Raw genomic sequence first — 115,343 nt, 5'->3', positions numbered from 1 at the left:
TCGAGTTGATCGAACGCTCTTCGCCACTGAACAAGCGGTCGCCGAGGCGCACTTCCTGGGTCGTGCGTTGCAGGGCGAGGGTGGCGACGTCTCCTTCAGTGGCGACGATTTCGCCGCCGCCGATGTCGTCGGCGTTGATCCCCAGAAACTCCTTGGTCTGCGGATCGGTGTAGACCTTGCCCTGGCGGAAGATGCCGTAGACCGGCTGATTGGGGTCGAAATGGCCACGGGCGAAGATCCGGTCGCCGGTGCCGCTGAGCACCCGCTCGGCATCGCCGGCGACGATGTACGGCGCCTTGTCGAAGTCCTCGACCTTGTCGACGATGCGGTTGCTCAGCAGAAAGCTGTTGATCGATTTGAGCGGAATGCTCGGAATCGCCTCGGCCACCGGGCTGGTACGGATGCGCGGCGACAACTTGATGGTGCCGCGCGACTCACCGCGATTGACGGTCAGGCGCGGCTGACCGTTGACGTAACTGAGCGTCAGTGTGTCGCCGGGGTAGATCAGGTTGGGGTTTTCGATCTGCGGATTGGCCCGCCACAGCTGTGGCCACTGCCAGGGTTCGCGCAAATATTTACCGGAGATGTCCCAGAGCGTATCCCCCGAAACCACCGTGTATTGCTGTGGAAAACCTTCCTTGAGTTGCACTTGCCCGTGCGCGGCGCCGGCCGAGGCCAGAAACAGCAGGGCGAGTAGTGATTTCCTCATGCGGTGAATCCCTTTATTATGTGCGTTCGCGTGAAACGCCAGAGCCCCCGTGGCTCGCTCCCTGCTCTATGCTGAAAATCAAGGAGCTACGTTTCACAACGGTAGCCTGCATCTTCGGACCCGCCAGGCCATCGCCCGACTTTACCTCACACGTGCAGCAATCAAGCTTATGGCCATTTTGAACATCCTCGAATTTCCGGACCCGCGTCTGCGCACTATCGCCAAACCTGTGGCTGTAGTGGACGACGAAGTGCGTCAGCTGGTCGATGACATGTTTGAAACAATGTATGAAGCGCCGGGCATCGGCCTCGCCGCGACCCAGGTCAACGTGCACAAACGTATCGTCGTGATGGACCTTTCCGAAGACCGCACCGAACCCCGGGTGTTCATCAACCCCGAGTTCGAACCGCTGACCGACGAAATGGAGCAATACCAGGAAGGCTGCCTCTCGGTGCCGGGCTTCTACGAAAATGTCGACCGCCCGCAGAAGGTCAAGATCAAGGCTCTGGACCGTGACGGCAAGCCTTACGAACTGATCGCCGAAGGCCTGCTCGCGGTGTGCATCCAGCACGAATGCGACCACCTCAACGGCAAGTTGTTCGTCGATTACCTGTCCACGCTCAAACGCGACCGGATCAAGAAGAAACTGGAAAAGCAGCACCGCCAGAACGCTTGATGCCCCTCTCCAAAGGCTTGCTGCGGCAAGCCTTTTTCTTTTTATGAGACTCCCCCATGACTGAGCCACTGCGCATCGTTTTTGCCGGCACCCCGGAATTCGCCGCCGAACACCTCAAGGCCCTGCTGGACAGCCCTTACGAGATCGTTGCGGTCTACACCCAACCGGATCGCCCGGCCGGGCGTGGGCAAAAACTGATGCCGAGCCCGGTCAAACAGCTCGCCCTGGAAAACAATATCCAGGTGTTGCAGCCGCCGACCCTGCGCAATGCTGACGCTCAGGCCGAGCTCGCTGCGCTGAAGCCTGACTTGATGGTGGTGGTCGCCTACGGCCTGATCCTGCCGCAAGCAGTGCTGGATATTCCGCGCCTGGGTTGCATCAACAGCCACGCCTCGCTGCTGCCACGCTGGCGCGGTGCGGCGCCGATCCAGCGCGCCGTGGAAGCGGGCGACGCCGAGAGCGGCGTGACCGTGATGCGCATGGAAGCCGGCCTCGATACCGGGCCGATGCTGCTTAAAGTCGTGACCCCGATCAGCGCCGAAGACACCGGTGGCAGCCTCCATGACCGTCTCGCCGAAATGGGCCCACCTGCCGTGGTGCAGGCGATTGCCGGTCTGGCCGCTGGCACCCTGGAAGGCGAAGTGCAGAACGACGAACTCGCCACCTACGCGCACAAACTGAACAAGGACGAAGCACGCATCGACTGGAACCGCCCGGCCGTTGAGCTGGAACGTCTGGTCCGCGCCTTCAATCCATGGCCGATCACCCACAGCACGCTCAACGGCGAAGCGCTGAAAGTGTTGGCGGCGACACTGGCCGAAGGCAAAGGCGCACCGGGCACCATCCTCGGCGCCAGCAAGGACGGACTGATCGTCGCCTGTGGCGAACAGGCGCTGTGCCTGACCCGTCTGCAATTGCCCGGCGGCAAGGCGCTGAACTTCAGCGATCTGTTCAACAGCCGTCGTGAGAAATTCGCCACCGGCATCGTGCTGGGTGCAGCGGTGGACGCACAATGAACCCACGTCTGGCCGCCGCCAAGGCACTCGCCGCTGTTCTCAGTGGCAAGGCTTCGCTCAACAGCTCCCTGCCGACGCAACTGGACAAGGTCGAGGATCGCGATCGCGGCTTCACCCAGGATCTGGCGTTCGGCACCGCGCGCTGGCAGCCACGCTTGTCGGCGCTGGCGGAAAAACTGCTGCAGAAACCGTTCAAGGCGGCCGACGCCGATGTCGAGGCGCTGCTGCTGGTCGGTCTCTATCAACTGCTCTACACCCGCGTCCCGCCACACGCCGCCATCGGCGAAACCGTCGGTTGCGCCGACAAGCTGAAAAAGCCATGGGCCAAAGGTCTGCTCAATGCCGTACTGCGCAATGCCCAGCGCGAACATGAGGCGATCTTCGCCGAACTGGAACGCGATCCGGTGGTGCGCACCGCTCACCCGCGCTGGCTGCAAAAATCCCTCAAGGCCTTCTGGCCTGAGCAATGGGAAGCCATCTGCGAAGCCAACAACGCGCATCCGCCGATGATCCTGCGGGTCAACCGTCGTCATCACAGCCGTGACGCGTACCTGAGTCTGCTGACTGAAGCCGGTATCGCCGCACAGCCGTGCACTTTCAGCCGCGACGGCATCGTGCTGGAGGCCGCCGCCGACGTGCGCAGCCTGCCGGGCTTCGCCGAAGGCTGGATCAGCGTGCAAGACGAAGCCGCGCAACTGGCCGCCGACCTGCTCGACCTCGCGCCGGGCCAGCGAGTGCTGGACGCCTGCTGTGCACCGGGCGGCAAGACGTGCCACATCCTCGAAGCCGAACCGGCGCTGGCCGGCGTGGTGGCGGTGGATCTGGAAGCCAAGCGTCTGGTACGAGTGAAGGAAAACCTCGAGCGTCTCGGCCTGAACGCCGAACTGATCGCCGCCGATGGTCGCGACACGGCAGCCTGGTGGGACGGCAAACCGTTCCAGCGCATCCTGCTCGACGCGCCATGCTCGGCCACCGGAGTAATCCGCCGTCACCCAGACATCAAGCTGACCCGTCAGGCCGACGACATCGCCGCCCTCGCGCAACTGCAAGGCGAGTTGCTCGACGCGATGTGGAAAACCCTCGAAGTGGGCGGCATCCTGCTCTACGCCACCTGCTCGACCTTGCCGACCGAAAATACCGAAGTCATCGGCGCGTTTCTTGAGCGCACGCCGGGCGCCCGGGAGCTGGATCTGGCTACCACCGCCGGAATCAAACAGCCTCATGGTCGCCAATTGCTGGCCCAGCAGGGCGGGCATGACGGGTTCTACTACGCCAAGCTGATCAAGATCGCTGCCGCGCGCGGCTAAACGGATTCAACGGAGTGACTGGATGAAAATCATCATCCTCGGTGCGGGACAGGTCGGCGGTTCGCTGGCTGAACATCTGGCCAGCGAGGCCAATGACATCACGGTGGTCGACACTGACGGCGACCGTCTGCGCGATCTTGGCGACCGCCTCGACATCCGCACCGTGCAGGGCCGTGGCTCGCTGCCGACCGTGCTGCGTCAGGCCGGTGCCGACGACGCCGACATGCTGGTGGCGGTGACCAACAGCGACGAAACCAACATGGTTGCCTGCCAGGTTGCTCACACCCTGTTCCACACCCCGACCAAGATTGCCCGGGTGCGCGAAGCGTCGTACCTCACCCGCGAGGAGCAACTGTTCCAGAACGAAGCGATTCCGGTCGACGTGCTGATCAGTCCCGAGCAGGTCGTCACCAACTACATCAAGCGTTTGATCCAGCACCCTGGCGCGTTGCAGGTGATCGATTTCGCCGAAGGCCAGGCGCAACTGGTCGCGGTGCGCGCCTATTACGGCGGGCCGCTGGTAGGCCAGCAACTGCGCCAGTTGCGCGAACACATGCCGAATGTGGAAACCCGAGTGGCCGCGATTTTCCGCCGCGATCGACCGATTCTTCCCCAGGGCGACACAGTGATCGAGGCGGACGACGAGGTCTTCTTCATCGCTGCCCGTGCGAACATTCGCGCGGTGATGAGCGAAATGCGCCGGCTCGACGAAAGCTACAAGCGCATCGTCATCGCCGGCGGTGGCCAGATCGGCGAGCGCCTGGCCGAGGCCATCGAAAGCCGCTATCAGGTGAAGATCATCGAGATGAACCCGGCGCGCTGCCGTTATCTCTCCGATACCCTCGACAGTACCGTGGTGCTGCAGGGCAGCGCGTCGGATCGCGACCTGCTGCTGGAAGAGAACATCGCCGACGCGGACATTTTCCTCGCGCTGACCAACGATGACGAAGCCAACATCATGTCGTCGCTGCTGGCCAAGCGTCTGGGCGCGAAGAAGGTGATGACGATCATCAACAACCCGGCCTACGTCGACCTGATCCAGGGCGGCGACATCGACATTGCCATCAGCCCGCAACTGGCGACTATCGGCACCTTGCTGGCCCACGTGCGGCGCGGCGATATCGTCAGCGTGCACTCGTTGCGCCGGGGCGCGGCGGAAGCCATCGAAGCGGTGGCCCATGGCGATTCGAAGTCGAGCAAGGTGATCGGCAAGGCCATCGAAAACATCGCGCTGCCACCGGGAACCACCATCGGCGCGATCATCCGCGATGAAGAAGTGATCATTGCCCACGACGACACGGTGATCGCCGCCGGCGACCACGTGATCCTGTTTCTTGTGGATAAAAAGCATATTCGCGATGTGGAGAAGCTGTTCCACGTGGGCCTGAGTTTCTTCTGATTTTCGTCATTGACTGCACTGGCCCCATCGCTGGCAAGCCAGCTCCCACATAGTTCTCGGGTGAACATGGCAATTGTGAACAAACGAAGGTTCTGTGAGAGCTGGCTTGCCAGCGATGGCGGTTTCAGCAACACCATGATTCTGCCCTGACACTTCTCATGCAAGGAGTCCACCGATGATCGAATCCTTGGAAAAAATGCTCGCCAAGGGTGTGGATAACTCGCTGCTGCGCTTCGGCCTCGGCAAGGGTTATCTGGATTTGGGGGAAAACGCGAAGGCAGCCGAGCATTTCCAGCGGTGTGTCGGCTTCGATCCGAAGTATTCGGCTGCTTGGAAACTGCTGGGCAAGGCGCAACTGGCGCTGGGTGACCTGACGGCTGCGCGGCAGGCGTGGGAGCAGGGGCTGGAAGCGGCCCGGGCCCATGGCGACAAGCAGGCCGAGAAGGAAATGACGGTGTTTCTGAAGAAGCTCGATCGGCAGAAGCCGTGACGGCTGTGGATAACCCGTGTGATCAGGTTATCCACAATTGCCCAGGTCTGATCAGTACCAGCGCGCCTCACCCGGCGGACGCTTCTTGAAGCGCTTCATGCTCCACATGTACTGGCTCGGATAAGCCGCCACGTAACGCTCGACGACTTTACTCATCGCTGCGCAGGAGGTTTCGGTGTCGGTGCTGTACATGGCTTCCGGCGCCGCTTCGAGGATCACCTTGTAGCCGGAACCGTCCGGCAGACGCAGGGCATGCAGGAACACTCCGACGGCTTTGCCGCCGGCGAGCATGTTCGGCACGAACTTGCTGGTCAGGGCCTGGGTGGCGAAGAACGGCACGAAGATCCCGGCGGATTCGGCCGGTTCCGGGTCTGCGGGGATCCCCACCTGACCACCCTTGCGCACTTCCTTGATGACACTGAGGATGCCTTCCTTGGTTGACGCAGCGACCTTGTTGCCCAGTTGCACGCGTTGTTTGCGCAGCAATTCATCCACAGCCTTGAGCTTCGGCGGCCGGTAGAAAATGATCGGTTTGCACTGGCTGCAATAGAAGTGGTTGAGCACTTCCCAGTTGCCCAGGTGGCTGGTGATGCCGACCACGCCCTTGCCCGAGGCCAGCGCTTCTTTCAGCACCTCGAGGCCTTCGACTTCGCGCACCAGGTCGATGGACCGCTGGGCCGGCCAGATCCAGGCGCAGGCGCTTTCGGTCAGGGACTTGCCGATGTCTTTCAGGGTCTGACCGACCAGACGCTCGCGTTCGGCCGGGGCCATCTGTGGAAAACATTTGGCCAGGTTGATCCGCACCACATCGCGGGAACGGTTGGGGGTTTTCCACATGATCCAGCCGATCGCCGAACCCACGGCCTGCACGGCCCGCCACGGAAGCAGGGCAAACAGCCGCAGAGCGCCAACCAGCATGGCGCCTTTAAACTTTTCCACAGGTCACTCCTGATCTTGTGCTGTGCGCGAGGCGGCCATTCTAACCGCCGTTGGCGAGCTGCGCGTAGCGGTCGCAGTCCTGGGTGTGATCCATGACCATGCCCGAGGCCTGCATCAGCGCATAGCAAATGGTTGGGCCGACGAAGGTGAAGCCGGCCTTTTTCAGGCCTTTGCTCATGGCCACGGCTTGCGGGGTAATGGCCGGGACTTCGCTGCGATCCTTGAAATGATTGATCACCGGCCGGTTATCCACAAACGACCAGAGGAAGGCCACCGGATCTTCCAGCGCCAGCCAGGCCTGGGCGTTGCGCCGGGCGGCGTTGAGCTTGAGGCGGTTGCGGATGATCCCCGGATCGAGCATCAATTGATCGATTTCCGCATCGCTCATCTGCGCCACGCGCTGTACGTCGAAGCCGAACAACACCTCGCGATATCGCTCACGTTTGCGCAGCACGGTGATCCACGAAAGCCCGGCCTGGAACCCTTCGAGCAAAAGCAACTCGAACAAACCCTGCGCATCGCGTAGCGGCGTACCCCACTCCTGATCGTGGTAAGCCATGTACAGCGGATCTTCGTTGCACCAAAAGCAGCGTGGCATAAGGCTCCAGGGGGTGGAGGTGCGACTGAATCGGGTATACTCCCGCTCTTTAAATCGCAGCCCAAGAAACAGGTGAATTTCGTGAGCCAGCCTACGCCAGCCGTGCGTACCTTCCAAGACTTGATCCTCGCGCTCCAGCAATACTGGGCCGAGCAAGGTTGTGTGGTACTTCAGCCCTACGATATGGAAGTAGGCGCCGGCACTTTCCACACCGCGACATTCCTGCGCGCCATCGGCCCGGAAACCTGGAACGCCGCCTACGTGCAGCCAAGCCGCCGTCCGACTGACGGCCGTTACGGCGAAAACCCGAACCGTCTGCAGCACTACTACCAGTTCCAGGTCGTCCTGAAGCCGAACCCGGACAACTTCCAGGAGCTGTACCTGGGCTCCCTCAAGCATGTCGGCCTGGACCCGCTGGTCCACGACATCCGCTTCGTCGAAGACAACTGGGAATCGCCGACCCTCGGCGCCTGGGGTCTGGGCTGGGAAGTCTGGCTGAACGGCATGGAAGTGACCCAGTTCACTTACTTCCAGCAGGCGGGCGGCATCGAGTGCTACCCGGTGACCGGCGAGATCACCTACGGTCTGGAGCGTCTGGCCATGTACCTGCAGGGCGTGGACTCGGTCTACGACCTGGTCTGGGCTGACGGTCCGTTCGGCAAAGTGACCTACGGCGACGTGTTCCACCAGAACGAAGTGGAGCAGTCCACCTACAACTTCGAACACGCCAACGTCGACAAGCTGTTCGAGCTGTTCGACTTCTATGAAAGCGAAGCCAAGCGCCTGATCGAACTCGACCAGCCGCTGCCGTTGCCAAGCTACGAAATGGTCCTGAAGGCCTCGCACACCTTCAACCTGCTGGATGCGCGCCGGGCGATCTCGGTGACCGCGCGTCAGCAATACATTCTGCGCGTACGCACCCTGGCGCGTTCCGTCGCCCAAGCCTACCTGCTGGCCCGCGCCAAGCTGGGCTTCCCGATGGCAACCCCGGACCTGCGTGACGAAGTACTGGCCAAGCTGGAGGCTGCACAATGAGTGCTCAAGATTTTCTGGTTGAACTGGGCACCGAAGAACTGCCACCCAAAGCCCTGAACACCCTGGCCGAAGCGTTCCTGGCCGGTATCGACAAAGGCCTGCAAGCTGCCGGCCTGAATTACGAGAGCAAAACCGTCTACGCCGCGCCGCGTCGTCTGGCTGTGCTGATCACCGCGCTGGCCACCCAGCAGCCGGATCGCAGCATCAACCTCGACGGCCCGCCACGTCAGGCCGCGTTCGATGCCGAAGGCAACCCGACTCAAGCGGCACTGGGCTTCGCCAAGAAGTGCGGCGTCGAGCTGAGCGAAATCGACCAGAGCGGTCCGAAACTGCGCTACAGCCAGAACATCGCCGGCAAGCCGACCGCCAGCCTGCTGCCGACCATCGTCGAAGACTCGCTAAACGACCTGCCGATCCCGAAACGCATGCGTTGGGGTGCGCGCAAGGAAGAGTTCGTGCGTCCGACCCAATGGCTGGTGATGCTGCTCGGCGACCAGGTCATCGACTGCACGATTCTCGCGCAGAAGGCTGGCCGTGAATCCCGTGGCCACCGCTTCCACCACCCGCAAAGCGTGCGCATCGGTTCGCCGTCGAGCTACCTGGCCGACCTGCGTGCCGCCTACGTGCTGGCCGATGCCAACGAGCGTCGCGAAATCATCAGCAAACGCACCGAAGAACTGGCGACCCGTCAGGAAGGCACTGCGATCGTGCCGCCGGCGCTGCTCGACGAAGTGACCGCGCTGGTCGAGTGGCCAGTGCCGCTGGTGTGCTCGTTCGAGGAACGTTTCCTCGACGTGCCGCAGGAAGCACTGATCACCACCATGCAGGACAACCAGAAGTACTTCTGCCTGCTGGATGCCGACGGCAAGTTGCTGCCGCGTTTCATTACTGTGGCCAACATCGAATCCAAAGACCCGCAGCAGATCATCGCCGGTAACGAGAAAGTGGTTCGCCCACGTCTGACCGACGCCGAGTTCTTCTTCAAGCAGGACAAGAAGCAGAAGCTCGAAGCCTTCAACGATCGCCTGCAGAACGTGGTGTTCCAGGAAAAACTCGGCAGCGTCTACGACAAGGCCGAGCGCGTGTCGAAACTGGCGGCGTACATCGCCGCACGCATCGGCGGCAACGCTTCGTGGGCTGCCCGCGCAGGCCTGCTGTCGAAGTGCGACCTGGCCACCGAAATGGTCGGCGAGTTCCCGGAGATGCAAGGTGTCGCCGGCTACTACTACGCCCTCAATGACGGCGAGCCGGAAGACGTCGCCCTGGCGCTGAACGAGCAGTACATGCCACGCGGTGCCGGCGCTGAACTGCCAGCCACCCTGACCGGTGCGGCCGTGGCCATCGCCGACAAGCTCGACACCCTGGTCGGCATCTTCGGCATCGGCATGCTGCCGACCGGTAGCAAAGACCCGTATGCCCTGCGCCGTGCAGCACTGGGCGTACTGCGGATCCTGATCGAGAAACAACTGGATCTGGACCTGAACGACGCCGTGGCGTTCGCCGTGAATGCGTTCGGTGCCAAGGTCAAGGCTGCCGGCCTGAACGACGCGGTGCTGGAGTTCATCTTCGACCGTCTGCGTGCCCGTTACGAAGACGAAGGCGTGGATGTCGCCACCTACCTGTCGGTACGTGCCCTGAAGCCGGGTTCGGCGCTGGACTTCGACCAGCGTGTACAAGCGGTTCAGGCCTTCCGCAAACTGCCGGAAGCGGCAGCGCTGGCGGCGGTGAACAAGCGTGTGTCGAACCTGCTGAGCAAGGTGGAAGGCTCGGTGCCGACCGAAGTCCAGGCCAAGTACTTCGACAACGCCAACGAGTTCTCGCTGTATTCGGCGATCCAGCAAGCGGACCAGGCTGTACAGCCAATGGCCGCAGCACGTCAGTACAACGAATCGCTGGCACGCCTGGCCGCCCTGCGCGAGCCGGTGGACGCGTTCTTCGACGCGGTGATGGTCAATGCCGAAGACGCCAATGTGCGGGCCAACCGCTACGCGCTGCTGGCGCGTCTGCGTGGTCTGTTCCTGGGCGTTGCCGACATTTCGCTGCTGGGTTGAGGGATTGCTGTTGAAACTGCTGATTCTCGATCGGGACGGAGTGATCAATTACGACTCCGACGCTTACATCAAGTCGGTAGAGGAGTGGATTCCGCTGCCCGGCTCGATCGAGGCGATTGCGCAGTTGAGCAAGGCCGGCTGGACGGTGGCGGTCGCCACCAACCAGTCGGGCATTGCTCGCGGCTACTACGACCTCGCCACCCTCGATGCCATGCACGCGCGCCTGCGCGAACTGGTGGCGGAGCAGGGCGGTGAAGTCGGGCTGATCGTGTATTGCCCGCATGGGCCGGATGAGGGTTGCGACTGCCGCAAGCCGAAACCGGGGATGTTGAAAACCATCGCGCAGCATTACAACGTCGCGCTGACGAATGTCTGGTTCGTCGGCGACAGCCTTGGTGACCTGGAGGCCGCCAAAGCCGTCGATTCACAGCCCGTTTTGGTAAAGACCGGGAAAGGCGAAAAGACTCAGGCCAAGACCTTGCCGGTGGGCACCCTGATTTTTGACGATCTCGCGGCGATTGCCGCAGAACTTATCCACAACTAGAGTGCTTCTGAAGTTCCTGACCAGGGATTGATCGGGAGTGCGCTTGAACAGTCGGGCATTGCCCGTAACGGTAAACGTCGCCATGTCGATACTGCAGGCCATCAGAATCTTCCTCTTTTACCTGCTGCTGGGCACCACCGCCCTGCTGTGGTGCAGCCTGAGCTTTTTTATCGCGCCCTTTCTGTCGTTCAAGGCGCGCTATCGTTTCATCAACGTGTATTGGTGCCGTTGTGCCTTGTGGTTGACCAAGGTGTTCCTCGGTATCCGTTACGAAGTCAAAGGCGCGGAAAACGTGCCTGACCGTCCCTGTGTGATTCAATCGAACCACCAGAGCACCTGGGAGACGTTCTTTCTTTCGGCCTATTTCTCGCCCTTGAGCCAGGTGCTCAAGCGCGAATTGCTCTACGTGCCGTTCTTCGGCTGGGCGATGGCCATGCTGCGGCCGATCGCGATTGACCGCGACAACCCGAAAGCCGCCCTCAAGCAGGTCGCGGCGAAAGGTGATGAGTTGCTCAAGGACAATGTCTGGGTGCTGATCTTCCCGGAAGGCACTCGCGTTCCTCATGGCACTATCGGCAAGTTTTCCCGCAGTGGCAGCGCCTTGGCGGTGAATGCGGCGCTTCCGGTGCTGCCAATCGCACACAATGCCGGCAAGTTCTGGCCGAAAATCGGTTGGGGTAAAAAGCAGGGTGTGATTACCGTGGTCATCGGTGAGCCGATGTACGCCGAGGGCAGTGGCCCGCGCGCCATCGCCGATCTGAATGACCGGGTGCAGGCGTGGAACGAGAAAACGCAACGAGAAATGGGCTCGCTGCCTCCGGCCCCCCAGGCACCGGCTGCGAACGATCAGATCGCTGTCTGAGATTTGTGGATAACCTGTGTACGGTTTGTTCGCAAAATCCCGAATTATCGAATTAACTTACTGATTTACTTATATATTTCCGAAGCTGATAAATCACCGTAAAAGGTGCATAAGTTTTTTTCGGAAGTAAGGAAACCGGCTGATATAGCCGGTTTTTTTATGCCTGCTCTTCAGCGATCAGTGGCAGTTCCAGACGGAACGTCGTGCCTTGATCGACCACGCTGAGGCATTCGATTCGGCCGCCATGGTGATCCACAACGGCTTTGACCATCGACAACCCCAGGCCCACGCCATCGATACCCTGCGCAGAGGAAAACCGCCGGTACTGGCTGAACAGGTCAGGCAGTTCTTCTGCAGCGATTCCTTTGCCTTGATCGGACAGTTCACACCGCAGCCAGTCGTTGTCGCAACTGACATGCAGATTCACTGTGGATCCAGCCGGGCTGTACTTGATCGCATTTTCCAGCAGGTTGAACAGGGCGCGGGTCAACAAACCCTGATCGGCCATAATCAGACGCTCCTGTGATTGTTCGTCCATGTCGCTCAATAGCTCGATGCGTTTTTGCTGAGCGATGGGCAACGCCTGATCCAGAACGTCCATGACCAGCATCCCGAACAGACTCGGTTGGAACTGATACGCCTCGGACTCGGCCCGGGCCAACAGAACGAAGCCATCGGTCAGTTCCAGCGCCCGACGGACCTGTCGTTCAATCTGTTCGAACAGCGGCGAATCCGTCCCCGTCTGATGCCGGTGTACCTCAAGCAGGGCAAGAATCGCCGAGTGGGGAGCGCGCAGGTCATGGGACAGGAAGCGCAGCAACACACCGCGCTGTTCCTCGGCGGCGCGTTCGGCGCTCAGGTCAGTGAGACTTAGCAGCCAGCCAATCGGTATGTCGCCATCCACTGGCAACAACGCGGCGCGTTCCAGGCGCAGGCTACGTTCCTTGTGATCGCGGAACTCCAGCAGAGGCAGCTCGGATAGTGGCGGGCGCGGCTCTGTGGACAACTCTGGATAGCCCAGGCGCGCCAGTTGATCGAGGACATCCTCGCCCACCAGATTGTGATCGAACAGGCTCCGTGCCTTGCGATTGCCCAACAAGACCTGTCCTCGAGGATCGCTGATCAGGGTTGCAACCGGCAGATACTCCAGCCCGTCGGCAATGAAGCGGCGGGTATCGCGGGTGCGGCTCATGGCTTGCTCAAGCGCCATGATCTGCCCCTGCAAGCGGTCGGCGCTGGGAAACTGCGCCCGACGTCGTTCGGGAAGGACTTTCGGTTCACTGTCCAGCCGCGCCAACTCCCAGCCGAAGTAGGTGAGCACCACACTCAAGCGACGCCAGTTCCAGATCAGATAGCCGAACAACATGCCCAGCGCCGCAGGCGTCGGCGACCACCAACGCCGCATTTCAGCCAGGCCTGCACTGGTCAGCAGCACGCAGGCAATCCCGCCCAATGTCAGCCATAACGCCAGTCGCGGGCGCCACAGCAGCAACCCAAGTACACACGCGACCATGGCTACCGAAAGTCCTGCGCCCATCAACGGCGCCGGGTCATGCAAATTGATCTGCGCCCGCCAGGAAAGCAGTGCAGTCAGCGGCAACAGCACTAGACTTATCCACACCCACTCGCGCACCAGTTGCCGGAACAAACGCTGAACCTGGCTGGGTACGCGGCTTTCATGTCGGCGCTGGTTATTCATGGGAAACAGGGCAGGGCGGGTTGAATGGTTTCATAGGCGGCCGGTCTGAGGACGTAGACCCGAAGAATCATAGCGGCTCACCCCAAGGCGTGCCGCTTACTTTCACTGCATGGAGTGAGCCGATCCGGTCGGCACCCATTGCCCGAGCGACAAGGAACTACCGCGTATGCGCGTTGCGATACTGGACGATGAACCCGCCGAACTGCGTCGGGTCGAGCAGACCCTGCAGCAAATGGCCGAGACCGGAGGACAGCCCTGGTCACTGCACAGCTTCGAAAGCGGTGAAGACCTGCTGCGACAGTTGCGCCGGGAAACCTTCGACCTGCTGATCCTCGACTGGCAATTGCCCGACCTCACTGGCCTGGCGCTGCTGCGCTGGACCCGCGAACACATGGAAGCGCCGCCAGCGGCCATCATGCTGACCAGCCGCGATGGTGAGAGCGATATCGTCCAGGCCCTGAATGCCGGGGCCGACGATTACGTCAGCAAGCCGTTTCGGCCCAATGAACTGAAGGCCCGCGTGGCGGCGGTACTGCGTCGACACAGCCTGCAACGTAACGCCCCGGCCGACGTCCTGCGTTTCAACGACCTGGTGTTCGACGACGCCGAACTGACCGTCACCCGCGACGGGAAACCGATCGCCATGACCGAGCGCGAGTATCGCCTCGCCCATTGCCTGTTCAGCAACCTCGGCCGACCGCTGTCACGGGATTACCTTTACGAACGATTCTGGCCCCACGAAGAAATGTCCACGTCGCGACCGCTGGACACTCATATCTATCGCCTGCGCAACAAGCTCGGGCTGACGGCGGATCGGGGTTGGCAGTTGCTGACGATTTACGGGTATGGGTATCGGTTGGAGAGTGTGGCAGCGGGGGAGTGAATTGCAGGCAATAAAAAAGGCCAACGCTGGTGCGTTGGCCTTTTCGTTGGTGCCGACCGGGATCAAAAATCCAGGTTGGACACCGCCAGAGCGTTGCTCTCGATGAAGTCACGGCGAGGTTCGACCGCATCACCCATCAGGGTGTTGAAGATCTGGTCTGCGCCAATGGCGTCTTCGATGGTGACTTTCAGCATGCGGCGCACGCTTGGGTCCATGGTGGTTTCCCACAGCTGATCCGGGTTCATTTCGCCCAGACCTTTGTATCGTTGAATGGTGTGGCGCTTGGTGCTTTCAGCCATCAACCAGTCCAGGGCTTCCTTGAACTCGGTGACCGCTTTCTTGCGCTCGCCGCGCTGGATGTACGCGCCTTCGTCGAGCAGGGTGCTCAGTTGAGCGCCGAGGGTGACGACGGTCTTGTAGTCGTTGCTGCCGAAGAAGTCGCGGTTGAAGGTGACGTAGTTCGACAAGCCGTGGGAGATCAGTTCGACCTCTGGCAGCCACACGCCACGCTCGCGGTCTTCACGCAGGCTGGCCTTGTAGACCAGGCCCGACTTCTCGACGGTGCGCAGACGAACTTCGTACTGGGCCAGCCAATCTTGCATCTTGGCGTGGTCGCCGAGCATTTCCAGGCTGACGGCCGGCAGGTAGATGAAGTGCTCGGTCAGCTCCTGCGGGTACAGGCGCGACAGACGCTTGAGGGTCTTCATCACCATCCGGAAGTCGTTCACCAGACGTTCCAGCGCTTCACCGGAAATACCCGGGGCGTCTTCGTTCAGGTGCAGGCTCGCATCTTCCAGGGCCGACTGCGTCATGTACTCTTCCATGGCGTCGTCGTCTTTGATGTATTGCTCTTGCTTGCCTTTCTTGACCTTGTACAGCGGCGGCTGGGCGATGTAGATGTAGCCGCGCTCGATCAGCTCAGGCAACTGACGGAAGAAGAAGGTCAGCAGCAGGGTACGGATGTGCGAACCGTCGACGTCAGCATCGGTCATGATGATGATGTTGTGATAGCGCAGCTTGTCGATGTTGTACTCTTCGCGACCAATACCGCAGCCCAGTGCGGTGATCAGGGTGCCCACTTCCTGGGACGAAATCATCTTGTCGAAACGGGCTTTCTCGACGTTGAGGATCTTGCCCTTCAGCGGCAGGATGGCCTGGGTCTTGCGGTTACGTCCCTGCTTGGCAGAGCCGCCCGCGGAGTCACCTTCCACGAGGTACAGTTCGGACAGCGCCGGGTCTTTTTCCTGGCAGTCAGCGAGCTTGCCCGGCAGGCCGGCGATGTCCAGCGCGCCTTTGCGGCGGGTCATCTCACGGGCCTTGCGCGCCGCTTCACGGGCACGGGCAGCGTCGATCATCTTGCCGACGACCAGTTTGGCTTCGTTCGGGTTTTCCAGCAGGAAGTCGGAGAAGTACTTGCCCATTTCCTGTTCGACCGCGGTCTTCACTTCAGAAGACACCAGCTTGTCTTTGGTCTGGGAGCTGAACTTCGGATCAGGCACCTTCACCGAGATGATCGCGGTCAGGCCTTCACGGGCATCGTCACCGGTGGTGGCGACTTTGTGCTTCTTCGCCAGGCCTTCCTGCTCGATGTAGTTGTTCAGGTTACGCGTCAGTGCGGAACGGAAGCCCACCAGATGGGTGCCGCCGTCGCGCTGCGGAATGTTGTTGGTGAAGCACAACAGGTTCTCGTTGAAGCTGTCGTTCCACTGCAGGGCGATTTCCACGCCGATGCCGTCTTCACGCTGGATGTTGAAGTGGAACACCTGGTTGACCGCAGTCTTGTTGGTGTTCAGGTATTCAACGAACGCACGCAGGCCGCCTTCGTATTTGAACAGCTCTTCCTTGCCGCTGCGTTCGTCCTTGAGGACGATGCCGACACCGGAGTTGAGGAAAGACAGTTCACGAATGCGCTTGGCCAGGATGTCCCAGCTGAAGTGAATGTTCTTGAAGGTTTCGCTGGAAGCCTTGAAGTGAATCTGAGTACCGGTCGTTTCGCTGTCGCCGACGATCGCCATCGGTGCCTGAGGCACGCCGTGGACGTAGGTCTGTTCCCAGATTTTGCCGCTGCGGCGAACGGTCAGGACCAGTTCTTCGGACAGCGCGTTCACGACCGAAACACCTACACCGTGCAGACCGCCGGATACCTTGTAGGAGTTGTCATCGAACTTACCGCCGGCGTGGAGGACGGTCATGATGACCTCGGCGGCGGAAACGCCTTCCTCTTTGTGCACGTCTACCGGGATGCCACGGCCGTTGTCTTTAACGGTGATGGACTCATCCGGGTGGATGATGATGCTGATGTCGTCGCAGTGGCCGGCGAGGGCTTCGTCGATCGAGTTGTCGACCACCTCGAACACCATGTGGTGCAGACCGCTGCCATCGTCGGTGTCACCAATGTACATACCGGGACGTTTGCGCACGGCATCCAGGCCTTTCAGCACTTTAATGCTCGATGAGTCGTACGTATTTTCTTCGCTCAATGCCTTCACTCCCGATGGTCGTGGGTCTGGGTGATACGGCCCTGTTCCACGTGGAACAGAGCGACTGGCGTTTCCGTCTGCCAGCCTTCCCTCAATAATTCGTGATCTACACAGGTGATAAAAACCTGGCAGCGTAAGTCTTCCAGCAAACGGCACAGCGCGCGACGGTGGCTCTCGTCCAGTTCGGACGGCAAATCATCCACCAGATAAATACACTGGCCGCGTCGGGCCTGACTCACCAGATGCCCCTGGGCAATCCGCAATGCACAGACCACCAACTTCTGCTGGCCCCGGGACAAGATGTCCGCGGCGTTGTGTGCGCCCAATCTAAGACGCAAGTCAGCCCGTTGTGGCCCGGCCTGGGTATGACCCATCTGCTGGTCCCGTTGCACGGATCCGGCAAGTACGGCGCTCAATTCCCGGTCTTTGTCCCAGCCTCGGTAATAGCTGAGCGTCAAACCTTCGAGCTCAACCAGTTCGCTCAAGGTTTGTTCAAAGACCGGTTTCAAGGCTTTGATATAAGCGCGGCGGTATTCATCGATTTCAGCGCTGGCCTGGCACAGTTCCCTGTCCCAAACCGCTTGCGAAACGGCGTCAAGTGTACCATGCCGCAGCCAGGAGTTTCTCTGGCGCAAGGCCTTCTGCAAACGCTGCCAGGTGGCCATGAACCGCGGCTCGACATGGAACACGCCCCAGTCGAGAAACTGCCGGCGAATCTTCGGCGCGCCTTCCAGCAGGCGAAAGCTGTCGGGGTTGATCAACTGCAGCGGCAGGATCTCCGCCAGTTGCGCAGCGCTGCGAGCGTTCTGACCGTCGATGCGGATCTGGAACTCGCCCTGACGGTCACGAGATATCCCCAATGCGCTGTGGCCACCCTCGGCGAGCTCGACCTGGCCGAATACGGTGCAGGCCAGCTGCTCGTACTGGATGACCGGCAACAGCCGTGTGCTACGAAACGAACGCGCAAGCCCCAGCAGGTGAATGGCTTCCAGAACACTGGTTTTGCCGCTGCCGTTGGCGCCGTAAAGAATGTTGATTCGGGGGGAGGGGGAGAAGGTCACCGGGTGCAGATTGCGCACCGCGGTGACCGAGACGCGACTTAAAGACATCCAGAGTCAGCTGATTACAGACGCATCGGCATAACAACGTAAGCCGAATCGTCGTTGTCGGACTCTTGCATCAGCGCACTGCTGTTGGAGTCGGACAGGATCAGGCGAACCTGCTCGGTAGTCATCACGCCCAGCACGTCGAGCAGATAGCTGACGTTGAAGCCGATTTCCAGGGAGCCGCCGTTGTATTCCACGCCTACTTCTTCTTCCGCTTCTTCCTGCTCCGGGTTGTTGGCCTGGATCTTCAACTGACCGCTGGCCAGTTGCAGACGGATACCGCGGTATTTTTCGTTGGACAGAATAGCGGTACGGCTGAACGCTTCACGCAGCGCCTGACGATCACCCAGTACCAGCTTGTCGCCGCCCTTCGGCAGAACGCGCTCGTAGTCCGGGAACTTGCCGTCGACCAGTTTCGAGGTGAAGGTGAATTCGCCGGTGGTCGCGCGGATATGGTGCTGACCCAGGACGATGCTGACGTTGCCGTCCGGCTCGGTGAGCAGACGTGCCAGTTCAAGAATACCTTTGCGCGGCACGATCACCTGGTGGCGATCCTGCTGACCGATGTCGGCCTGCATCGAGCACATGGCCAGACGGTGACCGTCAGTGGCCACGGCGCGGATCACACCAGTCGAGACTTCCAGCAACATGCCGTTGAGGTAATAACGCACGTCCTGCTGGGCCATGGCGAAACTGGTGCGTTCGATCAGGCGACGCAGCTTGCTCTGTTCCAGGCTGGTGGTCAGCGAACCCGGGCCTTCTTCCACAGTCGGGAAGTCGTTGGCCGGCAGGGTCGACAGGGTGAAACGGCTACGGCCGGCTTTCACCACCAGCTTCTGCTCGTCGACCTTGATGTCGATCAGCGCATCGTTCGGCAGGCTCTTGCAGATGTCCATCAGCTTGCGCGCAGGCACAGTGATGGAACCTGTCTCAGCCGGCTCCTCGAGTTGCACGCGACCGACCAGCTCGACTTCCAGGTCGGTACCGGTCAGCGACAGTTGCTGGCCATCGACAACCAGCAGCACGTTGGACAGTACCGGCAAGGTCTGTCGGCGCTCGACGACGCCTGCGACCAGTTGCAGGGGTTTCAACAGGGCTTCGCGTTGAATGGTGAAATGCATGGTCTAGTCCCTTGCCTTAATAAGCTGCGCTGGTGTTCATCAAGTGGTCAGTGTACGCAGCAGGTTCTTGTAGTCCTCGCGGATGTCCGCGTCGGATTCCTTAAGTTCGTTGATCTTGCGGCAGGCGTGCAACACGGTCGTGTGGTCGCGGCCGCCAAACACATCGCCGATTTCCGGCAGGCTGTGGTTGGTCAGTTCCTTGGACAGTGCCATGGCCACCTGACGCGGACGAGCGACCGAACGCGAACGGCGCTTGGACAGCAAGTCGGAAATCTTGATCTTGTAGTACTCGGCGACGGTGCGCTGAATGTTATCCACAGAGACCAGTTTGTCCTGCAGCGCCAAGAGGTCTTTCAGGGATTCGCGGATCAACTCAATGGTGATGTCGCGGCCCATGAAGTGCGAGTGGGCGATCACGCGTTTCAGCGCGCCTTCCAGCTCACGGACGTTGGAGCGAATACGTTGGGCAATGAAGAATGCTGCATCGTGTGGCAACTCGACTTTGGCCTGGTCGGCCTTCTTCATCAAGATCGCTACGCGGGTTTCCAGCTCAGGCGGCTCGACGGCCACTGTCAGGCCCCAGCCGAAGCGGGATTTGAGGCGCTCTTCTAGGCCTTCGATTTCTTTCGGGTAGCGGTCACTGGTGAGAATGACCTGCTGGCCACCTTCAAGCAGGGCGTTGAAGGTGTGGAAAAACTCTTCCTGGGAACGTTCCTTGCGGGCGAAGAACTGAATGTCGTCGATCAGCAGGGCGTCCACCGAACGGTAGAAACGCTTGAACTCGTTGATCGCGTTCAGCTGCAGCGCCTTGACCATGTCAGCCACGAAACGCTCGGAATGCAGGTACACGACCTTGGCATTCGGGTTCTTCTTTAATAGGTGGTTACCCACCGCGTGCATCAAGTGAGTCTTACCAAGACCTACGCCCCCATAGAGAAAGAGCGGGTTGTAGCCGTGCTTCGGGTTGTCCGCCACCTGCCAGGCCGCCGCACGGGCGAGCTGGTTGGATTTACCTTCGACGAAGTTTTCAAAGGTGAAGGTGCGATTCAGGTAACTGGTGTGCTTGAGCGCGCCTTCGACCTGCACGGTGCGCTGTTCGGCACGAACCGGCGCCTGTTGCGAAGCGGCACCAGCCATCGGATCGAAGCTGTCACGGGACGGCTCTTCACTGATTTCTTCGGTTTTCTGCGTTGAACGCTTGGTCGGTGCAGGCGTATGGGCTGGCGCTGGCGCACTGGCCGGCACTGCGTTGGCCTGAGCCTGGGACACTTGCGCCGCGGCCAAGGGCGCATTCGGCGCGGCACGCGGGGCCGAACTGCGTTTGCTGCCTATTAACAAGGAAAGCGACGGTGCCAGACCGTTGCCATGCTCATCCAGCAGTTCAAGGACGCGCCCCAGGTACTTTTCGTTGACCCAGTCCAGAACAAAACGGTTCGGTGCGTAGACGCGCAACTCGTCGCCTTCGGCTTCGACCTGTAGTGGACGGATCCAGGTGTTGAATTGTTGGGCAGGCAGCTCTTCGCGCAAAAGCTCCACGCACTGCTGCCAAAGTTCCACTGACACGGATATCCCCTAAGTTGAAAGCCGGTGAGGCAAAAACAAGCGGCCATTGTAGCGGCCAGTCGTCCACTTATCCACATGCAGGTTGCCCGGTCGACATGATTTATCAATGCGTTAAACGAGAAAAAGGCGACCGACGGTGTGTGCATAAGCTCTGTGGATAACCCTATCTGAGCACACTGGACAACCGGGGGCGAAAGTCGGTGGATAACCAGCCTGTGGATAACCGTCCATTCCACGCACAGGTTATCCGACAGTGCGGCACAGGCTGAACACGGTTTTCCACTGTAGTTGTCATTCTCTGTACATCGCTTGATACAAGGCGTTGAGCCAGTTATCCACAGAGAAGGGCCTGCCTAGCTTTTACAAGCTTTACAGAAAAGCTTTAAATAATTCCCTTCTTTATTTTTATCTTTGGCAAACGGGTAATCCGTTCCGGACGCTCCGAAGATCTATTTATAAGGAAACGTTGGTTGGAAATTGACCTATGGACTTGCTTTCTCTAGAATCCCCGGTCTCTTAAAACGGGGGCCATTCCGGCCCGTTGTGGACGAACCAGGTAACACGACATGAAACGTACTTTCCAACCAAGCACTATCAAACGCGCTCGTACCCACGGTTTCCGTGCTCGCATGGCTACCAAGAACGGTCGTGCCGTACTGTCGCGTCGTCGCGCCAAAGGCCGCGCACGTCTGGCAGTTTGATAATCCGGCACTGGAGGTGAGTCAGGACTTCAGTCGGGAAAAGCGTCTGCTTACTCCCCGGCATTTCAAGGCAGTCTTTGACTCCCCTACCGGCAAGGTTCCGGGGAAAAATCTCCTGCTCCTTGCGCGCAACAACGATCTCGATCACCCCCGTCTCGGGCTGGTTATCGGGAAAAAGAGCGTCAAGCTCTCCGTCGAGCGCAATCGCCTCAAACGTCTGATGCGCGAATCGTTTCGCCTGCACCAGGATTCACTGGTCGGCTGGGACATTGTTATCGTCGCGCGCAAAGGTTTGGGTGACGTAGAAAACCCCGAATTGATTCAGCATTTCGGCAAACTCTGGAAGCGTCTGGCACGCAACAAGCCGGTACCAGCAGTCAAAACCGAAACTGTAGGGGTAGACAGTCCAGATGCGTAAACTGGCACTCGTTCCGATCCAGTTTTATCGCTATGCCATTAGTCCCCTGATGGCCAGTCACTGTCGTTTCTACCCCAGTTGTTCTTGCTACGCGTATGAAGCCATCGAAAATCATGGCCTTCTGCGCGGTGGCTGGCTGACCTTTCGTCGTTTAGGTCGCTGTCATCCGTGGAATCCCGGTGGTTATGACCCGGTTCCACCTATCCCTACCTCCCGTTCTTCTTCGATGGCCGAGTAATCATGGATATCAAACGCACGATCCTGATCGTCGCCCTGGCAATCGTGTCCTACGTCATGGTCCTTAAATGGAACCAGGACTACGGCCAGGCTGCCCTGCCGACTCAGAATGTTGCTTCCAGTACGACTACATCCGGTTTGCCGGACACCGCCACTGGCAATAATGCTGCTGCCAGTGACGATATTCCGCGCGCCGCAAGCGATACCAGCGCACCTGCCGAAACGCCGGTCGCCGCCAGCAAGGATCTGATCCAGGTCAAAACCGACGTGCTCGATCTGTCGATCGATCCACAAGGTGGTGATGTTGCTCAGTTGACCTTGCCGCTGTATCCACGTCGTCAGGATCGTCCGGACGTTCCGTTCCAGCTGTTCGACAACGGTGGCGAACGTACCTATCTGGCACAGAGCGGTCTGATTGGCACCAACGGTCCGGATGCAAACCCGGCCGGTCGCCCGATCTACTCTTCGGAGAAGAAGACTTATAAACTGGCTGACGGTCAGGACCAACTGGTCGTCGACCTGAAATTCAGCAAGGACGGCGTCAATTACATCAAGCGTTTCACTCTGAAACGTGGCCTGTATGACGTGACCGTGACCTATCTGATCGACAACCAGAGCGCTCAGCCTTGGTCCGGTTCGATGTTCGCCCAGCTGAAACGCGACGCCAGCGCCGATCCTTCTTCCACGACTGCTACCGGTACCGCGACCTACCTGGGCGCCGCCCTGTGGACAAGTTCCGAGCCGTACAAGAAAGTGTCCATGAAGGACATGGACAAGGCTCAGCTCAAGGAAACCGTCACCGGTGGCTGGGTAGCCTGGCTGCAACACTACTTCGTGACTGCATGGGTTGCTCCGAAGGGCGAAAACAACATCGTCCAGACCCGTAAGGACAGCAAAGGCAACTACATCATCGGTTACACCGGTCCTTCACTGACCGCTGCACCGGGTGCGAAAGTTGAAACCAGCGCTGTTCTGTACGCCGGTCCGAAAAGCCAGGCGGTGCTGAAAGAGTTGTCCCCTGGTCTGGAATTGACCGTCGACTACGGCATTCTGTGGTTCATTGCCCAGCCAATCTTCTGGCTGCTGCAACATATCCACAGCATCGTCGGCAACTGGGGCTGGTCGATCATCTTCCTGACCATGCTGATCAAAGGGATCTTCTTCCCTCTCTCGGCCGCCAGCTACAAGTCGATGGCCCGCATGCGCGCCGTGGCTCCGAAACTGGCTGCACTGAAAGAGCAACATGGCGATGACCGGCAGAAAATGTCGCAAGCCATGATGGAGCTGTACAAGAAAGAGAAGATCAATCCGCTGGGCGGCTGCTTGCCGATCCTTGTGCAGATGCCGGTTTTCCTTTCCCTGTACTGGGTTCTGCTGGAAAGCGTGGAGATGCGCCAGGCGCCGTTCATGCTGTGGATTACCGACCTGTCGATCAAGGATCCGTTCTTCATCCTGCCGATCATCATGGGCGCGACCATGTTCATCCAGCAGCGTCTGAACCCGACTCCTCCGGATCCGATGCAGGCCAAGGTGATGAAAATGATGCCAATCATCTTCACCTTCTTCTTCCTGTGGTTCCCGGCGGGTCTGGTGCTGTACTGGGTTGTGAACAACTGCCTGTCGATTGCCCAACAGTGGTACATCACGCGTAAGATCGAAGCGGCGACGAAAAAAGCCGAGGCGTAACTTACTCTGTGGATAACACCACTCAAAACGCCCCCTAGTGGGGCGTTTTGCTATCTGCCATTTTTGTCTGGATACCGGTTTATGAGCGCACCTCGTGAAACCATCGCAGCCGTCGCCACCGCCCAGGGTCGTGGCGGCGTGGGCATCGTTCGAATTTCCGGGCCGCTGGCCAGCGTCGCGGCCAGAGCCATCAGCGGCCGCGAACTGAAACCACGGTTTGCCCACTACGGCCCGTTCTTCAGTGACGATCAACAGGTGCTGGATGAAGGTCTGGCGCTGTATTTCCCGGGGCCGAACTCGTTCACCGGTGAAGATGTGCTGGAACTGCAGGGCCACGGCGGCCCGATCGTTCTCGACATGTTGCTCAAGCGTTGCCTGGAACTGGGCTGCCGTCTGGCCCGTCCCGGTGAGTTCAGCGAAAGAGCATTCCTCAATGACAAACTCGACCTGGCTCAGGCCGAGGCCATCGCCGACCTGATCGAAGCCAGTTCTGCACAGGCTGCACGCAACGCATTGCGTTCCTTACAGGGAGCGTTTTCCCAGCGTGTGCATCACCTCACCGAACAACTGATCGGCTTGAGGATTTATGTCGAGGCAGCCATCGACTTCCCTGAAGAGGAAATCGACTTCCTCGCCGATGGCAACGTGCTGAGCATGCTCGACAAGGTTCGCGACGAGTTATCCACTGTATTGCGCGAAGCCGGACAGGGTGCATTGCTGCGTGACGGCATGACCGTGGTGATTGCCGGTCGTCCGAATGCCGGCAAATCCAGCCTGCTCAACGCGCTGGCCGGTCGCGAAGCCGCGATCGTCACCGAAATCGCCGGCACCACCCGGGATATCCTGCGCGAACATATCCACATCGACGGCATGCCGCTGCACGTTGTGGACACCGCCGGTCTGCGTGATACCGATGACCATGTGGAAAAAATCGGCGTTGAACGAGCATTGAAAGCCATTGGCGAGGCTGATCGAGTGCTGCTGGTCGTCGATGCCACAGCACCTGAAGCTGCCGACCCGTTCGCCCTGTGGCCTGAATTCCTCGAAACCCGACCGGATCCGGCGAAGGTCACGTTGATCCGTAACAAAGCTGATCTCACCGGCGAACCCATTGCCCTGGAAGTCAGTGACGATGGCCATGTGACGATCAGCCTGAGCGCCAAATCCGCCGGTGAGGGGCTGGACTTGCTGCGCGATCACCTCAAGGCCTGCATGGGCTACGAACAAACGTCGGAAAGCAGTTTCAGCGCACGCCGCCGGCACCTGGAAGCCCTGCGTCATGCCAGTGATGCCCTGGAACATGGGCGTGCCCAGCTGACGTTGGCGGGTGCTGGGGAACTGCTGGCTGAAGACTTGCGTCAGGCCCAGCAGTCCCTTGGGGAAATCACCGGAGCGTTCAGCTCGGATGATCTGCTGGGACGGATCTTTTCCAGCTTCTGCATCGGTAAATAAGCCTTCCGTTTTCCACAGACAGGTCCGTTCGCGACCTGTCTGTTCTCCCTCCCTCGTATTTCCTTCCTCCAGTGCCGGACAGATATCTATTCCTGAGCGGATTTTCCGTGTCCGCGATTCCTTCATTCATCCGATTTCTGTGGATTAAGCCCTGTGAATAACTGCCGCTAAGGGCAGTTGATAACAGGGCCTGAAAACTGAACATAACTGCCGCTGTGGATAACCACCTCATTCATCCACAGGCTTACACCGGTTATCCAAGGGCCTCATGGCGACATGGTCACAGGGTTTTAAATCTCTGTACACATTGAAAATAGAGGCCTGTAGAAATCTATCCACAGAAACGAAGGGCAGTAAGAATAAGCTTTAAAACAAAGGTTTTATAAATTTCTCTCTTTTTTATTCTTTTAACCGCGAGTTCTCCACAGCTGGTTAAATTTTGTGCAAAGGGTTCTTTAGGAAGGGCGAAGTCCCTATACTTGCCGACCAGGTCCAGAAACCTGATCTCAAACTATTCCTGAATGACCTACTTAAGCAGGCACGAGGTGCGTGGTGGATTTCCCTTCCCGTTTTGAAGTGATCGTCATCGGCGGCGGTCATGCCGGTACCGAGGCAGCACTGGCCTCAGCACGCATGGGTGCAAAAACCCTTCTGCTGACGCATAACGTGGAGACCCTCGGTGCCATGAGTTGCAACCCGGCAATCGGTGGCATTGGCAAAAGCCATCTGGTCAAGGAAATCGACGCCCTCGGCGGCGCGATGGCCATGGCCACCGATTTGGGGGGTATCCAGTTTCGCGTACTGAACAGCCGCAAAGGCCCGGCCGTACGGGCGACCCGTGCGCAAGCCGACCGTATTCTTTACAAGGCCGCTGTCCGCGAAATTCTGGAAAACCAGCCGAACCTGTGGATATTTCAACAAGCCGCTGACGACCTGATCGTCGAGCAGGAACAAGTACGCGGTGTCGTCACGCAAATGGGTCTGCGCTTCTTCGCCGATTCTGTGGTGTTGACCACCGGTACGTTCCTGGGCGGACTTATCCACATCGGTTTGCAGAATTTTTCCGGTGGTCGCGCCGGTGATCCACCGTCGATCGCCCTCGCGCATCGTCTGCGTGAACTGCCGCTACGTGTCGGTCGCCTGAAAACCGGTACGCCACCGCGTATCGACGGCAAGTCTGTGGATTTCTCGGTGATGACCGAGCAGCCAGGCGATACGCCGATCCCGGTGATGTCGTTCATGGGCAACAAGGAACAGCATCCACGGCAAGTCAGTTGCTGGATCACCCACACCAACGCGCGCACCCACGAAATCATTGCCGCGAACCTCGACCGTTCGCCGATGTATTCCGCTGCAGGTGAAATCGAAGGCATTGGTCCGCGTTATTGCCCGTCGATCGAAGACAAGATCCACCGCTTTGCCGACAAGGAAAGCCATCAGGTGTTCATCGAGCCGGAAGGCCTGACCACCCATGAGTTGTATCCGAACGGAATATCCACAAGCCTGCCGTTCGACGTGCAGTTGCAGATCGTGCAATCGATCCGCGGCATGGAAAACGCGCACATCGTGCGTCCGGGGTATGCGATCGAGTACGACTATTTCGATCCGCGTGATCTGAAGTACAGCCTGGAAACCAAAGTCATCGGCGGTCTGTTCTTCGCTGGCCAGATCAACGGCACTACCGGTTACGAAGAAGCCGGTGCGCAAGGTTTGCTGGCCGGTGCCAATGCCGCATTGCGTGCGAAGGGCAAAGAAGCCTGGTGCCCGCGTCGCGATGAAGCGTACATCGGGGTATTGGTTGACGACCTGATTACCCTCGGTACCCAAGAGCCGTACCGCATGTTCACTTCCCGTGCCGAGTACCGCCTGATCCTGCGTGAGGACAACGCGGACCTGCGTCTGACCGAAAAAGGTCGCGAACTGGGTCTGGTCGATGACGCGCGTTGGGCAGCGTTCTGCAAGAAACGCGAAAGTATCGAGCTCGAAGAGCAGCGCCTGAAAAGCACCTGGGTTCGCCCGGGCACTCCGCAGGGCGATGCGATTGCCGAGAAATTCGGTACGCCGCTGACTCACGAATACAACTTGCTCAATCTCTTGAGCCGTCCGGAAATCGACTACGCTGGTCTGGTCGAAGTGACCGGGCAGGGCGCCGAAGATCCACAGGTCGCCGAGCAGGTCGAGATCAAGACCAAATACGCCGGTTACATCGATCGCCAACAGGACGAAATCGCCCGCCTGCGTGCAAGCGAAGACACAAAACTGCCTGTGGATATCGATTACACCAAAATTTCCGGTCTCTCCAAGGAGATCCAGAGCAAGCTGGGTGCCACGCGTCCCGAGACGCTTGGCCAGGCTTCGCGGATCCCGGGCGTGACTCCGGCAGCGATTTCGCTGTTGATGATTCACTTGAAAAAACGCGGCGCGGGCCGTCAGTTGGAGCAAAGCGCTTGAGTTCTAAGGTCACTTCGCAACACGCCGAAGAGTTATCCACAGGAGCCCGCGCGCTCGGTGTCAATCTCACTGAAGCCCAGCACGAATTGCTGCTGGGTTATCTGGCCCTGTTGATCAAATGGAACCAGGCCTACAACCTGACTGCCGTTCGCGATCCGGACGAAATGGTGTCCCGTCACTTGCTCGATAGCCTCAGCGTGATGTCGTTCATCGAAAACGGCCGCTGGCTGGATGTCGGCAGCGGCGGCGGCATGCCGGGGATCCCTCTGGCGATCCTGTATCCGGACTCGCAAGTGACCTGCCTGGACAGCAACGGCAAGAAAACCCGCTTCCTGACCCAGGTCAAACTCGAACTCAAACTGGATAACCTGCAAGTTATCCACAGCCGCGTCGAAGCCTTCCATCCTGCACAGCCGTTCAACGGGATCATTTCCCGGGCATTCAGCAGCATGGAGAACTTCACCAACTGGACTCGCCACCTCGGCGACGCCGATACGCGCTGGCTGGCAATGAAGGGCGTTCATCCGGCCGATGAGCTGGTAGCATTGCCGGCAGACTTCAAACTCGATAGCGAACACGCCCTGGCCGTACCCGGTTGCCAAGGCCAACGCCATCTGCTGATACTGCGCCGCACGGCATGATTGGGAACACAAGCAAGAATGGCTAAGGTATTCGCGATAGCGAACCAGAAGGGTGGTGTGGGCAAGACCACCACCTGCATCAACCTCGCAGCATCCCTGGTCGCGACCAAGCGCCGGGTGCTGTTGATCGATCTCGATCCACAGGGCAACGCCACCATGGGTAGCGGTGTGGATAAACATGGCCTGGAAAACTCGGTCTACGACCTGCTGATCGGCGAATGCGATCTGGCCCAGGCCATGCACTATTCGGAACATGGCGGTTATCAGCTGCTGCCGGCCAACCGTGACCTGACGGCGGCTGAAGTGGTTCTGCTGGAAATGCAGATGAAAGAAAGCCGTCTGCGCAGCGCGCTGGCGCCGGTCCGTGAAAACTACGATTACATCCTGATCGACTGCCCGCCGTCGCTGTCGATGCTTACGCTGAACGCACTGGTCGCCGCTGACGGGGTGATTATCCCCATGCAGTGCGAGTACTTTGCGCTCGAAGGTCTGAGCGACCTTGTGGATAACATCAAACGCATCGCCGAACTGCTGAACCCGAACCTGAAAGTCGAAGGACTGCTGCGGACCATGTACGACCCGCGCCTGAGCCTGATGAACGACGTTTCGGCACAGCTCAAGGAACACTTTGGCGATCAGCTGTACGACACGGTGATCCCGCGCAACATCCGCCTCGCTGAAGCCCCGAGCTATGGCATGCCGGCGCTGGCTTACGACAAGCAATCGCGTGGTGCGCTGGCCTACCTGGCCCTGGCGGGCGAGATGGTTCGCCGTCAGCGCAAAAATTCACGCATCGCCGCTGCCCAGCCAACTTAAGGAATCCCCATGGCCGTCAAGAAACGAGGTCTCGGACGAGGACTGGACGCGCTGCTGAGCGGTCCGACTGTCAGCTCGCTGGAAGAACAAGCGGCGCAGGCTGACAGCCGTGAGTTGCAGCACCTGCCACTGGACCTGCTGCAGCGCGGCAAGTATCAGCCACGCCGGGACATGGATCCTCAGGCGCTGGAAGAGCTTGCGCAGTCGATCAAGGCCCAGGGCGTGATGCAGCCGATCGTGGTTCGTCCGATTGGTGGTGGCCGCTTCGAGATCATCGCCGGCGAACGTCGCTGGCGCGCAAGTCAGCAGGCCGGCCAGGAAACCATCCCGGCGATGGTCCGCGACGTGCCGGATGAAACCGCGATCGCCATTGCGCTGATCGAGAACATCCAGCGCGAGGACCTGAACCCGATCGAAGAAGCGGTGGCCCTGCAGCGCTTGCAGCAGGAATTCCAGCTCACTCAGCAACAGGTTGCCGACGCTGTGGGTAAGTCCCGCGTCACCGTGGCCAACCTGTTGCGCCTGATTGCGCTGCCGGAAGTCATCAAGACCATGTTGTCCCACGGCGACCTGGAGATGGGTCATGCTCGTGCATTGCTCGGTCTGCCGGACAATCAGCAGGTGGAAGGGGCGCGACATGTTGTCGCACGCGGTCTCACTGTGCGCCAAACTGAGGCACTGGTTCGCCAATGGTTGAGTGGCAAACCGGAGCCGGTAGAGCCTGCGAAACCTGATCCGGATATCGCCCGCCTCGAACAGCGTCTGGCCGAGCGCCTAGGCTCTGCGGTGCAGATCCGCCACGGCAAGAAGGGCAGGGGTCAGCTGGTGATTGGTTACAACTCCCTCGATGAGCTTCAAGGTGTGCTCGCACACATCCGCTGAAACAATTCCTCTTGTAGCGCGCAGTCGGAAATCACTACCTGACAGTTGAATAGGGGCAGAACCGCCCCTATACTCTGCGCGCATTTTGTCGGCACAAATTATGCCAAGTTATTGAATTTCGGCAGCCGACCATTGGAGAGCAATAGTGATGGAAACCCGCAAGCCAAACCGCCTGCCGTTCCATCGCCTGGCGGTTTTTCCGGTGTTGATGGCTCAATTTGTCATTTTGCTCATTGCCGCTTTGGCGCTCTGGCAATGGCACGGAGTCGTTGCCGGATACTCGGGACTTTGCGGAGGCCTGATAGCCTTGCTGCCCAATGTTTATTTCGCTCACAAGGCATTTCGGTTTTCCGGCGCCCGAGCAGCCCAGTCCATCGTCCGGTCTTTCTATGCCGGCGAGGCAGGCAAACTGATTTTGACGGCAGTGCTGTTTGCACTGGTGTTTGCAGGTGTGAAGCCACTGGCGCCGATCGCTGTATTCGGCGCCTTCGTGCTGACTCAGTCGGTCAGCTGGTTCGCTCCCCTGCTGATGAGAACAAGACTTTCGAGACCTTAGGGCGTTTGAGGCAACCATGGCAGAAACAACCGCTTCGGGCTATATCCAGCACCACTTGCAGAACCTGACCTTCGGTCAGCTACCCAACGGCGGCTGGGGCTTTGCCCACACCGCAGCAGAAGCCAAGGAAATGGGCTTCTGGGCTTTCCACGTCGATACTCTCGGCTGGTCGGTCGCACTGGGTCTGATCTTCGTCATTCTTTTCCGCATGGCGGCCAAGAAGGCGACTTCCGGTCAGCCGGGTGCACTGCAGAACTTCGTTGAAGTCCTGGTCGAATTCGTCGATGGCAGCGTGAAAGACAGCTTCCATGGCCGTAGCCCGGTGATCGCACCGCTGGCACTGACCATCTTCGTCTGGGTGTTCCTGATGAACGCCGTCGACCTGGTACCGGTCGACTGGATTCCTCAGTTGGCCATCCTGATCTCCGGCGACCACCACATCCCGTTCCGCGCCGTGTCGACTACCGACCCGAACGCGACGCTGGGCATGGCGTTCTCGGTTTTCGCACTGATCATTTTCTATAGCATCAAGGTCAAGGGCATCGGCGGTTTCATCGGCGAACTGACCCTGCACCCGTTCGGCAGCAAGAACATCTTCGTTCAGGCCCTGCTGATCCCGGTGAACTTCCTGCTGGAATTCGTGACCCTGATCGCCAAACCGATCTCTCTGGCTCTGCGTCTGTTCGGCAACATGTATGCCGGCGAGCTGGTGTTCATCCTGATCGCTGTGATGTTCGGCAGCGGCCTGCTCTGGCTCAGCGGCCTGGGCGTTGTCCTGCAGTGGGCGTGGGCTGTGTTCCACATCCTGATCATCACCCTGCAGGCGTTCATCTTCATGATGCTGACCATCGTCTACCTGTCGATGGCGCACGAAGAAAACCATTAAGACCAGTCTCGACTAGTCTGATGTCCTTCCCGGTCAAACGGGAAGGGGCTCCTCACGGGGCACCATGAAACGATTTGTTTTACCGCTTTAATCTAAAAAACCTAAACCATACGACGTAAAAGTCGGGAGGAAAGATGGAAACTGTAGTTGGTCTAACCGCTATCGCTGTTGCACTGTTGATCGGCCTGGGCGCACTGGGTACCGCAATTGGTTTCGGCCTGCTGGGCGGCAAGTTCCTGGAAGGCGCAGCGCGTCAGCCAGAAATGGTTCCAATGCTGCAAGTTAAAATGTTCATCGTTGCCGGTCTGCTCGACGCCGTAACCATGATCGGTGTTGGTATCGCTCTGTTCTTCACCTTTGCGAACCCGTTCGTTGGTCAGATCGCTGGCTAATCATTCGGATCTCCGAGTGATTTGGTGTGATGGACAACGTAACTGCGAGGTGTTGGCGTGAACATTAATGCGACCCTGATTGGCCAGTCCGTTGCGTTCCTGATTTTTGTACTGTTCTGCATGAAGTTCGTATGGCCTCCGGTCATCGCAGCTCTGCACGAACGTCAAAAGAAGATCGCTGATGGTCTGGACGCTGCCAGCCGTGCAGCTCGCGACCTGGAGTTGGCCCAAGAGAAAGCGGGTCAGCAACTGCGCGAAGCGAAAGCTCAGGCAGCTGAAATCATCGAGCAAGCCAAGAAACGCGGTAACCAGATTGTCGAAGAGGCCGTTGAAAAGGCCCGCATCGACGCTGACCGTGTGAAGGTTCAGGCTCAAGCCGAGATCGAACAGGAACTGAACAGTGTCAAAGACAAGCTGCGCGCCCAAGTGGGCTTGCTGGCTGTCGGCGGCGCCGAGAAGATCCTGGGTGCCACAATCGATCAAAACGCGCACGCAGAGCTGGTTAACCAACTGGCTGCTGAAATCTAAGCGAGGGCGATCATGGCAGAACTGACCACGTTGGCCCGACCTTACGCTAAGGCGGCCTTCGAGCACGCTCAGGCCCACCAGCAACTGGCCAATTGGTCAGCCATGCTCGGCCTGGCAGCAGCGGTGTCGCAAGACGACACCATGCAGCGCGTGCTCAAGGCCCCGCGACTGACGAGCGCAGAAAAGGCCGCCACGTTCATTGACGTGTGCGGCGACAAGTTTGATGCCAAGGCACAGAACTTCATCAATGTCGTTGCCGAAAACGACCGTCTCCCGCTTCTGCCGGAGATCGCCGCTCTGTTCGACCTGTACAAGGCCGAGCAAGAGAAATCGGTAGACGTTGAAGTGACCAGTGCTTTTGCATTGAACCAAGAACAGCAAGACAAACTCGCCAAGGTTCTCAGTGCACGACTCAACCGGGAAGTGCGCCTGCAAGTCGAGGAAGACAGCTCCCTTATCGGGGGGGTGGTCATCCGCGCCGGCGACCTGGTTATCGATGGCTCGATTCGCGGCAAAATCGCGAAACTTGCCGAAGCATTGAAATCTTGAGTTTGAAGGGGCAGCAGAGCAATGCAGCAACTCAATCCTTCCGAAATAAGTGAAATTATCAAGGGCCGCATCGAAAAGCTCGATGTGACCTCCCAAGCCCGTAACGAAGGCACTGTCGTCAGCGTATCTGACGGTATCGTGCGGATTCACGGTCTGGCCGACGTCATGTACGGCGAGATGATCGAGTTTCCGGGCGGCGTCTACGGTATGGCCCTCAACCTGGAGCAAGACTCCGTAGGTGCCGTTGTACTGGGCGCGTACACCAGTCTGGCTGAAGGCATGAGCGCCAAGTGCACCGGCCGCATCCTCGAAGTTCCGGTTGGCAAGGAACTGCTGGGTCGCGTTGTCGACGCACTGGGTAACCCTGTTGACGGCAAAGGTCCACTGGGCAACACCGAGACCGACGCGGTCGAGAAAGTTGCTCCGGGCGTGATCTGGCGTAAGTCGGTAGACCAGCCTGTACAGACTGGCTACAAGGCTGTCGATGCCATGATCCCTGTCGGCCGTGGCCAGCGTGAGCTGATCATCGGTGACCGTCAGATCGGTAAAACCGCTCTGGCGATCGACGCGATCATCAACCAGAAAGACAGCGGCATTTTCTGCGTCTACGTGGCAATCGGTCAGAAACAATCGACCATCGCCAACGTGGTTCGCAAGCTGGAAGAAAACGGTGCACTGGCTAACACCATCATCGTTGCTGCGAGCGCCTCGGAATCTGCAGCACTGCAATTCCTGGCACCGTACTCCGGTTGCACCATGGGTGAATTCTTCCGCGACCGCGGTGAAGACGCGCTGATCGTTTATGACGATCTGTCCAAGCAAGCAGTGGCTTACCGCCAGATTTCCCTGCTGCTGCGCCGTCCACCAGGCCGTGAAGCTTACCCAGGCGACGTGTTCTATCTCCACTCCCGTCTGCTGGAGCGTGCATCCCGCGTTTCGGAAGAGTACGTAGAGAAGTTCACCAACGGCGCAGTGACCGGCAAAACCGGTTCCCTGACTGCACTGCCGATCATCGAAACCCAGGCTGGCGACGTTTCCGCGTTCGTTCCGACCAACGTGATTTCCATCACCGACGGTCAGATCTTCCTGGAATCGGCCATGTTCAACTCGGGCATCCGCCCTGCAGTGAACGCCGGTGTTTCGGTATCCCGTGTGGGTGGTGCCGCTCAGACCAAGATCATCAAGAAGCTGTCCGGTGGTATCCGTACCGCTCTGGCTCAGTACCGTGAACTGGCGGCATTCGCCCAGTTCGCTTCTGACCTGGACGAAGCGACCCGCAAGCAACTTGAGCATGGTCAGCGCGTTACCGAGCTGATGAAGCAGAAGCAATACGCGCCAATGTCGATCGCCGACATGTCGCTGTCGCTGTATGCCGCTGAGCGTGGGTTCCTGACTGACATTGAAATCGCCAAGATCGGCAGCTTCGAACAAGCGCTGATCGCTTTCTTCAACCGCGATCACGCCGATTTGATGGCCAAGATCAACGTTAAAGGTGACTTCAATGACGAAATCGACGCTGGCCTGAAGGCTGGTATCGAGAAGTTCAAGGCCACCCAAACCTGGTAAGCCGCAGCGGGAGCCGCAAGGCTCCCGCTTGCTAACCTGATAGGTGTTACATGGCAGGCGCAAAAGAGATTCGCAGTAAGATTGCGAGCATCAAAAGCACGCAAAAAATTACCAGCGCCATGGAAAAAGTGGCGGTCAGCAAAATGCGCAAGGCACAAATGCGCATGGCTGCTAGCCGTCCTTATGCGGAGCGTATCCGCCAGGTAATTGGGCATCTGGCCAACGCCAACCCGGAATACCGCCACCCGTTCATGATCGATCGCGAAGTAAAGCGCGTCGGTTATGTCGTCGTGAGCAGTGACCGTGGTCTGTGCGGCGGCTTGAACACCAACCTGTTCAAGGCCCTGGTCAAGGACATGGCGGTAAACCGCGAAAACGGCGTCGAGATCGATCTGTGTGTCGTTGGTAGCAAGGGTGCGGCCTTTTTCCGCAACTTCGGCGGTAACGTCGTTGCAGCTATCAGCCACCTGGGTGAAGAGCCGTCGATCAATGATCTGATCGGCAGCGTCAAGGTGATGCTGGATGCCTACCTGGACGGCCGTATCGACCGCCTGTCCGTGGTATCCAACAAGTTCATCAACACCATGACACAACAGCCTACCGTGGAGCAGTTGATTCCACTGGTGGCAACCCCGGATCAGGATCTCAAGCACCACTGGGACTATCTCTACGAACCGGACGCCAAAGAGCTGCTTGACGGCTTGATGGTGCGTTACGTGGAGTCGCAGGTGTACCAGGCGGTGGTCGAGAACAACGCGGCTGAACAGGCTGCGCGGATGATCGCGATGAAGAACGCTACCGACAACGCCGGTGATTTGATCAGCGATTTGCAGCTGATCTACAACAAGGCGCGTCAGGCTGCGATCACCCAAGAGATCTCGGAAATCGTCGGCGGCGCTGCCGCGGTTTAACGGTTCAAATATTCAGAGGATCCAGCTATGAGTAGCGGACGTATCGTTCAAATCATCGGCGCCGTTATCGACGTGGAATTTCCACGCGACAGCGTACCGAGCATCTACGACGCCTTGAAGGTTCAAGGCGCCGAAACCACTCTGGAAGTTCAGCAGCAGCTGGGCGACGGCGTGGTTCGTACCATTGCGATGGGCTCCACCGAAGGCTTGAAGCGCGGTCTGGACGTCAACAACACTGGCGCAGCCATCTCCGTACCGGTCGGTAAAGCGACCTTGGGCCGGATCATGGACGTACTGGGCAACCCGATCGACGAAGCTGGCCCGATCGGCGAAGAAGAGCGTTGGGGTATCCACCGCGCCGCTCCTTCCTTCGCTGAACAGGCCGGTGGCAACGAGCTGCTGGAAACAGGCATCAAGGTTATCGACCTGGTTTGCCCGTTCGCCAAGGGCGGTAAAGTCGGTCTGTTCGGTGGTGCCGGTGTAGGCAAGACCGTAAACATGATGGAACTGATCCGTAACATCGCCATCGAGCACAGCGGTTATTCCGTGTTCGCCGGTGTGGGTGAGCGTACTCGTGAGGGTAACGACTTCTACCACGAGATGAAGGACTCCAACGTTCTCGACAAGGTAGCCCTGGTCTACGGTCAGATGAACGAGCCACCGGGAAACCGTCTGCGCGTAGCGCTGACCGGTCTGACCATGGCCGAGAAGTTCCGTGACGAAGGTAACGACGTTCTGCTGTTCGTCGACAACATCTATCGTTACACCCTGGCCGGTACCGAAGTATCCGCACTGCTGGGCCGTATGCCTTCGGCAGTAGGTTACCAGCCGACCCTGGCTGAAGAGATGGGCGTGCTGCAAGAGCGCATCACTTCGACCAAGCAAGGTTCGATTACTTCGATCCAGGCCGTATACGTACCAGCGGACGACTTGACTGACCCGTCGCCAGCGACCACGTTTGCTCACCTGGACGCCACCGTCGTTCTGTCCCGTGACATCGCTTCCCTGGGTATCTACCCTGCGGTTGACCCACTGGACTCGACTTCGCGTCAGCTGGACCCGAACGTGATCGGCAACGATCACTACGAGACCGCTCGTGGTGTTCAGTACGTGCTGCAGCGTTACAAAGAGCTGAAGGACATCATCGCGATCCTGGGTATGGACGAGCTGTCGGAAGCCGACAAGCAGTTGGTAAACCGTGCTCGTAAGATCCAGCGCTTCTTGTCGCAGCCGTTCTTCGTGGCTGAAGTCTTCACCGGTGCTTCGGGTAAATACGTTTCCCTGAAAGACACCATTGCTGGCTTCAAAGGCATCCTCAACGGTGACTACGACCACCTGCCAGAACAAGCGTTCTACATGGTCGGCGGCATCGAAGAAGCGATCGAGAAAGCCAAGAAACTGTAATCCAGGCGCCCGGCAACGGGCGCTAATTTAGGTTGAGGCAATCAGATGGCTATGACAGTCCATTGCGACATCGTCAGCGCGGAAGGAGAAATCTTTTCCGGCCTGGTCGAGATGGTGATTGCGCACGGTGCTCTGGGTGATCTTGGTATCGCTCTGGGCCACGCGCCGCTGATCACTAATCTGAAGCCAGGTCCGATCCGCCTGATCAAGCAAGGCGGGGAAGCCGAGGTGTTCTACATCTCCGGTGGTTTCCTCGAGGTTCAGCCGAACATGGTCAAGGTGCTTGCCGATACCGTGCAACGTGCCGCCGACCTGGATGAAGCTCAGGCTCAAGCAGCTCTCAAGGCTGCCGAAGCTGCTCTGCACGAGAAGAGCGCAGATTTCGACTACGGAGCTGCGTCCGCACGTCTGGCCGAGGCTGCAGCTCAGCTGCGCACCGTCCAGCAGATCCGCAAGAAGTTTGGCGGTTAATCCGTCAGCCACTTGTTGTGCGATTGATAAAAAAGGGTAGCCTCGGCTACCCTTTTTTTCTTTCCAGAATTCTACAAACCCGGTCGCAGTTGCTGACCACCCAGGATTGGTAGCCAGTCATGTCTCTTGAAATCGTAATCCTCGCGGCCGGCCAAGGCACCCGCATGCGCTCCGCGCTGCCAAAAGTGCTGCACCCGATTGCCGGCAATTCCATGCTCGGTCATGTTATCCACAGCGCCCGTCAACTTGATCCACAGCGCATTCATGTGGTCATCGGCCACGGCGCTGATGTGGTGCGTGAACGTCTGGCCGCGGACGATCTGAATTTCGTGTTGCAGGACAAGCAACTGGGCACCGGCCACGCCACGGCCCAGGCTGTTCCGTTCATCACCGCCGATACCGTACTGATTCTCTACGGCGATGTGCCGCTGATCGAAGTCGAGACCCTGCAGCGTCTGCTCAAGCACGTTGTACCCGGGCAGATGGGTTTGCTCACCGTGGAGCTGGACGACCCGACCGGTTATGGCCGCATCGTGCGCGATGCCGATGGCAAGGTCGCCGCGATCATCGAACACAAGGACGCCACCGAAGCGCAGCGGGCGATCACTGAAGGCAACACCGGCATCCTGGCGGTGCCGGCCAATCGCCTGGCGGACTGGATGAGTCGCCTGTCGAACAACAACGCGCAGGGCGAGTATTACCTGACCGACGTGATCGAGATGGCAGTCAGCGACGGCCTGACGGTCGCCACCGAACAACCTCACGACCCGATGGAAGTGCAGGGCGCCAACGATCGCAAACAACTGTCCGAGCTGGAGCGTCATTACCAGTTGCGCGCCGGTCGTCGACTGATGGCTCAGGGTGTCACCCTGCGCGACCCGGCCCGTTTCGATGTACGTGGCGAAGTGACCGTGGGTCGCGATGTCCTGATCGACATCAACGTGATTCTCGAAGGCAAGGTCGTCATTGAGGACGACGTAGTCATCGGCCCCAACTGCGTGATCAAGGACAGCACCCTGCGCAAAGGAGTGGTGGTCAAGGCCAACAGTCACATCGAAGGCGCGGTGTTGGGCGAAGGCAGCGATGCTGGCCCGTTTGCCCGTCTGCGTCCGGGTACCGTGCTGGAGGCCCGCGCCCATGTGGGTAACTTCGTCGAACTGAAAAACGCCCGGATGGGGGAGGGCGCCAAGGCCGGCCACCTGACTTATCTGGGCGATGCCGAGATCGGTGCCCGCACCAATATCGGCGCCGGCACCATCACCTGCAACTACGATGGCGCCAACAAGTGGAAAACCGTGCTGGGTGAGGATGTGTTCATCGGTTCCAACAACTCGCTGGTGGCGCCTGTGGATATCTCCGCCGGTGCAACCACCGCTGCCGGTTCGACCATCACCCAGAATGTGGACAACGCGCAATTGGCCGTAGGTCGTGCGCGGCAGAGGAACATCGATGGCTGGAAGCGGCCGGAGAAGATCAAGAAGAGCTGAGTTATCCACAATGCTCGAATTAAAAAAGACCGCCGCCAGCGGTCTTTTTTTATGGGCGTAGGCTTGACGATTTGCAGCTGATAGGTTTTGATTGCTTCCGTTATCTTTCGAATCGAAACTTAATCAGCCATGTCGAAACGCAACACACCGCAGCGCCGTCACAGCATTCTGGCTTTGCTCAATGAGCAGGGCGAAGTGAGTGTGGATGAACTGGCCAAGCGCTTCGAAACTTCGGAAGTTACGATTCGCAAGGATCTCGCTGCCTTGGAAAGTCATGGTTTATTGCTGCGTCGCTACGGCGGAGCCATCACCATGCCGCAGGAACTGGTGGCGGACACCAGCCTCAACGTTTCCAAATACAAGCAGGCGATTGCCCGGGCTGCGGTCAAACGCATCCGTGAACATGCCCGCATCATCATCGACAGCGGCAGCACCACTGCCGCCATGATTCCCGAGCTCGGTCAGCAGCCTGGTCTGGTGGTGATGACCAACTCCCTGCACGTGGCCAACGCCCTGAGCGAACTCGAGCACGAGCCAGTGCTGCTGATGACCGGCGGCACCTGGGATCCGCACTCGGAATCCTTCCAGGGCCAGGTCGCCGAGCAGGTACTACGCTCTTACGACTTCGACCAGTTGTTTATCGGTGCCGATGGCATCGACCTGGTGCGTGGTACCACCACCTTCAATGAATTGCTCGGACTGAGCCGGGTGATGGCGGAAGTGGCGCGGGAAGTGATCGTGATGGTCGAGGCCGACAAGATTGGTCGCAAGATTCCCAACCTGGAGCTGCCATGGAGCAGCGTCCATACCCTAATTACCGATGATCGCCTGCCCCTTGATGCGCGCGATCAGATTCAGGCTCGCGGTATCAACTTGATTTGCGCGACTGTCAGTCAGGAGAAATAAGCATGTGTGGAATTGTCGGCGCGGTAGCTGAACGTAACATCACCGCCATTCTGGTCGAAGGCCTCAAACGCCTCGAATACCGGGGCTATGACAGTGCCGGTGTTGCGGTGTACACCAAAGACGGCGCTCTGGAACGCACCCGGCGTGTCGGCAAGGTCAGCGAACTCGACGCGGCGCTGGCAGAACATCCGCTGGTTGGCCGTCTCGGTATTGCCCATACCCGCTGGGCCACCCACGGTGCGCCGAGCGAGCGCAATGCGCACCCGCATTTCTCCGGCGACGTCGCTGTCGTGCACAACGGCATCATCGAAAACCATGAGGCGCTGCGTGAACAACTGAAGGCATTGGGCTACGTGTTCACCTCGGACACTGACACCGAAGTCATCGCCCACCTGCTGACCGAAAAACTCAAGTCGTCGCCAGACCTCTCCGACGCTCTGAAGGCTGCGGTCAAGGAGCTGCATGGCGCTTACGGTCTGGCGGTTATTCACGCTCAGCAGCCGGATCGACTGGTTGCTGCTCGCAGTGGCAGCCCGCTGGTGATCGGTCTGGGCCTGGGCGAAAACTTCCTCGCTTCCGACCAACTGGCCCTGCGTCAGGTCACCGACCGTTTCATGTATCTGGAAGAGGGCGATATCGCCGAAATCCAGCGTGAAAAGGTGCAGATCTGGGACGTGACCGGCAAAGCCGTCGAGCGCCAGACCGTGCAGTACACGGATGGTGCGGAAGCCGCCGACAAAGGCGAGTTCCGTCATTACATGCTCAAGGAAATCCACGAGCAGCCGTCCGTGGTGCAGCGCACTCTGGAAGGTCGTTTGAGTGCGGATCAGGTGCTGGTGCAGGCGTTCGGCCCCCAGGCCGCCGAGCTGTTCGCCAAGGTGCGCAACGTACAGATCGTGGCGTGTGGCACCAGCTATCACGCCGGCATGGTTGCCCGTTACTGGCTCGAAGAGCTGGCCGGGATCCCGTGCCAGGTCGAGGTTGCCAGTGAGTTCCGCTACCGTAAAGTCGTGGTGCAGCCGGACACCCTGTTCGTCACTATCTCCCAGTCCGGCGAAACCGCCGATACCCTGGCCGCTCTGCGCAATGCCAAGGAACTGGGTTTTCTGGGCAGCCTGGCGATCTGCAACGTCGGCATCAGCTCGCTGGTACGCGAATCCGACCTGACCCTGCTGACCCAAGCTGGTCGTGAAATCGGCGTGGCCTCGACCAAGGCGTTCACCACACAATTGGTTGGTCTGCTGCTGCTGACCCTGTCTCTCGGTCAGGTGCGCGGTACTTTGGGTGAAGGCGTAGAAGCTACGCTGGTGGAAGAACTGCGCCGTCTGCCAACCCGTCTGGGCGAAGCGCTGGCGATGGACAGCACTGTGGAAAAAATCGCAGAGCTGTTCGCCGAGAAGAACCACACACTGTTCCTCGGCCGTGGTGCGCAATTCCCGGTGGCGATGGAAGGGGCCTTGAAGCTCAAGGAAATTTCATACATCCACGCCGAAGCCTACCCGGCCGGCGAACTGAAACATGGCCCGCTGGCGCTTGTGGATAACGACATGCCGGTGGTCACCGTCGCACCGAACAACGAACTGCTGGAGAAGCTCAAGTCCAACCTGCAGGAAGTCCGCGCCCGCGGCGGCGAACTGATCGTGTTCGCCGACGAAAAGGCCGGGATGACCAACGGCGAAGGGACCCACGTGGTGCAGATGCCGCACATCCACGACATCCTGTCGCCGATTCTCTACACCATTCCGCTGCAGCTGCTGTCGTACTACGTTGCTGTGCTCAAGGGCACCGACGTGGATCAGCCGCGTAATCTGGCGAAGTCGGTGACGGTGGAATAAGTTATCCACAGTTAATCACCTCCAATGAAATCGCAGCTTCGGCTGCGATTTTTTTATTCGGATCGAGGGCACCATGGATCGCTTCCAGGAAATGCAGGTTTTCGCCATCGTCGCCCAGGAACAGGGCTTTTCCGCCGCTGCGCGGCGTTTGGGTCTGTCGGCGGCGAGCGTGACCCGGGCGGTGGCGGCGCTGGAGCAACGGATCGGTACGCAGTTGTTGATCCGGACCACCCGCAGCGTGCATTTGAGCGAAGCCGGTCTGCGTTATCTGGAAGACTGTCGGAGAATTCTCGCCGAGGTGCAGGAAGCGGAGGATTCCGCTGCCGGCAGTCATGCCCAGCCCCGCGGGCAGTTGACGGTGACGGCGCCTGTTTTATTCGGTGAACTGTTTGTCACGCCGGTGATGGCGCGTTATCTGACGCAATACCCGGACGTTTCCATCAACGCCCTGTTGCTCGACCGGGTGGTGAGCATGGTCGAGGAGGGCGTCGACGTCGCGGTGCGAATCGGCGAGTTGCCGGACAGCAATCAGCATGCAATCCGGGTCGGTGAGGTACGGCGGGTGATTTGCGGCTCGCCGGAATACTTCGCGGTCCATGGTCGGCCTGCCCATCCGCAGGCCTTGGCCGGGGCGCCAGTGGTGGCGACATCGGCCATCGGTCAACAGCGCAGTTGGCCATTCATGGAACACGGTGAACTCATCGGCGTAAAACCGGAACCGCGTCTGGTGGTCACTGCCAATCAGGCCGCGATCACAGCGGCGTCGCTGGGCCTGGGGCTGACCCGGGTGCTGTCTTACCAGGTGGCCAGCAAGGTCGCCTCCGGCGAGCTGGAAATCGTCCTTGCCGAGTTCGAATTGCCTGCTCTGCCGATCCATGTGGTGTATCAGGGCGGGCGCAAGGCGCCGGCGCGGATACGCAGTTTTGTCGACTTCATCGTGCAGGCGCTGCGCGAGCATCCGGCGCTGAAAAACGCTGCGTTATTTCATCCAGAGAAATAATGGATTGCATTTGCTGGTGATTCTGTTGTTTTCGCGATCAGGGGAAGATGGTTCCCACGGCCGCCGTTCATCCTGAACGGCGCCATCATCCAGCGGAGTCGACCATGCAAGCGATCAAACTCTACAACTTCCCGCGTTCCGGCCACGCCCATCGTGTCGAACTGATGTTGTCCCTGCTGCAATTGCCGACCGAGCTGATCTTCGTCGATCTGGCCAAGGGCGAACATAAACAGGCGGCATATCTGGCCATCAACAGCTTCGGCCAAGTTCCGGCCATTGATGACAATGGTGTGGTGCTCGCGGACTCCAACGCGATTCTTGTCTACCTGGCACAGAAATACGGCAATGGCCGCTGGCTGCCAAGTGATCCGGTCGGCGCCGCGCACGTGCAGCGCTGGTTGTCGGCAGCCGCCGGGCCGATTGCTTTCGGGCCCGCTGCCGCACGCTTGATCACGGTGTTCGGGGCGAAGTTCAACGCCGAGGAAGTCATCACCCGTGCACACAATTTTCTCAAGGTGATGGATGCGGAACTGGGCAAAACCCCGTACCTGACCGGCACTGAGCCGACCATTGCCGATGTCTCGGCCTACAGCTACATCGCCCACGCGCCGGAAGGCAATGTATCGCTGGACGACTACGCTAACGTTCGCGCCTGGCTCTCGCGCATCGAAGCGCTGCCCGGTTTTGTCGGCATGCCGCGCACCGTTGCCGGCCTGCAAACCACCGTCTGACATTCAATCTGCGCCAACGGCGCAGGGGAGAGACCGTGATGGAACGTTCACCGTGGCACGCTGGCGAGCAACAGTTGCAGGCCCATGTCGGCGTTGCCGAGCGCATGGAGGAATTCGGTCGTAAGGTGATTCGCACCTGGATGCCGGATCAACACCGCCAGTTCTATCAGCAATTGCCATTCATGCTGTACGGCGCGGTGGATGCCGAAGGTCGCCCCTGGGCCAGCGTGCTGGAGGGGGAGCCGGGCTTTGCGCACTCTCCCGAGCCGACGCAACTGCAGTTCGCCAGTCTGCCGGCTGCTGATGATCCTGCACAGTTACAGGCTGGCGCCGCGATCGGTCTGCTTGGGATCGAACTGCACACCCGCCGGCGCAATCGGCTCAATGGCCACATCGATCATCTCGACGCGAACGGCTTCGGGCTGACGGTCGATCAGTCGTTCGGCAACTGCCCGCAGTACATTCAGTTGCGCCAGTTTCAGCGAGTGCCGCTGACGGATCCGCAGACCCGCAAAGCCGAACACCGTGACAGCCTCGATGACGCCGCCGTTGCGCTGATTGGAAGTGCCGACACCTTCTTCGTCGCCAGTTACGTTGATGTCGACGGTGAGCGTTCAGTGGATGTTTCCCACCGCGGTGGTCAGCCCGGTTTTGTGCGGATCGAAGGCAATCGCCTGACGATTCCGGATTTTGCCGGCAACCTGCACTTCAATACCCTCGGCAATCTGTTGCTCAATCCCTTGGCGGGTTTGTTGTTCATCGACTTTTCCACAGGCGACGTGTTGCAGCTCAGCGGTCGCACCGAGGTCATTCTTGAAGCGCCGCAAATCGAGGCGTTTCAGGGCGCCGAGCGGCTGTGGACATTCGAGGTGGAAAAACTGGTCCGGCGTCCTGCGGCACTGGCACTGCGCTGGCGCTTCGACGGGATGTCGCCCACCAGTCTGCTGACCGGCAACTGGGCCCAGGCCGATGCACGGTTGCAGGCCAAGGCATTAGGTGACAGCTGGCGCCCATTGCGCGTGGCAAGAGTCGAAATGGAAAGCCGTCACATCCGCTCGATCTACCTGGAGCCGGACGATGGTGCGGGGCTGCCGGTGTTTCTCGCCGGGCAGCATCTGCCGCTGCGGTTCAACCTCGATGGTGAGATGCACATCCGCACCTACAGCCTGTCGGGTGCGCCGTCGGACGATTTCTTCCGGATCAGCGTCAAACGTGAAGGTCGGGTGTCGACGCATCTGCATGAGCAGATTCGTGTGGGCGATGTGCTGGAGGCGCGCTTGCCCCAGGGGCATTTCACGGTCGCGGCGCTGGAGCGTCGTCCACTGGTGCTGTTGGCGGCCGGGGTCGGCATCACGCCGTTGCTGTCGATGTTGCGTGAGGTGGTCTATCAGGGCCTGCGGACGCGGCGGATTCGTCCGACCCTGTTTGTTCAGAGTTCCCGCAGCCTCGCCGACCAGCCGTTCCGCGCAGAGGTGGATCGTTTGCTGGAGGATGCCGGTGACGCCGTGAAGGTGTTGCGAGTGCTCAGCCAGCCGGAAGACGATCTGGTCGAAGGAAAAGACTTTGACCTGCGTGGCCGTATCGATGGCGATCTGTTGCGCAATCTGCTCACCGATGAGGACTTCGATCAGGTCGACTTCGTGCTCTGCGGTCCCGGCGGTTTTACCCAAGGTATTTACGACATCTTGCGCGAACTGGATGTGCGGGACGGGCAGATCCACGCAGAAACCTTTGGTCCTTCGACCCTAAAGCGTCAACCCGATCCGGATGCGATCGTGATGGAACAACCGCCGGCCGCGACCACGTCAGTACCTGTGGTGTTCGACCGTTCGGCCAAGGAGGCGCGCTGGCAGCCCGACGGCGGCAGTCTGCTGGAGCTGGCGGAAAGCCGCGGCCTGCGGCCGGAATTCAGTTGCCGCGGTGGTTCGTGCGGCACCTGCAAGACCCGGCTGATCAGCGGCGCGGTGAATTATCCACAGCCTCCGGCTGAAGTACCGGAGGAAGGGCAGGTGCTGATCTGCTGCGCGGTGCCGGCCCAGAGTGCCCAGCCGCTGGTGCTGGATCTGTAACGGATCAGGCGTAGGACAACGCCTTTTCCTCCAGCAGCTCCTGATACAGCTCGGTCCATTTGCGGCCCATTTCATCGGCTGTGAATAACTGCCGATAGCGGGCCTCGGCCTTGAGGCCCATTTCGGCAGCGAGAGCCGGATTTTCCCACAGGGTGCGCATCGCTTCGCGAAACGCCTGTGGATGACTCGGTGGCACCACCAGTCCCGTCTCGTTGTGGATATTGATGTAGCTGGTGCCGGTGCCGATCTCGCTGGAGATCATCGGTTTGCCATACATCGCGCCTTCGAGCAGCGAAATGCCGAACGCTTCCGAGCGCAGGTGCGACGGGAAGACGATGGCGTAGCTCAGTTGCAGCAGGGCGACCTTGTCTTCGTCGCTCAAACGACCGAGGAAATGAATGTTACGCAGACCCAGCGCGGCGGCCTGGGCGTGCAGTGCCTGCTCCAGCGGGCCGGCGCCGACGATCACCACCGGGTAATCCACGTCTTTCAAGGCGTCGAGCAGGATGTGCAGGCCTTTGTAATAACGCATCACCCCGACGAACAGGAAAAACTTATCCTCAAGCTGCTGCCGCCAGCGGTTCATGCGCTCGATATCGGGCGGTGGATAACCGGCCTTGTTCAAGCCATACGGGATGACCCGGGTCTTGGCCTGAAATTGCTGCAACACATCGCTGGTGTGCAGATAGTTCGGCGAAGCCGCGACGATCCGGTCGGCGCTGGCGAGGAAACGGTTCATCAGCGGGCGATACAGTTTGAGCAGGTGCTTCTGGCGAATGATGTCCGAGTGGTACGTCACCACCGTCGGTTTGTTCACGCCGCTGGCGAAATGCACCAAGTCCATGAACGGCCACGGAAAGTGGTAGTTGATCACGTCCGCTTCGGCGGCCAGTTCGCGAAACTGTTTGAACACGCTCCAGGAAAAACCGGTGGAGGCGAACTGGATATCCAGTTTTGCCCGATGCACCTCGTGCTGGCCCAGGCGCACCATCGCTGGTTCTGGATGGGCGCTGAGGGTCAGCACCTGGCCTTCGATACCGTGTTGGGCGCCACTCTCGCAGAGTTGAAAGATGACTTGTTCGATACCGCCGACCGAGTCAGGCAGGTACGTCTTGAAGAAATGAAGAACTCGCATTCAACCTCCCATGGCCTGGTGGTAGGCGCCGGCCGTGGCCTGCGCGCAACGCTTCCAGGAAAAAAGCCGTGCCTGCTGCAATCCGGCTTCCCGGCATGCCTGCCAGTGCGCTTGATCATCGATCAGTCGGCTCATCGCATTACGCAAGCCGTCTGCATCGTCAGCTTCAATATAGTTGCCGGCGTCTCCCGCCACTTCCGGCATGGCCGAAGAGCGGGTGAGCACCACCGGCGTGCCGCTGGCCATCGCTTCCAGCACCGGCAGGCCGAAACCTTCATACAGCGACGGAAAAATCAGTGCCCGGGCACCGGCCAGCAATTGCGCGACTTGCTCATCGGGCAAATAGCCGAGCAGGCACACGTGCCCGCAAGCCAGGGCCTGATTCAATTCTTCACTGAACTGGTCGCGCTGCCAGCCTGCCATGCCGACGATCAACAGCGGGAAACGCTGGCGCACGGGGTCCGGTAACAGCGCGTGGGCGCGCAGGGCCAGGTTGAGGTTCTTGCGTGGCTCCAGAGTGCCGACGCAGAGGAAATACTCCCGATACTCGACCGCATGGGCCTTGAGCACCGCATCGATGTCTTGCGGATCGCGCGGATGGAAACGCTCGGCGACACCCAGCGGCGCGACCACGAAGCGCTCGGCAGGCAGTCCGAAATAGTCCCGGGCCTCATCAGCGATGGCTTGCGAGTCGGTCAGAATGATCCGCGCCTGGCGTACGCCATCGGCGAGCCGCCGTTCGATTTCCCGCAGCCGGGCCGGCGGCTGGGTTTCGGGGAAATGCAGGTGCGTAAGATCGTGCAGGGTGATCACGGTCGGGCCATCGAAGGCCAGCGGCCACAGGCTCGGTTCGTGATACAGATCGACCGGTTGCGCCGGGCCCTGATCGAAGCGTTTCTGCTCCAGCCAGCGGCGGGCCTGATAGGCCCCGGGGATCTGCCGCAGCAGCGGCGTCAGACGCGAATAACCGGGCATCGCCGCTTGCGGCAGTTGCGAGCTCCAGCCCCAGCCATGGAACAGCGCCAGCTCGATATCGGTTTCAGCGTGCAAGGCATTCACCAGTTCGGCCACGTAATGGCCGATGCCGGTGCGCGGCGCCTGGAGAATGCGGGCGTTAAGGGCTATGCGCATGTTGCCTCGCTGGCACCTGAGGTGCCTCCAGCACATGGCGCGCGGTACGCTCGGCCAGTTGCGCGGCGGCTTCACGCCAGCCGATCCATTGCCAGTCGCTGACATCACGGGCGGCGGGGAATCGACCGCTGCGCTCAAAGCTCTGCAGCAGATCGGCGAGGCTTTGCGGCGACTGCAGATCGAAATACGCCATGAATTCACCGCCGATCTCGCGAAATACCGGGATATCGCTGCCCATCGCCGGCAGCCCGCGCTGCATGGCTTCCACCAGCGGCAGACCAAAGCCTTCGACGAACGACGGAAACACCAGCGCGCTGGCATGGGCGTAGGCGTGTTCGAGGCTGGTGTCGCTCAAGTCGTTGAACATGAACAGGCGTCGGTTCAGTTCGGGATGATGATGGATCCGGGCCAGCAGTGCGTCGCACTTCCAGCCAATGCGCCCGACAATGCACAACCGGACGTTCGAGCCGTTCGCCCAGGCATGGTCGAAGGCATCCAGCAGATAGTCGTGGTTCTTGCGCGGTTCGATGGTGCTGACCATCAGGAACACCGGCTCCGGTGTTGCGAACAGCTTTTGTAGACGCGGTTCGACGGCGGCTTCGACGCTCTGCAGATCCAGCTCCGACCCGAGGTGAAAGTAGTCGAACCAGCGTTTGCCGACTTGTGCCGAATCCAGGCGACGTTGCAGTTCTGCACGCAGCTGATCGCGCACGGTGGCGGAAATCGCCATGAAGCCGTCGGCATTGCGGGCGATCCAGTCGAACCACTCGCTGTACACCTCGACCAGCCGCGTGTCGTAGAACTGCGGGTGGGACAGGGGAATCAGGTCGTAGATCACCGCAACGATGCCCAGACCTTCCTGTTTGAGGCGCTCGGCATGCAGGAAAAAGTCGGAATGCCAGGACGAATCCAGCAGCACCAGTTGATCGCCCGGCTGGTGTTGCAGCGGCTCGCAGCGTTGGGGCATTTGATAGCGATTGACTAGCCCGACCAGCCGCAGCGGTAGCCCGAATGCACCGAACGAGGTCAGGCGATAGCCGACGTACAACACGCGTCGTGCCAGTTTTGTGCGGCAACGGGTGTCCAGCCGTTGATGCAGCTGCCAGAAACGATGAGCCAACCGTTCCAGACGTTCGCCAAACGTGACGATGGCATTGAACAGCGGCGAATCCAGCGGCGCCAGACGCTTCACTCGGTATAACTGGCCCTTGAGCAGAACCACCGGCACGCATTCGACCCCTTCGGCGCTCGGCGGCAGCTGTTTGATGACGTTGCGCACCACCCGCTGAATCCCCGAATTGACCTTCGGGTGTTTAAACACGTGGGTGCATTCGACCAGCAGGCGGGTCATGGCGCACGCTCCGCGAGGTTGTCCGCGTGGCGGGTGATCGAGGTGCTGGCGCCCAGCCATGAACAGCCGACAAAATTTTCCTGACGGTTGTTGATCACGTGGAACACCAGGCCGTAGTCACGCCATTCGAAGTTGCGATCCAAATGCGAGTCCAGTCGCGACAGGCTCAGGGCCACGGAGTAATTGCCCTTGCCCAGCCCCATGACGAAAGAGAAGCGATAGGTGATGCGTTCACCCGCACGCAAGTCTTCCAGTGCCTGGTTCTGGCGGTGGGTATTGATGCCGTACATGGCCTGACCCAGGCGATCCTTGATCATGAAGCCGAGCACCAGCCGCTCGATGTCCTGGCGAATCTCTACCTCGACTTCCAGGGTCACCGGCTGACCGACTTCGGCAGCGTCGATGGAACGTTCGCGTTCATCGAGCAGGCGCACGCTGAGGATCCCGGCCTCGCCGGTGCCGGACACGGTACGCACCTGGCCGCCGTCGAGCAGTTCCTGGCGCACGGTCTGGCCTTCGCGTTCGGCGAGCAGGGCGTTGTAGTAATCCATGACCGCTTCGGGCTTGTCGTGCATCACCATGTGGCCGCCTTCGAGCAGGATCGCCGAGTCGCAGATCGACTGGATCGCCGAGCGGTCGTGGGACACGATCAACAGCGTGGTGCCGGCCTTGCGGAAGCTGCGGATGCGGTCGAAGCTCTTGTGCTGGAAGTAGGCGTCGCCCACCGACAGCGCTTCGTCGACGATCAGAATGTCCGGGCGGCGCGCGGTGGCGACGCTGAAGGCCAGGCGCATCTGCATGCCGCTGGAGTAGGTGCGCACCGGGTGATCGATGGCTTCGCCTATTTCCGCGAAGCGTTCGATGTCCGGCATCAGTGCTTCGATGTCTTCGACCTGCATGCCCAGCAGTTGCCCGGCCATCACTGCATTCTGCCGACCGGTGAAGTCCGGGTGAAAACCCATGCCCAGCTCCAGCAGCGCCGCGACCCGGCCCTCGAGCTGAATCTGGCCGCAGGTCGGTTGAGTGGTGCCGGTGATCATTTTCAGCAGGGTGCTTTTGCCGGCGCCATTAACCCCGACAATGCCCACCGCTTCACCGGGGGCGATCTCGAAATTCACGTCCTGCAGCACCCAGTGCTGGCGATGGCGCATCGGCGAAAAAGGAATCAGCCATTCGGCCAGGCGACTCCAGCGGGTGGGGTACTGCTTGTAGGCCTTGCCCAGGCCCGTAACGCGTATGTGCCCCATCAGAGTTCATCCACCATTTCGCCGACCCGCCGACGAAACAGGCGCAGGCCGATCGCGCACAGCAGCAGGCCGATCACGAAGATCGGCAGCAGCGAACTCCACACCGGCCACTGACCGTAGAGAAACAGGTTCTGGTAACTGCCGATCAGGTTGGTCAGCGGATTGAGCTGCAACAGGCGCTGCACCCACTCGGGCAGGATGCTCAGTGGATACACGATCGGCGTCAGCCAGAACCAGAATTGCAGGCAGATGGCGAACAATTGCCCGACATCGCGAAAGAACACGTTGAGCACGCCGAGGATCATCCCCAGTCCGGCGCAGAACAGCACTTGCAGCGCCAGCAGCGGCACCAGTGCCAGCAGGGCCGTGCCCGGCCAGCGCCCGCTGATCAATAGAAACCCGAGGAACAGGCCGATGATGATCGCGAAGTTGATGCCGGCATTGAGCAGCACGATCACCGGCAGGCACAGGCGCGGGAAGCTGATTTTTTTCAGCAGGTTGGCGTTTTCCAGAAACATGTTCTGGCTGCGCAGGGTGATTTCCGAGAACAGGCCCCAGGTCAGCAGCCCGGCGCACAGGTAGACGCTGTAGGCCATGCCGTCGTCCACGCCGGGCAGGCGGGCGCGCATGATGTGGGAAAAGATCACCGTGTACACAACGATCATCGACAGCGGGTTGAGTACCGTCCACAGCGCGCCGAACAGCGAATTGCGATACCGCGCTTGAAACTCCCGCTTGACGCTACCGAGGATGAAACCTCGATAGTCGTGCAGCGAGCGGTACAGGGAAAGCAGCATTCACACCGTCCTGCCGTATTGGTCTTCGAAGCGGACGATGTCGTCCTCTCCAAGGTATTCGCCACTTTGCACTTCGATGATCACCAGGTCGATCACGCCGGGGTTTTCCAGACGGTGCTTGTGACCGGCGGCGATGAACGTCGATTCATTCTTCGCCACCAGGGTCGTGCCGCTGCCGTTGTTGGTGACTTTGGCCATGCCTTCGACCACCACCCAGTGTTCATTGCGGTGATGGTGCATCTGCAACGACAGCTTGCCGCCGGGTTTGACCACGATGCGTTTGATCTTGAAGCGCGGGCCTTCCTCGAGCACCGTGTAGGTGCCCCACGGACGGCTGACCGTCCGATGCAGGCGATAGGCTTCGTGGGATTTGTCCTTGAGCTGCTTGGCCACCCGCCGCACATCCTGCGCACGGTCGGCATGGGCTACCAGCACGGCGTCGGCGGTGTCGATGACGATCAGGTCTTCCACACCGACGGCGGCCACCAGCCGGCCATCGCTTTGAACGAAGTTGTTGCGGCTGTCGATGAAGATCGCCTCGCCGCTGGCGCGGTTGTTATCGGCGTCGGCCGGCACCAGCGCGGCGACCGCGCCCCACGATCCGATGTCGCTCCAGTCGAAACCGGCGGGTACCACCACGACTTTTTCCGAACGCTCCATCAAGGCGTAGTCGATGGAGATGTCGGTGATTTCGGCGAACAGCTGCGCGGACAATTCCTGTTGCAGGCAACCGGCGGTTTCCACCGGTTCGCTGGCGGCCATGCAGGCGCGCGTCTGTTCCAGCAACTCCGGGGCGTGCAGCGCCAGTTCGGCAATCACCGTTGCGGTGGAGAAGCAGAACATCCCCGAATTCCACAGGAAGTTGCCGCTTTCCAGGTAATGGGTGGCGGTTTGCAGGTCGGGTTTTTCCACGAAACGCTGCACCTTGGCCGCGCCGCGGTCGTTGAGCGGGGCGCCGGTCTCGATGTAGCCGAAGCCGGTTTCCGGGGCGGTCGGCACCACGCCGAAGGTCACCAGATAGCCGTCCTTCGCCAGATTGACCGCGTGTTCGACCGCGCTTTTGAGCGCCTCTTCATTGACGATCAAATGGTCGGCGGGCATCACCACCATGATCGCGGCATCACCGTGCAGCGCTTGCAGCGACAGTGCCGCCGCCGCAATGGCCGGCGCGGTGTTGCGCCCGGTGGGCTCAAGCAGGAAGTGCCCGCGATGGCGGGACAGGTGCGCGGCCTGATAGTGATCCTTGCTCTGGAAGTAATACTCGCGGTTGGTCACCGTGACAATGTCGCCCCAGCCGTCCAGCAGCGCGGCGGCGCGGCGGTAGGTCTTGCCCAGCAGCGACTGGCCGTCGGGCAGGGTCATGAACGGCTTGGGATGGCCCTCCCGGGACACCGGCCACAAACGGGTGCCGGCACCGCCGGACAGAATCACGGGGATCAGCATGGCCTACTCCTTGGCGACGCGTTTCATGTCCGCATCCATCATCATGCGGATCAGGGTGTCGAGGTCGGTTTTCGGTTTCCAGCCCAGCACGCGCTGGGCCTTGGCCGGATTGCCGAGCAGCACTTCGACTTCCGCAGGGCGGAAAAACGCCGGGTCGATCCTCACGTAATCCCGATAGTTGAGGCCGACGTGATCGAAGGCGATGCGGCACATCTCGCGCACGGTGGTAGTGACGCCGGTGGCGACCACGAAATCGTCGGGCTTGTCCTGTTGCAGCATCAGCCACATGGCCTCGACGTAGTCACCGGCAAAGCCCCAGTCGCGCTTGGCATCGATGTTGCCCAGGGCCAGCTCCTGCTGTTTGCCGTGTTTGATCCGGGCGGCGGCATCGGTGACCTTGCGGGTCACGAATTCGATGCCGCGCAGGGGCGATTCATGATTGAACAAAATGCCGCTGCTGGCGTGCAGGTTGAAGCTTTCGCGGTAGTTGACGGTGATCCAGTGGCCATAGAGTTTGGCCACGCCGTACGGGCTGCGCGGGTAGAACGGGGTGTTCTCGTCCTGTTGCTCGGCCTGGATCAGACCGAACATTTCGCTGGTGGACGCCTGATAGAAACGCGTGTGCGGGCTGAACTGACGGATCGCTTCGAGCAGGTGAGTCACGCCCAGGCCATCGACGATGCCGGTGGTTACCGGTTGGTCCCAGGAGGCGGCAACGAAGCTCTGGGCCGCCAGGTTATACACCTCGTCAGGCGCCGACTTGATCACCGCGCGCTGCACCGAGCAGGCATCGGCCATGTCGCCATCCAGGTAGACGATGTCCGCTTCGACGCCCATCTCCCGCAGGCGCCAGCGTGAATCGCTGCTGCGCCGTGCGACAAGGCCGTGAACCTTGTAACCCTTGTCGAGCAGCAGCTTGGCCAGATACGCCCCGTCCTGGCCGGTGATCCCGGTGATCAATGCACTTTTTGTCATTCTTGTCGTACTCGCGTCTCCCAGTCGGACAGGATCGCCCGCAGGGATTGTTGTGTAGTGATTTGCGGCGTCCATCCTGTGGTCCGGGCCAGCCGTTGGTGGCTGCCGCAGACGCGACGCTGATCCGCGCGGCGCATGCGTGCCGGATCCTGAACCAGTTGCAGCTTGACCTGGGCCAGGTCGGCCATCTGTTCGATGAGGCTGCGGATGCTTTGCTCATGGCCCGAGCAAATGTTGTAGATCTGTCCCGGCGTGCCTTTTTCCAGCAGCGCGAAATAGGCCGAGACCACATCGCCGACGTCGAGGAAATCGCGGGTGACATCAATGTCACCGACTTCCAGTTGCGGCGCTTGCAGCCCTTGCCTGATGCGGTTGATCTGCCGTGCGGCGCTGGCGATGACGAAGCTTTCTTTCTGCCCGGTGCCGATGTGATTGAACGGGCGCGCCACCAGCACCGGCCAGCCTTCGCTCAACCCCCATTGCAGACTGAGAAACTCGGCCGACAGCTTGCTGACTGCATAAGGATTGCGCGGGCAGGGTGGTTGTTGCTCGGTGATCGGCAGTGCGGTTTCTTCGACCTGGCCGTAGACATCGCCCGAGCTGACATACACAAACGTGCCCTTGAAGCCGCGGGCCTTGAGGGCCTGCAACAGGTTCAGGGTGCCGAGCAGGTTGATGTCGAAGGTACGTGCCGGATCGCGGAACGCTTCAGGGACAAAAGTCTGGCCGGCCAGATGAATCACCGCATCGGGCAGTTGCGGCCACAGGTCAATGAGGCTGTCCGGGTTTGTCAGGTCATAGGCAGAGGCGACAGGCAGCAGTTGCCACGACGCGTCTTCCCCTTCCAGACGTGACTGGATGTGTTGTCCTACGAACCCACTCAGGCCCGTGATGAACAGACTTTTTTTCAAACAGCGACCCCTTGGTCTTTAACTTTCACCACTTCCCACAGGCTTTAAGGGAATGTCCGTCAGACTGAGAGAAAATCCGGCCGAGACAAAGGGTGAAGTCATTGTTGTAGTTGTTTGGCTGCCAATCTGTGCCAATTGCGCAGCAATTTCAACCGGCCAAACCGTGACCGGTCAGTTCTCGTCAGAGTAGTCGGGTTTTTCTCGCCGGGCGGTTCCCGAAGGCGCGACGGATGTGTTTAGAATGCCCCTCGTCGCGATCCCCGGCGGCTTTTCGCAAGGATCGTGCGACAGGGTAAAACCGACCATTAAAACAAGAACAGAGACGTGCCCGATGACGCAGGACGAACAGCGCTGATGCCGGTTCGATCCGACGCTCGGCCGTCATAGCGTGAAGCTGCCGGGATGGCGGTTGCACCGTGGGATGCCATGAATTTCATTCTCTACTCGGACGTCAACGACCGCTCCATCAGCCAGAGTCTGGGGCGTCCCGAATACAGCTACTACTTCGTGCTCAAGGCCTATCGCCCGGTGCTGGAAAGCCTGGGGCGGGTGCATGTGGTGTCTACCAGCGCCGAGGTTGATCCACTCTATCGGCAACTGCTCGCCGCCGGTGAAAGCAGCGTTTTCCTGTCCTTCACGCCGCCACAAAATACCCCGACCGACCTTGAATGCCCGACGATCTGCGTGATTGCCTGGGAATTCGATTCGATCCCCGATGAGTCATGGGAAGATGATCCGCGCCATGACTGGACGCAAATGCTCGCCCGACAGGGACGGGTCATTACGCTGTCGAGCCACACCGCCCGCGCGATTCGCCGCGCCATGGGCGAGGACTTTCCGGTACTCGTGCTGCCGACGCCCTTGTGGGAAAACTTCTCCGCCATTCGTGAGCAACATGTCAGTGCGCCGATCAATCCCGGCGCGACCCTGGCCATCAAGGGCTGCATTTTCGACAGTCGCACGCTGGCGTTATCTGCCGACGATCTGTTGCCCAAGCCCCTGACTGCCGAGCAACTGGCCGAAATCGAGGCGCTACGCCCACCACCGCTGACGTTCAAACGCCGCCTGGTGATTGCCCGCCATTATCTGCGTCTGTGGTGGCTGGGGGCGGGTGAAGACCGGGTGAAGTTCCTGCATCACTGGTATTGGGAAGGTGTGCAGGATCTGCTCTCGGATCGCATACACGCCTGGCTCGAGAAACGCCTGCCGGCCATTGCCGCAGCGCATGCGGTGGCCGTAGCCGAGCCACCGCCGCTGGATCTGCCGGACACGTCCTCGGTGGTCGAGGTCACGGTGGAAGGCGTGATCTACGTGACCGTGTTCAACCCCAGGGACGGCCGCAAGAACTGGCATCATCTGGTTACCGCTTTCTGCTGGGCCTTTCGCGAAACGCCTGACGCGACGCTGGTGCTGAAAATCACCCAGAACGATCTGGCGTCCTACTACAGCGAACTGATGACCCTGCTCGCACAACTGACACCGTTCGCCTGCCGGGTGCTGGTGATGCACGGTTATCTGGACGATGCGCAATACGCGCGGCTTTACCAGGCCGCCAGTTTTTACGTCAACGCTTCACGCTGCGAAGGCCTGTGCCTGCCGTTGATGGAATTCATGTCCAGCGGCAAACCGGTGATCGCCCCGGATCACACGGCCATGGAAGACTACATCGACGACACCGTGGCCTTCGTCGTCCGATCCAGCGAAGAGCTGACGATCTGGCCCCAGGACACCCGCATCATCTACCGCACTTTGCGCTATCGGCCGGACTGGTCTTCGCTCATAAGCGCCTATGAGAACAGCTACCGGATGGCCAAGGCGCAGCCGCAGGAGTACGCGCGGATGTCTGCCGCTGCTGTCGAGCGCATGCACGACTACTGCGCGTTTGCCCCAGTGCAGCAGCGCATGGCGGACTTTTTCGGCCTCGCGCCACTGACCGTCGATGCCGCCCCCGTGACGGACAACGCCTCATGCTGATCATCATTCATTCGGAAACCAACCAGCACACCATTGCGCAGAACCTCGGTCGTTCGGAGTACAGCTATTACTTCGTGCTCAAGGAATACCGGCCGGTGCTCGAACGCCTTGGGCGTGTGGTGGAAGTCGTCGATCCGGCGCGCGAAGTCGATGCGCTGTACCTGGAGTGCCTGTCCCGTGGCGAGCCCTGCGTGTTCCTGTCGTTCTCGCCGCCGCACCGCACGCCGATCCACCTGGCGTGCCCGACGCTGCCGGTGTTCGCCTGGGAGTTCAGCACCATCCCCAATGAACCCTTCGACAACGAGCCGCGCAATGACTGGCGCACGGTGCTCCGGGCCTGCGGCGCGGCGATCACCCATTCCAGCTACACGGTCAACGCCGTGCGCGAGGCCATGGGCGCCGATTACCCGATTGTCGCGGTGCCGGCGCCGGTGTGGGATCGCTTTGCAGCCCGGGGCGCGCAGCTTCAGGGGCAGCCCTCGACAGGGCCGGTGCGCCTGACGATCAAAGGGCTGGTCGCCGACAGTCGTCAGCTCGATCTCAATGCGTTCGGCCCGAAACACCTGCGCCGTGGCAAGGGCATCGATTTCCAGGCACCGGTGCGCGAGCAGGAGTTGCTGCTGGACGGTGTCGTCTACACGTCGGTGTTCAATCCCGGTGACGGACGCAAGAACTGGGAAGACATGCTCAGCGCCTTCTGCGTGACGTTCCGCGACGTCGAAGACGCGACGCTGGTACTCAAGCTCACGCATCACGATGCCGAAGAAGCGCTCAGCGACATTCTTCATCACCTGTATAAAAACCAGACCTACCGCTGCCGCATCGTGCTGATTTACGGCTACCTCGCGGACGCCGACTACGAGCGTCTGGTGCAGGCCACCCGTTACGTGGTCAACACTTCCTACGGCGAGGGCCAGTGCCTGCCGCTGATGGAATTCATGTCCTGCGGCAAACCGGCCGTGGCGCCGCGTACCACGGCGATGATCGATTACCTGAGCACCGACAACGCCTTTTTGGTCGAGTCCACCGATGAACTCACGGCCTGGCCTCACGACCCGCGCAGGGCATTCCGCACGTTGCGTTACATGACCAACTGGGCATCGGTCTGCGTGGCTTATCGCGACAGCTATGAGGTGGCGAAGAACGATCCCGGGCGTTATGCGCAAATGTCGGCGCAAGCCGTTGCCAGTCTCCAGGCGTTCTGCAGTCAGGCGGTGGCCGAGCAGCGTTTGCGCGATTTTCTCGCTCAAGTGCACGAGCTCCGCGCTATCGCTGCAACGGAAGCCACGGGCGCATGATCCGCGCATGGCTGAGGCGTTTGCGTCGGGTTGCGCCATCGGTGCCGGACTCTCTGCCGGATCCTGTGTCCGTCAGCGTGTCGCCGCGGGACGTCGGCCTGCACGATGCCATGCTCGACGGCTGGTTTCACGGCGACAGTGGCGAGTTGCTCAAGGGCTTTGCCATTGACGCGGACGACACCCTGCTCGACGTGGGGTGCGGTGAGGGCGTGGCGACATTGTTCGCCGTGCGCCAGGGGGCCTCGGTGATCTTCACCGACAGCGAACACGACAAGGTGCGCGACCTCGCCCGACAAGTCGAGGCGCAGAGCCGCAAGGCCAGTCTCGGCCTGGTCAGCAACAGCCTGCCACTGCCACTGAGCGATGGCTGTGCGAGCAAGGTTGTGTGCATGGAAGTGCTGGAGCACATCGATCAGCCCGAGCCGTTCATGGCCGAGCTGGTACGCATGGGTCGTCCCGGTGCGCTGTACCTGCTCAGTGTCCCGGCGCCGGTGGGTGAGCATTTGCAGCAGGGCATTGCCCCGGCGGGTTATTACCAGTCACCCAATCATGTGCAGATCTTTACCCCGGAGCGCTTCGCGGCACTGGTGGAGGATGCCGGTCTGGTGATCGAGCATCGTCAGGCCACGGGGTTTTTCTGGGTGATGGGCATGATTTTTTTCTGGGCCAGCGAACGGGCTGCCGGGCGTGACCTCGGGGGGGCCGTGCGCGACCGGATCCAGGCGCCGTATCCACCGTTGATGGAGAGTTGGGCCAGAACCTGGCAGGACTTGCTGGCGCAGCCAGACGGATTGGCGATCAAGCAGATACTCGACCGATTCATGCCCAAGAGTCAGGTAATCATCGCCCGCAAACCGCTCGATGCAGGACGAGTGTCATGAGCGGCAAGCGGATCATGGACATCGAAGTGCTGCGTGCTATTGCGGTACTCGGCGTGCTGTTTCATCACTTGCAGGGCAGCCTGTTCACCGACCCGGTGCCGCTGCTTGAAAGGATCCATGCCTGGGCGCAGCCATGGTGGGGCGTTGACCTGTTTTTTGCGATCTCGGGGTTTGTCATCGCCCGCAGCCTGATTCCGGCGCTGCGCGGTTGCAGCAACCGCCGGGAATACTGGGAGCAGACGCGCAATTTCTGGCTGCGTCGGGCGTTTCGTCTGTTGCCCTCGGCCTGGCTATGGCTGGCGCTGATGCTGCTGGCGTGCGTGTTTCTCAATCGATCAGGGGCGTTCGGCACGTGGTCCGCCAACGTCCAGGCCACGTTGGCCGGGGTGCTGCAGTACGCCAACTTCCGCTTTGCCGATGCGTTCTTTCATTACGAATACGGCAGCAGTTTCGTCTACTGGAGTCTGGCGCTGGAAGAGCAGTTCTACCTGCTGTTCCCGCTAGTGATCCTGCTGTGCCGCAAGCACCTGGTGTGGGCATTGCTGGCACTGGTGGCGGTGCAGTTGTTCACGGTGCGTACGCCGCTGCTGATGGTGATTCGCACGGATGCGCTGGCGTTGGGCGTGCTGTTGGCGATGTGGAGCGTGCAGCCGGGTTACTGCCGTTGGCAGCCGGTATTCCTGCGTCGGCCATGGGCCGGAGTGTTGGCGCTGATCGGCCTCGCAGCGCTGCTGAGCTTCATGGCCACCGACCGTTTCACTTTTGCCGGTTACCGCATCGGGTCTATCGCCGTGCTCAGCGCCGTTCTGGTGTGGATTGCTTCGTACGACCGCAATTACCTGCTGCCGGCCGGCAGGCTGCAACGACTGATGGCCTGGATCGGCAGCCGCTCCTACGGCATTTACCTGATCCACATCCCGGCCTATCAACTGGTGCGGGAACTGACCTTTCGTTTGCAGAGCGCCGATCTTCCGAGCCCGGCGGGGCATCCGATCGTGACGCTGCTGATTGCCGGTGGCCTGATCGTGCTGCTCAGCGAACTCAATTACCGCTTGATCGAAATGCCCATGCGCAATCGAGGCGCCACGCTGGTGAAACGCCTCGGCACCTCGCGAACCGTCGTCTCGTCCCCTGGAGCCACCTCATGCTGAGCCTTTTGAAAAAACTCACGGCGGCTCCGGCCCCCGCACACGCTGTCGCACCGGTCGCCGACAAGGTCGACCCTTACATGCTCGGCCTGCACGACGCGATGCTCAGCGGCTGGTTCAACCAGCAAACCGGTGAGCTGTTCAAAGGCTTCCCGGTGACCGCCGATGACACCTTGCTCGACGTTGGCTGCGGCGACGGTGGCAACGTGCATTTCTGCGGCATGCGCGGGGCGAAGATCATCATTGCCGACATCGACGGCGCCAAGGTCGAGGCGACCCGCCAGCGCCTGAGCGATACGCCGGCGCGCAGCGTCGAATGCCATGTGACCGACTGTAATCCGCTGCCGATCGCCGATGGCACGGCCACTCGCGTGGTGTCCACGGAAGTCATCGAGCACGTCGACGACCCGGCGCAGTTCCTTGCCGAGCTGGTACGTGTCGGCCAGTCGGGCGCGCTGTATTTGCTGAGCGTGCCGCACCCCAGCTCCGAAGACCTGCAAAAGGACATTGCCGCGCCGGAGTATTTCCAGAAGCCCAACCACATTCGCATCATCAGCGAAGAGCAGTTCAAGGCGATGGTCAGCGAGGCGGGACTCGAGATCATCAGCCATAGCCAGTACGGCTTTTACTGGTCAATGTGGATGATGCTGTTCTGGGAAGCCAAGGTCGAATTCAGCAACCCGGATCATCCGCTGCTCAACCATTGGGCCGATACCTGGCAAGCGGTGCTCGACTCGCCGCGCGGCGCGCAGATCAAGCAGGCGCTGGATGCGGTGGTGGCGAAAAGTCAGGTCATCATTGCCCGCAAGCCCTGAGCGCTTTTGTGTAACCTTGCAGCCTGATGTCTCAGGGATCTGCAAGGTATGCGCTTTATCATCGGGTGGTCAGCCCTGGTGGCTGTGTTGTTGCTGTGTGCTTGTGAACGACAGGACGCAGTGCCGCTCGACCAGCAGCTTTACGTCTGGCAACGGCAATGGACGCCGGCCCATGAACCTGCGCTGAACGACAGTCGCAGCGACTTTTCGACGTTGCGGGTCTTGGCGTTGCAGGCTTTCCCGAATGCCGGATGGAGCCGGGCACGCATCGATACCGAGTTGCTGAAACGCGATGCCCGGCCGTTGATCGCGGTGATTCGCCTCGACGGCCAGCTCAAGGCGCTCGACCCGCAAGCGGTTACGGCGCAAATCCTTCAAGTACTAGCCGACTGGCAAGGGCAGGGACTGACCCTGAGTGGCGTCGAGATCGACCATGACGCCGGCAGTGCCCGACTGTCCGCTTACACCGAATTCCTCACCCACTTGCGCGACGCATTGCCGGCCAATCTGCGCCTGAGCATCACTGCGTTACCTGCCTGGCTCGACAGCCCGCAGTTGCCGGCGCTGCTGGCGACCGTCGACAGCAGTGTGTTGCAGGTGCATGCCGTCAGCGATCCGCGTCGCGGTCTGTTCGATCCCGAGCAGGCGCGGCGCTGGGCCAAGGCCTGGGGGCGGGTGACCGACAAACCGTTTTATCTGGCGCTGCCGGCTTATGGCGTGGCGCTATTGCCGGATGTCGATGGCGCCCCGGTGGTGGAAAGCGAAGTGCCGCTCGAGCGCGGTGGCCAGCGGCGCGAATTGCTCGCCGATCCGCAACAACTGGGCCGGCTGGCCATTGAACTTCGCGAGGATCGCCCGGCGCACCTGGCCGGTCTGATCTGGTTTCGCCTGCCGTTGGCCAACGACCGCAGAGCCTGGAGCCTGAGCACGCTGCGTGCGGTCGCCCGAGGCGATGCATTGAGCAGCCAGCTCGGCCTCACGTTCACCAATCAGAATGGCCTGCAAGACATCGCCCTGCGTAATGTCGGTAACCTCGACAGCGCCTGGCCCGCCCGCATCACCCTCAAGGCCCGGGGCTGCGAAGGGGCTGACGCGCTCGCCGGTTATGCGTTGCAACAGACGGCGGATCTGCTTACCTTCACCCGCCTGCGCGACGGCCGCCTGCCGGCGGGCGGGCAGCGGGCGATCGGTTGGGCACGCTGCGCAAATATTGATCAAGGAGGTTCGCATGTTGACCCGTAACTGGCCCCGCCATCTGCTTTACCTGAGCCTCAGCCTGCCGCTGGGCTCGGCGCTGGCCTGCGGCCCGGATTTTCCGATGCGTCTGCTCGATGATCGTGGGCAATCACTGGCGGAACTGCCGGAGGGCAACTTCAGATTCGAGATCAGTCGCCTCGGCAAAACCATTGCCGGGCTGAAGAACGTTACCGCCACCACCCACAATCCGGATGACATCTACGCCGAGGCGCCAGATCCCGCCGAGGTGCGCGACAAGGCCGAGCAGATCGGCCTGACCCCTGAACAGCAAGCGCTGGTCAAACAACTGCGCGGCCTGACCGATGCGCATCAGGTTGACGTGCAGGGCGCGAGCCTGCCGGCGGAACTGCGTCTGTATGTGGCGGGCGCGGTGGCGTTCGGCGCCGGTGACCATCAACTGGCGGTCGAGTATTTCCGTCAGTTGCTGGCGCTGCCGGCCGATCAGCGGGCGTTACGCAGCACCTGGGCTGCCTATTCTCTGGGCCGGGCGTTCTTTGCCATGAGCAGCGAAGCGGGCGATGCGCTTGAAGCCTGGGAAAACGCTATCGACGCGTTCCGCCAGACGCGGCAACTGAGCATCGACGGTTTCAGCGATCCGCTGGAACTGGGTGTGGCCAGCCTTGGCGAAGAGGCGCGGGCGCTGCGCATGGCGGGTGACTGGAACAACGCCATCAAGCTGTATGCCGCGCAGAACCTGCATGGCTCGAACGTCGGTTACACCTCGCTGAAGCAGTTGATGAACGAACTGGCCGAGGAGCCCGAAGATCGGCTGGCGAAATTGCTGCGCCGCGAAGCCGTGCAGCAACTGGTGACCGCCTCGCTGATTAGCCGCATTGGCTGGTCGTTCGGCGATGAACCGCCGAACGAGAAGAAGCTGGTCAAGGCGCTGCAAGCGAGTACCCGAGGCAGCCTCGACAACGCTGATCGCCTGGCGGCGATGAATTATCAGCAAGGCGATTACGCCAGCGCCAAGGCGTTCCTCGAACACGCGGGCGACAGCGGTCTGGCGTGGTGGCTGCGGGCAAAACTGGCGGTGCGCGATGGCGACAGGAACGCGGCAGCTGCGGCCTATGCGAAAGCTGCGCAAGCGTTCCCGCAGGACGAATCCTGGGGCGAGCGGCGCACCGCCGACTGGAATCTCGAAACCGTGCAGCCCAAATGCCGGGTCGAAGGTGAAAGCGCAATTCTTGCGCTGCAACGTGGCGAGTACCTGCAGGCCTTCGACCAGTTGTATCGCAGCCAGCATATTTACTGGTTCGACGCCGCGACCGTGGCCGAGCGAGTGCTGACGGTCGATGAGCTGAAAAACTATGTCGATACCAACGTCCCGGCACCGCCCGCGCTGAGCCAGCAGGATCGCGACAATTACGTGCCGCTGCCAGTGGCCGCCAGCCTGCGCAATCTGCTGGGTCGGCGCCTGTTGCGTGAGGGGCATTACGAAGAAGCGGTCGGTTATTTCGACAATGCTGATCTGCAGAACAAGGCCCGGCTCTATGGCCAGCAACGCCTCAAGGCCGACTCGGCTTGGTGGCCGACCAAGCGTGCCAGCGCGCTGTTCAATGCCGCGTGGACGGCCCGTGAGTGGGGCATGGACATCCTGGGCTATGAAATGGCTCCGGATTACGCGACCTTCGGCGGCAACTACAGCCTGGAAAATACCGAGCTGAAAGTCGGCCCGCTGGTCAGCGAAGCCGAAGTGCAGCGTCAGAAGACCAGTGAAGCGCAGCCGGATGAGCGTTTTCACTATCGGTTTGTCGCCACGGCGCTGGCCAGCCGGGCGGCGGATAATCTGCCGCACACCAGTCAGGCGTTCGCCGCCGTGTTGTGCTCGGCGGCGGGCTGGAACAGCAGCCTGGAAGAGCAGAGCGCCTTGTACAAACGCTATGTCGACGAAGGGCCGTACGTGCCGTGGGCCGTAGATTTCGGCCATCAGTGTCCTTATCCGGACTTCGAAAGTGCCGACAAGCGCTACGTCACTCAGGTGACCGACTCGGTGCGTTCGACACTGCGGCCGTACAAGTGGCCGGTTCAGATCGGAGCGATCGTGGCCCTCACCGCTGTGGCGTTCTTGCTGATCACCCGCCGCCAGCGCAAGGCTCGCAAAACCTAAGCCTGCTGGACAAACGTCAGGCGCACGGCGAAGCCGATCAACAGGCTGCCGAACAGCCACTGTTGCACCCGTTGGGCCGTCGGGTTGTGCTTCAGCCAGCGGCCCAGCGCGGCGCCGGTCAGGGCGTAGGCGCTGTCGAACAACAGACCGGCGCCCACCAGCATCGCGCCAAGCGCGGCGAATTGCGTCAGCACCGGTGCGCCATTTGCCACGATGAACTGCGGCAGCAACACCGAGCAGAACAGCAACGCTTTCGGGTTGAGCAGGTTGGTCAACAGGCCGCGACGGATGGCGGCGTACCACTGCGCATGACTGTCCGTGAGGGTGCCGGCGTTCAGATCCGGCAGCAACGTAGTGCGCAGGCATTGAATACCAATCCACAGCAAATACGCCGCCCCGGCGATTCGCACGGCATCGAACGTCCACGGCGCCGCCTTGAACAGCGCCGCCAGCCCCAATGCCGCGAGCGCTACATGACAGCCTCGGGCAACGGCCAGGCCCACCGCCGTGGCCAGCGCTACGCCGCGACCCTGGCGGGCGCCGGTCTGCAACAGCAGGATCATGTCCGGGCCGGGCAACAGAAAGACCACTGCCAGCGCCAGGAAAAACAGCCAGAGACTAGCCATGTCGCACCCCTTCGTCGTCGATTCGGTCGCCTCAGTTTAGAGCCGAAGGGCAGGGCAGGTGGTTGCGTAGTCAGCTTCTAAAGGCCTCTGAATTGGCATAATCTGCGCTCCTTCACCGCCTAAGCCATCAGGATCTGCCAGCCATGAAACTGGATGCCTTTGATCGCAAGATTCTCGCCGCGCTGCAACGGGACGGGCGCCTGAGCAATGTGCAGCTGGCTGACGAAATCGGTCTGTCGGCATCGCCGTGCCTGCGCCGGGTGCGGATGCTGGAGGAGGCCGGGGTGATTCGCGGTTATCAGGCCAATCTGGATCGTGATGAAGTGGGGTTGGGGCTGACGGTGTTTGTCGGGGTCAAGGTCGAGCGGCACAACGACGAACAGGCCGAGGCATTCCACCGGGCGGTGACGGCATTGCCGGAGGTTATTTCCGCGTTTCTGGTGTCCGGGGAATCGGACTTTCTGCTGCAAGTGGTGGTGCCGGATCTGCGCGCCTATGACCGCTTTCTCACCGGGTGCCTGTTGAAGCTGCCGGGGGTGAGCGATATCCGCAGCAATTTTGCGATCCACACGGTGAAGACGCCCGGCGCGTTGCCGCTGGGGCATCTGCCGTCCTGATACTTCCCGCATTGCGCGGGAAGTATTCGCACAGTGCTTACATCTGCGTCGCCATCCCCTCGACATTCATTGCCGCCTGACGCAACGCTTCGGAGCGGGTTGGATGCGGGTGGCAGGTCAGCGCGATGTCCTCGGCCGAGGCGCTGAACTCCATGGCCACGCAGAACTCGCCGATCATTTCGCTGACGCTCGGGCCGACCAGGTGCACGCCGAGGACTTCGTCGGTGCGCTCATCGGCGATGACTTTGGCGAAGCCTTCGGTCTCGTGATTGATCTTCGCCCGGCTGTTGGCGGTGAACGGGAATTTGCCGACCTTGTACGCCCGGCCTTCGGCCTTCAGCTGCTCTTCGGTCTTGCCGACGCTGGCCAGCTCGGGGCGGGTGTAGATCACGTTGGGAATCAGGTCGTAATTGACCTCGCCGGCCTTGCCGACGATCTGTTCGATGCAGGCCATGGCTTCGTCTTCGGCCTTGTGCGCGAGCATCGGCCCGGAGGTCACGTCACCGATCACCCACACGCCAGGCGCTTCAGTGCGATGCTGTTTATTGGCGAGCATGCCGCGTTTGTCGGTGCTCAGGCCGACGTTTTCCAGGCCCAGGCCCTGGGTGTATGGACGACGACCGATGGCCACCAGAACGTAATCGGCTTCAAGGATTTCCGCGCTGCCGCCAGCGGCGGGCTCGACGCTGAGTTGTACGCCGTTGGCCGATGAAGTGGCACTGGTCACTTTCGAGCTCAGCTTGAAGCTGATCCCCTGTTTGCTCAGCGAACGTTGCAGGGTCTTGCCGGCTTCGCCGTCGACGCCGGGGCAGATGCGGTCGAGGTATTCCACTACGGTCACCTGCGCGCCGAGCCGGCGCCAGACCGAGCCGAGTTCGAGACCGATTACGCCAGCGCCGATCACCACCAGATGCTTGGGCACTTCGCTCAAGGACAGCGCACCGGTCGAGTCGAGGATGCGCTTGTTGTCGATCTCCACACCGGGCAGGGGAGTGGGCTCGGAGCCGGTGGCGATGACGATGTCTTTTGCGGTGAGCTCGATCCTGCTGCCCTGATCGCCGGTCACGCTGACTTTTCCGGGGCCGTCGATGTGGCCCCAGCCTTTGATCCAGTCGACCTTGTTCTTGCGGAACAGGAACTCGATGCCTTTGGTCAGGCCGCTCACGCTTTCGTCTTTCTGCTTCATCATTTGCGCAAGGTTGAGCGTGGGTTTGACTTCGATGCCGAGGTTGGCGAACTCCGCTCCCAGGGCCGCTTCGTAGAGCTCTGACGCATGCAAAAGCGCCTTGGACGGCATGCAGCCGACGTTCAGGCAGGTACCACCCAGCGTGGCGCGACCCTCGACGCACGCGGCCTTGAGGCCCAGCTGGCCGGCGCGGATCGCTGCGTTATAACCGCCGGGGCCACCGCCCAGAATCACCACGTCATAGTTGCTCATGCTCTTGCTCCTGGCTGAAGGATGCGGATCAGTAAAAGTAGTTCGTGCTAAAAATTACGAACGTAATATGAGCGTTTCCCGACATTTCGGTCAAGGCTTCAGGCAAGCGACAGGTTGCGCATCTTTGAATGATGCAAATGAGTACAAATATTTCACGACTTTCGTTATATCGTAACGATATGTGCAGTGAGCCAAGGGTTTTGGGGGGATATGCAAGTCGATCTGGATGAAGGCACGCCGGTCACCGGGTTGCCGCGCTTTCAGCAAGCGGCGACGCAGGGCCGGCGCTTGCGTCGCCTGGCGATCGGTCTGGCTGCGTTGGCCGGTGCAGGGTGGGTGCTGGCATTTTTTGTCGGGCTGTTTGCGCCGCAATCGCTGTGGCCCGCGCTGTTGGTCAATCAGAGCGCGGCACTGCTGGTGCTGGTGGCCGGGCTGCAATCGGCGTGGTGGGTGACGCAATGGCGGGCGCGGGTGATCAATCCCGTGGTGCCGGTGACGGCTGCTGAAGAACCTGCGCCAGAAGGCTGGTACGAGCGACTGCTGGATCGCATGAGCCAGCGCAGTCTGCAGCTGCTCGGGCAGATCGGCGCAGCCACGTTGTGGCTGGGCGGGTGGTCGTTGCTGGCGCTGTTAAGCATCGAGCAAATGTGGAATCTGACGCTGCCGGCGGCGGGTGTGGGGGTGTCCGCCACGGTCGGCGCGGCCATCGCGTTGCTCTTGGCGTTCGCTCTGCTGGTACTGGAGCGACAGCTGGCCCAGGAAAACCCGGCGCAATGGCCCGAGGCCGGAGCGCTGGCGCAGCTGACTCGAGTGGCAATCATCAGTCTGGTGCTGGGCGCGCTGTGTTTGTTGTTCGCCAGTGACAGTGCAATCTGGCCGGTGCGGCTGGCAGTGTTGATTGGCATTTTGCCGGGGTTGGTTGCTCTGGAATTGCTGCTGCGTGCGCTGCTGTCGCTGTTCAGCCCGCGCCGCGAGCAACTCGAACCGGTGCTGCTGGCCCGCAGTTTTGTCGCTGATCTGCTGCGTTGGCCGCCACAACCGTTGCTCGCGTTGCAGCATGAACTGCATAACCGCTTCGGCATCGATCTGCGTCAGATCTGGGCCTTCAGTTACATGCGCCGCGCGTTCTTGCCGGTGTTGGTGCTGGTAGCAACGGTGGGCTGGTTGCTCACCGGCCTTCACGAAATTCCGATGCAAAGCCGTGGCATCTACGAGCGCTTCGGCAAACCGGTGCAGGTGTTCGGGCCGGGGCTGCACGCCGGTTTACCCTGGCCGCTGGGGCGTGTGCTGAACGTTGAAAATGGTGTGGTGCATGAACTGGCAACTAGCGTCGGCGAGAACTCAACACCCGTGCAGTTGGACCCGGCAGAAGGTCCGGCGCCATTCACCGCGAACCGTTTGTGGGACGCCAGTCACGTCAATGACAAGTCTCAGGTCATTGCCAGCAGCCGGGGCGATCAGCAGAGCTTTCAGATCGTCAACATGGACGTGCGCTTCGTCTATCGCATCGGTCTGAGCGATCAAGCCGCGCTGGCCGCCACCTACAACAGCGCCGATGTGCCGACGCTGATCCGCAGCACCGCCAGCCGGATTCTGGTGCATGACTTTGCCTCGCGCACCCTCGACGGATTGCTCGGCGAGGACAGGACCGGGCTCGCCGAAGAAATCGGCCATGCCGTGCAAAGCGATCTGCAGAAACTCGACAGCGGCGTGGAAATTCTCGCCACAGTGGTCGAAGCGATACACCCGCCGGCCGGGGCGGCCAATGCCTATCACAGCGTGCAAGCGGCGCAGATCGGTGCTCAGGCGTTGATCTCCCGCGAGCGCGGTGCCGCTGCCGAAGCGAGTAATCAGGCGCAGTTGCAGGCCAGCCTCGCGCGGGACCAGGCCAGTGCCAACGCCCACGAAATCAATGCCACCGCCCGGGCGGCGGATCTGAAATTCAGCGCCGAACAAAAAGCCTACGCCAGCGCCGGCCAGGCCTTTGTTCTGGAGCAATACCTCAGCCAACTCAGCCAGGGTTTGAGCAAAGCCAAACTGCTGGTACTCGACCATCGCCTGGGCGGCAGCAGTAACGCACCGACCATCGACCTGCGTACGTTCACGCTGCCGGCAGATCCGGCGCGCACCACCGCTCAGCCAGGAGCCACCCATTGAGCCAGTCGCACACTCACGATCACCATGACTACAGCGGCCACGATCATGCTCATGGCGGCGGTCATCACCATCACGGGCATCATCACCATCACCACGGTGCGCCGGAAGAGGCGGGGCCTTTCCCCTGGAAACGTATGGGCTGGGCGGCGTTGCTGGTGGCGTTCGCCATCGCGGCGGCGAGCCTGGTGCAGGTGCGCTCCGGTGAAGCCACGGTCATCACGCGGTTTGGCAACCCGTCCCGCGTGTTGCTGGAGCCGGGTTTGAGCTGGCGCTGGCCGGCACCGTTCGAAGCGGCGATTCCGGTGGATCTGCGTTTGCGCACGACCTCCAGCGGTTTGCAGGACGTCGGCACCCGCGACGGTCTGCGCATCATCGTCCAGGCGTACGTGGCCTGGCAGGTGCAGGGCGATCCCGACAACGTGCAGCGCTTCATGCGCGCGGTGCAGAACCAGCCGGACGAAGCGGCGCGGCAGATCCGGACGTTTGTCGGCTCGGCACTGGAAACCACGGCCAGCAGTTTCGATCTGGCCAATCTGGTGAACACCGATGCCAGTCAGGTTCGCATCGCCGATTTTGAAGCGCAGTTGCGTCAGCAAATCGATCAGCAACTGCTCGCCACTTATGGCGTTCGCGTGGTGCAGGTGGGCATCGAACGGCTGACATTGCCATCGGTGACCCTGACCGCAACGGTTGACCGGATGCGCGCAGAGCGTGAAACCATCGCCACCGAACGCACTGCCATCGGCAAGCGTGAAGCAGCGCAGATCCGCTCCGCCGCCGAACGCGATGCGCGAATCGTGCAAGCCGATGCCACGGTGAAAGCCGCCGATATCGAAGCCCAATCGCGGGTGGAATCGGCGCAGATTTACGGGCGTGCTTACGCCGGTTCGCCGCAGTTGTATAACTTGCTTCGTTCGCTGGACACCCTCGGCACTATCGTTTCGCCAGACACCAAACTGATCCTGCGCACCGACGCCGCGCCATTCCGGATGTTGGTCGACGGTCCGCCGAATCTCGACAGCAAGAGCGGATTGCAGCCATGAATGAAGTTCCACGTGGAACACATTCGCTGAACAGTCCGTGGATTCAAGCAGGACGTTTGGCGTTTTTCGCGCTGTACGCGGTAACCGTGCTCGCGGCATTGGCCTGGGCATTTTCCAATGTCCGGCAGATCGATCCGCAAAACCGAGCGGTGGTTTTGCATTTCGGAGCGCTGGATCGCATTCAGAATGCCGGGCTGTTGTTGGCGTGGCCGCAGCCGTTCGAACAGGTGGTTTTATTGCCGGCGGCGGATCGGGTGATCGAGCGCAGAGTGGAAAACTTGCTGCGCAGCGATCAGGCCCTGCAGGCGGATCGCGTGGCAACCTTCGCCACGCCGCTGAGTGATGCGCTGGCCGGTTCCGGTTATCTGCTCACCGGTGATGCCGGTGTTGTGCAGCTGGATGTGCGGGTGTTCTACAAAGTCACCGATCCCTATGACTTCGTACTGCAAGGCGAACATGTGCTGCCGGCGCTGGATCGAGTGGTAACGCGTAGCGCAGTCGCACTGACGGCAGCGCGGGATCTGGACACGATTCTGGTGGCGCGACCGGAGTTGATCGGCGCTGATAATCAGGCTGCCGAACGTCGTGAAAGGTTGCGCGGTGACCTGGTGCAAGGCATCAACCGACGTCTCGCCGAGTTGAAGGCGAGCGGGCAGGGCATCGGCATCGAAGTGGCGAGGGTCGATGTGCAATCGAGTCTGCCGGAGCCGGCGGTGAGTGCGTTCAACGCCGTCCTCACCGCCAGCCAGCAAGCCGACAAAGCGGTCGCCAATGCCCGCACGGAAGCTGAGAAACTCACCCAGTCCGCCAACGAGCAAGCCGACCGCACGCTGCAAGTCGCCCACGCCCAGGCCGGTGAGCGCCTGGCGAAAGCCTCCGCCGACACGGCAACAGTGTTGAGCCTGGCCAAGGCGCAACAGCAGGGCACGGATCCGCAACTGCTGTTGCGTCTGTACCGCGAGCGGATGCCGAAGATTCTCGGTCAGGCCGGTTCGGTGACCACGGTCGATCCGAAAGACGATTCACGCCTGATCATTCAGGGAGCCAGCCAATGACTGCAACCACCTCCGCTCCGAGCCTGTTGTCCTCGGCCGAACAACGCCGCGCCGCGCGCCAGTTGACCCTGGCGATGCTCGCCCTCGGCTTACTCGGTCTGGGGCTGATCTGGCGCTGGCTGATGCCGGAGCAAACCGGCGTCAGTCAGTTGTTGCTCGGACTCGCTTCTTTATTAGTCGCGGTGCCGGTAATGCGTTCGGCCTGGTTCAGCCTGCGTTATCCGAGCCTGCACGGCATCACCGACCAGTTGATCGCCCTGGCAATGATAGGAGCCTGGGCCACGGGTGATCTGCTCACGGCCGCGTTGTTGCCGATCATCATGATCTTCGGCCACGTGCTGGAAGAGCGCAGTGTGATCGGCTCCCAGGAAGCGATTCATGCCCTCGGCCAACTGACCCGCAGCCATGCACGCAAGGTGCAGGCGGACGGCTCTATCATCGAAGTCGACAACGGCACGCTCAAGGCCGGCGATAACGTCGAAGTGCGCGCCGGGGATCGGGTGCCGGCGGACGGTCGGGTGTTGTCCGGTCAGGCCAGCCTCGATACGGCGTCGATCACCGGTGAGTCGGTGCCGGTGGAGGCGGGCGTCGGCATGGCGGTGTTCGGCGGTGCGATCAACCTCGACGGCTTGCTGCGAATCGAAGTAACCCGTACCGGGGATGAGTCCACCCTCGGCAAGGTCATCGCGCTGATGCAGAACGCCGAACGCTCCAAGCCACCGATCACCCGATTGCTTGAACGTTATGCCGGCAGTTACATGGTGCTGGTGTTGCTGCTCGCGGCGGTGACCTGGTTCATCACCAACGATGCGCAGGCGATGCTCGCGGTGCTGGTGGCGGCATGCCCATGCGCGCTGGTGTTGTCAGCGCCGGCCACGGCGATTGCCGGGGTGGCGGTGGCGGCGCGGCACGGGATTCTGATTCGCAGTTCGGCATTTCTTGAGGAGCTGGCTGATCTCACTTCGCTGGTCGTCGACAAGACTGGCACTCTGACTTACGGCACGCTGCGCTTGCAGTCGATCAACAGCCCGCGAGCGGATCACGGGTCGGTGATGGCGCTGGCTGCAAGCCTGGGTGCGGCGAGCAGCCATCCGGTCAGCCGCGCGCTCGCCGGACTGGTCAGCGCGGAAGAGGTGCTGGTGCTGACCGATATTCATGAGCGGCAGGGGCTGGGTGTAGTGGCCAAGACCGCGCAAGGTGAAGCAGCGCTCGGGCGCCCGGAGCTGTTTGTGCAGTTGGGCATCCCGACCACGGCGATCCCCGAACACGATGGCCCGATTGCCGGGTTGGCGCTGAACGGCGAATTCCTCGCCTGGCTGTTGCTGGCCGACACCGTCAAACCGGAAGCGCGATTTGCGCTGAGTGAACTGCGTGACCTCGGATTGGGACGACAACTGCTGTTGACCGGTGACCGGCAAAGCGTCGCGCAGACATTGGCCAAGGATGTCGGCCTGCACGAAGTCGAAGCCCAGGCGTTGCCCGAAGACAAACTCAATCGAGTGCTCAAGGAAATCGACAACGGCTTCCGGCCGATGGTGGTCGGCGACGGGATCAATGACTCGCTGGCGCTCAAAGCGGGGGTGGTCGGTGTGGCGATGGGCGCGGGTGGCGCGGACATTGCGCTGGCCTCCGCCGATATCGTGCTGATCGGCAGCGACCTGCGTCGGCTCGGCACTTGTGTGCGCCTCAGCCGTCAGTGCCGACGGACCTTGCAAGTGAACGTGATCATTGGCCTGGGCTGGACGTTGGCCATTGTGGTATTCGCGGCCTTCGGCTGGCTCGGTGCAGCGGGGGCGATGATCGCTGCGTTGCTGCACAACCTGAGCACGTTGCTGGTGCTGGGCAATGCCGGTCGCCTGCTGCGGTTTCAGGAGCCGCTGCTGAAGCTGAAGGCGTCGGACTGATCATTTTTCGAACTGTGCGCCGCCCTCGCAGTCATTTGAGAAGGCGCACTGAAGCAAGGATGACAGCGCCATTACAGCCTGTGCGGCTGATAGTCGGCGACTATCAAATCGATAGCCTGCTAATTTTCAAGGATGGTCTACCCTCAGATCAGACGTCTGAAACCAGGGGGATATTCCATGCTCGCGCAACTTCCACCGGCCTTACAGAATCTGCAGCTTCCGCTGCGCCTGCGACTCTGGGACGGCCATGAATTCAATCTGGGCCCGGCGCCCAGCGTCACCATCGTGGTCAAGGACCCGTTGATGGTGTCCCAGTTGACCCATCCAAGTCTCGACGCGCTGGGGGCGGCGTTCGTCGAGGGAAAACTCGAACTGGAGGGCTCGATCAGCGAAGTCATCCGGGTGTGCGATGAGCTGAGCTCCGCGCTGCTCGATGAAGACGAGGACAGTCAGCCGGTGCGTACGCTCCACGACAAGGAAACCGACGCCAAAGCCATTTCCTATCACTACGACCTGTCCAACGCGTTCTACCAGCTGTGGCTGGACAGCGACATGGCGTATTCCTGCGCGTATTTCGAAACCGGCAGCGAATCCCTGGAGCAAGCCCAGCAAGCCAAGTTCCGGCATCTGTGCCGCAAGCTGCGTCTGCAGCCCGGCGACTATTTGCTGGACGTCGGTTGCGGTTGGGGCGGGTTGGCGCGGTACGCCGCCCGAGAGTTTGGCGCCAAGGTCTTCGGGATCACCCTGAGCAAAGAGCAACTGGCGCTGGCCCGTGAGCGGGTCAAAGCCGAAGGTCTTGAAGACCAGATTGAACTGCAACTGCTCGACTACCGCGATCTGCCTCAGGACGGGCGTTTCGACAAAGTGGTCAGCGTCGGCATGTTCGAGCACGTCGGCCACGCCAACCTCGCCGAATACTGCAAAACCCTGTTCGGCGCGGTGAAAGAGGGCGGTCTGGTGATGAATCACGGCATCACCGCCAAGCACACCGATGGCCGCCCTGTGGGGCGCGGCGCCGGGGATTTCATCGAGAAATATGTGTTCCCCAACGGCGAGCTGCCGCACCTGGCGATGATCTCGGCCGAGATCAGCGAAGCGGGTCTGGAGATTGTCGACGTCGAGAGTTTGCGCCTGCATTACGCACGCACTCTGGACCACTGGAGCGAACGGCTGGAGGACAACCTTGAAGCCGCCGCGAAACTGGTGCCGGACCAGGCGTTGCGTATCTGGCGTCTGTACCTGGCGGGCTGCGCTTATGCATTCGCTCGCGGCTGGATCAATCTGCACCAGATCCTCGCTGTGAAGGCCCATGCCGACGGCAGCCATGAACTGCCGTGGACGAGGGACGACATCTACAACCCTTGAACCTAGAGAATCGGTGAAATAAGCCGGGCGATCCGCATGCCGACCTGTTGCAGGCGGTGGATCTCCCGGCTTTCTTCTTTGGCGACTTCGTAGGCCTGGGCGAAGTCGTCGTTGAGCATCTGTTCCACGCTGGCGGCGAATTCGCTGTCGACGGTCAGCAGCATCACCTCGAAATTCAGCCGGAACGAACGATTGTCCAGATTGGCGCTGCCGATGGCGCTGATCTCGCTGTCGATCAACACCACTTTCTGATGCAGGAACCCCGGTTCGTAGCGGAATACCCGCACGCCGGCGCGTACCGCTTCGAAGGCGTAAAGGCTGGAGGCGGCGTAGACGATGCGGTGGTCGGGACGCGAAGGCAGCAACAGGCGCACGTCGACCCCGCGCAAAACTGCGAGGCGCAACGCCGCGAACACGGCTTCGTCGGGAATGAAGTAGGGGCTGGTGATCCACACGCGTTCGGTGGCGGCGTGGATGGCCTCAACAAAGAACAGCGAGCAGGTTTCGTAAGCATCCGCCGGGCCGCTGGCGAGCAATTGGCAAAGCACGCCATCCTCGGGGTACGTGTCCGGCAGGATCAGCGGCGGCAATGTCCGCGCGGCCCAGAACCAGTCTTCGGCAAACGACTCCTGCATGCACGCCACCACGGGGCCGCGCACCTGGACGTGGGTGTCGCGCCACGGTGCCAGCGGTGGCTTTTCACCCATGTATTCGTCGCCGACGTTGTGACCGCCGACAAACCCGATCAGCCCGTCGACCACCACGATCTTACGGTGGTTGCGAAAATTCACCTGGAACCGATTGAGCCAGCCGCTGCGGGTGGCGAACGCCTTGACCTCGACGCCGCCGTCGCGCAGCGCCTGCACGTAGCTGTGGGGCAGGGCATGGCTGCCGATGCGGTCGTAGAGCAAATGAATCACCACGCCTTCGGCGGCTTTCTTCAGCAAAAGGTCACGCAAACGTTGGCCGAGGCGATCGTCGTGAATGATGAAAAACTGGATCAGCACCGCTTCCCGCGCCTGGTCGATTGCGTGGAAAATCGCCTCGAAGGTGGCCGCGCCATTGATCAGCAATCGCACTTCATTGTTGGCCAGGCACGGCATGCGCCCCAGCTTCGGCATCGCGCGCAATGAGTCGTAAGCATTCGAGGCGCGGGCGGTCAGGGCTTCTTCCACCCACGGCCGCCAGTTGAGTTCGGAAATCGCCAGGCGCATCTGTTCGTTGGCCTGGCGGCGGGCCTTGATGTAGCCATCGAAGGTGCTGCGGCCGAACACCAGATAAGGAATCAGGGTGAGGTAGGGAATAAAGATCAGCGACAGCGCCCAAGCGATCGAGCCTTGGGCGGTGCGGACGGTCAACACGGCATGGATCGCGGCGATCGAGCCGAGGGTGTGTATCAGGGCGATCAGATAACCGAAAATGTGCGGTCCGAAATAATCCATGGGGCAACCTTGCTCCTGAAGATTCAATGCTTAACAGACCATGTTCCATGGCGATTGTCGCTATTTGTTTTCAAGCCGCCGGCGCCGCCATGAACCGAAACAGGCGGCCGGCGTCTAACGGCCACTACTGATCAGGAGTTTTTCAATGAACGTTCGTCTGCTGGGTTTGGCGCTGGGCCTGGGTTTGGCCTTGCCGGTGGTTGCTCAGGCGCAAATGCTGCAGCCGGGGTTGTGGGAAATGACGTCGAGCAATGTGAAGGTCGACGATCAGGTGATGGATGTGCAATCGATCCTCGGTCAGATTCAGGGCCAGATCACCCCGCAGCAGCGGGCTGAACTGGAGAAGCAGGGGATCAACATCGGCGGCAAGGGCATCCGCGCCTGCCTGACGCCACAGCAGGTGGCGACCAACGATATTCCGTTGGCGGACCCACAGTCGGGCTGCAAGCAGCAGATCACCGAGCGCGTCGGCAACCAGTGGAAATTCCGCTTCAGTTGCCCGAAAGCCCAAGGCACCGGCGTCGCGACGTTCCTCAGTGATCGTGAGTTCACCACCGTCGCCAACGGTACTTTCAACGCCATCGGGATCAACCAGAAGGGCAGTCTGGAAACCCGGGCAGTCTGGCTGGGTCAGGATTGCGGCACAGTCAAACCGAGAGCGTAACGTCTTTATCGAAACCGCCTCCACGTCGAGTGGAGGCGGTTTTTTTTCAACGCATGAACCGCAGTGGCAAGCCCTGACAACTGTCATGAATCCGGTGGTCATGCCATGCAATCTGCCCCGACACTATCGTCGTGCTGACCCTATGCCGAAAGCTGCGCTGAGCGAACGGCGTCCAGCCGCATTGCGACAGAACCGGCTGGCGTGACACCGCGACGCCTTTGGGCTCCGGTTGAATCAACACCAGATCCGCCCAATATCCCTCACGCAAATAACCCCGATCCGGAATGGCAAACAGATCTGCCACCCGGTGACTGGTCTTGGCCACCAGCGTGGTGATCGGCAGCACGCCATCCGCCACCAGTTCCAACAACGCCGGCAGAGCGTGCTGTACCAGTGGCAGCCCGGACGGTGCCTGTTCATACGCTTGCTGTTTTTCCGCCCAGGTGTGCGGTGCGTGATCGCTGCCGATCACGTCCAGTCGATTGCTCAGCAGTGCCTGGCGCAGGGCGTCACGATCGCTCCGGGACTTGATCGCCGGGTTGCATTTGATCAGGTTGCCGAGGTTCGGATAGTCACGTTCATCGAACAGTAAATGGTGCAGGCAGACTTCGGCGGTGATGCGTTTTTGCGTCAGCGGTTTATCTTCAAACAGGGCCAGTTCGCGGGCCGTGGTCAGGTGCAGGACGTGCAGGCGAGTGCCGTGACGTTTGGCCAGATCCACTGCCAGAGACGATGAGCGAAAGCAGCTGTCGGCATTGCGGATCTGCGCATGGGCATCGGGTGGCAGTTGGTTGCCGTACCGCTCACGCAGGTTCGCGGCATTCGCTTCGATGCTCGGCGTGTGTTCACAGTGGGCCAGCAGAATCGTCGGCACTTCAGCGAACAGGCGCTCGAGGGTGTGCGGGTCGTCCACCAGCATGTTGCCGGTGGACGCGCCCATGAACACTTTGACCCCGGCCACTTCGCTCGGGTTGAGTGCTGCGACCGTGTCCAGATTGTCGTGACTGACGCCAAAGTGAAAACCGTAGTTGGCCACCGAGTTGATTGCTGCCCGGCGTTTTTTGTCGGCCAGCGCTTCAAGGGTGAGGGTGGCAGGGTGGGTGTTGGGCATGTCCATAAAACTGGTGATGCCACCGGCCACGGCTGCCCGGGACTCGGTGTGGACGCTGCCCTTGGCCGGCGCACCCGGCTCACGGAAATGCACCTGGTCATCAATCATCCCCGGCAGCAGCCATTGGCCGGTGGCGTCGATTTCCCGGGTCGCGTTTTCACCTTCGATGCTGCCGGCGATCTTGACGATGCGTCCGTGGCTGACCAACAGATCGGCATCGAACTCACGCCCTTCGTTCACCAGCCGCGCATTGCGAATCAGCACACTGCTCATGATTCAGAACTCGTTCTGCAAGGCTTTGTAGCCGCGCACCAGGTCGACGTTGGTGCGCGCCACGTCTTCGGAAAACTCCGAAGCGCTGACGCTCACTGGCGGGAATTGTGAGAGGTCGGTGCCCGGGCCGATGCGGGTGGTGGAGGGCACGTAGAACGCGTCCGGCAGATCCCGACCGTCAACCACCGAGTTGTGTCGCACCACGCAACCATTGCCGACCACGCAGTTGAACAACACGCTGTTGAAGCCGATGAACACCCGATCGCCGACCGTACACGGGCCATGCACGATCGAGCGGTGGGCGATGGAGCTGAATTCGCCTATGGTCACCGCCGCGCCGGATTTGGAGTGGATTACCACGCCGTCCTGGATGTTCGAATTGGCGCCGATGGTGATCGGTTCCATCTCGCCCGTGGCGTCTACTTCATCGGCGCGAATCACCGCGTACGGGCCGACGAACACGTTTTCACCGATCACCACTTTGCCGCAGATGATCGCGGTTTTATCGACGTAGGCAGACTCGGCAATCTGCGGCAAATCACCGGAAGGGTTTTTACGGATCATGGTTGGCTCAGGGCTTGGTAGAGGGTGTTGAGGTTGTATTCGAACAGCCCGGTAAAGGTGCTGGCCGGGCCGCTGGCGGCGAGGGCGTCGGAGTACAGCGTGCCGCCGATGTGTGCGCCGCTTTCGTCGGCGATCTGTTTCAACAGGCGCGCGTCCTTGATGTTTTCCATGAACACCGCTTTGACTTTGGCCTGGCGAATCTGGGTGATCAGCGCGGCGACTTCGGCAGCGGAGGGCTCGCGCTCGGTGGACAGACCTTGTGGCGCCATGAAGTCGATGCCGTAGGCCTGACCGAGATAACCGAAGGCGTCGTGGCTGGTGACGATCTTGCGGTTGCCCGGCGGCAGTGAACCGAGCTTGGCTTTCGCTTGGGCGAGGAGGGCGTAGATCTGTTTCAGGTAAGCCTGGCTGTTGCGCTCGTAGTCGGCTTTGTTGGCCGGGTCAGCAGCGATCAGCGCTTTGGTGATGTTGGCGACGTACAGCTCGGCATTCGCCAGGTTGTGCCACGCGTGAGGGTCGGGGACAGTTTCGCCGTCCTCATCCAGCGAGCGCGGAATCACGCCGCGACTGGCGCTGATCACCGGGGCTCTGGTGTCGGTGCTGGCGATCAGCCGATCCAGCCAGGGCTCGAAACCCAGTCCGTTCTTGATGATCAGCTTTGCCTTGAGCAGTGCCTTGGCGTCATCTGGAGTGGGTTCGTAAGTGTGGGCATCGGCGTCAGGGCCGACCATGTTGGTGATCTGGATATGCTCGCCGCCGACCTGATGCACCATGTCCGCGAGGATGCTGAAACTGGTGACCACCGGCAGTTTTTCCGCCGCCGATAACGACATCGACAGCATCAGGCTGAACAGCACGAGTAGAGCGCGCATCGGGAAACACCTCATTGGGATGTGAGCAAAGGCGGGCGGCGCAACAGACCGTGAACCGGTCCGAACACCACGGACAACAGATAGCCGCCACCGGCGACCAGCACGATGGCCGGGCCGCTGGGCAGCGAGTAGTAGAACGACAGCAACAGTCCAAGCCATACCGAGGCGCAACCGATGAGCGCGGCGATGGCGATCAGGATCGGCAGGCGTCGGCTCCAGAAGCGCGAGGCGGCGGCAGGCAGCATCATCAGTCCGACCACCATCAAGGCCCCGATGGCCTGGAAACCGATCACCAGATTGAGCACCACCAGCGTGAGGAACACGCCGTGGGCGACGGGGCCAAGCCGGCTGACCGTGCGCAGGAAAAACGGATCGAGCGTGTCGAGCAGCAACGGTTTATAGATCAGCGCCATGGCCATCAGGCTGAGCGCCGATACCCACAACATGCCGTTGAGGGTCGGCCCGTCGACCGCCAGTGCGGAGCCGAACAGCAGGTGCAGCAAATCGAGTCGCTTGCCGGCGATGCCGAGAATCAGCACACCGCTGGCCAGCGAGATGGGATAGATGGCCGCGAGACTGGCGTCTTCGCGCAGGCCGGTGCATCGGGTGATCCACGCGGCGAGTCCGGCCATGCTCAGACCGGCACCGAGTCCACCGAGGGTCAGCGCCGGCAGACTCAGTCCGGCGAACCAGAACCCCAACGCGGCGCCGGGGAGGATGCCATGGGCAACGGCGTCACCGATCAGGCTCATTCGGCGCAGGATCAGAAACACGCCCAGTGGTGCCGTACTGCACGCCAATACCAGACCGCCGAGCAGGGCCCGACGCATGAAGACGAACTCGTGGAACGGTTGCCATAAATGGCTCAACGTCAGCATCAGGCCACCTGCGTGTGAGGTGTTTGCTGGATGAGGTCGGCACTGCTGCCGAATGCGCAGCCGCTCTGTTTGATCAGCAAGGTCTGTGGAATGTGTTGGCGCACGGCGGCAAGGTCATGGCAAACCACGACCAGGGTTCGTCCTTGTTCATGCCAGGCGTGCAGGTGTTGCCACAACAGTGTCTGACCCACTTCGTCTAGCGCGGCATGGGGTTCGTCGAGCAGCAGCAACGGTGTGTCGGCCAGACTCAGTCGAGCGAGTAGGGCGCGTTGGAGTTCCCCGCCGGAGAGAGCCATCAAGGGACGATGTTCCAGTCCGCTCAGGTGCCAGTCTTCCAGTGCGGATTCGAGACGTTGGGCTCTCAGTTGCGACGACAGTCGGCGTCCCCAGAAACCGGCCGCCACCAACTCTTGAAGACTGATCGGGAACTGTCGATCCAGATGCTGTTGCTGAGGCAGGAAGGACAAACCGCTTTGGCGTGGAACACCCAGTTCGACTTTGCCGGCCAGCGGTCTCTGCAAACCAGCGATGACTTTGAGCAGGCTGCTTTTGCCGCTGCCGTTGACGCCGATGATTGCCGTCAGGCTGCCGCTTTCCAACCTCAGGTTGAGCGGTGCAGTGAGCGGTTGGCCGGGTATCCCCCAGCTCAGATTGTGGCAGCGAATCATGGCTGCTCCCGGCGCCAATGACTCTCGGCGACGGCGTCGTGAGCATGTAGGCTTTCGGCGTGGATGACTCGTACGTGGAATTCGCTGATACCGGGTGAACGACGCAGTGCCAGGTTCAGGCGTCGGGCGGCGTCTTCGCAGAACATCAGGTTCTGGCCGTTGGCGAGGGCGAAGGCCTGTTCGTCGGCGCGTTTCACAGCGGTTTGCACGGCGGTGCCGAGGGCTGCTTCGGCGTCGTTGATGATGGAGGTCAGGGGCAGTTCGTCGACAAATTCATCCAGGTGCAGATGCAACTCGGCGGTACTGCGCTGGCTGTGAGGTGTGGCCACGATGCCTTGGGTCGAGCCCAACCATGCCAACACATCGGCGTGTTGCAGTGGCTTGTTGGCAAAGTCGTCGACGAATTGTTGCTGGATCAACTGCCTCGCCAATGCTGCAGAACATGGGCACGTTGAGGAATACGCGACGTCGATTTTCAGTTCCACGTGGAACACTTTGTTTTTTAGCTGGGCTGAAACGGTGATGGGATAGGTTTTCCATCCCGCCAAAGGACTGACCAATGCCGGTCTTCTGAGCAATAAATCGGTGTGGATATTCAGATAAGCGGCATCGGACAGATCTTCGTGGCTGTCGAGAAAACGCTGCAGAACGTGGCGTAGGAGAGCGGGAGAAAGGTTCTGCTGCTCCAGCGCTTCCAGCCCCAGATAGAGCCGCGACATGTGAATGCCGCGTGCATCTCCATCATCCAGACTGACGCCTGCATCCGCTTTGGCAGCCAAGCGTTGGCCTTCGATAAACACAGGTAGTGCGATGCCGCACATCCCCACCCATTCGAGAGGCAGGGCCTGGCGGGCGGCTTGAGCCGCGACATCCGGCAAAGTCAGCGCGTTCATGAGCTGTTCCATCATGGTGATTGAATTTGATGTTACATTATAACAATTCAAACCACGATGCCTTTTTCATGAACAGGCTTTCATATGCACAGACGTCACTTGCTCAACCTGATGCTGGCCAGCGTGGCCTTTTTTTTGCCTTTCTCGGTGTCCGCCACGCAAATACGCAATGCCCGGCTTTGGCGTTCGGATGACAAGCTGCGTTTGGTCTTCGATCTAAGCGGGCCTGTGAACTACAAAACATTCACTTTGAGCACGCCTGAGCGGTTGATCATCGATATGAGCGGTGCCAGTCTGAGTGGGGATTTCAGCCAGTTGTCGTTATCCGGAACTCCGATTCGCTCAATTCGCTCCGGGCACTTTGGCCAGGGGAACACCCGGATCGTGCTGGATATAAGCAGCCCGGTGCAGCTCAATTCATTCTTGCTGGCGCCTCAGGATGGGCAAGGACATCGCCTGGTTCTGGATTTGATGAGCGCATCAGCAGGAGTCCCGGCGAGCGTTCCACGTGAAACACCCCAGGAAAAATCTCACCCCAAGCGCGACATCATGGTGGTAGTCGACCCAGGTCATGGCGGGAAAGATCCGGGTGCAATCGGCGCCAAAGGCGAGCGAGAAAAGGATGTGGTGCTGTCCATCGCGCAACTGCTCGCACGTCGGCTTAAGCGAGAGAAAGGCTTTGATGTGAAGCTGGTGCGTAACGACGACTTCTTCGTCCCGTTACGCAAGCGCGTGGAAATCGCGCGTCAGCACAAGGCCGACATGTTCATCTCGGTACATGCCGATGCTGCGCCGCGTCTGACGGCCTCCGGGGCGTCGGTGTATTGCTTGTCCGAAGGCGGCGCTACCTCCGCCACCGCACGGTTCATGGCGCAGCGTGAGAACGGTGTGGATCTGCTCGGTGCAACCAGCCTGCTCAATCTAAAGGACAAGGACCCGATGCTCGCTGGCGTGATCCTCGACATGTCGATGAACGCAACCATCGCCGCCAGTTTGCAACTCGGAAGCACAGTACTGGGCAGCCTGGCCGGCATCACCACGCTGCATCAAAAGCGCGTGGAACAGGCTGGATTTGCCGTTCTGAAGTCGCCGGATGTGCCGTCAATCCTGGTGGAAACCGGGTTCATCTCCAACCCGCGGGACAGTCAGCGTCTGGTGACCGCGCGTCATCAGCAGGCCGTGGCAGACGGTTTGTTTGAGGGCTTGCAGCGCTATTTCCAGAAGAATCCACCTGTCGACAGCTATATGGCATGGCAACAAGAGCAGAAAGCATCGCGGGTTTAGCAGCCGGTGATCCGGCTGCAGGTGAACTTCGCACTGCTGCCGCCTGAGCTGGAGAACCGATTGATCGTCGTCCAGCCCACTCGCCGGTTGTAGCCAACCCAGGCTTCCCCATCGGAAGCGATGCCGGTGAAGAACGTCAGTTGCCCGTAGCGGCTGTTGGTTTGTGCCCAATAGCGGTTTCCCGCTTTCTCGAATCCGCGCAGGTAAATCGTTCTGCCGACGGTGTTGACGCTGTAGGCGTTGCCGTTGCCATCGATGCACGCCAACAGGTTTGCGCTGCGCGTGCAATTGGCGAGTCCCGGCACTTGTGCTTCGGCCTTCAGCGTCAGCAATGTCAGGCAGATAAACGAGTATTTCAGCGCGGTTTTCATGATGTGACTCGGCGATGAACTGATTGCAGCTTCCGGCCCTTTGTCACTTTGGGCAAGAAAAGAGTGGATTGATTTTGTTGTTATACTATAACATTATCCGGACCGGGCTTTCCGTGGCTTCCTTTTCAAGCGTCCGCTTCCCTGGTGATCCCATCGAAGCCCAAGAACGCTCGCCCCCGAGAGCCTCCAGCGCTGTTTTGCGACCGTCTGATGAGGTTTATCCAATGTCTTCCCGACTTCCCGTGACCGTTTTGTCCGGCTTTCTCGGTGCCGGAAAAAGTACACTTTTGAATTACGTACTACGTAACAGAGATGATTTGCGCGTCGCCGTTATCGTCAACGATATGAGCGAGATCAACATCGATGGCAGCGAAGTCCAGCGTGATGTCAGCCTGAACCGTGCCGAAGAGAAGCTCGTGGAAATGAGCAACGGCTGTATCTGCTGTACGTTACGCGAAGACCTGCTTGAAGAGGTCAGTCAGTTGGCCCGTGAAGGCCGCTTCGACTATCTGCTGATCGAATCCACGGGAATCTCCGAGCCGTTACCCGTGGCCGAGACATTCACCTTCCGTGATGAGCAGGGGCAAAGCCTCGCCGACATCGCACGCCTCGACACCATGGTCACTGTAGTTGACGGCATGAACTTCCTGCCGGACTACCAGGCCGCGGAAAATCTCGCCTCTCGTGGTGAATTCCTCGGGGAGGAGGATGAGCGCTCGATCACCGATCTGCTGATCGAGCAGATCGAATTCGCCGACGTCCTGTTGATCAGCAAGATCGACCTGATCAGCAGCCGCGAGCGGGAAGAGCTGATGGCCATTCTCAGACGCCTCAACGCTCAGGCCGAGATCATTCCGATGGTCATGGGTGAGGTACCGCTGGAGAAAATTCTCAACACCGGTCGTTTCGACTTCGAAAAAGCCGCCCAGGCCCCGGGCTGGTTGCAGGAATTGCGTGGCGAGCATGTGCCGGAAACCGAGGAATACGGCATCGCCTCCACGGCCTATCGGGCGCGCCGGCCCTTTCATCCACAGCGTTTCTTCGACTTCATCGATCGTCCTTGGGTAAACGGCAAATTGCTGCGCTCCAAAGGCTTTTTCTGGCTGGCCAGCAAACCCACCGACGCCGGTAGCTGGTCCCAGGCAGGTGGCCTGATGCGCCACGGTTTCGCCGGGCGCTGGTGGCGCTTCGTGCCAAAGGAACAGTGGCCGCAGGATCAGGAAAGTACCGCCGCGATCATGGAAAACTGGATCGCCAGCGTAGGCGATTGTCGCCAGGAGCTGGTGTTTATCGGGCAGAACATCGATTTCGCACAGCTGTCGTCGGAACTGGATGATTGCCTGCTGACCGATGACGAAATGGCGCTCGGTACTCAAGGCTGGCTACAACTACGCGATCCGTTTGGCTCATGGCACGACGAGGTCGCCTGATGCTCGCCCTGAAAACGCTGCCAGGCAGCATTCGTCATCAGTCTTTCGGCCAGAACCCGCAGGCACTGGCGAACATTCTCGACGACGAGACCAACCTCGCGGTCTGGCAGCGCCAGCTTCCGCTGCACATTGCCGAGTTCGCTGATTTGTTGTTGTCTCTGAACGAGCCTTACGCCGAGGCGCTTTGCCTGGAATTGCCGGACGAAGACGCCGAACCGGATCTCACGGGGCTGGCCAGCGGCTTTCGCGATCTGGAAGGCTACGAAGGGTTTATCAGCGACTTGAAATGGCTGGTCAGTGCCTTCGCCTGCTTGCTCGGCGCGCGGCGGATCGGCTTGCGCCTGCGTGTGCTGGACAAGGCCATGTGTCCGCGTTTTCACGTCGATCATGTGCCGGTGCGGTTGATCACGACCTATTCAGGCGTTGGCAGCGAATGGCTCAGGGAAGGGGAAATGGACCGTCGGCAACTGGGACAGCCGCAAGCCGAGCCGCGGGAAACTTCACGGATTCAGCAATTGAATCGCGGCGAAGTGGCGTTGCTAAAGGGCGAGAAATGGCACGGCAACGAAGGTTTCGGGCTGATCCATCGCTCGCCGCAACCGGCGCCGGGTGAGCGGCGGCTGATGCTGACCCTCGACTGGCTCGGATAGCGCCTCAGGGCTTGAGCCATTTCCCTTGGCTCTGAGCCTCGCAATAGGGCTGCAAATACGCCGTATCGGTGGCCACGCCGTAATAGTGGATATCCTGGCGATAAGGCATATTGGCGACTTGCGCGTTGCTGCACACGCCGAACGCGCCGGCGGGGCACTGGTCGACGTATTGAACCTCGACTTTCTGCCCGGCCAGGGTCGGCTGGCAGAAGCCGTCGTTGAACAGTTTTTCCGGGATGTTGCGGTTCTGCTGGCAGACTTTCACGTCGAGCCGCTCCGCCTGGCTGTGCACCACGCAGGCCTGTGCCAGCGCCTCGCCCGACATCAGAGTGAGCAGCAACGACCATCCCATCCACCGCATCTTTGACCTCCAGAAACCTTGATCATGTTGCAGAACATTCCCACCCACGTCATCGCCGGCCCCTTGGGCGCGGGCAAGACCAGCCTGATCCGCCAGCTCATGGCCCAGAGACCGGAGGGCGAACGCTGGGCGGTGCTGATCAACGAGTTCGGCCAGATCGGGCTCGACGCTGCGCTGTTGACCCGCGACGCCGATGGTATCGCACTGGGCGAAGTGGCCGGGGGCTGTTTGTGTTGCGTGAACGGTGCGCCGTTCCAGATCGGTCTGGGGCGATTGTTGCGCAAGGCACGGCCGGATCGCTTGTTCATCGAGCCCTCGGGACTCGGGCATCCGGCGCAGTTGTTGAAGCAATTGAACGAGGCGCCGTGGCAAGGCGTTCTCGCCGTACAACCTTGCGTGCTGGTGCTGGACGCCCAGGCCCTCGCCGCGGGCAAACCGCTGCCGGACGCGCAGCAGGAAGCCTTATCCAGTGCAGGCTTGCTGCTGTTGAACAAGGCAGAAAGCCTCGACGAGCCCACGCGTGAACGGATCACCCGACAGTTGCCGCCTGTCCGGCTGATCTGGACGCAACAGGCGATGTTGCCGCTCAGCGAGTTGCCAGGTCTGGCGGTACAGGCGCAGGCCGGTGTGGATAAGTTGATCGTCCCCCAAGGGCTGGCGCAGATGCCGGCCATCTGGAGCGATCCGGCGTTGCCAATCTGCCTGAGTCAGGCCCAGGAGGGTGGTTGGAGCATCGGTTGGCGCTGGCATCCGAGCCAGGTGTTCGATGTGTCGGGAATAACTCAATGGCTGAAAAGCCTGAACTGGCGCCGGGCCAAACTGGTGATTCACAGCCCGGACGGCTGGCAGTCAGCCAATGCCCTGGACAATGCCGAGCTCAGCTGGCTGCCCAGTGAATGGCGCAAGGATTCCCGGATCGAGCTGATTTTCGACGAACCGCAGTCGGTCGGTGAATTACAGGCCGGACTGGCCTGGTGTCGGCTTCAGGCGAGCTGATTCAAGGCTTCCACTTGGTGTGTTCCTGGCGCCACTGGCTCAACTCGATCACTTCACCACGCGGCTTGGTCACTTCCACTACGGGCGGTGTGTCATCGAACGGTGCCGGGTAGGGCGCCAGTTCAATCTGCGCGCTGTGCGCGCCGAATTGAGTGATGGTGCCGTTGTGTCGGGTTTCGCCGGTCACGGTAAATTCGAAATTGTAGACCCGGGCCAAGCGTCGCCGACCGCTGGCGTCCTTGATCAGGCCGATCTTCTTCAGCGCCACGTTACCGTCGAGCAACTCGACGCCGACATTCGCGCAATGCTGTTTGGCCCGCTCCAGCGCCCGCTCGCGCAAGCCGTGGTTGTGCCAGAGCCACGCACCGGCGACGGCGAACAGCATCAGCACGAAAATGTTTTCCAGGGTGAGCATTAACACGAAACTCCAAATGATGGCGTCAGCTTAACTGCGTCGCCGGTCTGTCGTACAGGCTGCGTTTCGTCGCATACTGCGCGGCTTGAATTTCAATCGTTTTACGGAAAAACCCGAATGAAACGTACGCCTCATCTGCTCGCCATCCAGTCCCATGTGGTGTTCGGCCACGCCGGCAACAGCGCTGCGGTTTTTCCGATGCAGCGGGTCGGGGTGAATGTCTGGCCGCTCAACACGGTGCAGTTCTCCAACCATACGCAGTACGGCCAGTGGGCCGGAGAAGTGCTGGCGCCGCACCGGATACCCGAACTGGTCGAAGGTATTGCCGCGATCGGTGAGCTGGGCAATTGCGATGCGGTGCTGTCCGGCTATCTCGGCAGTGCGGCGCAGGGCCGGGCGATTCTCAGTGGCATCGAGCGGATCAAGGCGGCCAACCCGAAAGCCCTTTATCTGTGCGACCCGGTGATGGGGCATCCGGAAAAGGGCTGCAGCGTACCTGCTGAAGTCAGTGATTTTCTGTTGGACGAAGCCGCTGCCGTTGCGGACTTCATGTGCCCGAACCAGTTGGAACTGGACAGTTTCTCCGGGCGCAAGCCGCAGTCGCTGTTCGATTGCCTGGCGATGGCGCGGGCTCTGTTGGCACGTGGGCCGAAAGCGGTACTGGTCAAACATCTGGATTATCCGGGCAAACCGGCGGATGGCTTTGAAATGTTGCTGGTAACGGCCGAGGGCAGCTGGCATTTGCGGCGTCCGCTGCTGGCGTTTCCGCGTCAGCCGGTTGGTGTGGGCGATCTGACGTCCGGCCTGTTCCTGGCGAGAGTGCTGCTCGGTGACAGCCTGGTGGCGGCGTTTGAATTCACCGCAGCGGCGGTGCATGAGGTGTTGCTGGAAACCCAGGCCTGCGCCAGTTACGAGCTGCAGCTGGTGCGAGCGCAGGACCGGATTGCGCATCCGCGGGTGAAGTTCGAGGCCACGCCGATCAGTCTGTAATACCGAGTTGGCCCCATTCGCGAGCAAGCCCGCTCCCACAGGAGGAACGCGTTCCAAATGTGGGAGCGGGCTTGCTCGCGAAAGCTATCTACAGAGCGCCATAGATCGAAGGGCTGATCAGGCGTCGCCCTTGATTTCCTGATAGCGCTTTTCCAGCTCCTGACGGATCTGCCGGCGTTGCTGCGCCTGCATGTAGCGGCGCTTGTCTTCGCTGTTTTGCGGTTGCAGCGGCGGTACGGCGGCGGGTTTGCGCTGATCGTCCACCGCGACCATGGTGAAGAAGCAGCTGTTGGTGTGGCGCACCGAGCGCTCGCGGATGTTTTCGGTCACCACTTTGATGCCGACTTCCATCGAGGTGTTGCCGGTGTAGTTGACCGACGCGAGGAAGGTCACGAGTTCGCCGACATGGATCGGCTCGCGGAAAATCACCTGATCCACCGACAGGGTCACCACGTAGCGGCCGGCATAACGGCTGGCACAGGCATAGGCCACTTCGTCGAGGTATTTGAGCAGGGTGCCGCCGTGGACATTGCCAGAGAAGTTGGCCATGTCAGGGGTCATCAGTACCGTCATCGACAGCTGGGCGTTTCCGGGTTCCATAACGTTCTCACGGGTCAAGGCAGGGTTGCTGGAAGAAACACCTCTGCGGGTGCCTGGTCGCTTTTCAAAAGCACCGATATCGGGACGCCAGGCAACTGGTCGCCGTCACGCCGGAAGCGATCTGTTTCCATATATTGCACCGCCTTTCAGCCGGAAGTCGCGGTGTTACCCTGCAAAAGCGCCTCCCCAAGGGCGATTCCTACACCCAAAGCGGATTTTTACTCAGCTCGCCCAGACATTTCCCATGCCTGCGTGAGCCTCGTCATTCAAGGAGCCCACACCATGCATGCCATCAGCTTTATTCAGGATCTGGCGGTGATCATGCTGGTCGCAGGTGTGGTGACCGTGCTGTTCCACCGCTTCAAGCAGCCGGTAGTGCTCGGCTACATCGTCGCCGGTTTCATCATCGGCCCCCACACGCCGCCGTTCGGCCTGATCCACGACGAAGAAACCATCAAGACGCTCGCCGAGCTGGGAGTGATTTTCCTGATGTTCTGCCTGGGTCTGGAGTTCAGCCTGCGCAAGCTGTTCAAGGTTGGCGCCACGGCCTTCATCGCGGCGTTTCTCGAAATTGTCCTGATGATCTGGATCGGCTACGAAATCGGCCGCTGGTTCGACTGGAACACCATGGATTCGCTGTTCCTCGGCGCGATCCTGGCGATTTCCTCGACCACCATCATCGTCAAGGCGCTCAACGACCTGAAGATGAAAAACGAGCGCTTTGCGCAGCTGATCTTCGGCGTGCTGATCGTCGAGGACATTCTCGGCATCGGTATCATCGCCTTGCTGTCGAGCATCGCAGTCAGTGGCACGGTGAGTTCCGGCGAAGTGTTTTCCACGGTCGGCAAGCTCTCGCTGTTCATGATCGTCGCCCTGGTGGTCGGCATTCTGCTGGTGCCGCGTCTGTTGGCTTACGTCGCCAAGTTCGAAAGCAACGAGATGCTGCTGATCACCGTGCTGGGCCTGTGTTTCGGTTTCTGCCTGCTGGTGGTCAAGCTTGAGTACAGCATGGTGCTCGGCGCGTTCCTGATCGGCGCGATCATGGCCGAGTCGCGGCAACTGCTGAAAATCGAGCGCCTGATCGAGCCGGTTCGCGACCTGTTCAGCGCGATTTTCTTCGTCGCCATCGGCCTGATGCTCGACCCGATGATTCTTCTGCAGTACGCGTGGCCGATCGCGGTGATCACTGTGGCTGTGGTGCTGGGCAAGATGCTGTCCTGCGGTCTGGGTGCCTTTATCGCGGGTAATGACGGACGCACCTCACTGCGGGTCGGGATGGGGCTTTCGCAGATTGGCGAGTTTTCTTTCATCATCGCGGCGCTGGGGATGACCCTGCAGGTCACCAGCAATTTCCTGTATCCGGTGGCCGTGGCGGTTTCGGTGATTACCACGTTACTGACGCCGTACCTGATCCGGGCTGCCGATCCGCTGTCGATCAAGCTGTCCGCCGCCATGCCGCAGCGCCTCGGTCGAGTGTTCGGGATGTACGGCGAGTGGCTGCGCAGCATTCAGCCGCAGGGTGAGGGCGCGATGCTGGCTTCTATGATCCGGCGAATACTGTTGCAGGTCGGGGTCAATCTGGCGTTGGTGATTGCAATCTTCTTTGCCGGCGCTTTCTTTGCCGGACGTCTCTCGATCTGGATGCAGGACTGGATCAGCGATCCAAGCTGGCAGAAGGCGTTGATCTGGGGCGGGGCGTTGCTGGTGTCGTTGCCGTTCCTGATCGCGGCCTATCGCAAGCTCAAGGCGCTGTCGATGCTGCTGGCGGAGATGGGCGTGAAGCCGGAAATGGCCGGGCGTCACACGCAGCGAGTGCGCCGGGTGATCGCCGAAGTGATCCCGATCATCTCGCTGCTGGTGATTTTCCTGCTGCTGGCAGCCTTGTCGGCCAGTATCTTGCCGACCAACAAGTTGCTGGTGCTGATCGCCGTAGTCGCGGCCGCCGTGGCGGCGCTACTCTGGCGCTGGTTCATCCGGGTGCACACGCGGATGCAGGTAGCCTTGCTGGAAACCCTCGACAACCACAAGGAGCCGTCGGGGCACTGACCACCCATGGTGTGGGGCGTTTCAGCTTTCCAACCAAACGTCCCGCGCCCAGTGCCAGACCGATTCCCAGGACTCTTCGGTGATCAGTTCTTCTTCGCCCGACCACAGCACCACGGTGCCGTCTTCTTCGACGCAGTAGTAGTCGTCGCCGTCCTGGCAGATCGGGATCAGGTCGCGCGGCACGCCGGCATCCCAAGCGTTGGCAGCGACGTCCGGCAGGTAGGTGTGGGATTGCGGGTCGGTGACGGTTACCGGCTCCAGGCTGCCGTAAACCACGTCGCTGACAGTCAGCAGAAACTCCTTGAAGACGAACGGGATGTTGATGAAGAGTTCTTCTTCGATTTCCACCAACTGGTCTTCGTCGGGCAATTCCAAAGGAACCGGTACGGGTTCGTTGGCTTCGCGCAGTTGTTCGATGATTTCTTCCACGTCCGGGATCCTCTTGCTTGAATGGCGCGGTTTATATGGGCCGGTTTATACAGTAGCTCGCTATAGATGCAACCGTGAAATAGAAAACCCCGGCCGAGGCCGGGGTTTTTATTGCAGCGGGTAAAACGTCGGAAGTGATCAGCCGTTCTGGCGGATACCGGCGACCAGCCAAGGCTGGTTGTCGCCCTGTGGACGTTCCATGTTCCAGCTTTCGCTGAACACTTCGCCCTGCTGGTCGAAACGCGAGGTTTTCGACACGCCGCTGAAGGTCAGGGTGGCGATGGTCTTGTCCGCACGGTCATCCACGCCATCCAGTTGTACCTGGAGGTTGTCGATGTAGGTGGACTGGAAGGCATCACCCAGTTCCGCGCGCTCGCGCTTGAGGAACTCGAACATTTGCGGGGTCACGAACTCGGCGATCTTGTCCATTTCGTTGGCGTCCCAGTGCTGCTGCAGCGCCTGGAAGTGGCTGCGGGCGGCTTCGAGGAAGCGTTGTTCGTTGAACCAGGCCGGCGCGTTGATCACCGGACGGGCGGCAGCAGGCGCGGCCGAACCACCGAAGATCGAACCCATGGCTGCCGGTTTCTGTTCGAACACTTCACGCTGCATCGGCGCGCCGGCCGGAGCGAACTGCTCCTGCTGCTTGCGGCGACGGGCGGCGATGAAGCGGAAGATCACGAACGCGATCACGGCCATGATCAGGATGTCGAAGAACTGCATGCCTTCGAAGCCGCCGCCCATGAACATGGAAGCGAGCAGGCCACCGGCCGCGATGCCGGCCAGAGGGCCGAGCCATTTCGAAGCACCGCCGGCCTTGGCCGCAGCGCCCGCGGCACCGGCAGCACCAGCGGTCGCCGCAGCGCCGCCCATGCCTGGGGAAGAAGGAGCCATCTGGCTGGTCTGGTGCGTCGGCGCAGCGCCGGCGCTTTTGCCACCACCAAAGCGCTTGGCGTTGGCGTCGAGGCTCATCGTCAGGCCGATGCACAACGCCATGGCGATGCTAAGAAAACGTTTCATAAAGGGAATTCCCGTTTGTGGAGACACGCGCGCCATGTTGCACAGCTGAAGTGTTACTGGCTAGCGAGAGAGTGTTTCGGGCTTTTGCCTGACAGGTTACGTTCAGCTCGGTCGGGGCAATAAGGCCATGTACTTTTGTCTGTAGGAAAAGGCGATAGGTTCAGCAGGAAATGGATCAGCGCCGCAAGGCGAGCATCACCACACCGGCGGTGATCAGGCCGATGCCGCCCCACTGGCGCAGGTCGAGTTTCTCGCCCAGCAGGATCACACCGAGCACCGCCACGAAGACCACGCTGAGCTTGTCCACCGGGGCGACCAGCGACGCCGGGCCGACTTTCAATGCCCGGAAGTAGCACAGCCACGAAGCGCCGGTGCCCAGGCCCGACAACAGCAGGAACAGGTAGCTCTTGGCGGAGATCGATCCCAGGGACTGATATTGGCCCGTGGCGTACAAAATCAAGGCCAGACTCACCAATACGACGATTGTGCGCAGGAGGGTGGCGAAGTCGGAGTTGACGTTTTCGATGCCGATCTTGGCGAAGATGGCCGTCAGCGCGGCGAAAGTGGCCGAGAGCAGGGCCCAGAACGTCCAGGAAGAAAAGAAGCCCGAGCCCATGGATGTTGCCTCCAGTGTTCGTGTCCGATCGTTCCCACGCTCTGCGTGGTAACGCCGCCATGGACGCTCCGCGTCCACAGTGACGCAGAGCGTCACGGGATGCATTCCCACGCAGAGCGTGGGAACGATGAGCAACTACGGGCTGCCCTTAAATGGCTTCCAGCTTCGCGTACCCGAGCATCAGCCACTTGCTGCCTTCGGCGAAATTCACCTGCACCCGGGCCTGGGCGCCGGCGCCTTCGAAGTTGAGGATCACGCCGTCGCCGAAGATCGAGTGACGGACAGCCTGGCCAAGGCTCAGGCCGGTTTCCGGAATCTCGCTGCCGCTGAACAGGTTGCTGCCGCCCATCGACTGGTTACCGCCGAACGGCCGGCTGACGCTGTTGGACAGGCGTACTTCCTGAATCAGGCCTTTCGGTACTTCCCGTACGAAACGCGACACCTTGTTGTAGGTTTCGCTGCCGTACAGGCGTCGGGTTTCAGCATAGGTCATCACCAGATTCTGCATCGCCCGGGTAATGCCGACGTAGGCCAGACGCCGCTCTTCCTCAAGGCGGCCCGGTTCTTCCAGGCTCATCTTGTGCGGGAACAGGCCTTCTTCCATGCCCACCAGGAACACGTAAGGGAATTCCAGGCCCTTGGCGCTGTGCAGGGTCATCAACTGAATGCTGTCTTCGTGTTCGTCGGCCTGGGTGTCACCGGCCTCCAGTGAAGCGTGGCCGAGAAATGCCGCCAGTGGCGTCAGCTCTTCGTCTTCTTCAGTGTTCTCGAAGTTGCGCGCAGCGCTGACCAGTTCCTCAAGGTTTTCCACCCGGGCCTGGCCTTTCTCGCCTTTTTCCGCTTCGTGGTAGGCGATCAGTCCGGATTGCTCGATGACGGTCTGGGTCATCAGGTGCAACGGCATCTCGGCGCACTTGGCAGCCAGGTTTTCGATCAGTTCGATAAACGCGCCCAGCGCACCGGCGGCGCGACCGGTCAGGCCTTTGTTGGCCACCAGCTGGCGCATGGCTTCCCACATCGACACATCGCTGTGGCGCGCATGGTCGCGAATCGCTTCGACAGTTTTCTCGCCGATGCCGCGCGCCGGAACGTTGATCACCCGTTCCAGGGCCGCATCGTTGCCGCGACCTTCCAGCAAGCGCAGGTAAGCCATGGCGTTCTTGATTTCCGCCCGCTCGAAGAAGCGCTGGCCGCCATAGATGCGGTACGGAATGCGTTCACGCAGCAAGGCTTCTTCCAGAACGCGCGATTGGGCGTTGGAGCGGTAGAGAATCGCGATATCGCTGCGAGCCAGGCCGGTTTTCAGCGCGCTTTCGATGGTTTCGACAACGTAGCGTGCTTCATCGTGTTCGTTGAAGGCAGCGTAAAGATTGATCGCTTCGCCATCGCCGCCATCGGTCCACAGCTCTTTGCCCAGACGCCCGGTGTTGTTGGCGATCAGGGCGTTGGCGGCCTTGAGGATGCCGGCCGTGGAGCGGTAGTTCTGCTCCAGACGGATGGTCACCGAATCCGGGAAGTCCGAAGAATACTGGTGGATGTTCTCGATTTTCGCGCCGCGCCAGCCGTAGATCGACTGGTCGTCGTCGCCGACCACCATCAGGCTGTCGCCGCCCTTGCCCAGCAGACGCAACCAGGCGTACTGCACGGCGTTGGTGTCCTGGAATTCGTCCACCAGAATGTGCCGGAAGCGCTTCTGGTAGTGCGCCAGCAGGCCCGGGTGGTCGCGCCACAGGTCGAGGGCGCGCAGCAGCAGTTCGGAGAAATCGATGACGCCGGCACGCTGGCACGCCGCCTCGTACGCTTCATAAATGCCGCGCATGGTGGCCAGGAACAGATCGCCGCTGGCCTGAATGTGTTGCGGACGCAGACCTTCGTCTTTCTGCCCGTTGATGAACCACTGGGCCTGGCGGGCCGGCCAGCGTTGCTCGTCCAGCCCCAACTCGCGGATCACCCGCTTGACCAAGCGTTGCTGGTCGTCGCTGTCGAGAATCTGGAAAGTCTGGCTCAGCCCGGCTTCCTGCCAGTGCGCCCGCAACAGGCGGTGCGCCAGGCCGTGGAAGGTGCCGACCCACATGCCGGCCGGGTTGATGCCCAGCAATTGCTCGATGCGGTGACGCATCTCGGCAGCGGCCTTATTGGTGAAGGTCACCGACAGAATCGAGTGGGGCGAGGCGTTTTCGACCTGGATCAACCAGGCGATACGGTGCACCAGCACTCGGGTTTTGCCGGAGCCGGCACCGGCCAGGACCAATTGACGGCCAACGGGGGCCGCTACGGCCTGGCGTTGGGCATCGTTGAGGGAGTTCAGCAGAAGGGAGAGATCATCGCGCATCGGGGCATTCTAGGGTGCGCCGCAGGCCCGGGCAAACCGAGCTTTGCATTAGCCGATGAAAGTGCTGCCCGTGACGACCGGTCGGTCACCGGCTACAGGCGTTGGCCCGCCTGGCGTCGGGGCTTTGGAGGGGGGCGAGCCGCGAAAAAGTTTCGGCGAAATTATGATCTGGGGCAGTTTGGCAAGTGGTTCGGCTTGTGTATGCTCCGTCCACGTTTCCGGGCGCATGCTCACACTTATAAGAACAAGAACGTTGCCTATGACCCTCAGCTTCGACCTGTCGGGCCCCTCTGTGGAACCCCGGGTAATCCGCAAGCTTTACGCCACCCAGATGGCGGTCGAGCGCACGCGCCTTCTTTATCAGGGTTCGCTGTTGCCCACCCTGTTCATGTTGATCAATGGTCTGGTCTGCGCCGGTCTGCTCTGGAGCCCGCAGCGGTATTTTGTGGTCAGCGTCTGGCTGGTGTGGCTGTTGTCGCTGGTAGCGTTGCGGGTGATTCAGGTCGCCGCGTTCGACTCGGCGATTCCCGATCGCCAGGCCCAGCCGATCTGGGGGCGGATGTTCCTGCTCGGCTCGACCATGACCGGCCTGACCCTGGCCGGCGCCGGCATCGCCCTGGTCCCGGCCGACAATTTCATGCAGCAGGCCTGGGTGTTCGGCCTGATCGGCGCCGCGACCCTGTCGGCCAGCGTGGCTTACGCCGTGAGCATTCCGGCCTTTCTCTCCTTTACCTTGCCGTGCCTGCTGCCGGCCATCGGTTATCTGTTCTGGGGCGGCGACGAACTTGCGCGGGGCTGGGGCTGGCTCGGACTGATCCTGCTGGGCTCCCTGAGCGTGGTGGCGTGGCAGGTCAATCGGCTGATTGATCGCGGTTTGCTGCGGCGCTTCCAGAACCAGCACCTGATCGAACACCTGCAACAAGCGCAAGCCCGCAGCGAACAGCTCAATCTGGAGTTGGCGAAGGAAATCGAGCAGCGGCGGTGCGCCGAGGGCAAGCTGCGCGAGGCGCAGGTCGAGTTGGAAGACCGGGTCGCCCAGCGCAGCCGGGAACTGGACGTCGCCAATCAGGCCCTGAGCAAAAGCGAGGCGCGCCTGGCCCTGGCATTGAAGGCCAGTGAGCTGGGGCTGTGGGACTGGAACCTGCAGACCGACGAAGTTCATCACACGCAGATTCAGGAACTGTTCGGTATTGATCCGGAATACGTCACCGGGCTGCTCAGGCACCTGCGGCCAAGGCTGCACCCGGAAGATGTGCCGCCGCTCAAGCGCGCGTTGATCGAGCACTTGAAGGGGCGCACCGAGGATTATCAGATCGAGTACCGCGTGCGCCATGGCGACGGTCATTGGGTCTGGATCGAAGACCGTGGGCGTGCAGTGGAGCGCGACGAGAACGGCCGGGTCATCCGCATGGTCGGCACCCGCCGCGACATCAGCGTCAGCAAAAGCCTGGAAGCCCAGCAGCAGCTGGCTGCGACGGTGTTCGAGGCCGCCAGCGAAGGCATCGTGATCCTCGACCCGAATTATTCGCTGATCGCCATCAATCAGGCCTTCAGTCGGGTCACCGGCTATGACATCGGCGACATGCTCGGGCGCAACGTCGTCGAATTGCCTTGCAGTCGCGACGCCCGTCGGCACTACGTCGCGATCCGCCACGCGCTGGAGCAGCACGGCAGCTGGCAGGGCGAACTGGTAGAAACCCGCAAGAATGGCGAGCTGTATCCGCAATGGCTGCAACTGAATGCCGTGCGCGACAGTCGAGGAAATGTGAGTCATATCGTCGGTTTCTTCGCCGATCTGTCGGCGCGTCGCGAATCCGAAGAGCGCATGCGCTACCTGACCCACTACGACGAGCTCACTGGCCTGGCCAATCGCTCGCTGTTTCGCGAACGTCTGCATGAAGCCCATCAGCGCGTGCGGCAGGGCGGACGCCGGAGTCTGGCGTTGCTGCACATCAATCTGGATCGCTTCAAGCTGCTCAACGACAGTCTCGGCCATGAGATTGCCGACCAGTTACTGCAAAAGATGTCGCGGCGGCTGGTCAATGCTCTGCCGGAAGCCGACACCATCGCCCGGCTGTCCGGCGATGAGTTCGCGGTACTGTTCGACGCCTACGGCAACCTGTCGAGCCTGGCGCGGGTCGCCACGCGACTGTCGAGCAAGCTGCGCCTGCCGTTGACCGTGGAAGGGCATGAGCTGGTAGTCAGCGCCTCGATGGGCATCAGCATGCTGCCGGACAACGCCCGGGAGATTTCCGCGCTGGTCAGCCAGTCGAACATGGCCATGCAACATGCCAAACACCTGGGTGGCAACAACTTCCAGTTCTACACCGACAGCCTGCAGGCCAGCACGCTGGAGCGCCTGCAACTGGAAAACCAGCTGCGCAAAGCCATCGAGGACAAGCAGCTCAACGTCTTCTATCAACCGAAACTGTGTCTGGCGACCGGCCGTCTCAACGCGGCGGAAGCGCTGGTGCGTTGGGATCACCCGACCATGGGCCGGGTACCGCCGGGGGATTTCATCGGTCTGGCGGAGGAGACGGGGCTGATCGGGCCGATCGGTGAGTTCGTGCTGCGCCAGGCCTGCTGGCAGGCGTGCGAATGGCAGCGTCAGGGGCTGGCGCCGATCCGGGTTTCGGTGAACCTGTCGGTGCATCAACTGCGTCAGGGCAAACTGGTCAGTCTGGTGCGCCAGGTGCTGGAGGAAACCGGGCTGGCGCCGCATTACCTCGAACTGGAGCTGACCGAAAGCCAGTTGCTAGACAGCGTCGAACACATCATCGCCACGTTCCAGCAGTTGCGGGATCTGGGGGTGAAGCTGGCCATCGACGATTTCGGTACCGGCTATTCATCGCTGAGCTATCTGAAACGGATCCCGGTGGACTACGTGAAGATCGATCAGGCCTTTATTCGCGGGTTGGGCGAGGGCAGCGAAGACGCAGCGATCACCCGGGCGATCATTGCGATGGCTCACGGGTTGTCACTGAAAGTTGTCGCCGAAGGTGTCGAGCGCTCCGAGCAACTGGCGTTTTTGAAAGCTGAAGGCTGCGACGAAGTGCAGGGCTATCTGATCAGTCGTCCGGTGGAGGCAGTCAGTCTTGCCGCGTTGTTGCATGAGCAGGAAAAACCGCTGTAAAGGGCTACATGCAGCGCATGTCGCCTGATCCGGGGGGATCCAGTTACGCATTGAGCAGGCAAAAAGCCGATTCATGTAGTATAACTACAAGCTTGCTACATCCCCGGCATCTGGCCAAAGCACATCTTTCCATAACAAGAGTCCAGCCCCTTGAATCTGCTGCAACACATCGCCCAGTCACGTCACCTGTTACGCAAGTCGGAGCTCAAGGTCGCCGACCACGTGCTGCTTGACCCTGCGGCAGTGATGCACAGTTCCATGGCCGACCTGGCCCACAGCGTCGGCATCAGCGAGCCGACCATCGTGCGCTTCTGTCGCGCCATCGGCTGCTCCGGTTTTCAGGATCTGAAACTCAAGCTCGCGCAAAGCCTCGCGGCCGGCGCCAGCTTCGGGCAGTTCGCGATTCATGAAGACGATTCCGTCGCCGACTACAGCCTGAAAATCTTCGACACCACGTTGCACACGCTGATGGAGGTTCGCGAAAAGCTCGATCCTCTGGAGCTGCAACGGGCGGTGACGCTGATGTCCCAGGCCCAGCGTGTCGAGTTCTACGGTTTTGGTGCGTCGGGCGCGGTGGCGGCGGATGCGCAGCACAAGTTTTTCCGTCTGCTACTGACCGCCGCGGCGTATTCCGATCCGCACATGCAGGCAATGTCGGCGGTAACGCTGAAGCCGACCGATGTGGCGATCTGCATTTCCCAGTCCGGCCGCTCCAAAGACCTGTTGATTACCGCCAACCTCGTCCGCGAGAGCGGTGCATCGCTGATCACGTTGTGCCCGAGTCAGACTCCGCTGGCCGAACTGTCGACCGTCAACCTGGCGATCGATGTTCATGAAGACACCGAAATCTATACGCCGCTGACCTCACGCATCGCCCACCTGGTGGTGATCGACGTGCTGGCGATGGGCGTGGCCATGGCGCGCGGTCCGAGCCTGGTCAACCACCTCAAGAGCGTCAAGCGCAGCCTGCGCAGCTTGCGGCTGTCGCCAAAATCGGTGAAAGCGCTGGATGACTGATTGTCGTGAGGTGACGGCAATCTTCATCTGCCTGTAACCCCGACGCAGCCAAATCGTCATCCCCCGGGCCTATCGTGAAACTCCCGTACTCGCCTTGGGAGACTCGAAATGGCTCAGCCCTACGAAGAACGTAACAGCGCCGCGAAAACCCGTCGTCAGCAGGAAGACCAGCGCCGCATGGAATTTCGCCGCGCCATCGAAGATCGCTTCGAACTTCGCCAGCTTCAGAGCGCGATCAGCGACTTTCCCGAGGACATTGAACTCAACTACTGGCAGGCCGCGCCGGCAGCTTCCCGTCGAAGCGCTCAACCAGCGCGCTGATCTGCACCCGTTCGCTGCGGATAAACGCCAGGAAGGCGTGCGCCACCGGTGACAGCCGTTTGGCTTTGGCTTGGACCAGGCACCAGCTGCGAAACAGCGGCAACTCTTCGACCGGCAACTCGACCAGGCCGCCGGTCGCCAGCTCCAGGTTCAGGGCGTGGCGCGTCAACAGCGCCAGGCCCAGACCCGCCACCACGCATTCACGCTGGGCCTCGGCCGACGCCACTTCCTGGGTCTGGGTGAAGTGCACGCGCTTCTCCTTGAAATACTCCTCGCAGGCCAGCCGCGTACCTGAACCGGGTTCGCGGATCAGCAAGGTATACGGTTCGAGATCCTGCAAGCGCAGCGGGCCCATGTGTGCCAACGGATGATCCGGACGCGCCACGGCGACGATCGGATTGTTGAGGAACGGCAGGAACTCGAGGCCCATGTCCTGCGGCACCATCGACATGATCACCAGATCGTCGCGGTTGTCGGAGAGCCGGCGGATGACCTGGCCACGGTTGACCACCGTCAGTTGCAGGTTTACTTCGGGATGCTGGCGCTTGAATGCCGCGAACAGATGCGGCACGAAGTATTTGGCGCTGGATTCCACCGCCAGCTTCAACTGGCCCTGCAGCGAGCCCTGCATGTCCGAGAGCTGCATGTCGAGGTTTTCCAGGCGGCCGAAAATGTCCCGGCTGGCGCGCTGAAGTGCTTCGGCCGCTTCGGTCATGTAGAGTTTTTTGCCGACGTAATCGAATAATGGCTGGCCGATCAGCTCTTCTAGCTGACGAATCTGTAGGCTGACGGCCGGTTGTGTGAGCGACATTTCCTCGGCTGCGCGGCTGTAGGAGCGCAAATCACACACTTCGTTGAAGATCTGCAATTGACGCAATGTCATACGCATCAAGGACTTACGCATTTTCTACCGACTCTGGCCATTGGCTGATGCGCTGACTATAAGTCTTTACTTATGTCTGACCCAATTTTTATTCATTTTTGTTAATCCCTTGGCAGCGCTAGTGTGGAGCCGAGACCAGATTGAAACATTTGGTCACGTGCCGACCTGGGTCTAGCAGGTCGTGGTGCCACCGGCTCAAGGGAACCTCCAAGTGATAACAAAGATCCTGATCGCCAACCGTGGTGAGATTGCCGTACGAATCGTGCGTGCCTGCGCCGAGATGGGCATCCGCTCGGTCGCGATCTATTCCGACGCCGACCGGCATGCCTTGCATGTCAAGCGTGCGGACGAGGCCCACAGCATTGGTGCCGAGCCGCTGGCCGGTTACCTGAACCCGCGCAAGCTGGTGAACCTGGCCGTGGAAACCGGTTGCGATGCGCTGCACCCCGGCTACGGTTTCCTCTCGGAAAACGCCGAGTTGGCAGACATCTGCGCCGAACGCGGGATCAAATTCATCGGCCCGTCGGCGGAAGTCATCCGTCGCATGGGCGACAAGACCGAAGCGCGCCGCAGCATGATCAAGGCCGGCGTGCCGGTCACACCGGGCACCGAAGGCAACGTCTCGGGCATCGAGGAAGCATTGAGCGAGGGCGATCGCATCGGTTATCCGGTGATGCTCAAGGCCACTTCCGGTGGTGGCGGTCGCGGTATCCGTCGCTGCAACAGCCGCGAAGAACTCGAACAGAACTTCCCTCGCGTCATTTCCGAAGCCACCAAGGCCTTCGGTTCGGCGGAAGTGTTCCTGGAAAAATGCATCGTCAATCCCAAGCACATCGAAGCGCAGATACTCGGCGACAGCTTCGGCAACGTCGTGCATCTGTTCGAACGTGACTGCTCGATCCAGCGCCGTAACCAGAAGCTGATCGAAATCGCCCCGAGCCCACAACTGACCCCGGAACAGCGCTCCTACATCGGCGACCTGTCGGTGCGTGCGGCCAAGGCCGTGGGCTACGAGAACGCCGGCACCGTGGAGTTTTTGCTCGCCGAGGGCGAGGTGTACTTCATGGAGATGAATACCCGGGTGCAGGTGGAACACACCATCACCGAAGAAATCACCGGGATCGACATCGTCCGTGAACAGATCCGCATCGCCTCCGGGCTGCCGCTGTCGGTGAAGCAGGAGGACATCCAGCATCGCGGTTTTGCCCTGCAATTCCGGATCAACGCCGAAGACCCGAAGAACAACTTCCTGCCGAGCTTCGGCAAGATCACCCGTTACTACGCCCCCGGCGGACCTGGCGTGCGTACCGACACGGCGATCTACACCGGCTACACCATTCCACCGTTCTACGACTCGATGTGCCTGAAACTGGTGGTCTGGGCGCTGACCTGGGAAGAGGCCATGGACCGTGGTCTGCGCGCGCTCGACGACATGCGTCTGCAAGGCGTGAAGACCACCGCCGCGTACTACCAGGAAATCCTGCGCAACCCGGAATTCCGTAGCGGCCAGTTCAATACCAGCTTCGTCGAAAGCCACCCCGAACTGACCAACTACTCGATCAAGCGCAAACCCGAAGAGCTGGCCCTGGCCATCGCCGCCGCCATCGCCGCCCACGCAGGCCTGTGAGGAATACAAGAATGAGCAAGAAGATCTTTGTCACCGATACCATCCTGCGCGACGCTCACCAATCGCTGCTCGCCACCCGCATGCGCACCGAAGACATGCTGCCGATCTGCGACAAGCTCGACAAAGTCGGCTACTGGTCACTGGAATGCTGGGGCGGCGCAACCTTCGACGCCTGCGTACGTTTCCTGAAAGAAGACCCGTGGGAGCGCCTGCGCCAGCTGCGCGCCGCGCTGCCCAACACCCGTCTGCAAATGCTCCTGCGCGGGCAGAACCTGCTGGGCTACCGCCACTACAGCGATGACGTGGTCAAGGCGTTCGTCGCCAAGGCCGCGGTCAACGGCATCGACGTGTTCCGCATCTTCGACGCAATGAACGACGTGCGTAACCTGCGCGTGGCGATCGAAGCGGTGAAGGCTGCCGGCAAACACGCCCAGGGCACCATCGCCTACACCACCAGCCCGGTGCACACCATCGACGCGTTCGTCGCCCAGGCCAAGCAAATGGAAGCCATGGGTTGCGACTCGGTGGCGATCAAGGACATGGCCGGTCTGCTGACCCCATACGCGACCGGTGAACTGGTACGTGCACTGAAAGCCGAGCAGTCGCTGCCAGTGTTTATCCACTCCCACGACACCGCCGGCCTGGCAACCATGTGCCAGCTCAAGGCCATTGAAAACGGTGCCGACCACATCGACACCGCGATCTCCAGCTTCGCTTCGGGCACCAGTCACCCTGGCACCGAATCGATGGTTGCTGCGCTCAAAGGCACCGAGTTCGATACCGGTCTGAACCTGGAGCTGCTGCAGGAAATCGGCCTGTACTTCTACGCCGTGCGCAAGAAGTACCACCAGTTCGAAAGCGAATTCACCGCCGTCGATACCCGTGTTCAAGTCAACCAGGTGCCTGGCGGGATGATTTCCAACCTGGCCAACCAGTTGAAAGAGCAGGGCGCTCTGAACCGCATGGGCGAAGTGCTGGCGGAGATCCCGCGCGTACGTGAAGACCTCGGCTTCCCGCCGCTGGTGACCCCGACTTCGCAGATCGTCGGCACCCAGGCGTTCTTCAACGTGCTGGCCGGCGAGCGCTACAAGACCATCACCAACGAGGTGAAGCTCTACCTGCAAGGCGGCTACGGCAAGGCGCCGGGCACCGTGAACGAGAAGCTGCGTCGTCAGGCCATCGGCAGCGAAGAGGTGATCGACGTGCGTCCGGCCGATCTGCTCAAGCCGGAAATGACCAAGCTGCGTGCCGATATCGGCGCATTGGCCAAGTCCGAAGAAGACGTGCTGACCTTCGCCATGTTCCCGGACATCGGCCGCAAGTTCCTCGAAGAGCGTGCCGCCGGCACGCTCACCCCGGAAGTGCTGCTGCCGATCCCGGAAGCGGGCAAGGTGGCTTCGGCCGGTGGCGAAGGCGTACCGACCGAGTTCGTCATCGACGTCCACGGCGAAACCTACCGCGTGGACATCACCGGTGTCGGCGTCAAGGCCGAAGGCAAGCGTCACTTCTACCTGTCCATCGACGGCATGCCGGAAGAAGTGGTGTTCGAACCGCTCAACGAATTCGTCGGCGGCGGCAGCAGCAAGCGCAAGCAGGCTTCGGCGCCGGGCCACGTCAGCACCACCATGCCGGGCAACATCGTCGATGTGCTGGTCAAGGAAGGCGACACCGTCAAGGCGGGCCAGGCTGTGCTGATCACCGAAGCGATGAAGATGGAGACCGAAGTCCAGGCCGCGATTGCCGGCAAGGTCACCGCCATCCACGTTGCCAAGGGCGACCGGGTGAACCCGGGCGAAATCCTGATCGAGATCGAAGGCTGAGATAACGGCCTCGATACAACGCTTTAAACCTCGGGGGAGCATGTGCTCCCCTTTTTTTTGCTTTCAGGTTGCTGCCGCAACGTGCGGCAGCAGCCAGTCTGGACTCAGAACGCCATTCGCCACTGGCCCGATACGCCGTGGTTTCGGCTGTCGGTACCGATCTCGCCCGACAAGCCAATGCCGAATGTGTGGCTGGACGAGACGGCCAGATCAAGCCCGGTGTCCAGCGTCAGGCTATCGCGATCCAGCTCTGCGCCGTAAACGGTGTAGCCATGGCCGCCGGTGACCAGACGTTGTCGGGTGCTGGTGTAGGTCTCGCCGTAAACGTGTTTCCATCCCGCGCTGAATCGTGGCGTTAGGCGCATACCGTTATCCAGTGTGCTGACGTTCGCCATGCGCAGACCGACGGTAGTGTTGAAGTTGCCTTGGGATTGATCATCCACCCTGAGCGCCGCCGCCCCGCCTTTCTCGGTGTAGCCGTCACGCTGATAGCGTTGATAGCCGATACCGACAAAGGGTTCGATGCTGACGTTGGCCCGCCCCAGGTTGTATCCCGACTCGATGAACGCTTGCTGGGTGCTGGCTTGGTAGTTGCCTTTGAGTCGGTCATGGAAGCGGCCGAACGCGACTTCGCGACGGGTACTGCCTTCATGGTTGCTCCAGGCTGCGCCGAGCCGAAGTGCCAACGAACCGGTCTGGCGCAAGGCGTAGGCGCCGAGGTGCCAACTGTCGAGATCGCCGTCCAGCTCCTTGCTGTCCATCCGCGTGTCGGAGGTGCCGCCCATCAAGCCCAGTCGCCATTCTTCGTCGAGGCGCCAATCCGCACCGAGCAGCAGTCCTTTGGTGGAATGCTGCATGGGCTCCACATCGCGATCCAGTTTGCCGCTATGACCGAGGGCTTGCAGCCAGATCCTGCCGCTCTCGGCGTTTCCGGCTGCGTGGCGGGGTGCGCTTGGCTGGTTGTCATGCGGGTCGTCGAGCTGAAGCATGGCCGACAGCAGGCTGGCGCTGACCGGTGTGACGCTGCTCAAGGTGGCCTTGGCGAGGTTGGCGTTGCTGCCGCCGGACAGTTGATTGAGGGCGAGTGCTGCGGTGGTTTCGTCGGCAGCGAGCAGAGCCGCAATGGCTGGGTTGCCTGCTGGTGAAGGGGAGTCCGTTGACGGTGGCTGGTCTACCACTTGGGTTTGTTGAGCTGCGGACGTTTCGGCCAGAACCGATTCCGGTAAGGGCGCTGGTTTTTCCAGGCTTTCTTTGAGTGCGCTGCCGCTCTCTGTCGTGGCAATTTTTTTGGATGGAATGTCGTCGGCTGTGTGAGCGGGGACTACGGGAATCTGAGTGCTGACGGGGCTTGTTTCCGGTGTCGGAGCGGTCTTTTCCTCACGCGCGTTTTCTTTGGCGAGATCAAGCGCAGCAGGTTTTTCCCTGGTCTTGCGCTTGTCCTTGGGTTTCACCTCTTTCACCACCGGCACGTCGGGCTCCGAGTGCTCTGCCAGAGAAAATTCTACGCAACCGACTGCCAGCGCAACCGCCAGAACAAGGTGTTGGAGCTTGTATTTGCATTGAATGGGCATTCCGTTCGCCTCAGGTGAATTGAGGCCAAACTGTAAAAGTCGATGCCGGTCCACCGATGCCGGGCAATTCCGAGCTGAACGCAGGCGATGACGTCTGCTTTTGTAGCCCGGTCGCTGGCGGGTAATGAACCCGCCATGATTACCCGATCGCCCAGACGCCTTTACCTACAACACCCGCTGAAATCCGGATTGGCGAAATCTCAGAAACTCATCTGCCACTGCCCGATCAACCCGTGATTACGGCTGTTGCTGCCAATCTCGCCGCTGTATCCCAGCCCCAGCGTATGCCGCGCGGAAATACCAAGATCCAGCCCTGCTTCGAGCACCAGACTGTCACGATCCAGCGAGCTGCCATCGACGCTGAATGCGGTGCCGCCCACGACGAATGCCTGACGAGTCGAGCTGCTGACATCGCCGTAGGTGTGCTTCCAGCCGGCGGCCATTCGCGGAGTGAAGCTCATGCCATTGTCCAGCGAGCCGAGGTGCGCCAGGCGCAGGCCGAAGGTGCTGCTGAAGTTGTCCTGAGTCTGACTGTCGACTTGTAACGCCGCCGCACCGCCCTTTTCCTGATAGCGCTCGCGGTGATAGCGCTGGTAGCCGAGGCTGGCGAACGGTTCGGCGCTCATTCGGCCGCTGCCCATGGCGTAGCCGAGTTCGGCGAAGGCTTGCTGGCTGTCGGCGTCGTAATCGCCTTTGGGGCGATCGCTGAAACCATTGAATGCGATGGTGCGCTTGCTTTCGCCCTGATGACCGCTGTAAGCCGCGCCCAGGCGCAAGGCGATCGGACCGTTTTGATGCAGCGCATAAACGCCGGCGTGCCAGCTCTCGACATTGCCGTCGACGCCGCTGGCATCCAGATCGGTCTTCGAATAGCCACCGAGCACGCCCAGACGCCATTGCGGATTCAGTGCCCAGTCGGCGCCGAGCACGCTGCCCTTGGTGCGTTGCTCCAGACCGCTGCTGCCGTGTTCGCCATCGAGCTTGCCGTAGCCGCCGATGGCCTGCAGCCAGAGCCGACCACGGGCGTTCGGATCATTCAGGTTTCGCGCTTCGGACGGTACGCCGTTGGCCGCGAGGATCGGCGTATCACGCTGATCGAGGCCGACCAGCAAGCCTGGGCTGCCACCCATTTGCTGCATCGCCGAGAGCATGCTGCTGCCGACCTGGCTGCTGGCGCCGAGGGTGGCGCTGGTCAGGTTGGCGTTGCTGGCGCCGGCCAGTTGCTCGATGGCCGCGCCTGCACTGCTTTGAGTGGTGTTGAGCAAGGCGTTGTACAGCGCATTGTTCTTGCCGATCGAGGCCAGGCTGTTGGCGGCGTTGCTGCCGTTGCCGGTGGCGGCGAATTCGTTGAAGGCCACGTCATTGCGGGTGTAGGTCAGATCGACCTGAGTCGGCGTGTAAGCGAGGGTCGGCGTGAGGAAGGCGTAGTCGCTGGTGACTGCACCGAATGTGCCGTTGACCCGCGCAGCTTGCAACACCGTGTAATGGCTCTGCCACGGATAGGTGCCGCTGCCGGGATTGACCGCCAGTGTTGCGCCATTGAGGTTGGCCGTGCCGCCGACCTTGGTCGGCGCGCTGCTGCCATCGGCGTTGACACCGTAGACGAGGGTGGAGGCGCTGCTCATGTTCAAGTCATGCACGATGCTCGCGGTGCCGAGGCGGGTGTCGGTGCGCAACGTGCCATTCACGTTGAGGCTGCCTACCGACCCGCCGCCGGCATACACACCACCGGCGTCCACGGTCAGATTGCCGGCGATACCGCCCTGGTTGACCAACGTGGCGCCGTTGCGCACGGCACCGCCGTCGCTGAAGTCGCCGCTGCCGGTCAGTGTCCAGGCACCTTGTTTGACTTCCAGCCATTCAAAGTTGCGGCTGGCACCGAAGCTGCCGCCCGCCGCATCGTCCATCACTACGCGGTCATAACCGCTGCCGCCATCGACGGTACCTACGAAGCGGCTGCCGCTGCGCAGGGTCAGGCTGTCATTGCCGCCACCCAGGTCCAGCGCCAGACCGTTGCTGCCGCTGATCGTGCCGCCGTTAATCACGCTGTCGGCGAATTCACCGACGAACTTCACGCCGAAACCGTCGAGGCCCTGGATCGTGCCGTAGTTTTCCAGCGAGGTGGCTGCCAGCCCCGAACCACCGCTGCCGTCATCCACCAGAATGGCGCTGTTGGCGCCGCTGATCAGCGCATCCCTGGCGTTAAGAATGTAACCGCCGCCCAGCGCGATGCCTTCACTGCCATTGGCGAAACCGCCCTTGTCCACACCATCAGCGCCGACACCCTGAATGGTGCCGTAGTTTTCGATGTGGGCGATCTTGTCGATGTCCACGCCATCGCCGTCGCCATTGGCTTGCAACCCGGAATATGCTCCGGTGATGGTGCCGTGGTTGATCACCGTGCCGTCGCCGTCGGAACCGAAACCGGAGCCGTTGCGCCCGGTGATTTGCCCGTAGTTGACCAGCGTCGCTCCGAGGTCAGTGGTGATGCCATGCCGGCCGCCGGAAATCACGCCGTAGTTGGTCACGGTGACGCCGGTCGCGGTGTCGATATCGATGCCGTCGAACTTCTGATCGGCGTTGTGCGAGTCGCCAGTGGAAATTTCGCCGTAGTTGCTGATGGTCGCGTTGGCGCCGGTTTTCATGCCGTCGCTGGCGTCGCCACGAATCAGCCCGCCCGCGCGGTTGATGATCGTGGTTTTCACCCCGTCACTGCGCAACGCATCCAGATCCAGCCCTTGGCCGGTGGTCGAGCGAATGGTGCCGCTGTTGTCGATCAACAGGCTGCCGCTGACGAAGTTGCTGTCGATGCGAATCGCGTCGTTGGAACCGAGAATCTGCCCGCCGCTGCGGTTATAGAGGGTGTAGTTGCGCACCTGGGTCAGGTCGCCGCTGCTGTCGATGGCCCGGCCGCCGCTGGAAATGATCTTGCCGGCATTGTCGATGATCACGCCGATCCCACTGGTACCATCCTTGAGGCTCACGGCCTTGCCGCTGTTGGTAATGCTGCCCGGTGCGGAAATCGTCAGCGTGTCGCTGCCACCCAGTGTCTGCGCTGCAGTGGTGGCGGTGTCGATCTGCACGGTCTTGCCGTGGGCGGCGCTGGTGGCGATCAGCAGGGCAATCGCAAGCGACAGGCGCTGGGGCGGGAAGGGCATGGGCAGAACGTCCTTTTTGTTATAAGCGGGGCGTCCTGTATAGCGGAGGGTTTTTACAGAATGATGTATGGCCTATGTGCATTCTTTTGCAGTTCAGGCCTCAGATTTGGACGTTCATCTGCAATTCATTGCAGATCCGACGGTGGTGCAGAGTCGAAATCGCAGCCTTGGACATCGCTTGAATGAGATGCCGCAGGCTGCGCTCTTTTACGTTCACTGGCTCAACCGCGGCACTCAACCAACCCCTTCGCCTGCCCATCCGCCGTCTGATTCTCATCGCTCAACCAGCGCTCGAACCCCGCCGCAATCGCCGGCCATTCCGAGTCCAGAATCGAGTACCACGCGGTATCGCGGTTCTGGCCTTTGACCACCATGTGCTGGCGAAACACGCCTTCGAAGCTGAAGCCCAGACGCTCGGCCGCGTATTTGGAGCGGGCGTTGCCGTTGTTGCATTTCCATTCGAGGCGGCGGTAGCCGAGGGCGAAGGATTCTTTGGCCAGCAGGTAGACCGCCTCGGTGCTTTTCGGCGAGCGCTGCATCGGGGCGCCGAAGGTGACATGGCCGATTTCGATGCGGCCTTGGGCCTGGACGATCGACATCAGGCTGAGGATGCCTTGCACCTGGCCGCTGACGCGGTCGATGACGCTGAAGAAATACGGATCGCTGTGGGCCGCGTGATTGTTCAGCCAGTCATTGAAAGCGCTGCGCTCCGGAAACGGGCCGTAGGGCAAGTAATCCCAGAGTTTCGGGTCTGCGCCGGGGCCTTGCAGAGCGTTGAACAGGTCGTCGCCGTGCCGCGTCGGGTCGAGTTTTTCCAGGCGGATGAAGCGGCCTTCGATCAGGGTGGTGGAGGGCGGCGGTACGCCTTTCCAGTCAGCAAGAGAATTCGTCATGCACGTGGCTCCTCAAATGGCTTTGCGAAACTGGATGAAACCCGGGCGTTCGGCGATGCGCTCGTAGAGCTGGATCGCCGTGGCATTGGTTTCGTGGGTCAGCCAGTGCACCTTGCAGCAACCGTCGGCCTTGGCCGTGGCGTAGACGTGTTCGATCAGCAGGCGCCCGACGCCGGTGCCACGGGTTTGCGGCTCCACCAGCAGGTCTTGCAGGTAGCAGGAGTTTTCGATGCTCCAGTTCGAACGATGGTAGATGAAATGCACCATGCCCACCGCTTTGCCGTCAGCCCAGGCGAGGGCGGCATGGGTCGGTTCGTTCGGGTCAAGAAAGCGCTGCCAGGTGCTTTGGCTGACGGGGTCCGGCAACTCGGTGTTGTAGAAGCGCAGGTAGGCCTGCCACAGCGGCAGCCAGGCGGCGTGATCGGCGGCGCTGACCGGGCGGATGTCGATCTGACTCATGGTGATTTCCTTAACGCATCAAGTGAGCGAGGGTTTGATCGTTGATGTCGGGGCTGGCGGCCAGGCCTTCGCGCACGCCGGCGATGTCTTCGGCGCTGCGGTTCTGGCTGAGCTTGCGCTTGCCTTCGAGACGGTCGATCGGAATGGCGAACCCGACGATGGCCTTGAGCATGCCGTCGATGTAATCGGCCGGGGCATCGTCGACCGACCAGGGCTTGGCGCGGCCCGCTTCATGGCGGTCGGTGAGGGTGCTGACGATGTCCAGCAGGCGACCGCCATCGCTGAAGGTTTCGGCGTGACCGTAGGCGTGTACGGCGACGTAATTCCAGGTCGGCACGACTTTGCCGTGCTCGGCCTTGCTCGGGTAAAAGCCGGGGCTTACGTAGGCATCGGCACCGGGAAAAATCAGCATCGCTTCGGCGCCGTCACGCAGGTCTTTCCACTGCGGATTGGCCTTGGCCAGATGCCCGTACAGCGTGCCGTTCGGACCTTGTTCGCGATGCAACAACACCGGCACATGACTGGCCTGCAAGCCTTGTTCGCCGTGGGTGACCAGGATGGCGAGGCGGGTGGCGAGGATCAGTTCGTGCAGTTGGGACAGGTCGTCGATGGCAAAGGCGCGGGGCGTGTACATGGAGAAAATTTCCTTGGCGAATGCCTGCATCGTAGGCAGGCTATTGGTCTGTTGTAAGAGCCATTGATGACCAATTTCATAGGTCCATTGTCATGCCCGATTCGACCACGCTGTCGCTGCCGTTCAACCCTGCCGGTATCGAGCTCGACCGCCGCAAAGGCCTGAGCCGTCAGCTCTATCAGGCCTTGCGCCTGCGGGTGCTCGACGGACGTCTGGCCAGCGGCACGCGCCTGCCGGCCAGTCGCGATCTGGCGGCAGCGTTGGGGATTTCCCGCAACAGCGTGGTGCGTGCCTACGATCAGCTGTATGCCGAGGGCTTCATTGAAGGCCGGGTCGGGGACGGCACTTATGTGGCGCAGTTACCGCAATCAGTGGCGCCCGCGAAAAAATTATCCACAAAAGTATCCACAGGTTTTTCAACAGGCTTACCCACAGCCTTATCCACAATTTCGGCCAATTTCACTGGGAATTTATCCAGCAAAGTTATCCACAGCGGTGCATTGCAGCGGCTTGAGCAGAACCATTTACCGATGCCACCGAGCGGTCCGCCGCGAGCATTCCGGGTCGGTGTTCCGGCGTTTGATCTGTTCCCGTTCGACGTCTGGGCCAAGCTGAACGCGGCGTTCTGGCGCAAACCCGATTTGCAGCAACTGTGTTACGGCGACCCGGCGGGCGATGCGCGCCTGCGTGGTCTGATCGCTGCGTATTTGCGCAGCTCACGCGGCATGCAGTGTTCGGCTGAGCAAATTGTGATCACCAGTGGCGCGCAGCAGGGAATCAGCCTTTGTGCACAGTTGTTGGTGGAACCGGGCGCCGGCGTGGGCATTGAGAATCCCGGTTATCGCGCAGCGGGTCATGCGTTCGCGCTGGCCGGCGGTCGATTGCACGGCATTGCCGTGGACGAAGAGGGCATCGACTGCGCGGCACTGGCGGCCGCCGAAGATTGCCGGGTGGCGTATGTCACACCGTCTCATCAATATCCGACCGGGGTGGTGATGAGCCTGGCGCGACGTCTGGAACTGCTGGCCTGGGCCGAGCGCACCGGCGGCTGGATCGTCGAGGACGACTACGACGGCGAGTATCGCTACACCGGCGCGCCCTTGGCTCCGCTGGCTGCGCTCGACCGCCAGGGGCGCGTGTTGTATGTCGGCACCTTCGGCAAAGTCGCGTTCCCGGCGCTGCGCCTGGGGTATCTGGTGTTGCCGCCGACACTGGTGGAGGCGTTTGCGCAGCGGCGGGCGGTGGATGTCCGGCATTCCGAAGTGAGCACTCAAGCGGTGATGGCCGAATTCATGGCGGCCGGGCACTTCCAGCGGCACATCCGGCGGATGCGTCGGGCCGCACTGAGCCGGCGCAATGTACTTCTCAATGGCTGGCCCGAGGGGCTGGCGGGTGTCGGCGAACTGCCAGCCGTGTCGGCCGGACTGCATCTCACCGTGGCGGTCGATAGCGTGGCCCGTGAACAGCAATTGATCGAACAGGCCGCCAGGGTAAAGGTGGAAGTCAATGGCTTGAGCAAATATTGGCTGCCGGACTCGACGACGCCGCTCGATCAGCGCGCCGGTCTGGTGCTGGGTTTTGCGGCGGTGCCGGAGCCGGCGATCGAGTCGGCCCTGGCCCGTTTGCGGAAAGCCTGGGGTGAGTGAAGACGCAGCGTCGGTATCCAAAGACCCGCCGGGGCGGGTCCGGGTTGGATGAGCAGGTTTCAGGTGCCGGATTTGATCTTCGTCCACGCCCGCGTGCGTGCCCGTTCCGCATCGCGCGGTAATGGCTGCAGGGTGTACAGCGTATTCATCGCCGCATCGGTCGGGTACAGATTCGGATTGTTGCGAATCGCCGGGTCGACAAGTTCGGTGGCGTCCTTGTTCGGGTTCGGATAACCGACAAAATCGCTGACCGGCGCGATCACCTGCGGTTGCAGCAGGTAGTTGATGAAGGTGTAGGCGTCCTGCGGGTTCTTCGCGCCTTTCGGGATGGCGAGCATGTCGAACCAGATCGGCGCGCCTTCTTTCGGCAGGCGCATGTCCACCACCACGCCATTCTTCGCTTCCTTTGCACGGTTGGCCGCTTGCGAGAAGCTGCCCGAATAACCGACCGCGACGCAGATGTCGCCGTTGGCGATGTCGGCCATGTACTTGGACGAATGGAAGTAGGTCACGTACGGGCGAATCTTCATCAACAGCGCTTCAGCCTTGGCGTAGTCCGCCGGGTTCTTGCTGTTGGGATCCAGGCCGAGGTGTTGCAGGGCCAGCGGCAGGATCTCCGACGGCGAATCGAGCAGGGCCACGCCGCACTGCTTGAGCTTGCTGATGTTCTCTTCCTTGAAGATCAGGTCCCAGCTGTCCACCGGCGCGTTTTCGCCCAGCGCGGCCTTGACCTTGGCCGGGTTGAAGCCGATCAGGATGGTGCCGTACATGTATGGCACGGCGAACTTGTTGCCCGGATCGTTGGCTTCGATCAGCTTCATCAGTTTCGGGTCGAGGTGGTTCCAGTTCGGCAACTGGCTGCGATCCAGCGGCTGGAACACCCCGGCCTCGATCTGCTTGGCGAGGAACACGTTGGACGGCACCACCACGTCGTAGCCGGAGTTGCCGGTCAGCAGCTTGGCCTCCAGTGCTTCGTTGGTGTCGAAGATGTCGTAGACCAGTCTGGTTTGGCTGTTCTGCGCCTTGAAATCTTCCAGTGCCTTGGGGGTGATGTAGTCGAACCAGTTGTAGACGCGCAGGGTGCGTTCTTCCGCGTGCGTTGCGCCGCTTAGCAGCGCTGCGCACAACGCCGGCGCGATGAGGCGCTTGAGTCTGCTCATTGTTCGAAACCTTCGAGCACGTTCACCGCGTTGATGCCGATTTCTTCCACCGCGTAGCCACCTTCCATGACGAACAGGGTCGGTTTGCCGAGGGCCGCGATGCGCTTGCCCATGGCCAGGTAGTCCGGGCTGTCGAGTTTGAATTGCGAGATCGGGTCGTCCTTGAAGGTGTCCACACCCAGCGACACGACGATGATGTCGGCACCGTAGTTGTCGATCTCCTGGCAGGCCTGATCCAGCGCTGCACTCCAGACATCCCAGCCGGAACCGGCCGGCAGTGGATAGTTGAAGTTGAAGCCTTCACCGGCGCCTTCGCCGCGCTCGTCTTCGTAGCCGAGGAAGAACGGGAATTCCGCTTCCGGGTGGCCATGGATCGAGGTGAACAGCACGTCGCTGCGCTCGTAGAAAATCGATTGGGTGCCGTTGCCGTGGTGGTAGTCGACGTCGAGGATCGCGACCTTCTTGTGGCCCTGATCGAGGAATGCCTGCGCCGCGATGGCGGCGTTGTTGAGGTAGCAATAACCGCCCATCAAGTCGCCGGCAGCGTGGTGTCCCGGTGGACGGCACAGGGCGAAGGCACCCCGGGCGCCACGCTGGATTTCCGCTTGTGCGGTCAGCGCCACCTGCGCCGCGCTGTACGCCGCTTGCCAAGTGCCGGCGGTGATCGGCGCGCCGCCGTCGAAGCTGTAATAGCCGAGCTGGCCGTGCAGGCTGGTCGGTTTGACCTGACGCAGGGTGCGCGCCGGCCAGGTGTAAGGCAGCAAATCGCCGTCGGTGTTGAATTCGGTCCAGCGTGCCCACGCGCTTTTGAAAAAGTCGAGGTAGTCGCGGCTGTGAATGCGCTCGATCGGCCCGAGCCCGAAATCCTTCGGCGCCTCGACCGGGCCGAGGTTTTGATTTTTTACCCGTTGCAGCACGTGGTCGGCGCGCGACGGCATCTCGAAGCAAGGCTTGAGTTGCCCGTCGATCAATTCGCAGCGGCCATGGTGCAGGTGGTGATCGTCAGAGTAGATCGTCAGCATTTGTTGTTCTCCGCAGGGGCTGATTCGGTTGGCTCCAGTGTTGCGGCGCGGGGCGAATCGGAGAACGTCAGGAGCGGCCAAAAGGGGATCGATATGGCCAAAAGAACTGACCGAAATTCGCCCCTCCTCTGGCCCTTTGATTTGGAACGCAGAACATGTGGGAGCTGGCTTGCCAGCGATAGCGGAGTGTCAGGCGACTTCAATGCCGAGTGTGTCGACGCCATCGCTGGCCAGTCAGCTCCCGCAAAGTAAGTATCAGTGTGGTCGGAACTGACTCGGTGCCACACCGCTCCAGCGCACGAACGCATGGCGAAAGCTCGCGGTCTCGCTGAAACCCAGGGTTTCGGCGATGCGGTAGATCGGCAGTTGATCTTCGCAAAGCATCTGCTTGGCCCGCTCGAAACGCAGTTCGTCGAGCAGTTCCTGATAGCTGCAACCCATGTCCTTCAGATGCCGGCGCAGGGTGCGCGGCGAGCAGTTCATCTGCTGCGCCAGACCTTCCAGGCCCGGTGCGGCATTGAGTTGCGCACTGAGCAACTGGCGGATCCGCCCCAGCCACGCCTGGCGGCCGGTGAACTCGGTGTTCTGTTTGCGGCAGCGTTCGGCCATGGCCTGGTGGGTGATGATGTCGGCCAGCGGCAGCGGCTGGTCGAGCCAGCGCCGGTCGAAGGCGAAGGCGTTGTCCTTGGCGCCGAAGTGCAGGGGCGCCTTGAAGTGATCGGCGTAGCTGTCGCGGTAATCCGGCGCGGCGTGTTCGAAGCGCGCGGCCAGCAATGGCAGCGGATGGCCGAGCAGGTCGTCGCAGATGACTTTCAGCGACACCAGACAGAACTCCGCGTTGAACACCGCCATCGCCGGGCTCTCGCGATAATCGGCGGCAACGAACCAGACACGCTCGCCGTCGTCCTCCAGGCTCAATTCGAAAAGTGTTCCCAGCAGCGCCGGATAACGGATCGCCAGCCGCAAAGCGTCACCGAAGGTGGCACAGGTCAGCAGCGCGTAACCGAGGATGCCGTAGCAGGAAACGTGCATGCGCCGGCCCAGTTCCAGACCGATATCGTGCTTGAGCGCGACCGCGTTGGCGCAGACCTGCATCTCCTGATTGGTGGTGATGCGAGTGTCGGCCCGGCTCAGATCCGCCGCGCTGATGCCGCTGCCGGCCAGCAGTGCTTCGCTGGACAGGCCTTGATCCCTGAAGGTGTTGAGCACCAGGGCGACGGCGTTGAGGGTGGTGAGGTGGGAGTGGAGCATAGGATCTTCCAGCCTTGGGGTACTGGAAGTGGCAGCAAGTTGTGTGCCGGACGAAGAGTCAATCGTGGGAGCGGGCTTGCTCGCGAATGCGTTGTGTCAGACGACATCAACGTAT

Annotated in this window: 102 protein-coding genes (1 of these 102 running past the window's edge); 60 read left to right on the top strand and 42 right to left on the bottom strand. The window is 60.8% G+C overall.

Translation table 11 applies throughout. The features are described 5' to 3' along the window. Positions 1–709, bottom strand: the 5' portion of a protein-coding gene (locus ACTJK7_RS17515) for a LysM peptidoglycan-binding domain-containing protein (protein WP_011331746.1). Its footprint begins 317 nt before the window's first position; only the first 709 of its 1,026 coding nucleotides appear in the window; the start codon lies at positions 707–709; the stop codon falls past the left edge of the window. 169 nt (positions 710–878) lie between these two features. Here ACTJK7_RS17515 and def point away from each other — a divergent pair, with 169 nt between their 5' ends. The 5 genes from def (at position 879) to ACTJK7_RS17490 (ending at position 5,597) form a co-directional block, all read left to right on the top strand. Beyond that, entirely contained in the window at positions 879–1,385 is a 507-nt protein-coding gene (gene def / locus ACTJK7_RS17510) for a peptide deformylase (protein WP_039764933.1), read from the top strand. A 56-nt stretch (positions 1,386–1,441) separates the two neighbouring features. Then, positions 1,442–2,401, top strand: coding sequence for a methionyl-tRNA formyltransferase (fmt, locus tag ACTJK7_RS17505; protein ID WP_323150474.1), 960 nt, complete (start codon positions 1,442–1,444; stop codon positions 2,399–2,401). Next, complete coding sequence (gene rsmB / locus ACTJK7_RS17500) at positions 2,398–3,708, top strand: 16S rRNA (cytosine(967)-C(5))-methyltransferase RsmB (protein WP_440779341.1); 1,311 nt, start codon at positions 2,398–2,400, stop codon at positions 3,706–3,708. Before fmt ends, rsmB begins: the two co-directional genes overlap by 4 nt. A gap of 22 nt (positions 3,709–3,730) precedes the next feature. Continuing rightward, positions 3,731–5,107, top strand: a complete 1,377-nt coding sequence (gene trkA / locus ACTJK7_RS17495; protein WP_064379627.1) for a Trk system potassium transporter TrkA — start codon at positions 3,731–3,733, stop codon at positions 5,105–5,107. Between the two features lie 175 nt (positions 5,108–5,282). Continuing rightward, positions 5,283–5,597, top strand: a complete 315-nt coding sequence (locus tag ACTJK7_RS17490) for a tetratricopeptide repeat protein (RefSeq protein ID WP_011331742.1) — start codon at positions 5,283–5,285, stop codon at positions 5,595–5,597. A gap of 51 nt (positions 5,598–5,648) precedes the next feature. Here the strand turns inward: ACTJK7_RS17490 and ACTJK7_RS17485 are convergent, their stop codons facing one another. Together ACTJK7_RS17485 and tag are read right to left on the bottom strand one after the other, a co-directional pair. Next, a complete protein-coding gene (locus ACTJK7_RS17485; protein WP_108558879.1) occupies positions 5,649–6,536 on the bottom strand; it encodes a lysophospholipid acyltransferase in 888 nt (295 codons plus the stop codon). A 40-nt stretch (positions 6,537–6,576) separates the two neighbouring features. Next, a complete protein-coding gene (gene tag, locus ACTJK7_RS17480) occupies positions 6,577–7,134 on the bottom strand; it encodes a DNA-3-methyladenine glycosylase I (protein ID WP_064379633.1) in 558 nt (185 codons plus the stop codon). Between the two features lie 81 nt (positions 7,135–7,215). On the opposite strand from tag, the gene glyQ reads away from it, so the two are divergent. The 4 genes from glyQ (at position 7,216) to ACTJK7_RS17460 (ending at position 11,626) form a co-directional block, all read left to right on the top strand. After that, complete coding sequence (gene glyQ, locus ACTJK7_RS17475; RefSeq protein ID WP_003187265.1) at positions 7,216–8,169, top strand: glycine--tRNA ligase subunit alpha; 954 nt, start codon at positions 7,216–7,218, stop codon at positions 8,167–8,169. Beyond that, entirely contained in the window at positions 8,166–10,220 is a 2,055-nt protein-coding gene (gene glyS / locus ACTJK7_RS17470; RefSeq protein ID WP_064379634.1) for a glycine--tRNA ligase subunit beta, read from the top strand. The genes glyQ and glyS overlap by 4 nt, the downstream gene beginning before the upstream one ends. 4 nt (positions 10,221–10,224) lie before the next feature. After that, positions 10,225–10,764 carry a D-glycero-beta-D-manno-heptose 1,7-bisphosphate 7-phosphatase gene (gene gmhB / locus ACTJK7_RS17465; protein WP_164872121.1) on the top strand — a complete coding sequence of 180 codons (540 nt, stop codon included), beginning with the start codon at positions 10,225–10,227 and terminating at the stop codon, positions 10,762–10,764. Between the two features lie 82 nt (positions 10,765–10,846). Continuing rightward, a complete protein-coding gene (locus tag ACTJK7_RS17460) occupies positions 10,847–11,626 on the top strand; it encodes a lysophospholipid acyltransferase family protein (protein WP_064379638.1) in 780 nt (259 codons plus the stop codon). A 157-nt stretch (positions 11,627–11,783) separates the two neighbouring features. Here ACTJK7_RS17460 and ACTJK7_RS17455 read toward each other — a convergent pair whose 3' ends face one another. Then, positions 11,784–13,325, bottom strand: a complete 1,542-nt coding sequence (locus ACTJK7_RS17455; protein WP_440779344.1) for a sensor histidine kinase — start codon at positions 13,323–13,325, stop codon at positions 11,784–11,786. A gap of 166 nt (positions 13,326–13,491) precedes the next feature. On the opposite strand from ACTJK7_RS17455, the gene ACTJK7_RS17450 reads away from it, so the two are divergent. Continuing rightward, positions 13,492–14,208 (top strand): response regulator transcription factor, encoded by a 717-nt coding sequence (locus tag ACTJK7_RS17450; RefSeq protein WP_440779345.1) that lies wholly within the window; start codon positions 13,492–13,494, stop codon positions 14,206–14,208. Between the two features lie 62 nt (positions 14,209–14,270). Here the strand turns inward: ACTJK7_RS17450 and gyrB are convergent, their stop codons facing one another. From gyrB to dnaA, 4 genes are read right to left on the bottom strand one after another with little or no spacing between them, the layout of a single operon-like run. Next, entirely contained in the window at positions 14,271–16,688 is a 2,418-nt protein-coding gene (gene gyrB, locus ACTJK7_RS17445; protein WP_011331734.1) for a DNA topoisomerase (ATP-hydrolyzing) subunit B, read from the bottom strand. 5 nt (positions 16,689–16,693) lie between these two features. After that, positions 16,694–17,797 (bottom strand): DNA replication/repair protein RecF, encoded by a 1,104-nt coding sequence (gene recF / locus ACTJK7_RS17440; RefSeq protein ID WP_003220208.1) that lies wholly within the window; start codon positions 17,795–17,797, stop codon positions 16,694–16,696. 14 nt (positions 17,798–17,811) lie between these two features. Continuing rightward, entirely contained in the window at positions 17,812–18,915 is a 1,104-nt protein-coding gene (gene dnaN / locus ACTJK7_RS17435) for a DNA polymerase III subunit beta (protein ID WP_440779347.1), read from the bottom strand. A gap of 39 nt (positions 18,916–18,954) precedes the next feature. Then, complete coding sequence (gene dnaA, locus ACTJK7_RS17430; RefSeq protein WP_064379644.1) at positions 18,955–20,478, bottom strand: chromosomal replication initiator protein DnaA; 1,524 nt, start codon at positions 20,476–20,478, stop codon at positions 18,955–18,957. A gap of 566 nt (positions 20,479–21,044) precedes the next feature. Between dnaA and rpmH the strand changes: the two genes are divergently transcribed. The 24 genes from rpmH to ACTJK7_RS17310 all read left to right on the top strand — a co-directional run bounded on the left by rpmH (position 21,045) and on the right by ACTJK7_RS17310 (position 45,053). Beyond that, the gene (rpmH, locus tag ACTJK7_RS17425) at positions 21,045–21,179 is read left to right on the top strand and encodes a 50S ribosomal protein L34 (RefSeq protein WP_003213577.1); all 135 of its coding nucleotides are present in this window, start codon (positions 21,045–21,047) and stop codon (positions 21,177–21,179) included. Positions 21,180–21,195: 16 nt separating this feature from the next. After that, complete coding sequence (gene rnpA / locus ACTJK7_RS17420) at positions 21,196–21,597, top strand: ribonuclease P protein component (protein WP_011336726.1); 402 nt, start codon at positions 21,196–21,198, stop codon at positions 21,595–21,597. Further along, positions 21,590–21,835: a membrane protein insertion efficiency factor YidD gene (yidD, locus tag ACTJK7_RS17415; protein ID WP_010465488.1), complete on the top strand. Its 246-nt coding sequence runs from the start codon at positions 21,590–21,592 to the stop codon at positions 21,833–21,835. The genes rnpA and yidD overlap by 8 nt, the downstream gene beginning before the upstream one ends. 2 nt (positions 21,836–21,837) lie before the next feature. After that, a complete protein-coding gene (gene yidC / locus ACTJK7_RS17410) occupies positions 21,838–23,520 on the top strand; it encodes a membrane protein insertase YidC (RefSeq protein WP_440779348.1) in 1,683 nt (560 codons plus the stop codon). An 81-nt stretch (positions 23,521–23,601) separates the two neighbouring features. Continuing rightward, entirely contained in the window at positions 23,602–24,972 is a 1,371-nt protein-coding gene (mnmE, locus tag ACTJK7_RS17405; protein ID WP_440779349.1) for a tRNA uridine-5-carboxymethylaminomethyl(34) synthesis GTPase MnmE, read from the top strand. 552 nt (positions 24,973–25,524) lie between these two features. Next, complete coding sequence (mnmG, locus tag ACTJK7_RS17400) at positions 25,525–27,423, top strand: tRNA uridine-5-carboxymethylaminomethyl(34) synthesis enzyme MnmG (protein ID WP_108563625.1); 1,899 nt, start codon at positions 25,525–25,527, stop codon at positions 27,421–27,423. Then, positions 27,420–28,064, top strand: a complete 645-nt coding sequence (gene rsmG / locus ACTJK7_RS17395) for a 16S rRNA (guanine(527)-N(7))-methyltransferase RsmG (RefSeq protein WP_440779351.1) — start codon at positions 27,420–27,422, stop codon at positions 28,062–28,064. The genes mnmG and rsmG overlap by 4 nt, the downstream gene beginning before the upstream one ends. An 18-nt stretch (positions 28,065–28,082) precedes the next feature. Next, positions 28,083–28,880, top strand: a complete 798-nt coding sequence (locus ACTJK7_RS17390) for a ParA family protein (RefSeq protein WP_064379652.1) — start codon at positions 28,083–28,085, stop codon at positions 28,878–28,880. A 9-nt stretch (positions 28,881–28,889) separates the two neighbouring features. After that, the gene (locus ACTJK7_RS17385; protein WP_064379654.1) at positions 28,890–29,762 is read left to right on the top strand and encodes a ParB/RepB/Spo0J family partition protein; all 873 of its coding nucleotides are present in this window, start codon (positions 28,890–28,892) and stop codon (positions 29,760–29,762) included. Between the two features lie 148 nt (positions 29,763–29,910). After that, positions 29,911–30,318, top strand: coding sequence for a F0F1 ATP synthase subunit I (locus ACTJK7_RS17380; RefSeq protein ID WP_003229783.1), 408 nt, complete (start codon positions 29,911–29,913; stop codon positions 30,316–30,318). 16 nt (positions 30,319–30,334) lie between these two features. Next, positions 30,335–31,204 carry a F0F1 ATP synthase subunit A gene (gene atpB, locus ACTJK7_RS17375; RefSeq protein ID WP_039764981.1) on the top strand — a complete coding sequence of 290 codons (870 nt, stop codon included), beginning with the start codon at positions 30,335–30,337 and terminating at the stop codon, positions 31,202–31,204. Positions 31,205–31,338: 134 nt separating this feature from the next. Beyond that, positions 31,339–31,596: a F0F1 ATP synthase subunit C gene (gene atpE, locus ACTJK7_RS17370; RefSeq protein ID WP_003097235.1), complete on the top strand. Its 258-nt coding sequence runs from the start codon at positions 31,339–31,341 to the stop codon at positions 31,594–31,596. 57 nt (positions 31,597–31,653) lie between these two features. Continuing rightward, entirely contained in the window at positions 31,654–32,124 is a 471-nt protein-coding gene (locus ACTJK7_RS17365; protein WP_011336718.1) for a F0F1 ATP synthase subunit B, read from the top strand. Positions 32,125–32,136: 12 nt separating this feature from the next. Further along, positions 32,137–32,673 carry a F0F1 ATP synthase subunit delta gene (locus ACTJK7_RS17360; RefSeq protein WP_011336717.1) on the top strand — a complete coding sequence of 179 codons (537 nt, stop codon included), beginning with the start codon at positions 32,137–32,139 and terminating at the stop codon, positions 32,671–32,673. Positions 32,674–32,694: 21 nt separating this feature from the next. Next, positions 32,695–34,239 (top strand): F0F1 ATP synthase subunit alpha, encoded by a 1,545-nt coding sequence (gene atpA, locus ACTJK7_RS17355; protein ID WP_039764983.1) that lies wholly within the window; start codon positions 32,695–32,697, stop codon positions 34,237–34,239. A gap of 50 nt (positions 34,240–34,289) precedes the next feature. Further along, entirely contained in the window at positions 34,290–35,150 is an 861-nt protein-coding gene (gene atpG / locus ACTJK7_RS17350; RefSeq protein WP_007960781.1) for a F0F1 ATP synthase subunit gamma, read from the top strand. Between the two features lie 27 nt (positions 35,151–35,177). Then, positions 35,178–36,554, top strand: coding sequence for a F0F1 ATP synthase subunit beta (gene atpD / locus ACTJK7_RS17345; protein ID WP_007954162.1), 1,377 nt, complete (start codon positions 35,178–35,180; stop codon positions 36,552–36,554). 45 nt (positions 36,555–36,599) lie between these two features. Further along, positions 36,600–37,025 (top strand): F0F1 ATP synthase subunit epsilon, encoded by a 426-nt coding sequence (locus ACTJK7_RS17340; RefSeq protein ID WP_007954164.1) that lies wholly within the window; start codon positions 36,600–36,602, stop codon positions 37,023–37,025. A 119-nt stretch (positions 37,026–37,144) separates the two neighbouring features. Then, on the top strand, positions 37,145–38,512 hold the full coding sequence (gene glmU, locus ACTJK7_RS17335; RefSeq protein ID WP_440779355.1) for a bifunctional UDP-N-acetylglucosamine diphosphorylase/glucosamine-1-phosphate N-acetyltransferase GlmU: 1,368 nt from the start codon (positions 37,145–37,147) through the stop codon (positions 38,510–38,512). 129 nt (positions 38,513–38,641) lie between these two features. Continuing rightward, positions 38,642–39,418, top strand: a complete 777-nt coding sequence (locus tag ACTJK7_RS17330) for a DeoR/GlpR family DNA-binding transcription regulator (protein ID WP_064379658.1) — start codon at positions 38,642–38,644, stop codon at positions 39,416–39,418. Positions 39,419–39,420: 2 nt separating this feature from the next. Further along, positions 39,421–41,253, top strand: coding sequence for a glutamine--fructose-6-phosphate transaminase (isomerizing) (gene glmS, locus ACTJK7_RS17325; RefSeq protein ID WP_323150481.1), 1,833 nt, complete (start codon positions 39,421–39,423; stop codon positions 41,251–41,253). Between the two features lie 73 nt (positions 41,254–41,326). Beyond that, positions 41,327–42,253: a LysR family transcriptional regulator gene (locus ACTJK7_RS17320; protein ID WP_064379662.1), complete on the top strand. Its 927-nt coding sequence runs from the start codon at positions 41,327–41,329 to the stop codon at positions 42,251–42,253. Positions 42,254–42,357: 104 nt separating this feature from the next. Then, on the top strand, positions 42,358–42,984 hold the full coding sequence (locus ACTJK7_RS17315; RefSeq protein WP_064379665.1) for a glutathione S-transferase family protein: 627 nt from the start codon (positions 42,358–42,360) through the stop codon (positions 42,982–42,984). 38 nt (positions 42,985–43,022) lie between these two features. Beyond that, positions 43,023–45,053, top strand: a complete 2,031-nt coding sequence (locus ACTJK7_RS17310; protein ID WP_108563621.1) for a 2Fe-2S iron-sulfur cluster-binding protein — start codon at positions 43,023–43,025, stop codon at positions 45,051–45,053. A 4-nt stretch (positions 45,054–45,057) separates the two neighbouring features. Here the strand turns inward: ACTJK7_RS17310 and ACTJK7_RS17305 are convergent, their stop codons facing one another. The 8 genes from ACTJK7_RS17305 to ACTJK7_RS17270 are packed head-to-tail and all read right to left on the bottom strand — an operon-like array spanning position 45,058 to position 54,043. Further along, positions 45,058–46,188: a glycosyltransferase family 4 protein gene (locus ACTJK7_RS17305; RefSeq protein ID WP_440779357.1), complete on the bottom strand. Its 1,131-nt coding sequence runs from the start codon at positions 46,186–46,188 to the stop codon at positions 45,058–45,060. Next, a complete protein-coding gene (locus ACTJK7_RS17300) occupies positions 46,189–47,319 on the bottom strand; it encodes a glycosyltransferase family 4 protein (protein ID WP_108563619.1) in 1,131 nt (376 codons plus the stop codon). It abuts the gene before it with no gap. Then, positions 47,303–48,670, bottom strand: coding sequence for a glycosyltransferase family 4 protein (locus tag ACTJK7_RS17295; protein ID WP_064379671.1), 1,368 nt, complete (start codon positions 48,668–48,670; stop codon positions 47,303–47,305). The genes ACTJK7_RS17300 and ACTJK7_RS17295 overlap by 17 nt, the downstream gene beginning before the upstream one ends. Further along, on the bottom strand, positions 48,667–49,917 hold the full coding sequence (locus tag ACTJK7_RS17290; RefSeq protein ID WP_440779358.1) for an ABC transporter ATP-binding protein: 1,251 nt from the start codon (positions 49,915–49,917) through the stop codon (positions 48,667–48,669). The genes ACTJK7_RS17295 and ACTJK7_RS17290 overlap by 4 nt, the downstream gene beginning before the upstream one ends. After that, complete coding sequence (locus tag ACTJK7_RS17285) at positions 49,917–50,714, bottom strand: ABC transporter permease (protein ID WP_440779360.1); 798 nt, start codon at positions 50,712–50,714, stop codon at positions 49,917–49,919. Before ACTJK7_RS17285 ends, ACTJK7_RS17290 begins: the two co-directional genes overlap by 1 nt. Beyond that, a complete protein-coding gene (locus ACTJK7_RS17280) occupies positions 50,715–52,157 on the bottom strand; it encodes a mannose-1-phosphate guanylyltransferase/mannose-6-phosphate isomerase (protein ID WP_440779362.1) in 1,443 nt (480 codons plus the stop codon). A 3-nt stretch (positions 52,158–52,160) separates the two neighbouring features. After that, the gene (gene gmd / locus ACTJK7_RS17275) at positions 52,161–53,132 is read right to left on the bottom strand and encodes a GDP-mannose 4,6-dehydratase (RefSeq protein WP_440779364.1); all 972 of its coding nucleotides are present in this window, start codon (positions 53,130–53,132) and stop codon (positions 52,161–52,163) included. Next, on the bottom strand, positions 53,129–54,043 hold the full coding sequence (locus tag ACTJK7_RS17270) for a GDP-mannose 4,6-dehydratase (protein ID WP_440779366.1): 915 nt from the start codon (positions 54,041–54,043) through the stop codon (positions 53,129–53,131). The genes gmd and ACTJK7_RS17270 overlap by 4 nt, the downstream gene beginning before the upstream one ends. 426 nt (positions 54,044–54,469) lie before the next feature. Here ACTJK7_RS17270 and ACTJK7_RS17265 point away from each other — a divergent pair, with 426 nt between their 5' ends. From ACTJK7_RS17265 to ACTJK7_RS17235, 7 genes are read left to right on the top strand one after another with little or no spacing between them, the layout of a single operon-like run. After that, a complete protein-coding gene (locus ACTJK7_RS17265; RefSeq protein WP_440779368.1) occupies positions 54,470–56,017 on the top strand; it encodes a glycosyltransferase in 1,548 nt (515 codons plus the stop codon). Then, positions 56,011–57,315, top strand: a complete 1,305-nt coding sequence (locus tag ACTJK7_RS17260) for a glycosyltransferase (RefSeq protein WP_085653915.1) — start codon at positions 56,011–56,013, stop codon at positions 57,313–57,315. Before ACTJK7_RS17265 ends, ACTJK7_RS17260 begins: the two co-directional genes overlap by 7 nt. Next, positions 57,312–58,196, top strand: coding sequence for a class I SAM-dependent methyltransferase (locus ACTJK7_RS17255; protein ID WP_085653916.1), 885 nt, complete (start codon positions 57,312–57,314; stop codon positions 58,194–58,196). The genes ACTJK7_RS17260 and ACTJK7_RS17255 overlap by 4 nt, the downstream gene beginning before the upstream one ends. Further along, complete coding sequence (locus ACTJK7_RS17250) at positions 58,193–59,347, top strand: acyltransferase family protein (protein WP_085653917.1); 1,155 nt, start codon at positions 58,193–58,195, stop codon at positions 59,345–59,347. The genes ACTJK7_RS17255 and ACTJK7_RS17250 overlap by 4 nt, the downstream gene beginning before the upstream one ends. Further along, positions 59,341–60,159, top strand: a complete 819-nt coding sequence (locus ACTJK7_RS17245; RefSeq protein ID WP_085612457.1) for a class I SAM-dependent methyltransferase — start codon at positions 59,341–59,343, stop codon at positions 60,157–60,159. Before ACTJK7_RS17250 ends, ACTJK7_RS17245 begins: the two co-directional genes overlap by 7 nt. A gap of 48 nt (positions 60,160–60,207) precedes the next feature. After that, positions 60,208–61,401: a DUF3142 domain-containing protein gene (locus tag ACTJK7_RS17240; RefSeq protein WP_085653918.1), complete on the top strand. Its 1,194-nt coding sequence runs from the start codon at positions 60,208–60,210 to the stop codon at positions 61,399–61,401. Beyond that, positions 61,388–63,526, top strand: coding sequence for a hypothetical protein (locus ACTJK7_RS17235; RefSeq protein WP_085653919.1), 2,139 nt, complete (start codon positions 61,388–61,390; stop codon positions 63,524–63,526). The genes ACTJK7_RS17240 and ACTJK7_RS17235 overlap by 14 nt, the downstream gene beginning before the upstream one ends. On the opposite strand, the gene ACTJK7_RS17230 is transcribed toward ACTJK7_RS17235, so the two are convergent. Beyond that, positions 63,523–64,152 (bottom strand): LysE family translocator, encoded by a 630-nt coding sequence (locus ACTJK7_RS17230; protein ID WP_085653920.1) that lies wholly within the window; start codon positions 64,150–64,152, stop codon positions 63,523–63,525. The two genes, ACTJK7_RS17235 and ACTJK7_RS17230, sit on opposite strands and share 4 nt — an antisense overlap. Positions 64,153–64,295: 143 nt before the next feature. Between ACTJK7_RS17230 and ACTJK7_RS17225 the strand changes: the two genes are divergently transcribed. Continuing rightward, complete coding sequence (locus ACTJK7_RS17225) at positions 64,296–64,769, top strand: Lrp/AsnC family transcriptional regulator (RefSeq protein WP_007954205.1); 474 nt, start codon at positions 64,296–64,298, stop codon at positions 64,767–64,769. Between the two features lie 37 nt (positions 64,770–64,806). Here the strand turns inward: ACTJK7_RS17225 and lpdA are convergent, their stop codons facing one another. Further along, positions 64,807–66,207, bottom strand: a complete 1,401-nt coding sequence (lpdA, locus tag ACTJK7_RS17220) for a dihydrolipoyl dehydrogenase (protein WP_011336663.1) — start codon at positions 66,205–66,207, stop codon at positions 64,807–64,809. A 210-nt stretch (positions 66,208–66,417) separates the two neighbouring features. On the opposite strand from lpdA, the gene hflK (ACTJK7_RS17215) reads away from it, so the two are divergent. The 5 genes from hflK (ACTJK7_RS17215) to cfaB all read left to right on the top strand — a co-directional run bounded on the left by hflK (ACTJK7_RS17215) (position 66,418) and on the right by cfaB (position 73,731). Next, a complete protein-coding gene (gene hflK, locus ACTJK7_RS17215; protein ID WP_440779371.1) occupies positions 66,418–68,364 on the top strand; it encodes a protease modulator HflK in 1,947 nt (648 codons plus the stop codon). After that, positions 68,361–69,407 (top strand): protease modulator HflC, encoded by a 1,047-nt coding sequence (hflC, locus tag ACTJK7_RS17210; RefSeq protein WP_440779373.1) that lies wholly within the window; start codon positions 68,361–68,363, stop codon positions 69,405–69,407. The genes hflK (ACTJK7_RS17215) and hflC overlap by 4 nt, the downstream gene beginning before the upstream one ends. Then, complete coding sequence (hflK, locus tag ACTJK7_RS17205; RefSeq protein ID WP_064379703.1) at positions 69,404–70,462, top strand: protease modulator HflK; 1,059 nt, start codon at positions 69,404–69,406, stop codon at positions 70,460–70,462. The genes hflC and hflK (ACTJK7_RS17205) overlap by 4 nt, the downstream gene beginning before the upstream one ends. After that, the gene (locus ACTJK7_RS17200) at positions 70,459–72,366 is read left to right on the top strand and encodes a heavy metal translocating P-type ATPase (RefSeq protein ID WP_440779374.1); all 1,908 of its coding nucleotides are present in this window, start codon (positions 70,459–70,461) and stop codon (positions 72,364–72,366) included. The genes hflK (ACTJK7_RS17205) and ACTJK7_RS17200 overlap by 4 nt, the downstream gene beginning before the upstream one ends. A gap of 177 nt (positions 72,367–72,543) precedes the next feature. Further along, the gene (cfaB, locus tag ACTJK7_RS17195; RefSeq protein ID WP_108563608.1) at positions 72,544–73,731 is read left to right on the top strand and encodes a C17 cyclopropane fatty acid synthase CfaB; all 1,188 of its coding nucleotides are present in this window, start codon (positions 72,544–72,546) and stop codon (positions 73,729–73,731) included. A 2-nt stretch (positions 73,732–73,733) separates the two neighbouring features. Here cfaB and cls read toward each other — a convergent pair whose 3' ends face one another. Then, a complete protein-coding gene (gene cls, locus ACTJK7_RS17190; protein ID WP_108563607.1) occupies positions 73,734–75,173 on the bottom strand; it encodes a cardiolipin synthase in 1,440 nt (479 codons plus the stop codon). A 145-nt stretch (positions 75,174–75,318) separates the two neighbouring features. Here cls and ACTJK7_RS17185 point away from each other — a divergent pair, with 145 nt between their 5' ends. Continuing rightward, positions 75,319–75,837, top strand: a complete 519-nt coding sequence (locus ACTJK7_RS17185) for a DUF3617 domain-containing protein (protein WP_007954220.1) — start codon at positions 75,319–75,321, stop codon at positions 75,835–75,837. 46 nt (positions 75,838–75,883) lie between these two features. Here the strand turns inward: ACTJK7_RS17185 and ACTJK7_RS17180 are convergent, their stop codons facing one another. The 6 genes from ACTJK7_RS17180 to folE2 are packed head-to-tail and all read right to left on the bottom strand — an operon-like array spanning position 75,884 to position 81,096. Continuing rightward, entirely contained in the window at positions 75,884–77,221 is a 1,338-nt protein-coding gene (locus tag ACTJK7_RS17180; protein ID WP_011336656.1) for a dihydroorotase, read from the bottom strand. A 3-nt stretch (positions 77,222–77,224) separates the two neighbouring features. Further along, positions 77,225–77,785, bottom strand: coding sequence for a gamma carbonic anhydrase family protein (locus ACTJK7_RS17175; protein ID WP_011336655.1), 561 nt, complete (start codon positions 77,783–77,785; stop codon positions 77,225–77,227). Further along, a complete protein-coding gene (locus ACTJK7_RS17170; RefSeq protein WP_108563605.1) occupies positions 77,782–78,657 on the bottom strand; it encodes a metal ABC transporter substrate-binding protein in 876 nt (291 codons plus the stop codon). The genes ACTJK7_RS17175 and ACTJK7_RS17170 overlap by 4 nt, the downstream gene beginning before the upstream one ends. A gap of 11 nt (positions 78,658–78,668) precedes the next feature. Continuing rightward, on the bottom strand, positions 78,669–79,535 hold the full coding sequence (locus ACTJK7_RS17165) for a metal ABC transporter permease (RefSeq protein ID WP_108563604.1): 867 nt from the start codon (positions 79,533–79,535) through the stop codon (positions 78,669–78,671). Further along, on the bottom strand, positions 79,535–80,203 hold the full coding sequence (locus ACTJK7_RS17160) for a metal ABC transporter ATP-binding protein (RefSeq protein ID WP_108563603.1): 669 nt from the start codon (positions 80,201–80,203) through the stop codon (positions 79,535–79,537). Before ACTJK7_RS17160 ends, ACTJK7_RS17165 begins: the two co-directional genes overlap by 1 nt. Next, positions 80,200–81,096: a GTP cyclohydrolase FolE2 gene (folE2, locus tag ACTJK7_RS17155; protein ID WP_108563602.1), complete on the bottom strand. Its 897-nt coding sequence runs from the start codon at positions 81,094–81,096 to the stop codon at positions 80,200–80,202. Before folE2 ends, ACTJK7_RS17160 begins: the two co-directional genes overlap by 4 nt. A gap of 84 nt (positions 81,097–81,180) precedes the next feature. On the opposite strand from folE2, the gene ACTJK7_RS17150 reads away from it, so the two are divergent. Continuing rightward, positions 81,181–82,380, top strand: a complete 1,200-nt coding sequence (locus ACTJK7_RS17150) for an N-acetylmuramoyl-L-alanine amidase (protein WP_440779378.1) — start codon at positions 81,181–81,183, stop codon at positions 82,378–82,380. Here ACTJK7_RS17150 and ACTJK7_RS17145 read toward each other — a convergent pair. Then, on the bottom strand, positions 82,377–82,751 hold the full coding sequence (locus ACTJK7_RS17145; RefSeq protein WP_323150493.1) for a glutamine synthetase: 375 nt from the start codon (positions 82,749–82,751) through the stop codon (positions 82,377–82,379). The genes ACTJK7_RS17150 and ACTJK7_RS17145 overlap by 4 nt on opposite strands. 224 nt (positions 82,752–82,975) lie before the next feature. Between ACTJK7_RS17145 and zigA the strand changes: the two genes are divergently transcribed. Together zigA and ACTJK7_RS17135 are read left to right on the top strand one after the other, a co-directional pair. Next, positions 82,976–84,181, top strand: coding sequence for a zinc metallochaperone GTPase ZigA (zigA, locus tag ACTJK7_RS17140; RefSeq protein WP_179693206.1), 1,206 nt, complete (start codon positions 82,976–82,978; stop codon positions 84,179–84,181). Continuing rightward, positions 84,181–84,831 (top strand): DUF1826 domain-containing protein, encoded by a 651-nt coding sequence (locus ACTJK7_RS17135; RefSeq protein ID WP_108563599.1) that lies wholly within the window; start codon positions 84,181–84,183, stop codon positions 84,829–84,831. The genes zigA and ACTJK7_RS17135 overlap by 1 nt, the downstream gene beginning before the upstream one ends. A gap of 4 nt (positions 84,832–84,835) precedes the next feature. On the opposite strand, the gene ACTJK7_RS17130 is transcribed toward ACTJK7_RS17135, so the two are convergent. After that, positions 84,836–85,192: an NADH:ubiquinone oxidoreductase gene (locus ACTJK7_RS17130; RefSeq protein ID WP_108563598.1), complete on the bottom strand. Its 357-nt coding sequence runs from the start codon at positions 85,190–85,192 to the stop codon at positions 84,836–84,838. Between the two features lie 24 nt (positions 85,193–85,216). Between ACTJK7_RS17130 and ACTJK7_RS17125 the strand changes: the two genes are divergently transcribed. Continuing rightward, positions 85,217–86,188, top strand: coding sequence for a CobW family GTP-binding protein (locus ACTJK7_RS17125; protein WP_440779381.1), 972 nt, complete (start codon positions 85,217–85,219; stop codon positions 86,186–86,188). 1 nt (position 86,189) lies between these two features. Here ACTJK7_RS17125 and ACTJK7_RS17120 read toward each other — a convergent pair whose 3' ends face one another. Continuing rightward, on the bottom strand, positions 86,190–86,603 hold the full coding sequence (locus ACTJK7_RS17120; protein WP_440779382.1) for a DUF3301 domain-containing protein: 414 nt from the start codon (positions 86,601–86,603) through the stop codon (positions 86,190–86,192). A gap of 117 nt (positions 86,604–86,720) precedes the next feature. Between ACTJK7_RS17120 and pdxY the strand changes: the two genes are divergently transcribed. Then, on the top strand, positions 86,721–87,593 hold the full coding sequence (gene pdxY, locus ACTJK7_RS17115) for a pyridoxal kinase PdxY (RefSeq protein ID WP_064379732.1): 873 nt from the start codon (positions 86,721–86,723) through the stop codon (positions 87,591–87,593). A gap of 117 nt (positions 87,594–87,710) precedes the next feature. On the opposite strand, the gene ACTJK7_RS17110 is transcribed toward pdxY, so the two are convergent. After that, positions 87,711–88,193: an acyl-CoA thioesterase gene (locus ACTJK7_RS17110; RefSeq protein ID WP_003229693.1), complete on the bottom strand. Its 483-nt coding sequence runs from the start codon at positions 88,191–88,193 to the stop codon at positions 87,711–87,713. A 282-nt stretch (positions 88,194–88,475) separates the two neighbouring features. Here ACTJK7_RS17110 and ACTJK7_RS17105 point away from each other — a divergent pair, with 282 nt between their 5' ends. Continuing rightward, the gene (locus ACTJK7_RS17105; protein WP_064379734.1) at positions 88,476–90,239 is read left to right on the top strand and encodes a cation:proton antiporter; all 1,764 of its coding nucleotides are present in this window, start codon (positions 88,476–88,478) and stop codon (positions 90,237–90,239) included. Positions 90,240–90,260: 21 nt separating this feature from the next. On the opposite strand, the gene ACTJK7_RS17100 is transcribed toward ACTJK7_RS17105, so the two are convergent. The 4 genes from ACTJK7_RS17100 to uvrD all read right to left on the bottom strand — a co-directional run bounded on the left by ACTJK7_RS17100 (position 90,261) and on the right by uvrD (position 94,633). Then, positions 90,261–90,668, bottom strand: coding sequence for an SMI1/KNR4 family protein (locus tag ACTJK7_RS17100; protein ID WP_007954245.1), 408 nt, complete (start codon positions 90,666–90,668; stop codon positions 90,261–90,263). Between the two features lie 138 nt (positions 90,669–90,806). After that, a complete protein-coding gene (locus tag ACTJK7_RS17095; RefSeq protein WP_085653924.1) occupies positions 90,807–91,685 on the bottom strand; it encodes a Tim44 domain-containing protein in 879 nt (292 codons plus the stop codon). A 175-nt stretch (positions 91,686–91,860) separates the two neighbouring features. Further along, positions 91,861–92,301, bottom strand: a complete 441-nt coding sequence (locus ACTJK7_RS17090) for an EamA family transporter (RefSeq protein WP_064379739.1) — start codon at positions 92,299–92,301, stop codon at positions 91,861–91,863. Between the two features lie 148 nt (positions 92,302–92,449). Beyond that, positions 92,450–94,633 (bottom strand): DNA helicase II, encoded by a 2,184-nt coding sequence (gene uvrD, locus ACTJK7_RS17085; RefSeq protein ID WP_007954248.1) that lies wholly within the window; start codon positions 94,631–94,633, stop codon positions 92,450–92,452. 259 nt (positions 94,634–94,892) lie between these two features. Between uvrD and ACTJK7_RS17080 the strand changes: the two genes are divergently transcribed. The 3 genes from ACTJK7_RS17080 (at position 94,893) to ACTJK7_RS17070 (ending at position 99,104) form a co-directional block, all read left to right on the top strand. Continuing rightward, the gene (locus ACTJK7_RS17080; RefSeq protein WP_108563596.1) at positions 94,893–97,766 is read left to right on the top strand and encodes a GGDEF domain-containing phosphodiesterase; all 2,874 of its coding nucleotides are present in this window, start codon (positions 94,893–94,895) and stop codon (positions 97,764–97,766) included. A gap of 150 nt (positions 97,767–97,916) precedes the next feature. Next, on the top strand, positions 97,917–98,783 hold the full coding sequence (hexR, locus tag ACTJK7_RS17075) for a transcriptional regulator HexR (RefSeq protein ID WP_007954250.1): 867 nt from the start codon (positions 97,917–97,919) through the stop codon (positions 98,781–98,783). Positions 98,784–98,891: 108 nt separating this feature from the next. Beyond that, positions 98,892–99,104, top strand: coding sequence for a PA3496 family putative envelope integrity protein (locus tag ACTJK7_RS17070; RefSeq protein WP_064379743.1), 213 nt, complete (start codon positions 98,892–98,894; stop codon positions 99,102–99,104). Here the strand turns inward: ACTJK7_RS17070 and ACTJK7_RS17065 are convergent. Beyond that, positions 99,046–100,008, bottom strand: coding sequence for a LysR family transcriptional regulator (locus tag ACTJK7_RS17065; RefSeq protein ID WP_085653927.1), 963 nt, complete (start codon positions 100,006–100,008; stop codon positions 99,046–99,048). The two genes, ACTJK7_RS17070 and ACTJK7_RS17065, sit on opposite strands and share 59 nt — an antisense overlap. A 190-nt stretch (positions 100,009–100,198) precedes the next feature. On the opposite strand from ACTJK7_RS17065, the gene ACTJK7_RS17060 reads away from it, so the two are divergent. Beyond that, positions 100,199–101,614, top strand: a complete 1,416-nt coding sequence (locus tag ACTJK7_RS17060) for an acetyl-CoA carboxylase biotin carboxylase subunit (RefSeq protein WP_440779385.1) — start codon at positions 100,199–100,201, stop codon at positions 101,612–101,614. An 11-nt stretch (positions 101,615–101,625) separates the two neighbouring features. Further along, positions 101,626–103,434 carry a sodium-extruding oxaloacetate decarboxylase subunit alpha gene (oadA, locus tag ACTJK7_RS17055; protein WP_064379745.1) on the top strand — a complete coding sequence of 603 codons (1,809 nt, stop codon included), beginning with the start codon at positions 101,626–101,628 and terminating at the stop codon, positions 103,432–103,434. A 104-nt stretch (positions 103,435–103,538) separates the two neighbouring features. Here the strand turns inward: oadA and ACTJK7_RS17050 are convergent, their stop codons facing one another. The 5 genes from ACTJK7_RS17050 to ACTJK7_RS17030 all read right to left on the bottom strand — a co-directional run bounded on the left by ACTJK7_RS17050 (position 103,539) and on the right by ACTJK7_RS17030 (position 110,149). After that, positions 103,539–104,612, bottom strand: coding sequence for an autotransporter outer membrane beta-barrel domain-containing protein (locus tag ACTJK7_RS17050; RefSeq protein ID WP_440779387.1), 1,074 nt, complete (start codon positions 104,610–104,612; stop codon positions 103,539–103,541). Positions 104,613–105,205: 593 nt separating this feature from the next. After that, positions 105,206–108,163: an autotransporter outer membrane beta-barrel domain-containing protein gene (locus tag ACTJK7_RS17045; protein WP_440779389.1), complete on the bottom strand. Its 2,958-nt coding sequence runs from the start codon at positions 108,161–108,163 to the stop codon at positions 105,206–105,208. 221 nt (positions 108,164–108,384) lie between these two features. Continuing rightward, positions 108,385–109,056, bottom strand: a complete 672-nt coding sequence (locus ACTJK7_RS17040) for a GNAT family N-acetyltransferase (RefSeq protein ID WP_440779391.1) — start codon at positions 109,054–109,056, stop codon at positions 108,385–108,387. 12 nt (positions 109,057–109,068) lie between these two features. Next, positions 109,069–109,515, bottom strand: a complete 447-nt coding sequence (locus ACTJK7_RS17035) for an N-acetyltransferase family protein (RefSeq protein WP_440779393.1) — start codon at positions 109,513–109,515, stop codon at positions 109,069–109,071. A 10-nt stretch (positions 109,516–109,525) separates the two neighbouring features. After that, on the bottom strand, positions 109,526–110,149 hold the full coding sequence (locus ACTJK7_RS17030; protein ID WP_440779395.1) for an FMN-binding negative transcriptional regulator: 624 nt from the start codon (positions 110,147–110,149) through the stop codon (positions 109,526–109,528). Between the two features lie 92 nt (positions 110,150–110,241). Between ACTJK7_RS17030 and pdxR the strand changes: the two genes are divergently transcribed. Next, positions 110,242–111,795 carry a MocR-like pyridoxine biosynthesis transcription factor PdxR gene (gene pdxR, locus ACTJK7_RS17025; protein ID WP_440779396.1) on the top strand — a complete coding sequence of 518 codons (1,554 nt, stop codon included), beginning with the start codon at positions 110,242–110,244 and terminating at the stop codon, positions 111,793–111,795. A 59-nt stretch (positions 111,796–111,854) separates the two neighbouring features. On the opposite strand, the gene ACTJK7_RS17020 is transcribed toward pdxR, so the two are convergent. The 3 genes from ACTJK7_RS17020 to ACTJK7_RS17010 all read right to left on the bottom strand — a co-directional run bounded on the left by ACTJK7_RS17020 (position 111,855) and on the right by ACTJK7_RS17010 (position 115,228). Further along, positions 111,855–112,955, bottom strand: coding sequence for a polyamine ABC transporter substrate-binding protein (locus tag ACTJK7_RS17020; protein WP_440779397.1), 1,101 nt, complete (start codon positions 112,953–112,955; stop codon positions 111,855–111,857). Continuing rightward, positions 112,952–113,977: a histone deacetylase family protein gene (locus ACTJK7_RS17015; protein ID WP_440779398.1), complete on the bottom strand. Its 1,026-nt coding sequence runs from the start codon at positions 113,975–113,977 to the stop codon at positions 112,952–112,954. Before ACTJK7_RS17015 ends, ACTJK7_RS17020 begins: the two co-directional genes overlap by 4 nt. 255 nt (positions 113,978–114,232) lie before the next feature. Beyond that, positions 114,233–115,228, bottom strand: a complete 996-nt coding sequence (locus tag ACTJK7_RS17010; protein ID WP_064379764.1) for an AraC family transcriptional regulator — start codon at positions 115,226–115,228, stop codon at positions 114,233–114,235. Between the last annotated feature and the right edge of the window lie 115 nt (positions 115,229–115,343).

This window comes from Pseudomonas sp. 22085 (assembly GCF_052045815.1).
GTDB classification, from domain to species: domain Bacteria; phylum Pseudomonadota; class Gammaproteobacteria; order Pseudomonadales; family Pseudomonadaceae; genus Aquipseudomonas; species Aquipseudomonas glycinae.
This window is presented reverse-complemented; position numbering and strand designations above follow the sequence as displayed.

Coding starts and splice junctions, on each gene's coding strand:
- ACTJK7_RS17385 (WP_064379654.1), top strand. CDS start 28,890: ATGGCCGTCAAGAAACGAGGTCTCGGACGAGGACTGGACGCGCTGCTG.
- hflK (WP_064379703.1), top strand. CDS start 69,404: ATGAATGAAGTTCCACGTGGAACACATTCGCTGAACAGTCCGTGGATT.
- yidC (WP_440779348.1), top strand. CDS start 21,838: ATGGATATCAAACGCACGATCCTGATCGTCGCCCTGGCAATCGTGTCC.
- ACTJK7_RS17230 (WP_085653920.1), bottom strand. CDS start 64,152: ATGGCTAGTCTCTGGCTGTTTTTCCTGGCGCTGGCAGTGGTCTTTCTG.
- ACTJK7_RS17150 (WP_440779378.1), top strand. CDS start 81,181: ATGCACAGACGTCACTTGCTCAACCTGATGCTGGCCAGCGTGGCCTTT.
- lpdA (WP_011336663.1), bottom strand. CDS start 66,207: ATGAGCAACTATGACGTGGTGATTCTGGGCGGTGGCCCCGGCGGTTAT.
- glyS (WP_064379634.1), top strand. CDS start 8,166: ATGAGTGCTCAAGATTTTCTGGTTGAACTGGGCACCGAAGAACTGCCA.
- ACTJK7_RS17315 (WP_064379665.1), top strand. CDS start 42,358: ATGCAAGCGATCAAACTCTACAACTTCCCGCGTTCCGGCCACGCCCAT.
- atpA (WP_039764983.1), top strand. CDS start 32,695: ATGCAGCAACTCAATCCTTCCGAAATAAGTGAAATTATCAAGGGCCGC.
- ACTJK7_RS17490 (WP_011331742.1), top strand. CDS start 5,283: ATGATCGAATCCTTGGAAAAAATGCTCGCCAAGGGTGTGGATAACTCG.
- ACTJK7_RS17170 (WP_108563605.1), bottom strand. CDS start 78,657: ATGCGCGCTCTACTCGTGCTGTTCAGCCTGATGCTGTCGATGTCGTTA.
- ACTJK7_RS17105 (WP_064379734.1), top strand. CDS start 88,476: ATGCATGCCATCAGCTTTATTCAGGATCTGGCGGTGATCATGCTGGTC.
- atpB (WP_039764981.1), top strand. CDS start 30,335: ATGGCAGAAACAACCGCTTCGGGCTATATCCAGCACCACTTGCAGAAC.
- trkA (WP_064379627.1), top strand. CDS start 3,731: ATGAAAATCATCATCCTCGGTGCGGGACAGGTCGGCGGTTCGCTGGCT.
- ACTJK7_RS17340 (WP_007954164.1), top strand. CDS start 36,600: ATGGCTATGACAGTCCATTGCGACATCGTCAGCGCGGAAGGAGAAATC.
- rsmB (WP_440779341.1), top strand. CDS start 2,398: ATGAACCCACGTCTGGCCGCCGCCAAGGCACTCGCCGCTGTTCTCAGT.
- yidD (WP_010465488.1), top strand. CDS start 21,590: ATGCGTAAACTGGCACTCGTTCCGATCCAGTTTTATCGCTATGCCATT.
- ACTJK7_RS17145 (WP_323150493.1), bottom strand. CDS start 82,751: ATGAAAACCGCGCTGAAATACTCGTTTATCTGCCTGACATTGCTGACG.
- dnaN (WP_440779347.1), bottom strand. CDS start 18,915: ATGCATTTCACCATTCAACGCGAAGCCCTGTTGAAACCCCTGCAACTG.
- def (WP_039764933.1), top strand. CDS start 879: ATGGCCATTTTGAACATCCTCGAATTTCCGGACCCGCGTCTGCGCACT.
- ACTJK7_RS17295 (WP_064379671.1), bottom strand. CDS start 48,670: ATGACCCGCCTGCTGGTCGAATGCACCCACGTGTTTAAACACCCGAAG.
- pdxR (WP_440779396.1), top strand. CDS start 110,242: ATGCCCGATTCGACCACGCTGTCGCTGCCGTTCAACCCTGCCGGTATC.
- ACTJK7_RS17455 (WP_440779344.1), bottom strand. CDS start 13,325: ATGAATAACCAGCGCCGACATGAAAGCCGCGTACCCAGCCAGGTTCAG.
- ACTJK7_RS17240 (WP_085653918.1), top strand. CDS start 60,208: ATGCGCTTTATCATCGGGTGGTCAGCCCTGGTGGCTGTGTTGTTGCTG.
- ACTJK7_RS17450 (WP_440779345.1), top strand. CDS start 13,492: ATGCGCGTTGCGATACTGGACGATGAACCCGCCGAACTGCGTCGGGTC.
- ACTJK7_RS17120 (WP_440779382.1), bottom strand. CDS start 86,603: ATGCTCACCCTGGAAAACATTTTCGTGCTGATGCTGTTCGCCGTCGCC.
- ACTJK7_RS17280 (WP_440779362.1), bottom strand. CDS start 52,157: ATGCTGATCCCCGTGATTCTGTCCGGCGGTGCCGGCACCCGTTTGTGG.
- ACTJK7_RS17065 (WP_085653927.1), bottom strand. CDS start 100,008: ATGCGTAAGTCCTTGATGCGTATGACATTGCGTCAATTGCAGATCTTC.
- ACTJK7_RS17015 (WP_440779398.1), bottom strand. CDS start 113,977: ATGCTGACGATCTACTCTGACGATCACCACCTGCACCATGGCCGCTGC.
- ACTJK7_RS17380 (WP_003229783.1), top strand. CDS start 29,911: ATGGAAACCCGCAAGCCAAACCGCCTGCCGTTCCATCGCCTGGCGGTT.
- ACTJK7_RS17330 (WP_064379658.1), top strand. CDS start 38,642: ATGTCGAAACGCAACACACCGCAGCGCCGTCACAGCATTCTGGCTTTG.
- ACTJK7_RS17460 (WP_064379638.1), top strand. CDS start 10,847: ATGTCGATACTGCAGGCCATCAGAATCTTCCTCTTTTACCTGCTGCTG.
- ACTJK7_RS17390 (WP_064379652.1), top strand. CDS start 28,083: ATGGCTAAGGTATTCGCGATAGCGAACCAGAAGGGTGGTGTGGGCAAG.
- ACTJK7_RS17310 (WP_108563621.1), top strand. CDS start 43,023: ATGGAACGTTCACCGTGGCACGCTGGCGAGCAACAGTTGCAGGCCCAT.
- ACTJK7_RS17090 (WP_064379739.1), bottom strand. CDS start 92,301: ATGGGCTCGGGCTTCTTTTCTTCCTGGACGTTCTGGGCCCTGCTCTCG.
- ACTJK7_RS17265 (WP_440779368.1), top strand. CDS start 54,470: ATGAATTTCATTCTCTACTCGGACGTCAACGACCGCTCCATCAGCCAG.
- tag (WP_064379633.1), bottom strand. CDS start 7,134: ATGCCACGCTGCTTTTGGTGCAACGAAGATCCGCTGTACATGGCTTAC.
- ACTJK7_RS17250 (WP_085653917.1), top strand. CDS start 58,193: ATGAGCGGCAAGCGGATCATGGACATCGAAGTGCTGCGTGCTATTGCG.
- ACTJK7_RS17225 (WP_007954205.1), top strand. CDS start 64,296: ATGAAACTGGATGCCTTTGATCGCAAGATTCTCGCCGCGCTGCAACGG.
- ACTJK7_RS17260 (WP_085653915.1), top strand. CDS start 56,011: ATGCTGATCATCATTCATTCGGAAACCAACCAGCACACCATTGCGCAG.
- cls (WP_108563607.1), bottom strand. CDS start 75,173: ATGGATTATTTCGGACCGCACATTTTCGGTTATCTGATCGCCCTGATA.
- atpD (WP_007954162.1), top strand. CDS start 35,178: ATGAGTAGCGGACGTATCGTTCAAATCATCGGCGCCGTTATCGACGTG.
- ACTJK7_RS17130 (WP_108563598.1), bottom strand. CDS start 85,192: ATGCGGTGGATGGGATGGTCGTTGCTGCTCACTCTGATGTCGGGCGAG.
- ACTJK7_RS17010 (WP_064379764.1), bottom strand. CDS start 115,228: ATGCTCCACTCCCACCTCACCACCCTCAACGCCGTCGCCCTGGTGCTC.
- folE2 (WP_108563602.1), bottom strand. CDS start 81,096: ATGAACGCGCTGACTTTGCCGGATGTCGCGGCTCAAGCCGCCCGCCAG.
- ACTJK7_RS17070 (WP_064379743.1), top strand. CDS start 98,892: ATGGCTCAGCCCTACGAAGAACGTAACAGCGCCGCGAAAACCCGTCGT.
- ACTJK7_RS17175 (WP_011336655.1), bottom strand. CDS start 77,785: ATGATCCGTAAAAACCCTTCCGGTGATTTGCCGCAGATTGCCGAGTCT.
- atpE (WP_003097235.1), top strand. CDS start 31,339: ATGGAAACTGTAGTTGGTCTAACCGCTATCGCTGTTGCACTGTTGATC.
- ACTJK7_RS17245 (WP_085612457.1), top strand. CDS start 59,341: ATGCTGAGCCTTTTGAAAAAACTCACGGCGGCTCCGGCCCCCGCACAC.
- ACTJK7_RS17300 (WP_108563619.1), bottom strand. CDS start 47,319: ATGCGCATAGCCCTTAACGCCCGCATTCTCCAGGCGCCGCGCACCGGC.
- ACTJK7_RS17165 (WP_108563604.1), bottom strand. CDS start 79,535: ATGCTGACGTTGAGCCATTTATGGCAACCGTTCCACGAGTTCGTCTTC.
- ACTJK7_RS17285 (WP_440779360.1), bottom strand. CDS start 50,714: ATGCTGCTTTCCCTGTACCGCTCGCTGCACGACTATCGAGGTTTCATC.
- ACTJK7_RS17200 (WP_440779374.1), top strand. CDS start 70,459: ATGACTGCAACCACCTCCGCTCCGAGCCTGTTGTCCTCGGCCGAACAA.
- ACTJK7_RS17040 (WP_440779391.1), bottom strand. CDS start 109,056: ATGACGAATTCTCTTGCTGACTGGAAAGGCGTACCGCCGCCCTCCACC.
- ACTJK7_RS17080 (WP_108563596.1), top strand. CDS start 94,893: ATGACCCTCAGCTTCGACCTGTCGGGCCCCTCTGTGGAACCCCGGGTA.
- ACTJK7_RS17030 (WP_440779395.1), bottom strand. CDS start 110,149: ATGTACACGCCCCGCGCCTTTGCCATCGACGACCTGTCCCAACTGCAC.
- zigA (WP_179693206.1), top strand. CDS start 82,976: ATGTCTTCCCGACTTCCCGTGACCGTTTTGTCCGGCTTTCTCGGTGCC.
- fmt (WP_323150474.1), top strand. CDS start 1,442: ATGACTGAGCCACTGCGCATCGTTTTTGCCGGCACCCCGGAATTCGCC.
- atpG (WP_007960781.1), top strand. CDS start 34,290: ATGGCAGGCGCAAAAGAGATTCGCAGTAAGATTGCGAGCATCAAAAGC.
- glmS (WP_323150481.1), top strand. CDS start 39,421: ATGTGTGGAATTGTCGGCGCGGTAGCTGAACGTAACATCACCGCCATT.
- ACTJK7_RS17045 (WP_440779389.1), bottom strand. CDS start 108,163: ATGCCCTTCCCGCCCCAGCGCCTGTCGCTTGCGATTGCCCTGCTGATC.
- gmd (WP_440779364.1), bottom strand. CDS start 53,132: ATGACAAAAAGTGCATTGATCACCGGGATCACCGGCCAGGACGGGGCG.
- hflK (WP_440779371.1), top strand. CDS start 66,418: ATGCAAGTCGATCTGGATGAAGGCACGCCGGTCACCGGGTTGCCGCGC.
- ACTJK7_RS17035 (WP_440779393.1), bottom strand. CDS start 109,515: ATGAGTCAGATCGACATCCGCCCGGTCAGCGCCGCCGATCACGCCGCC.
- ACTJK7_RS17110 (WP_003229693.1), bottom strand. CDS start 88,193: ATGGAACCCGGAAACGCCCAGCTGTCGATGACGGTACTGATGACCCCT.
- ACTJK7_RS17305 (WP_440779357.1), bottom strand. CDS start 46,188: ATGCGAGTTCTTCATTTCTTCAAGACGTACCTGCCTGACTCGGTCGGC.
- ACTJK7_RS17095 (WP_085653924.1), bottom strand. CDS start 91,685: ATGAAACGTTTTCTTAGCATCGCCATGGCGTTGTGCATCGGCCTGACG.
- ACTJK7_RS17135 (WP_108563599.1), top strand. CDS start 84,181: ATGCTCGCCCTGAAAACGCTGCCAGGCAGCATTCGTCATCAGTCTTTC.
- mnmE (WP_440779349.1), top strand. CDS start 23,602: ATGAGCGCACCTCGTGAAACCATCGCAGCCGTCGCCACCGCCCAGGGT.
- ACTJK7_RS17180 (WP_011336656.1), bottom strand. CDS start 77,221: ATGAGCAGTGTGCTGATTCGCAATGCGCGGCTGGTGAACGAAGGGCGT.
- ACTJK7_RS17290 (WP_440779358.1), bottom strand. CDS start 49,917: ATGGGGCACATACGCGTTACGGGCCTGGGCAAGGCCTACAAGCAGTAC.
- ACTJK7_RS17255 (WP_085653916.1), top strand. CDS start 57,312: ATGATCCGCGCATGGCTGAGGCGTTTGCGTCGGGTTGCGCCATCGGTG.
- recF (WP_003220208.1), bottom strand. CDS start 17,797: ATGTCTTTAAGTCGCGTCTCGGTCACCGCGGTGCGCAATCTGCACCCG.
- ACTJK7_RS17235 (WP_085653919.1), top strand. CDS start 61,388: ATGTTGACCCGTAACTGGCCCCGCCATCTGCTTTACCTGAGCCTCAGC.
- pdxY (WP_064379732.1), top strand. CDS start 86,721: ATGAAACGTACGCCTCATCTGCTCGCCATCCAGTCCCATGTGGTGTTC.
- oadA (WP_064379745.1), top strand. CDS start 101,626: ATGAGCAAGAAGATCTTTGTCACCGATACCATCCTGCGCGACGCTCAC.
- ACTJK7_RS17320 (WP_064379662.1), top strand. CDS start 41,327: ATGGATCGCTTCCAGGAAATGCAGGTTTTCGCCATCGTCGCCCAGGAA.
- cfaB (WP_108563608.1), top strand. CDS start 72,544: ATGCTCGCGCAACTTCCACCGGCCTTACAGAATCTGCAGCTTCCGCTG.
- ACTJK7_RS17125 (WP_440779381.1), top strand. CDS start 85,217: ATGTTGCAGAACATTCCCACCCACGTCATCGCCGGCCCCTTGGGCGCG.
- ACTJK7_RS17185 (WP_007954220.1), top strand. CDS start 75,319: ATGAACGTTCGTCTGCTGGGTTTGGCGCTGGGCCTGGGTTTGGCCTTG.
- glmU (WP_440779355.1), top strand. CDS start 37,145: ATGTCTCTTGAAATCGTAATCCTCGCGGCCGGCCAAGGCACCCGCATG.
- uvrD (WP_007954248.1), bottom strand. CDS start 94,633: ATGCGCGATGATCTCTCCCTTCTGCTGAACTCCCTCAACGATGCCCAA.
- ACTJK7_RS17160 (WP_108563603.1), bottom strand. CDS start 80,203: ATGATTCGCTGCCACAATCTGAGCTGGGGGATACCCGGCCAACCGCTC.
- ACTJK7_RS17360 (WP_011336717.1), top strand. CDS start 32,137: ATGGCAGAACTGACCACGTTGGCCCGACCTTACGCTAAGGCGGCCTTC.
- rpmH (WP_003213577.1), top strand. CDS start 21,045: ATGAAACGTACTTTCCAACCAAGCACTATCAAACGCGCTCGTACCCAC.
- ACTJK7_RS17020 (WP_440779397.1), bottom strand. CDS start 112,955: ATGAGCAGACTCAAGCGCCTCATCGCGCCGGCGTTGTGCGCAGCGCTG.